The organism is Chryseobacterium lathyri (assembly GCF_030812195.1).
In the GTDB taxonomy this organism is placed as follows: Bacteria; Bacteroidota; Bacteroidia; order Flavobacteriales; family Weeksellaceae; genus Chryseobacterium; species Chryseobacterium lathyri_A.
Map to the genome: position 1 here is coordinate 634,387 of NZ_JAUSSF010000003.1, position 115,343 is coordinate 749,729.

The window sequence follows — 115,343 nt, forward strand, 5'->3', positions numbered from 1 at the left end:
CTCTCTGAAACATATAGATGATGCTTTGGCAAACTTATCAGCAAGAGTCCCACAATCAAAAAGGCAATCAAGTGACAAAACTGTTTCAATCGAAGCATTAGAAAAATTTTTAATGCTGAAAATCCCTAAGGTTTTTAAAGATGAAAATTTAGAATTTTTGAATCCAAAACAGTTTAAAAATGATATAGAGGTTAATGGAATTTCAATAATTATAGCACCTGAAATTATCTTCAAAACGATAATTAACGGAAATGAAGTATTTGGAGGGATTAAGCTTCATATCTCAAAATCAAACTACTTTGATACAGAACAACAACAAATTATTGCTTCTGGAATTTGTACTTTTCTAGAGAAAAATGTAACAGAGGGAAAGCAGATTGTTTTGCCTGAATTCTGTATTTCTTTGGATATTTTTGGTAGTGGATTTATATCAAATTCAACTGCAAAAAAAAATATTATTAGTTCCTATAAAAAGGAATGTCTAGAAATTATTAAAATCTGGGACGCTGCCTAAATTAATTTACAGCTAGCACTATTAACTGAATTTCATTTTTATGAGGTTCAGTTTTTTTATAAGTATACAAAGCTTTATTAAAATTTTCATTAATTTATTTCAAATTTTCTCACTTACATACTTAATCAACCCATCAAAATCCTCTTTTGAATATCCCAATGGCAAATAGTGAATATCATCCGCTTTTCTGTACCACGTCAACTGACGCTTGGCATATCTGCGGCTGTTCTTTTTAATTTCGGAAACGGCAAATTCCAGATCCCATTCTCCGTCGAAATATTTGAATAATTCTGCATATCCAACAGTTTTTAACGCTGTAAGATCTTTAAATTTCTCTAAACTTTCCACTTCCGCCAAAAGCCCTTTCTCCATCATGATATCTACCCTGCTATTGATTCTGTCATACAAATCTTCCCTTGGAGCTTCAATTCCGATACGGATCACATTAAAGTCTCTGGAATCCTGGGAAACAGCAATCTGCTCAGAGTATTTTTTATTCGTCTGCCAGATCACGTCAATAGCCCGTAAAAGTCTTCTGTGATTGTGAAAATCCACCACTTCGAAATATTCAGGATCAAGTTCTTTCAGGATTTGCTGAAGTTTTTCGATTCCCTCCGTATCAAGGATTTCCTGTAATTTCTTCTGATTGTTTTCATCAGCTTCAGGCAGATCATTCAATCCTTCAATAACTGCTTTTTCATACATCATACTTCCACCGACCAAAATAACAGTGTCATGATTGACAAAAAGTTCATTAAGTTTTTTTAACGCATCTTCCTCGTATTGTCCGATAGAATAGTATTCCTGAACAGAAAGATTTCCGATAAAATGATGAGGGGCTTCCGCCAGTTCTTCTTCCGACGGCGATGCTGTCCCTATTTTCATTTCTTTAAAAAACTGGCGGGAATCACAAGAAACAATTTCCGTATTGAAATGCTTTGCCAGATCAATTGCAAGTCTCGTTTTGCCTATTCCGGTGGGCCCTACAACAGAAATCAAATTTTTCATATGTAGTTTATCTGTTTGTTTTTTAAAGGTCATATGGAATCTAAAATCTTCATCATTAATTGTGATTTCCAAATCACTGCGATTTCACAGTGCTAATTTAAATGTTTATCTTTGTACAACAATAAAAAACTATGATTTTATCAATGACGGGATTCGGCAGAGCCGAAGGTGTTTTTGAAGGAAAAAAGATTTCAATAGATATTAAATCTCTGAACAGCAAAAGCTTCGATTTGAATATCAAAGTACCTTTACGTTATAAAGAGAAAGAATTTGAGATCAGAAAAATCCTTAACGACAGAATTATCCGTGGAAAGGTAGATTGCTACATTAATTTGGAGAACCTTGAAGAGACAAATGACGTGAAGATCAACAGGAGCCTAATTGACTCCTATATGAATGAACTTCGAAACATCGCTTCGGACGGCCCAGACTTTGAATACCTGAAAATGGCAGTAAGGCTTCCTGATGCCATTACTTCAAGACCTGACGAACTTACGGAAGGAGAATGGGAAGCTTTGGCAAAGATCGTTCATGCAGCTGTAGATCGTTTCATGGAATTCAGAAAGACAGAAGGAACTATTTTACATGAAGAACTCGAAAGAAATATCCAGAATATTGATAGATATCTTTCTGAAGTGGTTCCTTTTGAAGAAGAAAGAATCATTTCTGTAAAAGAACGTTATCAGAAATCTTTAAAAGAATTCGAGAATGTGGATGAAACGCGTTTCTATCAGGAAATGGCTTATTTCACGGAGAAACTTGATATTGCAGAGGAAAAAGTAAGGCTGACCCAGCATTTGAAATACTACAAAGAAGTAATGGATACTGAAGATTTCAACGGAAAAAAACTTGGTTTTATCTCTCAAGAGATCGGAAGGGAGATCAATACTTTAGGTTCAAAGGCCAATCATGCAGAAATCCAGAAGCTGGTGGTCATGATGAAGGATGATTTGGAAAAAATTAAAGAACAGACATTAAACGTATTATAAGTTACGGGGTCCGGATACGTAGCTTGGAATAAAACCTGGAATCCGAGACTCGAAACCCGAAATAAAATGAATAAAGTTATCATATTTTCAGCACCATCGGGGAGCGGAAAAACTACATTAGTAAAGCATTCTCTGGAAACGTTTCCTGAACTGGCATTTTCTATCTCATGTACTACAAGACAGCCAAGAGGAAGTGAAACCCATGCAGTGGATTATCATTTTCTGAGTCCGGATGAATTCAGACAGAAAATAGCAGAAGATGCTTTTGTAGAATATGAAGAGGTATATACTGACAAATATTACGGTACTTTAAAATCTGAAGTGGAGAAAATCTGGAATCAGGGAAAAGTAGTTATTTTTGATGTAGATGTAAAAGGAGGCATTTCCTTAAAAAAGTATTTTGGAGAGAAAGCCCTGTCTATTTTCATTGAACCGCCTTCCATAGAAGAATTGGAACGAAGATTGATCTCCAGAAACACGGACGATGCAGAAACCATCAAAACCCGTGTAGCAAAGGCAGGAGAAGAAATGACCTTTGCGAAAGAGTTTGACAGGATCGTCATTAATACCGATCTTGACGTAGCAAAAAGAGAAATAGAAAGTTTAATAAAAAAATTTATAGAAAGAAGCTAGAAATTAGAAGTTAGTTGTACTGTTATACTTATTTAAGTTGCATTTAAACTCTAATTTCTAATTTCTAATCTCTAACTTCTATAATTAAAAAACATTAAGGTGGATATGAGTACCGAAACATTAGAAAAAGCTAAATCTGCGATTCCTGTAAGAGGATTTCTGGATATAAAAGACATAGCGATTCCTCAAGGAGAAGAATTGGTGAAAGCTATTCTGAAACTTAAAGAAGAAAAAAATGCAGTGATCCTTGCCCATTATTATCAGCCGGGAGAGATCCAGGATATTGCTGATTTCCTGGGAGATTCCCTGCAGCTGGCAAGACAGGCCAAAGATACCAATGCAGACATGATCGTGTTCTGCGGAGTACACTTCATGGCAGAAGCTGCTAAAATTCTGAACCCGACTAAAAAAGTAGTTCTTCCCGATACCATGGCCGGATGCTCTTTGGCAGACGGATGTTCAGGAGAAGGACTGAGAAAGATGCGCGAGCAGCATCCTAATGCTCTGATCGCCACTTATATCAACTGCAACGCTGAAACTAAAGCTGAAAGTGATATCATTGTAACCAGCTCAAATGCTGAAACCGTGATTGAAGCCCTGCCAAAAGACAGACCTATCATTTTTGCCCCGGATAAAAACTTAGGAAGATATTTATCTAAGAAAACCGGTCGTGATATGATTCTTTGGGATGGAAGCTGCATAGTACACGAAGCATTTTCTATGGAAAGAATTGCCCAACAGATGGCAGACAACCCTGATGCGAAGCTTATTGCCCATCCTGAAAGTGAGGAAGCCGTTTTAAAGCTGGCTCATTTCATTGGTTCTACTTCAGCCCTGTTGAATTTTGTAGAAAAAGATGACTGTCAGAAATTCATTATCGCAACCGAGGAAGGAATTCTTCACGAAATGAAAAAACGTGCTCCACACAAGGAATTGATTCCGGCGCTGGTTTTTGACGAAAGCTGCAACTGCTCAGAATGTTTCTATATGAAACGTAATACCATGGAGAAATTATATCTGTGTATGAAATATGAACTTCCGGAAATCCTTATCGACGAAGAGCTTCGTTTAAAAGCTTTGAAACCTATTGAGGCAATGCTGGATCTTTCGAAAAGTATAAAATAATTTTTTATATATTTAAGGTTCAAACCAAAATCTTTTAATATGAAAAATTTTAAAAAATTAGACAAAGTATGTCTTAAAAGTATCAATGGCGGAACATCAACAGAATGTGCCACTTATTGTAAACCCGATGAAGTATGCATTCCGGGAGTATGCGGTAGCCCGCCAAAATGTTTAGCCACTTCTTAAAAGTTGATGAGTTAATCAATTTTAGTAAATTAAAAAAGCACTGTTATGAAACAGTGCTTTATTTTTTATATGGGTCCGAAGCAGAAATAATCTACTTTCACCCTTAATTTGCAGCATTCAGGCAAAGCATTAAAATCTTCACATGATTTTGGATACTCCGGGCCTACTCCATAAGGTCCTGGAGGGCAATACTCAAAACAGGTATTTCCTCCGTTAATTGATTTCAGATTCTCCCTGCCTAATTTTTTAAGATTTTTCATATTGATTTGTTTTGGTTTCTAAATATAGCATTTTAAACCTCATCCATGAAAACATATTAATAAAATAAAGACTGGCTTAAAATAATTACACCATTGGAGCATAGCATGTACCTCCCGGAGTCCTCCAGCAGCCCCAGGCACCGCCACCACGGAAGCATACATAAGCAGCACCGCCACATGTCTCAATCTGAAAATCGGTAAACCCACCGCTGATTTTACCCTTTTCTTCTCTTGAAAGTTTCTTTAAATTTTTCATAGTCATTTTATTTAATAAAATAATACTTTAAACATCATTAGTGAAGAAATATCACACCATGAAGAATAAAATTTCAATTAACTACCGGGCCTATGCAACTCATCATCACAAGATACTGCCCTTTACAGCAATCCGTCAAAGCCGCATATTGCTGGCAGCTGCGCGTTGCTCCAGATCCCGGAGGGCCAAAAGTAGTTCCTGCAGGATAGGGACAACCTCCGGGACATGCTGCACCATTTATTGTTTTCAACTGTTGTTTCGATAATTTTCTCATAATATTTTTTTATTGTTAGTAACGATTTATGTAAACATAGGAACATAACAGGTTCCCGGAGTTCTCCAGCAGCCCCAAGCGCCACCGCTACGGTAACATACATAAGCAGCACCGCCACATGTGTCGATCTGAAACTGGGTAAACCCACCACTTATTTTACTCTTTTCTTCTCTTGAAAGTTTTTTAATTTTTTTCATAATATCTTGAATTTGCATTTCGATTATAACTGAATTTTTATATACTGTTGTATGCTTAACAAATATGAATCATACAGGCTTTAAAACAAAACAAGAATTAATAGGTGTAGCCAAATATTGATTAACTGATACAGTTTGAATGATTTCTGTAGTAACAATAAAAAAGGACTGTCTTTACAGACAGCCCCACAATTCTTTTTTACTACCGGTTATTGGAAACATTCCGAGCTAACAAAAACACAGCTTTTGCATCGGCTCGGAAGAACGTTATAATCTTCACATGAATAATCATATCCTCCGGAAGGCCCACCAGGACCAAATCCACCAGTCGGGCATCCACTACAGTCGGAAACTGCACCGTTAATCTTTCCTAATTTTTCCCGAGACATTTTCTTTAAATTTTTCATAGTAATTTTATTTTGTTTTAGAATTTAAATATAGCTCTTTTAAAAGAAAAAATCAAATTTCACCCCATATATATCCCTTAAAAATGAATTACAAATAGAATTGTACACTAAAATAATTTTGATATCTCCGAATAATTTGTACATTTGTTTGGTAAAGAATGAACTTTCTAAGAAACATATCAGATATTTCTGTACCGGAATCACTTATTTCGGGACTATCTTTTGTTTCTACATTCACAACTACAACAACTACCCCTTAGCGGGGTACATATTCACATATTATTTCCTGCACCCGTACTCTTTTTTTAAAGAGTAAACCTTTCGTTTTACCCAACCTTAAATATTAATTGGATGAAAGTCTTAAAATTCGGCGGTACATCCGTCGCCAATGCCGGAAATATCCTTCTGGCAGAAAATATTATTAAAAAAGAATCTTTACAGAGCAAAGTAATTGTTGTAGTTTCAGCCCTTCACAATGTTACCGACACCCTGATAAAAGCAGCTGAATATGCCTCTCTTAAAGATGAAAAGTATATTTCCCTCATTAAAAACCTGGAAGAAAAACATCTGGAACTTGTCAAAGAACTGATTCCTGTTTTATTACAGAGCTCGTGGCTAAGCTTCGTTAAAAAACATTTTAATGACATGGAAGATATCTACAGCGGAATATTTGTATTAGGTGAATTTACAGATAAGATCCGGGACAGGATTACTTCATATGGAGAGTTTCTGTCTTCAAGCCTTATTGCAGCCAGGCTTCAGTATGAGGGATTGGACTGTATATGGATGAATTCAGCTGACCACATAAGAACCGACAGCAGCTTTACCAATGCAAAAGTAAATTTTGAAATCACTGAAAAAAATGTGAAAAATTTTGCAGCCGATCATAAAAATCAGATTATTGTTGCGCCCGGTTTTATTGCCAAAGACCAAAATGGGAATGCCACCACACTAGGTAGAGGCGGCTCGGATTATACAGCAGCAATTATTGCAGGAGCAGTTTCAGCTGAAGAACTCCAAATCTGGACCGATGTAGACGGGATGATGACTGCAGATCCGAGATTGGTTTCCAATGCAAAGCCCATATCAGAAATTTCTTATCATGAAGCCATGGAACTGTCCCATTTTGGGGCCAAAGTTCTGTATCCGCCATCCATACAACCTGTCATGATTAAAAATATCAACCTTAAGATTAAAAATACTTTTGCCCCGGAAGCGCATGGAACATTAGTTTCCCATAAATTAAACAAATCAGCAGTTGAAAAGCAAAAAATAGCCGCAGGAGTTTCCAATATGAGCCATATTGCCCTTCTTACCCTGGAAGGCAGCGGAATGGTAGGAATTCCCGGAACTTCAGCAAAACTCTTTCAGTGTCTCAGTCTTGAAAAAATTAATGTTATTCTTATTACCCAGGGTTCTTCAGAACATTCTATTACCATTGCCGTCAATGAAAAAGAGGTGTTTCATGCAGAAAGTGCTGTGAATTCCTCTTTTGAAGATGACATAAAACTTCAGAGAGTGACTCCTGTAAAAATAGAAACCGGGCTTTCAATTGTGGCGCTGGTAGGAGAAAACATGAAAAACAGAAGCGGAATCAGTGCCAAAATGTTCGGATGCCTGGGAAACAACGGGATTAATATCAGAGCTATTGCGCAGGGATCCTCAGAAAGGAACATCAGCATTGTTATTTCAGAAAAGGATACTAGAAAAGCGGTTAATGTTCTTCATGAAGAATTTTTTGAATCTGAAATCAAGCAGGTACATCTTTATCTCTGTGGAGTAGGAAATGTAGGCTCAAAACTGGTAGAACAGATCTTTGAACAAAATGAGTATCTCCGGGAAAACAATTTGATTAATCTAAGAATTGCGGGGATTTCCAACAGCCGGAAAATGTTTTTTTCTGATCAGGGAATTTCTGAAACCGAGTACAGTAACTGGATTGAAAAAGGTGTCGAAGCGTCTATCTATGGCTTTGCAGAAGAAATTATTTCCCGAAACCTTCGGAATTCAGTATTTATTGATGTAACTGCCAGCTCATCAGTGCCGGAAATTTATGATAATTTATTAAAAAGAAGCATCAATATTGTGGCCTGCAATAAAATTGCAGCTTCCTCAGATTTTGAAGTGTATAAAAACTTAAAAAGTACTGCCCGGAATCACAACTGCAAATTCTACTTTGAAACCAATGTAGGAGCCGGGCTTCCGGTTATCGGGACCATTAATGATCTCATGAAAAGCGGTGATAAAATCACGTCCATTCAGGCAGTACTAAGCGGAACCTTAAATTTTGTCTTTAACAATTATGACGGAAGCAGAACGTTTTCAGAAGTTGTTGCCCAGGCTCAGAAAGAAGGTTTTACTGAACCTGATCCACGGCTGGATCTGACCGGAACTGATGTAGCCCGAAAAATTTTAATTCTGGCCAGAGAAGCCGGATACCCACTCCAGTTTGAAAATATAGAAAATGAAAGTTTTCTGCCTGAGGAATGCCTCCAGGGAAGTGTAGAAAACTTCTATGAGAAGCTTACTGAATACGAAAATCACTTTAAAAATTTAGTTAGTGAAGCACAGAAAAATGGCAAGATCCTGAAATATACTGCTGAATTTAAAGATGGTAAAGCTAAAGTCGGTCTTCAGCATGTTGCTCCGGACAGTGATCTCTACCATCTGTATGGCAAAGACAATATTGTCATCTTCAAAACTTTAAGATACTCCGAGCAGCCTCTTGTTGTAAAGGGAGCCGGTGCAGGGGCTGAAGTAACTGCCAGCGGTGTTTTTGCAGATATTATACGGTCAGTTTAAAATAAATAATATGAAAAAGATAAAAATAAAAGTCCCGGCTACGGTAGCCAATCTCGTTTGCGGATTTGATATCCTGGGAATGGCTATCCATGAGCCCTATGACGAAATGGAACTGAAATTACTGGACAGTCCTGAGATCATTATCAGACATGAAGATCATTTTGGACTTCCGGAAGATCCGTCAAAAAATGTAGCAGGTGTTGTCCTTCAGAATATCATAGAACATCTAAAACTGACGAAAGGTTTTGAAGTAACGATCCGTAAACATATAAAGCCGGGCAGCGGGCTCGGCTCCAGTGCGGCAAGTGCCGCCGGAGCCGCTTTTGGGGCCAATGCTTTATTAGGAAATATTTTATCCCAGGAAGAAATGATTCACTTTGCCATGTTCGGTGAAGAGCTCGCTTCCGGAGTACGCCATGCAGACAATATTGCTCCGTGCATTTATGGAGGTATCACATTGGTAAAATCCTCCTCTCCGATTGATATTATTCCTTTAAGTACACCCAATCTGTTTGTGGCTGCAGTACATCCGCAGGTAGAGGTTAAAACTTCTGACGCACGACAGATTTTAAAGAAAAATATCCTTCTTAAAGACGCTGTTGAACAGTGGGGAAACATTGCAGGACTGGTGACTGGAATCCTTAAAAACGACATCCCCCTCATCGGACGAAGTCTGAATGATGTGATTATAGAACCCGTAAGGAGCATTCTAATTCCGAAATTTGATGAGATTAAAGCAAGAAGTTTGGAAGCTGGTGCGCTTGGAGGCGGGATTTCAGGTTCAGGACCTTCAATTTTTATGCTGGCAGAAAAAAAAGAAACAGCAGAAAAGATTGCCCAGCTGATGAAATCTGTGTACGATGAAATTGAAATCGAGAGCTTTGTGTATGTATCAAAAATAAATTCTTCAGGAATTGAGATTGTTGAAGAAGGTAACGAGAATAACCAATAAATTAAAACAAATGAATTATTATAATTTAAAAGACAGGCAGGAAATCGTTAATTTCAAAACAGCTGCTATAAAAAGCCAGGGTAGCCAAAAAGGATTGTTTTTCCCGGAAAAAATTCCTCAGTTTGATAAAGAGTTTATTCAAAATCTACATCTGTATTCCAATGAAGAAATTGCTTTCAGATGTATGAAAGATCTTGTCGGGGACGAGATTCCTTCAGAGGCATTAAAGAAAATTGCTACTGAAACGGTGAACTTTGAGATTCCTTTAAAAAAGATCAGTGAGCGAATATCCATTCTGGAGCTTTTTCATGGACCAACCTTAGCATTCAAAGATATGGGTGCACGGTTTATGAGCCGCTGCCTGTCCTATTTTCTAAAAGATCAGGATAAAAAAGTAATGGTTCTTGTTGCCACTTCCGGTGATACGGGCGGAGCTGTTGCCCATGGATTTTATAATGTCCCGGGAATCAATGTGGTTATTCTTTACCCCAAAAACAAGGTGAGTACTGTTCAGGAAAAGCAGCTTACAGCACTGGGAGGAAATATTTCAGCACTGGAAGTCAACGGAAATTTTGATGACTGTCAGAATCTTGTCAAGCAGGCTTTTTCAGATGAAAGTATCAACTCAGCGTTGTTTTTAACCTCCGCTAATTCTATTAATGTTGCGAGATGGCTTCCTCAGCAGATTTATTATTTATTAGCTTTAAAACAATGGAAACAGCACGAAAACCAGGATCCGGCAATTGGTGTCCCAAGTGGAAATTTCGGAAATATCTGTGCGGGGCTTCTTACTTATTTCCGCGGGCTTCCCGCAGAGCATTTTATCGCTGCATGCAATGAAAATGATGTAGTTCCTGATTATCTGAAAAACCATCAGTATCATCCTAAAAAAGCTGTAGCCACCCTATCCAATGCCATGGACGTGGGAGATCCAAGTAATTTTACCAGAATTCTGGAACTTTTTGGACATCAGTTTGATCATCTGAAAAATATGATTTCGGGATATTCAATAGATGATGAATCCACACTGCAAACCCTAAAAAAGGTATATAAAAAATACGAGTATATCCTCGACCCTCACAGTGCTGTTGCATTTGCCGCTATGGAACAGTATCTGAATGAGAATCCCGGCAAAAAGGGATTTATATTGGGAACAGCACACCCTGTGAAATTCCCTGAAGCAGTAGAAAAAGCAGTCCATATTAAAATTCATATCCCTGAAGCATTGAATGATCTCATGAAAAAGGAGAAAAAAACTGTAGAAATAAATGCAGATTTTGAAGAATTAAAACGATTTTTGCTGAATAAAAATCAGGAACAATGAGCAAGATCTTTCTTGAAGATATAAAAATATATGCATATCATGGTGTACTTCCCGAAGAAAATATCATCGGAACCTATTATATTTTAAATGCAGAACTGCACACGGATCTTTGGAAAGCCTCGGAAACAGATGATCTGAATGATACGATAAGTTATGCAGACATCAACGGGATTATTCATCAGGAAATGACTATTAAATCCAAATTATTGGAGCACGTGGCAGGAAGAATTATCATGAAGATTCATGAAAGTTTCCCTCAGATTTCCTACATTAAACTGAAGATTACAAAAACTTCCCCGCCGATGCAGGGTGAAATGAAAGGGGCAAGCATTGAGCTGGAAAGAAGTTTCAAACCTGATGATTTTTAAATTTTATCTACATAAAAACATACTGAATTGAAATCCATTAAATTATTATTTCTATTAAGTTTCGCCATGGTTTTCGGCCAGACTGCTGTTGATAATCAATCTGCTGTTTATAATTTCCCGAAAATAAAATCCAGCATTACGATGCCGGTAACCATTCCGCTTTCTGAAATCAGCAATATGATCAATGCTTCGGTAAAGGAACTGGTATTTCAGGATGATTCTTATACGGATAACAACAATGACCAGTTTAAGGTAAAGGTGTGGAAGACCCGCCCTATCCGTCTAGTAGGTGGAACAAGCCAAAATCTTCTGATAGAAGTTCCTTTAAAAATATGGGCTGAAAAAGGGATTGGTACACTTGGAATATATTCATACCAGAACACGACTTTTGAAACGGTCATGTCCTTCAATACCACGGTTAATTTTAACAATAACTGGACAATTTCTACCAATACGCAGCCCAATGGCTTCAGATGGGTAACGAAACCTGTTCTGGATTATGGCAGAATACAGATCCCCATCACCTCTCTGGTAGAGAAAAGCCTGAAGGAACAGCAGGGGAAATTTGCCAAGACTATTGATCAGCAGATGGCTACCCAATTGAATTTTCAACAGTATGCAGTAATGGCATGGAATGTTTTCTCACAGCCTTTTAATATTTCCGAAGAATATAATACGTGGCTGAAAATAAGCCCGGTCGGCGTGAATATCACTCCACTGAAATTCTATGGAAACGAGATCACCACAAATATAGGAATGGATATTTATTCGGAAACGTTTACTGGAAGCAAACCTGCTGCTGCATCAACGGTAAAATCAGCAGGAAACTTCAATGTAGTTCCTGTTCTGGCAGATAAGTTCCTTTTGCAGACCACTGCTAATGTTCCTTTTTCTGAAGCAACAAATATTGCCAGAAATATGTTCATGAACAAGGAATACGATGTCAGAGGTTCCAAGGTAAAAATCAAAGATATCCGGGTTTACGGTTCCGGAGAAAGAGTGATCATTGAAGCTGAAACGGAAGGCTATGTAAATGGAAAAGCTATTATTTCAGGAATTCCTGTATATGACGAAACGAAAAAGAAAATTGTGCTGTCTAATACAAAATTCAATCTAAGGACGGCCAATGTTCTGCAAAAAACCGCTACCCTGCTTTTTAAAGGAAAAATTGTAAAAATGATCGAAGAGGAATACGGAATTCCTACACTGGAACTGGAACTGGCATCAAAAAAAAGTATAGAGGAAGCATTCAATAAAGAATATTATAAGGGTTTAAAAATGAATGGAAGGGTTTTTAACCTGAAGCCCGGCAGTGTCCTGTTAAACCAATCCGGCATCACTGCAGTTATTGAAACGAATGCCACTTTAAAATTAATACTTAACGGAATTTAAATTAACATAAAAAACTAAATACAAACAAATGAGAAAATACCTGGCAGTTGTCGACAGACATAAGGCCACATTCGGCAAACGCTTTCTTAATTTCTTTTTAGACAGACTTTTTATACAGGCAATATATTATGCATTCTTTTTTTTATTTGGAATAGCATATGCGATAGTGTATGGAGAAGGGTTTTCTGCTGAAAATGAGGATCAAAGTTTTACTTTTAACCTGATTACGTTCTTTATTTATCTGGCCTTGTCTTTTGCCTATTTCTTTTTCATGGAATATTATCTGGGCAAGACTATTGCTAAATATATTACAGGAACGGAGGTTATCAGCATAGATGGAAATAAACCAACATCCCAACAGATTATTGCCCGTACATTTTCCCGTGCCGTACCTTTTGACTCCCTTTCTTTTTTAGGGAATAACGGCTGGCATGACAGCTGGAGTGATACTAGAGTGATCAACGGTAAAGACTATGTTGCTGAAAGACAATTAAAAGAAGAAATAAGCAGCATTGGAGCGAAAGAAATGATTTAAAAATTTTTGTTCATTAAATTTTTTTGCTATATTTGCACACCTCGAAAATGGTAAAAATGGTACTTTGGCCGAGCGGCTAGGCAGTGGTCTGCAACACCATCTACAGCGGTTCGAATCCGCTAGGTACCTCTTTAAAAAACCTCTAATTATCTTATTAACAGATTTTTAGAGGTTTTTTGTTTTAGCTTGTTCCAACCTGACAAAAAAGCTTTTTAATATTACATCTTTATTTCACTAGTTTCTTTATTCGTTGGCATAAATTTAAAAAATATCTGCGTCATTTCTTAGACATACAAAAATATACTCCCAATTTTTTATACAAACAAATGATGAGCAGAAGCCTTAGCTTCTGTTTTTATTTTATAGGGTTATAATTTCAACCCTCTTATTCTTCTGTATTTTTGACTTATCTGTTCTTACAGTACAAATCTCCGAACTGGCTACAGGTGAACGTTCTATGATTAATCGCTTATTGAAAACAGTCACCATTACTTACTCTTTTTCTGCTCATTAATTATGATAAATATGATCAAAAAAAATCCCCGAATTGCTTCGGGGATAAAAACTAATAACCATGAAAACTCAAATTAAACATGAGTTGCTTCATATATTGAAAAATCGTGCCAAAGTTGTTTTTAGAACAAATATTTTTTTCATCCCAACTAATCATTCCTCGTAGCTATTTTAAAATGATTGAGACATAAAAAAACCTTTATAGATTAGCGATTACAGCACAATCATAAATAATAGAAGCATTCATAAATGGAAACTTGATTATTATTTAATGATTAATATCATGTTTTATTATCTTTCCAAAAAAGCCCCCTGACGGAGGCCTCAAAAACACAAATGATGAAAAAAATTTTTTAATTTAAAGAGAAAATTATTATTCTAATTCTACGCTTTAAAGATAGTGCCTACTACGCTTTCCATTTCATGAGTTTAGTCATAATCATCTTCACATCATTGTTTTCAGAATAATTCTTTCCAACAATTATTTTAATCCCTTGGTAAACTACATCAAAATTGCTGTAAAAGTCAATCAAACACAAGCTATCAATAAAAAAGCTCCAATTCAGGAAGCTTAAAGTTAATTTAATCACAATTACTCAGCCCAGGTCACCGGAATGTACACGGTAATATATCCGTCAGCGTCTACCTGAGCGTCTGATACAGTTCCTGTCACCGACCCATAACCTGTCCAGCCTCCCTGCCCCTGCATCGCAGAGAAAATATAAGTTCCCGCGGGAATCCCTTCATAATAGGCAGGCAATGTCTGGAAACCTCCACTATAATAAGTATCATAAACCTCTCCTGTAACTGTATTCTCAGCAAGGAAACTGCCTACATCATGACTTCCTGAAAGCGTTTTCGTTCCATTCAAAGATATAAGACCGAATCTTACCTTATAGGTTTTCGTTTTTGAAGCTTCTTTAGAGGTTTCCGAATGAGCCTGAGGCTTTGCATCTGTTACCATATCATCATTCGAAGAACACGAAATGACAACAGTTGACAATAACGTAAAAGTTATTGTCTTAAAAATTGATATTTTCATATTAAAGTAATTTTGGTATCTCAAAAGTAACCAATTCATGTGAATTGAATAAAAAGTTTTAATTAACTTAAAATTACATTCGTAACCATTCTAAGCAATCTGAAAAAATTTCAGATTATCATAAAATTCATCACTTTAACACTTCTTAACTAATTTTGGCTTCATAATTGAAAATAAATAGGAAGTTACTGCCGTTTCGGCTAAGACTACTTAAAATTTGAATTATGAGAAAGATAGTATTAGCAGGTTTTTTATCAGTCTTTTTACTGACAGCCTGCAAAAAGGATGAAAGAACAGCTGAGAAATCTCTGGAAGAGCAAAAACTTGAATTTCAGGCAAGACAGCTTGAAATAGAAAAGCAAAAGCTCGCTATCGAGAAAGAAAAAATAGTGTACGAAGCACAGAAAAAAGCAGACAGCATTGCTGAAAGTAAAAAATCTCAGGCAGCTGCTGCCAATAATTCAAAGCCTCAGGTCATCAGAGAAACAAGAACAGTATATAGAGACAGAGGATCAAACTCTAATTCAGAAGGCGGAACTTATGCAGACAATGGAAACAGTTCCTCTCAGGGAACCACTGCCACCCAAAAGAAGGGATGGAGTAAAGCAGCAAAAGGAACTGCTATCGGCGCTGTAGGTGGTGCCGCATTAGGAGCTATTGTTGCCAAGAAAAACAGAGGTCTTGGAGCTGTGATTGGTGGTGTAGTTGGTGGCGCAACCGGTTATACGATCGGTAGGGCTGGAGATAGAAAAGACGGAAGAGTTCAGCCGCGCTAATTAATATTTTCACGATAACATTTAAAGATTGCTTATTTTTAAGCAATCTTTTTTTATGATACTACTTTTACTTTCTTCGGTTCTCATTCTTTCAGTACTCGCAGGCTGGGGGGAAGTCATTGAAAACTTTTTCGGCTCTCTAACCGGAAGTGTTTCAGGTAGTATTTTAAGCGGAATATTAGGACTCAGCCTTATATGGACTGTTCTGGCTTTTTTTATTCCAATTAATATATATATAGAAATTCCCGTTTTAATAGGCGGTATTTTCTTCTTTTTCAGAAAGAAATTATATCAGAAAATACATCAGTTTTCAAAGAAAGATACAATTTTAATCGGTGGTATTTCGCTGATCATTTTATACAGCAGTTCTTTTTATCCTTATATACTGGATCATTTCGGATACTATATTCCCACCATCAAATGGCTTACAGAATACGGCCTGATAAAAGGTATTTCCAATCTGGACCTGACATTGGGACAGATGTCGGTATGGCATATTTTTCAGGCGGGATTTTCCGGTTTTTCTGACCCTTTTTTAAGAATCAATGCCATTCTCCTGATTGTTTATACAATTTATATTTTTGAAAGAAAAAGTTGGGTTCAGCTTTGCTTCATTCCCGTACTCTTACTTTTTTCACAGTCACCAAGTCCTGATCTTCCCGTCATCACTTTATCATTGATTATTTTAAATGAAATCATGGCAGGAAACAAAAATATCAGCCTTCTTTTTGCTTATGCCGTTTTTGTTTTTTCCATAAAGCCAACCATGATGTGGCTTCCATTACTGGTATTTTTCTGTTCTGTATTTATTTTTAAACCCAATTATAAAAGCTTGGTTTTAGGAACCGGAATCCTTATTGTGTTCTTTATCAAAAACATATGGACATTCGGGTATCCGGTATTTCCTGTTGCAATAGGTGATTTTGGATTCACTTGGAAACCCAATCCGGAAGTATTGAAAATTTCATCGCAATATGCTATTCAGAAAACATATGACATGCAGTACAGCTACGAAGAAATTCAAAAATTCTCTTTTTATGATGCGGTCAGAAACTGGTTTACCCTGGAAGGAATTAAATCAAAAATCAACCTGATTTTCATTTTAAGCCTGGTTATTTTTTCCGTTTTTGCCTTCATTAAAAAGAAAAAAATCATTAGCCTTATCTGCATTTCCTTATTAATAAAAAGCATACTGGTGTTAGCTTTCTCGGCACAATACCGTTTTTTTCTTGATGTATTTTTCGTGATCGCTTTTATCCTGTTTATTCATTTCAGCAAAAAAAAATCACTTGCTTTTTTCTCCGTCTCAAGTGTATTGGTGATCGGGGTTTTAAGTTTCCCCAATTTCATCCGTCAGTATATTCCTAGTTTCAGACCGGGGAACTTTATGGCCGGATTGAAAAAAGAACAGCTGTATCAGCCCTCAACTTATCATTACAACCAATTTGAAACTTTCAAAACGGGAAACTTAAAATTTAATGTATCAAAAGATTACCCTTTTAATTTTGACACTCCCATTCCTGCAATCTCTGCAAGTTATATTTTTGATGATGCCAAAGCAGGAATTTTCCCTCAGTACATTGACGAAAAAAACATCAAAAAAGGGTTGATCTGGAAAAAACTCACGCCACAGGAAAAAACAGAAGCAGAGAACGTTATCAATAATATAAAAAGCACTGATAAATAGAACAAATCCAGAAACTTTATTATCTGAAGAAAAATAGGTAATTTTGTAACATGTTCAATACATTAGGTAATCTTCTCAGTCTTACAACATTTGGAGAAAGTCACGGCGTGGCTTACGGCGGCATCATTAATAATTTTCCGGCAGGTTTAACGGTAGATTTCGATAAAATTCAATATGAATTGGATCGCAGGAAGCCGGGCCAGTCTGCAATTGTCACTCAAAGAAAAGAAAGTGATACGGTAAAGTTTCTTTCAGGAATCTTTGAAGGAAAAACGACAGGTACTCCAATCGGTTTTATTATAGAAAATGAAAATCAGAAGTCTAAAGACTATGATCATATTGCGGATTCATACCGCCCAAGCCATGCAGATTTCACATATGACCAGAAATTTGGGATCCGAGACTATCGCGGCGGAGGAAAATCTTCGGCAAGGGAAACCATCAACTGGGTTGTTGCAGGAGCTTTGGCCAAGCAGCTTTTATCCAGCATTGAGATCAATGCTTACGTGTCTTCGGTAGGCGATATTTTCTGTGAAAAACCTTATCAGGCTTTAGACTTTTCAAAAACAGAAAGTAATGATGTACGTTGCCCGGATGCTGAAACAGCTGAGAAAATGATCGAAAGAATCAAAGAGATCAAGAAAGAAGGCAATACTATCGGCGGTACGGTTACCTGTGTGATCAAAAACGTTCCTGTAGGAATCGGAGAGCCTATATTTTCCAAACTTCAGGCTGAATTGGGCAAAGCCATGCTGAATATCAATGCCTGCAAAGGGTTTGAATACGGAAGCGGTTTCTGTGGAGCTAAAATGACAGGAAAAGAGCATAACGATGCTTTCAATACAGATTTCACTACAAAATCCAATCTTTCAGGAGGAATCCAGGGAGGAATTTCTAACGGAATGGATATCTATTTCCGTGCTGCATTCAAACCTGTAGCGACTATTCTGAGACCTCAGGATAGTGTAGATAAATACGGAAACCCTGTAATTGTAGAAGGAAAAGGGCGTCATGATCCGTGTGTAGTGCCAAGAGCTGTTCCTGTTGTGGAAAGCTTAGCTGCATTTGTATTGGCCGACCTGTTTTTAATCAACAAAACAAGAAACATCAATAATTTTTAACATAAATATTTTATAATGAAAAATTACTGGGATCAGGGAATTTCTTTTGAAGAATATGTTCGTATCGGAAAAGAAAGATTAGAAAATCCTTCCAGCCAACAGGAAACCGAATACAGGCAATACTATGAATTAGGGCTTCAGAGAATGGACAGAACATTGAAAAAGTATACTCCGGATCAAGAACAGTTAAAAGAATTGGCTTCTAAAAATTTTGATGGAAAAATTTTGATTATTTCAGAAGCATGGTGTGGTGATGCCAGCGCTACGGTTCCCGCTCTTGTCACTTTTTTCAAGGGACACAATGATGTAAGAATTTTTCTGAGGGACAGTGATAAAAGCCTGATCAATCAATATCTGACCAACGGTACAGAATCCATCCCAAAAGTGCTCATTCTGGATAAAGATTTCAATGTAAAAAATTCATGGGGACCACGTCCGAAATACGGATATGAATTATTAATGAAGCACAAAGCAGATCCGGAAGCTTATCCAAAAGATAATTTCTATAACGACCTGCAGCTCTATTATGCTAAAAACAGAGGCAAGGATGCAGTCCAGGAGATTTTGGAACTATTATAATATAAATTGAATTCCATCGGTAAAAAATAACAGTAAAGATCAACGCATGAAAAAGAATATCATTTATCTTGTCCTTATCATCATTATCGGTGTAATAGCTTTTGTTCCGGGAGTAAAAGAATACCTGAAAGACCAATTCTTCCCGATTGCAACAATTGAAAATGCCGTACATGTAAGTGAAGAAGATTATGACATTGAGCTGAAAGGAATCAATGTACCAAGTACCAATCTTAAAACCTTTAAGAATAAACCTGTTTTTCTTAATTTCTGGGGAACCTGGTGCCCGCCGTGCAGAAAAGAATGGCCCAGCATTCAAAAATTATATGATTCCAGAAAAGGAAATGTAGACTTTGTTCTTATTGCCATGAACGACAAGGAAGAGGATGTAAAAAAGTTTCTAAAAGAAAATAATTATTCAGTTCCTGTCTATATCGCGCAAAGTCCTATTTCCGAAAAAATTCTTCCTAAAGTATTCCCTACCACTTTTCTTATTGATCAACACGGAAGAATCATTATTAAAGAAGATGCTTCCAGAGATTGGAACACTGAAACTGTGCATCAGTTTATTGATAATATTATTAAGTAATTATTTTAACTAAATTTTATAATTTATTGGTATAGAATTTGCGAAATTTACTATGTTGAAAAATTTATTAAAACTAAACACAAAATGAAATATTCAAAATTGAATCTTGCAAAAGAAGCGATAAGCCATAAAGGCTTTGTCAAAAAAATTCCTGACATTTTCAGAATGGTTAAATTATGGAGAAAAGGAGAATATCCGATGAAATCCATTGATATTATCTTACCACTTTTGGGGCTTTTATATGTAATTTCTCCTATTGACATACTTCCTGAATTTGCCGTACCTATTTTAGGTGTTATGGATGACCTGGCAGTATTGTCATTGACAATTCCAAAACTTATCAAAGAAGTGGATAAATTTTTGCTGTGGGAAGCTGAACAAAGACTGAACGGCACTAAAGTTATCGATGCAGAAATTATAAAATAATAATTTACAAGAAATATTCTTTAAGCCATCCTGAAACATTTCAGGGTGGTTTTTTTTGACAAATAGCTGATAAATTTTTAAGCCTTGTTTCAAATCATTAAATTTGCAGTATCTAATAAAAAATAATGGAAAGTAAAAAAGAATTTTTCTTAGAGTGTTACAAGCTGGGCATCATCAAATTCGGAAGGTTCACCTTAAAAAGCGGCATTGAAAGTCCGTTCTACGTAGACCTGAGACCATTGGCCTCAGACCCGAAAATCTTAAAAAATCTGGCTAATTATTTATTGGAAATGCTTCCACTGGATAATTTTGATTTAATCTGCGGAGTGCCTTATGCAGCGCTTCCGATGGCTACTGCGATGTCTTTGGAAAGTTATATTCCATTAATTATTAAAAGAAAAGAAGCCAAAAGCTATGGAACTAAAAAGCTGATCGAAGGAATTTACCAGAAAGGCCAGAACTGTCTTTTGGTAGAAGATGTGATCACTTCCGGAAAATCTCTTGTAGAAACCATTGCAGAGGTAGAGCAGGAAGATCTTAAAGTAGCCGATATCGTTGTGGTCCTTGACAGAGAGCAAGGTGGAAAACAGCTTTTGGAAAGTAAAGGCTACAGAGTTCATACCCTTTTCAATATTTCAGAGGTTTGTACTATTCTTCAGGAAAATGGAGAACTGTCTGATGAAGAGGTAAAAAGAATCCAGGATTTCCTTCAGGGGAACCATATTCAGTTTGAAGAAAAGACTAGAAGTTCTTACGAGCAGAAATTAGAGCATGCTCAGCATTCGGTTTCTAAGAAACTGCTGGAAACCGCTTTGGCGAAAAAATCAAACCTGATTGCATCTGCTGACGTTACCACAACACAGGAACTGCTTGATCTTGCTGAAAAAGTAGGGCCTCATATTATTGCATTAAAAACGCATATCGATATCATTTCAGATTTTGAATATGAAAAAACGATTGTTCCGTTAAAACTTTTGGCTGAAAAGCATCAGTTTTTATTGATGGAGGACAGAAAGTTTGCAGATATTGGCAATACACAGGAACTGCAGTTCACCAGCGGTGTATTTAAAATTACAGACTGGGCAGATTTCATTACTTCACAGGTAATCGGTGGATTTGAATCTCTGGACTGCTTCAAAAATGTGGGCGTTGTCGCTATTGTAGGAATGTCTTCCAAGGGAGCTCTGACTACAACGAGCTACCGTGAAGAGGCTCTGAAAGTAGCCCTATCACATCCAAATGTGATTGGAGGGGTATCACAGAACCAGATTCCTGAAGAGCTATTGCTTTTCACTCCAGGCGTTAATCTTGCAGATTCAGGGGACGGAAAAGGACAGCAGTACAATACTCCCGAACATGTTTTTAAAATGCTTCACTCCGACTTCATCATCGTAGGTAGAGGAATTTATAAATCTGAAGATCCTGAAACCGCTGCTATTACTTATAAAAATGAGGGCTGGAATGCGTATGTTAATTCTTTGCAAAAAAACGTAGTTCAGGACTAAAATCCTGCTGGATATTTTCAAAATAAGTTTATATTTGGGCTTTATCACAGGATTTTGAAAAAGATTACGACTTGTCTTGTTTTGTTTTGGGGAATTGTACAGGTTTCTGGGCAAAAAGACAGTATATACATTGAAGCTAAATTATCTACCGACAGAAAGACACTAGAGGTTAATCAGGAAATTGTGTATTACAATCATTCCGATAAAGACCTACAGTCTGTAAAACTCCTCAACTGGGTTTCTGCTTATAACAAAAAAGGGACATCCCTTGTCTACAGAAAACTGGAAGACCGGAGTAGCGATCTGCATTTTGCAAAACCCGATCAGCTGGGTAAACTGCTGGATTTGCAGATTAAAAATTCAGAACAGCAACCTGTTTCGGTGAATTCCACAGCGGATGAGAATCTTTTTCTTCCTTTAACAGAGGCCTTAAAGCCTGGTGAAAGCATCAAATTACAGCTTCAGTATAAAATGCATCTCCCCGACAAGAAATTTACGGGTTATGGCACATCTGATAAAATCACTGCATTAAAATATTTCTTTATTGTTCCGGATCATTTTGATCCGGACAATATTTCCAAAAGAAACTATCACGATATTGAGGAATCGGTAAGTTTCAATACTTTCTGGACTGTCAATTTTGATCTTCCCCCTGACAGTTTCATCGAAAGTAATCTACCACAGATTCAGATGAATGCATTTAAGGGTTACCTTGATTCTGATCCTGAATTTGTGATCTCACAGAACGGACTTCCTTCTATAAAAGTAAGTGTGGATGGGGCTGATACTGAGGTTAAATTCGGGTATAATCTGAAACCGGAAGAAAAACAGAATCTTGAATTTTACCTGCCTTTGCATTTGAAGTTCATTAAAGAAAAAATAGGTTTTCTTCCAAAAAATCTCTTTATTTCAGAAAAATTCAAATCTTCAGAAGATTTTTTCGGGAGTAATGATATCTCTTTCTGGAAATTCAGATTTCAGCTGTTCACTGACTCCGAAAAAACAGATCTCGATTATTTCGGAATCATCGCAAAAAAAATACTTGATGAAAGCATTATTGCGGATAAACAGAAAAACCATTGGTTTAAAAACGGTCTAAAATCATATCTGGAAATCCAGTATCTTCAAAAGTTTTACAAAGAAACCAAATTATTGGGTACTTTACCAGAGACACGTATTTTTGGAGTAAAACCATTAAAACTCTTCCACGCCTCTAAAGTAAAATTGATCGACCGCTATGGACTGGCCTACCAATATATCATGTCTCAGAATCTAGACCAGAAAATCAGCGAGAATTTTACGGTTTTGAGTAACTTTAATGATATGGCGGTCAGCAGTTTTGAAACAGGAAGTCTTTTTAATTATACTGCTGAAAAAATGGGTTATGAGCAGTTCAATAGTATTCTGAAAGAATATATTTCCAAAAATACAGATAAGAAAATTGAGCCGGAGGAATTTCTTAAAGAGCTGGCTGAAAAAGACAAAACATCAGGTTATCTCAGTAATTTTTTAAAACAAAAGAACAGGGCTAACTTCAGACTGAAAAATATCAAGAAGGAGGACAATTATCTGAATATTAAAATTGGTAAAAATATGGATCCTCCTATTCCTGTACGGCTTGAAACCCAAACTAGCGAAGGTGAGGTAAAATCGTATTGGATAGACACGAAAGAAAACGAAAGAATCACCAATTTCGCACTTCCTGCTTCAGAAGATATTCACAAAGTAACTCTAAACTCGGATTATATTTTTCCGGAATCCAAATACCGAGACAATTTTCTATATGCAAAAGGTATATTTTCGAATACAAAAAAAATAAAGTTTAAACTTATCAAGGATATTCCCAATCCTGAATACAACGAAATATACATAAGCCCAAGAGTACGTTTTAATAATACGTATGATAAATTCCTTTTGGGTGTTAACTTAAAAAACCAGTCTTTCTTCGATCAGAAGTTCCTGTATTCATTTACGCCTACTTACAGTACCGGAACCGGAAAGCTGACCGGATCAGGCGCTATCTCCTACTCTTTCCTTCCGGCTGAAAGTATTTTCAGAAGTATTACTTTTGGGGTATCAGGTTCTTACTTCCATTATGATTATGGACTGGCTTACAGGAAAGGCTCAATATTTTCCAATTTCAATTTCAGGAAAAATCCACGAAGTACAGTAAGCAGAAGCTTAGGATTTTCCTACAATTATTTAGAGAGAGATCTTAGTCCCAAAATGATCGCCAGCAAAGATTATGATAAGTATAATCTTTGGAGCGCAGGCTATGGATATAGTGACAGCCAGATGATCCATGAAAAAAGTTTAAGCTTAAGTACCCAAGGCATGGAAGACTTCAATAAAATAACAGCTGAAGGATTTTACAGGTGGGAATTTGCTCCAAAGCAAAAGTTAAGCGTCAGGTTATTTGCCGGTTATTTTATAAGAAATGAGACCCGGAATAATACGTTTAACTACGGAATTTCAAGGGTATCCAACTACTCTTTCTCTTATAATCTGTTAGGAGAAAGTGCTAACAGCGGTCTTCTGTCCCAGCAGTTTATCCTGGCTGACGGAGGTTTTAAATCTTTTATACCGGGATCTGTTAATCAATGGATTACTTCTTTTAATGTAGATTCAAGCGTATGGAAAATCTTTCATGTATATGCAGATGCAGGGATCTACAAAAATAAAAACCGCCCTGCAGAGTTTATCTGGGACAGTGGTATTAAAGTAAGACTTATCCCTGATTTCCTTGAAATTTACTTTCCTATCCAGTCATCACTAGGTTTTGAACCTTCTTTCAAGGATTATGCAAAACGTATAAGATATACCTTGGTTCTTAATCTTGGCGCCGTTATCAATGCTGCGAGAAGAGGCTGGTACTAAACTAAAAAAGCAACTGTAAAACAGCTGCTTCTTTTAACATGTTATATTGAAAACTAACTTTTGCTTTTTGACTTAAACCTTGTTCAGTACAAAGTATTTCTTAAATGAATATTCTCTTTCTTTCTATTCAATATACATCAAATACAATACCACAAAAATTAAAATATTCAAAAAAATATACAACATCCCATCTTTAAACATTAAATAAAATTCCAGACCAACTATAATTATAAAAAAGCTCCGGCCATTTCTACGAAATGGCCGGAGCTCATATTAATAAAGAAACTAAAATTAGTCTTTTAAAATCTTCTGAGATACAGGTTCATTATTTACAGTTCCTGTAACAATATAGCTTCCTTTTGCTAGCCCATCAACATTCACAGTTTCATTTTCTTTTACAGAAAGAGATTTTACAACTTGTCCGAACATATTAAAGATTTTTACATCTTTACAATTTTTCGCAAAATTAATCTCTGATTTAACAAAGGTATTTTTAACTAAGCTATATTTTGATGCTGAGAAATCAATTGTAGATAAAGATCCGTTTTGGATTAAAGAAAACTCATCAAAACTAGCAGTAGAATTATTATAAGCACGTACTTGCAATTGGAACTGTGCTGCAGATACCGGAGAAGTAAAAGTTACAGTTTTTTGAGTCCAAACACTTACTTTAGCCAAATAACTATTATTATTTCTCAATGGATCTGTTGATGCATCACTTGTCAAATAGACAGGTGCAGCAGAAGAATCTAAAAAGCAAGACCAAATTCTAGCTCCATTCCCACTACCAGACGACTTATACCAAAAGCTAACTACATATTGAGTATTGGCACTGATAGGGATGTTTTGATAAAAGCCATTTGTTGCAGTTGCTACATATTTAGCATAATTTACTCCTTGGTATGGAGTATCCGTTTCAACAGTAGGTAATGTATAAGATGTTCCTGTACCAGCTGTCCAGCTGCTAAGCCCACTTTCAAAGCTTGGGTTTTGAACTAAGTTCTGAGAAAATCCGAAAACACATGAAGTGATTCCCAAAATAGTAAAGATTTTTTTCATTATAAAAAGTTTTTAATTTATTGGATAAAAATACAAAAAACCGACACTATATTAAAGTGGTGGCACATAATTAACAATTAATTAAAGTTACTTTTTAACAACCTTCCTGGAAACCGCACCACCATTAATATTTCCTATTGTAAAATAAATCTCTCCTTAAAGACTTATTATATTTGAAATTCCGTAATTATATAAGTTTAACTAACGAATGAAATTTTATTTAACTAATAATATACATGATAAAATCATGTGTAATTTTCAGGGATTTACAATAATTGGATTAAATTTCTGTTAATAATGCTAAACTCCTTTCCATTAACATTTTTTAGCTATTTTTACGAATTATTTTTAAACACTTGCGTAATCTTTTTCTTTTGATCGGTTTGTTTTTCATGGGCATATTTTCGGCCCATGCGCAAATATTTTCGTGGAAAAATCCAAACATTCCGGAAGACAGTATTAAGAAAGACAGCATCCTTGCAGCCCGTTTTGAACAGGATATTTTTGCAAAAGACACCTTGGATTTTGTAAAAACCAACAACAAAATAATCGTAGATGAAGCGGTACTTGTCAAAAACGACAAAAAAAGATTTTTAGGAGAACTGAACTCTAAAGGTTCTATCATTCGTGGAATCACATTCGGTAATAATCAGGGGCAGTCTGTACAGAGTTCCATGGATCTTCAGATTTCCGGAAGACTTTCGAAGGACGTGACTATTTTAGCAAGTATTTCGGATCACAATCTTCCTATTCAGGCTGATGGCTACACACAAACCCTGGAGGAGTTTGACAAAATCTATATGCAGCTGAATATTAAGGATAAATCGATCCTCAGAGCTGGGCATCTTGATCTCGTAGAATCCAAAAATTATTTTGCGAAATTCCAAAGACGAAGCATGGGGCTTGAGTTTCAGACTGAATTCGGAAAGGATAACAAAACTTTTGTTGATGTTTCTATGGGCGTTGCCCGAAGTGAATTTCACAGGGTCCGTTTTCAGGGAGTGGAAGGTAACCAGGGTCCTTACCGTTTAACCGGGAAAAATGGCGAACAGTTCATTACCCTTATTTCAGGCTCTGAGCAGGTATTTATTGATGGTATTTTAATGAAACGCGGTGAAAACCAGGATTACGTCATTAATTATAATACCGGAGAGGTAACATTTACCAGTTTCCGTCCGATTTTCCAGCAGAATTTTATTACAATTTCATATAACTATACGAACAGGAATTACTCCCGATATTTATTTACCGGAAAATTAGAGCATCAGAGAGAAAAGTTTAAAGTAGGACTGAACTGGTTCATGGAAAACGACAACAAAAACGCTCCACTTTCTTTAAACCTCTCAAAAGAAGATGAACAGATCCTTGCCGATGCTGGTAATGATCCCAATCTGATGTATGCGCCTTCAGGAGTGGTTACTCCATATGATGTCAATAAAATCCTGTACCGCTTAAACCCAGCCGGAAATTTCTACGAATTTTCGACGGATCAGAATGAAACACTTTATCAGGTTTCTTTTACTTATTTTGGCATTAATCAAGGGGATTACAAAATTACGCAGACAACTAATAACGGACGTGTTTTTGAATATGTCGGGAATAATGTGGGAGATTACAGAGCGGTAAGAAAGCTTCCTTCCCCTCAGAAATCGCAGGTTTATTCGGTAAATTCCGAATATCTTTTAAAAGAGGGAAAAATAGGGGCAGATTTCTCACTGAGCAATTACGACCTGAATTTATTTTCTTCAAAAGATGCCGCTCAAAACATTGGATATGCATGGCGTATTTTCGGAAATAAAAGTTTTACAAAAAACAACTGGAAAGGAACTCCAAGTTTTGAATATCAATATATAGACAAGCAGTTCCATATTTTAGACCGTATCAATGATGTAGAATTCTCGAGAGATTTTAACCTGGTACAGGAGTTCAGCCAGAGAACTCAAAACAGATTCATATTCAGCTTTTTAAATAAATGGAATAATAAATCCACTCTGAATTACCGCATGAACTACCTGGATGAACAGGATACCTACAAAGGGATAAAAAATGATCTTGATCTTAGCTGGATCACCGGAAAGTTCTTTACAAAAGGAAATCTGTCATACCTCAATACCAATGCTACACTTCAGGATACCAAATTTATCCGGGGTGGAGTTTCTACTGAATTTACCGGCAAAAAAGGAAGCTGGACTGTCGGAGGAAGCATGGAACATAATGAGAAGAAGTATAATGATACGCAGCTTATGGATGTGACCAGTTTCAGCTGGAAAGAAATCTTTGTTCAGAAAAAAATCGGCGACAGCACGCGTACAAAGCTTCTTGCAAAAGTGTACATGAGAGATAATGACTCTGTACGAAACAACAGGCTGGAAAGTATGAATAATATTCTGGGAATTATGGCAGAAAGCCAGCTGATCAAAACTGAAAGAACGACTTTAAATGCTTTGATACACTATAGAAAATTCTTCTACCAGAGTGATGAGGCCGACATGACCCGAAATAACGATTTCGTAGTTGGAAATATTCTATATAACCAGCAGTTGTTCAGAAACGGGATGCGCCTGCAGGCGTTTTATGAGCTTGGAAACGGGCAGGAAGCACAGAGAGAATTCCAGTATCTTAAGGTAACAGACGGGCAGGGTGTTTATAAATGGACCGATTATAATGGAGACGGCATCCAGCAGCTCGATGAATTCGAAATTGCAGAATATTCTGACTTAGCACAGTACATCAGGATTTATACAAATTCTGTTCGCTATATTCCTTCCAATAAAAATAAAATTCAGTTGGCATTATTCGTTAATCCGTCAATTGTTTTCAATTCTGAAAACGCATTTTTAAAACGCTGGAATTTTAATGTTTCCTTAAACTCACAAAACTCTTTCTACAAAAAGGACAAGGTTCTGGTACTGAATCCTTTTGAAAAGAACAGTGATCAGATCTTGAAAAACCAAAATATTTTAGCCTCTGTCCAGTTTAATCCAACTGAGAAATCCGGCTGGAATGGGAACTACCGTTTTATCACCAATGATAACCTCATCAATGCCAATTTCAGTAATGAAGAACGTGAGCAGGTTTCTCATTTCATCAATATCGGATATTGGTTTAACAAGGAATTCAGGGTGGATTGGGAAAATTCGATTCACGATCTTAAAAATTCATCCCAGCTATTTGCCACAAGGGATTACCGTTTAAATAATATTGAAACAAAACCGAAGGCAACTTATAAATTTACAGATGCGATCCAGGCGGAACTTTCTTCTGCTTACCGTCAGAAAAAAAGAATAGATGGTGAGGAACTCCTGAAAGCTTTTGATGTAACGGGAACCATTCAGTGGGAACGCAAAAAAACTTCAATCAGGGGAAATTTCTCTTTCATTAATAATGATTTTACAGGAAACAATTTCAGTATTGTAGGAAACCAGATGCTGGACGGCCTTAAACCAGGAAAAAACCAGGTATGGAGTGTTTTTATCCAACAGGCGATCAATTCTTTCCTTCAGCTCAATTTAAATTATGAAGGAAGAAATTCCGGAGACAGGACCATTCATATCGGAAGTATGCAGGTGAAGGCAAGTTTCTAATTGAGTTGAAGAGGTTGAGGGTATGAGAGATTGAGAGTGGAATCAATTACTGATTGCCAGTTGCTTGTTTTTTGTGTCATTTATCAAATTTAAATCCTTCGTCTGGTTTCTGAAATCTAACATCTGTCATCTACATGATATCATTTACCTCTCGCTGGCGAAGCAAAATTTACAATTCACACCTTAATAACATTTAAATCCAAAAACTCAATAGTTTGATGTATCAAAATCTGAGATCTGATGTCTCATATCTTGTGTCTAAAATCTTGATTCTTGACTCTTTTCCTCACCTATATTCACAATAGAAATTATCATATTTCCAAATGTTTATAATTTCGTAAATTTACCGAATGGTAAAAATAGGCAATATAGAACTGCCGGAATTTCCGCTTTTGCTGGCTCCGATGGAAGATGTAAGTGATCCTCCATTCAGACGCCTGTGCAAGTTGCACGGGGCAGATCTGATGTATTCAGAATTCATTTCTTCTGAGGGCTTGATTCGTGATGCAATGAAGAGCCGCAAGAAGCTGGATATTTTCGATTATGAAAGACCGGTTGGTATTCAGATCTTCGGTGGAGATGAAGAGGCAATGGCGATGTCTGCAAGGATTGTAGAGACGGTAAACCCGGATCTGGTAGATATTAATTTCGGATGTCCTGTAAAAAAAGTAGTCTGTAAAGGAGCGGGAGCAGGAGTTCTTAAGGATATTGACCTTATGGTGCGTCTTACCAAAGCTGTTGTAAGCTCTACTCATCTGCCGGTAACGGTCAAAACCCGTCTGGGATGGGACAGCACCAGCATCAATATAGATGAAGTGGCAGAGCGCCTACAGGAAACAGGCATCAAAGCTTTAACGATCCATGCCAGAACCCGTGCACAGATGTATAAGGGCGAAGCGGACTGGGAACATATTTCGAGAATAAAACAAAATCCTAATATTGAGATTCCTATTTTCGGGAACGGCGATATTGATTCTCCGGAAAAAGCTCTTGAATACAAACAAAAATATGCATGCGACGGAATTATGATCGGTCGTGCAGCGATTGGATATCCATGGATTTTTAATGAGATCAAACATTTTTTCAAAACTGGAGAGCACCTTCCGGAACCGGTTATTGCAGACCGTCTACTAGCCGTCCGTCAACATGCGGAATGGAGTGCGGAATGGAAAGGTGAAAAATTGGGTCTTATCGAAATGAGACAGCATTACAGCAATTATTTCCGTGGGGTTCCTCATTTTAAAGAATTCAGAAAAAAATTCCTTGAGGTCTTTACTTTAGAAGAAATGGATGCTTTGATTAAAGAAACGCAACAGTTCTACGAAGAATATCAGGCACAGGTATAAAAATTAAAAAACCATCAGATTGATGGTTTTTTTGTCTTAATAGCCTCCGGGTGAAGATTCATTTTTTATTAAATTCAAAGCTGAGGATGTTCCGATTCTTTTTACTCCCATACTGATCATTCTTTCAGCATCTTCAGGGGTTCTTACACCTCCGGCTGCTTTTACGGGAAGTTTTCCTGCATTATCCAGCATGATTTTTATACCTTCAAATGTAGCACCGTTCGGCTTACCGTCTTCTGTCTGATAAAAGCCTGTAGAAGATTTCACAAAAATGTTCGGCAGATCATTTTCGGAAAAATTTTCCACCGCCCAGTTTGAGATATTCTTAGTAATATCTGCAATCTGTACATCTGTCAGCGCTGCAATTTCAATGATCCATTTTGCAATCTTCTGATTCTGCAGAGCAAGTTTTGTACATTTTACAAACTCGTCTTTTACCAGGACAAGATCTCCATTGAGATAGGCATTATAATTAATAACAAAATCGAGTTCATCAGCTCCGTCTTCAATTGCTTGTGAAGCTTCAGCAAGCTTGTCATCAATAGAACGGTTTCCTTCATGAAAACCTATTACAGTTCCCACTACAACATTTGAATTTCTTTCCTGAATATACTTTTTGATCTCGGCTACATAATCCGGACGGATCATTACGGCAAAAATACCATGGTCTATGGCTTCCTGCGCAAGCTTTTTATCTATCTGTAATGTTTCTTCGTTTGAAATACCTGACTGTTCGGGTGTTTTCAAATAGGTTGAATCCAAATATTGGGCAATCTTCATAATCTTTATACTTTCAGTTGTCTGTAAATACCTTGTTCCAAAGATATGAAAGTTTCCGTTCTTGTCACCCCTTTCAGCTTCTGAAGTTTGTTTAGGATTTGCATAAGATGGTCATTGTCTTTACAAAGAACCTTTAAGAATATGGTGTAATTTCCTGTTGTGTAATGGGCTTCTACGACCTCATTCACTTCTTTCAGAGATTTTACAACCTCCGGATAATGGCTGGGCTGGTCCAGAAACATTCCGATATACGAAATTACTTTATATCCAATTTTTTTAGGATTAAGGAATGAAATAGAGTTTTCAATAACTCCGGCATGCTCGAGTTTTTTAATTCTCTGATGTACTGCTGTTGTAGAAATTCCAACATTTTTTGAAATGTGGGCTAAGGACGTTTTAGCATTATCCATCAGCATGTAAATGATCTCTTTGTCAATCGAGTCTAAATGATAACTTGTGTTACTTGAATTTTTCATTTTCTACTTTATTATTTATGTTTTTGTTTCTTCAAATTTTACAAAAACCGGAAAGTGGTCGCTGTATCCGCCTAAATACCGTGTACCGGCATAGGTTCGGAAGGGACGTCCTTCAAAATTTTTCACCTGGCTGCTTATTTTTTCAGAATTAAAAATATGGGCACTCTGAAAATTCAAAGCATCATTTTCAAAAAGGGATTTTGAAATGATAATCTGATCATACAGCAGTCCGGACTTATAATGAAAAGTAGAATAATTTCTTGTATTAAACAATTCTTGAAAAGGGTTTACCAGGACCTTCTCATGTTTGTTGTCGTAGAGAATTTTTACTAAATTTCCATCATCAGGGTTTTCGTTAAAATCACCACACAATATTACATGTTCCTTTTCGCTACCTACAATTTTCAGAATCCTGTTACGGATTTCATTAAGAATAAAGTCTCTTTTGGGCTTATTAATATCTTTTTCTCGCTTAGAGGGAAGATGGGCGATAAAAACATTAATAATAGTTTCTTTATACTTAATTTTAGAAAACAGTACGTCTCTGGTTGTGTCGTAATTTTCTGTGTTTTTTCTATTTATAATTTCAAAGAAGAAGGTAATAGTTTCTGAGTCTATAATCTCTACTTTGTCTTTATGATATAACATAGCTACATCTACCTTTCTCTCGTCCATAGAATTGTAATGTACAATTCCATATTCTGAATTAAAAGGTTCCATTTCCACCAAATCCTCTAAAACTTTCCTTCCGGAAACTTCAGAAAGCCCGATTAAAAATGGAAGTGTTCCATTTTCCTCCTTCATTAATTGAAAAACATGTGAAATTTTAAAAAGCTTGTTCCTATATCTTCTTTCATCCCAACCTTTCAATCCTGATTTTGTAGGATCTAATCTGTGAAGAGGTTTAGGATCAGGTAAAAATAAATTTTCAACATTATAAAAAGAGAACATCTCCATCCGCAAAATTTGCTATCTTAAAATTATCAATTTCTTTTTCGTTGTAAATTTATTGTTTTTTTTCAAATTTTATTAATTTATTTATAATATTTTCATATTAATATTATGTAAGCAATATAAAACATTTAACAAAAATTATCAATAAAAAACACCTTTACAGTGTCAAATTATTAAGCATTTAAAATTACCAACACATAAAACAAAAACAAAACAATATACAGTTGCTTAATTAACAAGAAAAAAATTATAGTCATTATGAAATATGGTGGATAATTTTCATTCACACTTCACCTTATGTCAATTCTTATTCCATTTAATCAACAGATTCCCACAAACATGAAAAAAAAACATTTTTCTTATAGTTTTGCGTTATTATTTTTAGAGCAAGTCAGGACGTTTTTCCTGGGTGATCCTTACAGCTTCTTCATGGCGCCATTCTTCGATCCTGGCAAAATTTCCACTTAATAACACCTTCGGCACCTCCAATCCTTTATAAACCTCAGGCCTTGTATAAATGGGCGGTGAAAGAAGATCATCCTGGAAGCTGTCTGTAAGCGCGCTTTGTTCATCGTTTAAAACTCCCGGAAGCAGTCTGATAATGGAATCTGCAAGAACACATGCAGCCAGCTCACCTCCTGTAAGTACATAATCACCAATTGAAATTTCTTTGGTAATATGAAGATCACGAACTCTCTGATCAATACCTTTGTAGTGGCCACAAAGGAAAATCAGATTGTTTTTTATTGAAAGAGTATTTGCAATTTTTTGGGTTAATGTGATACCGTCCGGCGTAAGATAAATTACTTCATCATACTGTCTCTGGGATTTAAGTTCAGAAATACATTTATCCAACGGCTCTATCATCATCACCATTCCTGCTCCGCCTCCATACGGTTCATCATCAATCTGTCTGTGTTTGTTGATCGCCCAGTCTCTCAGGTGATGGAAATGAACTTCTACTAAACCTTTATCCATGGCTCTTCTTAAAATAGAAGTCTGAAACGGACTTTCCATTAATTCGGGAAGTACGCTTATTATATCAATTCTCATTGTAATGTTCCGTTTTTCTTATTAGGTGAAATAATTAATCTTAAAGAAGAATCTTTGTTGAAATAGCTCCACATCCAGTTGAAGAAGACCGCAAGCTTATTCCTTACGCTCAGGATGAGCATCAGGTGAAGGAACATCCAGAAATACCATGCCAGGAATCCCTGAAATTTCATAAACGGAAGATCTACTACAGCTCTGTGCTTTCCAATAGTTGCCAATGAGCCCTGATCTTTGTACTCATACTCCACCCAATCTCCTGCATTTTTCTTCAGCAGATTTTTACCTAAATTTTTAGCTTGATTAATGGCTACGTTTGCTACCTGCGGATGCCCCTGCGGATACTTTGGTGTTTCCATATAGGCAATATCTCCTACTGCATAAATATTGTCGTACCCTTTTATTTTATTAAATCTATCTACTATATATCTGTTTTTTACTAATTTTTCATCAGGAAATCCACCCACCACATTTCCGGTAACTCCTGCTGCCCAGATCACATTATTGGATGGAATATCTTTTCCGCTTTTCGTGTATACTTTATTACCGTCATAGTCCGTAACGACTTCACCGCTTAGAAAGGTTACCCCAAGATCTTTAAGATACTTTTCAGATTGTTCCTGTGCCTCACTGCTCATTACTGCAAGCGGCTTTTCTGTAGAACTTACCAGAATGATCTTAAGCTGGTTGAAATTCATGTACGGATAATCTCTTGGAAGAATTTCTTTTTTCATTTCTGCAAAAGCACCTGCCAGCTCTACACCGGTAGGCCCGCTTCCGACAATAACGATATTCCAGTTGCCATCATCACTCCTGCTTTTTTCAAGGATGAGTTTTTCAAAGGTCATCAGTACATGATTCCTGATGCTTATCGCTTCCTGGGTATTTTTCATTCCGAAAGCCCTTGCTTCCATATCTTTGTTTCCAAAGAAATTGGTTTTACACCCTGTAGCGATTATCAGTTTGTCATAGGTAAACTCAGCTTCATCCGTAATCACCTTATTGTTGGCAGGATCAATCTCCTTAACTTCGGTAAGACGAAACTGTGTATTTCTGGATTGCTGAAAAATCTTCCTGAAAGGGAAGGAAATATTGGATGGTTCTATCCTTCCGCATGCAACCTGATAAAAAAGCGGCTGAAACATATGATGATTCACCCGGTCCAGAACAATTACTTTTTTATTTCTGTTATTCAATGTTTTAGCAAGCTGCAGCCCCGCAAAGCCTCCTCCTATAATGATGATCTTTTCGCGTGTTTCCATAATACACAAATTTACTGATTTTATTTAGCATTTAGTAGTGAAAAAAGTTAGTTTTGCAAAACTTTATGACACCAAAAAAGTACACCAAAAAGACGGCCAAAAAAGTACATAAAAACCGTCGGAAGAATTATTTTTTCCGGAGAAAAGTAATATTGGCTGTTTTAATTCTTGCTTTAATAGGAACAGGATTTTACCTGAAACAGTCTGTCAGCTATTATTATGCACTGTACTTCAATAAATTCAGACATAAAAAACTACACAACAATGAAGTAGAAGCAGCAAGGATTCAGAAGATTCTTACGGCAAATCTTGACAAAACATATGGTTTTGATGTTTCTCATTATCAGAACAGGGAAGATATCAAATGGGACAGCCTGAGTATTGGAAACAAAACAATTCCATTGGAATTCGTAGTCATGCGTGCCACGATGGGAAACCGTAATGCCGACAAGCATTTCGATGAGTTCTGGATGAAGGCCCAAAAGCATAATCTGATTCGCGGAGCCTACCATTTTTACAGGGCTGATGAGGATCCTGTGATCCAGGCCAATAATTTTTTAGCCAACGTAAAACTGGAAAGTGGAGATCTTCCTCCTATTTTAGATATTGAAAAGATCCCGAAAAGAAAAACTAATAAAAAACTGATAGAAGATTTAAAGGTATGGTGCAAGATCGTAGAGGAAACTTATGGGGAAAAGCCAATCATCTATACTTATTATCATTACTATAAAGATTTTCTAAAGGGAGAATTTGATGATTATCCGCTCTGGCTGGCAAATTACAATGATGTGCCCTCTCCCACTCCTAATGATCATTGGGATTTCTGGCAATTTACAGAAAGTGGTATCGTTCACGGGATTAACACGAAGGTAGATCTCGACATCTACAATGGAAGCACCTGGTCACTGAAAAGACTCACGCTGGATTAGCTAGAATGATGACAGGAATTCTTGGAGGAATTACCTTTCCGGCTTATTCAATTAATTAAAGTCAATCTGATAAATCATTAGGAATTGCAGAAATCAAACATCTGCAACACCTTTCTACCTCCCCCTTTCCGGTTTCACTCCAATCAAAATCATTTCTCCAGAAACTTTAAAATATCTGCATTCAGCTCATCTGCATTCTCAAAAGGAATCATGTGGGTTGCATTTTTATAGATCTTAAGCTCGGCATGAGGTATTTGTTTGGCCATCATTTCGGTATGATCCTGTTTGATCACATCTTTATCACCTGCAATCACCAAAACCAGATTTTCTATTTTTGAAAGTTCTTTTTTGCTGATATGCGGCTCTTTAAGCATGATTGTTACTAATCTGCGTTCATTAAATTTTTCGGGTTTATTCTCCACATTCAGTACCAGAAGCTGGGTTTTCATATGAGAAATCAATCGTTCGTCAACACCTGCGGGAGAGGCATTTGCCCCGATGACAATTAATTTATTAAGATTTTTCGGATATTTTAAAGCAAATTCAAGGCCTGTGATCCCGCCGTCACTCCATCCGGCAATATTGATTTTATTTAGCCCTAACTTATTAGCAAGCGCTTTTATATCTTCTGCAAATTGGATATAGGTAAACTCTTTATGAGAAGTATCGGCACTTTTGCCTTGTCCCCTGGTATCCGGAACAATCACTTTGAAGTGTTTCGACAGAACTGGGATCTGCTGGTAAAAATCTTTTATGCTTCCTGAATTTCCATGAAGAAGAAAAAGAGGCTCCCCTTCCCCATAGATTTCATAGTAAAGTTTGGTGTCTTTCAATTCAATATAATTACCCAAAGATTTGTTTTTTCCGTAGCCGGACTCTTCAGATTCTTTATTATACTGGGAAATATCAGAGATGAGCCCTTCAAGGTCATCTCCTGAAGCCGCTACTTCGTCTTTGATATTCTTCGCGCTTTTATCCACTTTTACATCGATATTGATAGCCGGTGCTGCAAGAGTTATTTTCTGCCAATCTCCATAAAACTTTCTGATAAAGCCTGTTCGGAACAGGGCCGCGCTGATATTTACCTTTCCTTCAAATTCTTTTAAAAACTGAATTCCGATAAAGAATTTTCCCTGAACCCAGATATTATGCTCATTAACATCTAGCGCATACGTTCCGTCTTTGATCATATCCTCTGTAAGTTCTACCGTTATTTCTTCCTCCAGGATATTTTTATCCGGAAAACCGTTTTTTTCCGTGTAAATACTGTACCTCATCAATACAGGCTTGTCTGATGTATAGCTGGCAATATTCAGGTTGATGTTTTTGATCTTGGACCTTTTGCTGGCATTAAATTCCAAAGCTGTTTCTCCAAGGAAATCTTCTTTTCTGAACTTGGGATTAACGGAATACAGAACACTTTTTGTTTTCGTATTGACTCCCCAGTTTTTATCAACCAGTTTTTTGATTTTAATATTGACTTCCTTTATATCTTTAACTTTTTCTTTTAAAAATATTTGCTGCCGGCTCTGTTTTCTGAAATTCTGTACAGTTTCAGCATAAGGCTCATAACCTGGAACTTCTATTCTGAGCTTTCGGGAAGCATCCAGTCCGGAAAGATCAATAGAAAAGTTGCCCGCTCCATCAGAAACAGTTCCTATATTTTCTTTTTCTATCCCAATTTTCACATAAGGAACCGGCTGGTTTTCATTGTTGGACATAACAGTTCCGGAAATCACTTGCGCATTAAAAGAACAGGCAGCTAAAAGAAAGAAGAAGGCATTGAATTTTTTCATGGTTTAAGTTTGTGCAAAATTCTTCATTTCCCCCATTGAATATTCATAATGCCCTATTAAATTTTAAAACCGTTTAGTTAAACTTATGGTAAAACATCACTGATCTGTGATCAAATTTCTAAAAAATATATAAACTTTCTTTAAAGAGCATTCATGATCTCTTCCCAGGAATACACTCTTTTGTAGTTTTCATTTTCTATGAGTTCATTATGAGGCTGTGTAAAAATGAATTTCTCTCCGGGAAAATGATCCAGGTTTTTCGGATAATCATCGATCATTATATCTCCATGAACTACCTTTTTGCTCCCGCATAAAACAATTTGTTCCCAGCTGATAAAAGGAAAATGTTCTGCCAGCCAGTCAAATTTTTCTCTTAAACTGTTTGGAAATTCCATCCCTGCTGAAACGATATACAGTTCATATTTGCTGTTAATATATTCTAAAGCGTCCCGGCTTCCTTCCATTACGGGAAGTGTTCTGAAAAATCCTACTTCATTAACGTGTTTTTTTCCGTTCGGGAAAGCTTCAAGTTCCGTCATTCCTGTAAGATCACGGATCTCAATTTCTTTTCCGGAATCTCTTTTTTCAAACTGCATAAGCTGATGGTAGACATCTGCCATTACCCCATCCATATCTACAATTACTTTTTTCATTATTTAAATGTGATTTAATATTTTTTTAAAATTAAGATTAAGTTTGGTTCAAATTTACTAAATATCTTCTCAGAGATTGGGTGCCAGAATATTAAATAAATCTTAAAACCCTTCTCTAAGCTGAATTCAAATTGAGTAATGAATAGCATTCTGTAAAACTTTTCTAGTTACATTTTCGTACTTTTGCCGCTCAATCCAAAATCAATATCAAACCATTACATTCCAATGAATTACGTTTCTGTCGAAAATCTTACTAAATCTTATGGCATCAAAGTTTTGTTCGAAAATATCTCCTTTCATGTAAATGAAGGAGACAAAATAGCCATTGTTGCCAAAAACGGAAGTGGAAAGTCTACCCTTCTTAAAATATTAATGGGGAAAGAAATTGCAGACAGCGGAACTGTAAATATTAATAAAGACATCCAGGTAGTCTTATTTGACCAGGAGATCGATTTTGATTCTGACTTAACCATTGATGAGTTTATGATGACGCTTGATTCTGCGCCCATTCAGGCTTTGAAAAATTATCATAAATCATTGCTTTCTACAGATTATGATTTTATTGAAAAAGCTTTGGCTGAAATGGAAATTCATAAGGCGTGGGATCTGGAAAATGATATGAAACAAATTCTCTCCCAGCTGAAAATCACTGATCTGGATGCTAAAATGGGAACTCTTTCAGGAGGACAGATCAAACGTGTTGCTCTGGCAAAACTATTAACTGAAACAAGAGCCGAACACCGCCATACGCTTCTCATCATGGATGAGCCCACCAACCACCTTGATGTGGAAATGGTAGAATGGCTTGAAAGCTATTTGAGTAAAGCAAAAATAACGTTGATTCTGGTTACTCACGACAGATATTTCCTCGATGCAGTTTGCGGAATCATCTGGGAGATGGAAGATAAGAACCTGTATTTCCACAATGGTTCTTATGCAACTTATCTTGAAAACAAAATGATCCGTGAGGACAATATGAACTCTACTATCGACAAAGCCAATAATCTTTACAGAAAAGAACTGGAGTGGATGAGAAGACAGCCCAAAGCGAGAACTACAAAATCGAAATCCAGACAAGATGACTTTTACGAAACTGAAAAAATAGCCAAAACCGATACGAGAAAAGAATCTCTGGAACTTGATTTCGAAATGAAAAGGCTCGGAAACAAAATTCTGGAACTCAGGGATATTTCTAAAAGCTATGGCGATAAATTATTATTAAAAGATTTCAGCTATCAGTTTCAAAGAGGAGAAAAGGTAGGAATTGTAGGAAAAAACGGAGCCGGAAAATCTACATTACTGAATATCATCCAGGGACTTGAACCCAAAGATTCGGGAGAAATTGAAACGGGAGAAACGATCAAATTCGGATATTTTTCACAAAAAGGACTGAAGTATAAAGAAGACGAAAGAGTCATTGATTTCATCAAAGAAATTTCTGAAAACTTTCCTTTAGCTAATGGAAAAACCATTTCTGCATCACAATTTTTGAGATTATTTTTATTTGATGACCAAACACAGTATTCCCCTATTTCAAAACTTTCGGGAGGTGAAAAAAGAAGACTGCATCTGATGTATATTTTGTATCAGAATCCTAACTTTCTGATATTTGATGAACCTACTAACGATCTTGATCTTCCGACATTGACTGTACTGGAAAACTTTCTGTTGAACTTCCAGGGAAGTTTGATTATTGTTTCTCACGACAGATATTTTATGGACAGAATTGTTGATCATATTCTTGCGTTTGAAGGAAATGGAAAGATCAAAGATTTTATCGGCAATTTCTCAGAGTACAGGGAAGCCAAAAGCCGTGAGGATGCACAGGAAAAAAATGCAGTATCCAAACCGGAACCTGTAAAAGAAATTGTTGCTGTACCAGAAGCTCCACAGCCTACTTCTCAAAAAAGAAAAATGTCTTTTAAAGAACAAAGGGAACTGGAAACAATAGAAAAAGAAATGCCTGAGCTTGAACAGCAGCGTGCTAAGATCATTGATCAATTAAATAACGAAACGGATTATGAAAAGGTAGCCAAACTTTCTGCTGAATTAGAGGCCATTTCTGAAAAGCTTGAAGAGTATGAGATGAGATGGCTGGAGCTTCAGGAGCTTTAAATAAGCTTGAGAGTTTTAGAATAGGAGTGTCTGAAGGTTCATACCAAACGCTATTATTCTAAAACTCTCTTACCATCAAACTCTACTACAAGTAAACCATCTTCTCCCCTTTTGAGCTCTCCAGGGATGCGTCTATGATCTTCATATTCTGGACAATTTCTCTTCCCTGAGATGGCAATGCATATCCGAAAACAATATATTCATAGATCTGCTGGTAGTAATCCATATAATTTCCGGGCTCGCTGGCAGTCAGGATTCTTTCGGTTTCTGAGTTTTCATTTAAGAAATTTAAAATCCCGTCTGCTTCTTTTAAAGGCTCAGTCCATTCCTTGCCATAAACCGGTATAGCCCCTGCAACCAGTTCGTTTTCCTGATTATCGGTTCTTTCCTGTAAAAAGCTTCCTTTTTCTCCATAAATGGTGTATGCGTAATGGGCTTCTTTTGTAAAGACAGATGATTTCAGCCTTACTCTCAGATTATTTTTATAATACAACAGGATTTCAAAATAATCATTGGCATATTCTTCTCCTTTCATGGAAAATACATCGGCAAAAAGCTTTTCAGGATACCCGAAATACTGCACCGCCTGATCTACAAGATGGGCTCCCAAATCATGAAGTGACCCCGAACCTGTTTGCAGTGGATCTTCTTTATGCTGTTTTCCGCTGGGCGTGGTACGGAATCTGTCGAAACGGATTTCCGCTTCTTTAATATTTCCCAGCTTCCCTTCATTGAGTATTTTATAAACCTGTAAAAAATCACGGTCAAATCTTCTGTTTTGGTAAACGCTTAAAAATAATCCTTTTTCTTCTGCCAGATTCACAAGCTGCTCTGCTTCTGATACACTTACTGTAAAAGGTTTTTCAACAATTATATTTTTTCCTGCCTCAAGCGCCATTTTAGCATATTCAAAATGAGTCTGTACTGGTGTATTGATGATCACGAGTTCAATATCTGCATTCTGAAGCATATCCTCTACCGAACGGTAAATGGTAGCTTCCGGATATTTTTCTTTTGACTCTTCTTTACTTCTCTCTACTACGGCAGCCATAAAAAATCCGGGATGTTCTTTTAAAAACGGAGCATGAAATATTTTTCCGCTCATTCCAAAGGCACAAAGCCCTGCTTTTATCAATTGCATAATATATAATTTTCAACAAATATATTCAATAATCCTCAGTTTAAGAAGGCTCAGAAGCAATTGCTTATTTTGCAGCATTCATAAAATATGATTTAAATCATTTTATTATTTTTATCAATTCTAAATTAACATTTGAAAAATCCTTACTTTTGCCGCTATTTAAAACTAGTCTACATAAAAATAAAATGAACAAACAACTTGCATCAATAGGATTTTTATTGGCAGCCCTGTCTTTAGGCGCACAAATGAAAAATACTGAAACAGATACCATCAGAACCCAGACCATTGAAGATATTAACCTTCATAAAACAGGTAATCCGAACCAGGCTAGACCACTATCTACAAAATCTACCCTTACGGTAATGGAAACCCCTCAGCCAATATCCATTGTAACCCACGAAATTATTGAACAACAACAGGCAAAGCAGCTGAGCGATGTTCTTCAAAATGTAAATGGTATGTATATTACTTCATCCAGAGGTAATTCTCAGGACAGTTTTGGTGGACGTGGATTTATTTTGGGAAATGATAATATTTTTAAAAACGGTGCAAGAGTTAACAGTGGTGTTTTTCCTGAAGTAAGCGGCCTGGAAAGAGTTGAAGTACTCAAAGGAGCCAATGCGATGCTGTACGGAAATACAGCTGCAGGAGGTATCATTAATATGATCACTAAGAAGCCTAAATTTAATTTTGGAGGAAGTGTAGGACTGAACGGCGGAAGCTGGAACTCTTATAAGCCAACAGTTGATATTTACGGGCCTTTATCTAAAAACATTGCATTCAGAGTTAATGGTGCTTATGAGTATGCGGAAAGTTTCAGAGATGTTGTAGAATCTGAGAAATACTATTTCAATCCTTCATTTTTATTCAATTTAAGTCCGAAATCTCAGCTAATTGTAGAAGCGGATTATCTTCAGAATAATTTCACCCCGGATTTTGGAATTGGTTCTATTACCAATGCTGACAAAAGCTACACTATGAATAATCTGCTGTCCAAAAATGCTTTCCTGGGAACAGACTGGCAGTACCAAAATGTAGAGCAATTATCAACGAACATCACATTTAATCATCAGTTCAGTGAAAGATGGTCATTGAGTGCTACCGCTTCTTATCAAAATTACACTAAAGATTACTTTTCCACAGAAAGAATACAATGGGAATATACAACCGGTAATCGATTAGCATGGAAAAGACCTTTAAACAGAACTTACAACGAACAAAATTATACATCGTTCCAAGCTAATATCAATGGTGAATTCAACACAGGAAAAGTTAATCATAAAGTTTTAATAGGAGCAGATGCTGATTATGGCATTGCTGATTCCTATACTTATTATGATCCTACTATTGCTGATCCTAAGAAGGCAGTATATGGAACTTCTTATCTGTTTGGTACGAACGGAAATTCTAATGGCCTTGTTTATTTGGATGATCCGTCTACATGGGCTGGTGGCAGTATGCCTACTTCGGAACGCGTAGCAAAATTTGAGCGCTCAAGAATTCCTACACAAAGGATAGGGGTATATGCTCAGGATTTCATCAGCATTTCAAAGCAGTTTAAAGTACTTGCAGGCTTAAGATGGTCTTATGTGGAAAACAAAAGCACAAGAAAGGAAAACTTTAAAGACAATACTACTCCGTATGTTCCGTTCTCAAGTTCATCCGATATGGCCATATCACCAAAAGCAGGTATCATCTATATGCCGAATGATAATTTATCAGTATTCGCAACCTATACCAATTCATTCTCCAATAATGTTGGTTTGAACAGACTTGATCAAAATCAAGCTCTTAAACCTACTTATATTGATCAATATGAAGTGGGAGCAAAGAAAAACCTGTGGAATAATGCCCTGGCTATTAATCTTACTGTTTACCAGATTCTATACAAAAATTATTATCAGGTTGCTTTAAATGATGCGGGATTACAAATAGATCCTAACGGACTTTTAAAAGATTTTGCAGGAAAAATGAGAAGCCGCGGTGTGGAGCTGGATATCACAGGAAATCCTACAGAAAATCTATCAATTATTGGAGGGTTCTCTTACAACAATTCAGTATATCTTGATACTCCTGAACAATTTGGATATGTAGAAGAGCAGAGACTTGTGAGAACTCCGGCTACCACAGCCAATGCATCAATTTTCTATAAATTCACCAGATTTGCCAAAGGGCTAAAAGTAGGGGCAGGCGCTTACTTTATAGGTGACCGATTGGCAGGATGGAATGATACAAAAACCGGAAGCAATAGTTTGGCTGCCAGAAATGGAGTAAGCAGAGTATTTGAATTAAAAGATTATACAACAGTAAACGTATCTATAGGCTACGAATGGAATAAATTCTCCATCCAGGGGAAAGTGGGCAACCTGTTCGATGTAGTGAATTACAACGTACATGAAAACTATTCTGTAAATCCTATTACACCAAGAAACTATTATTTTACACTGACCTATAAACTATAGAATTAAATATATAATAATTTCATCATTCAAAGTGGAAATTGCATTTTTGCAGTTTCCATTTTTAAATATAAACAAACAATACGATATGGATAAGATTAAGGACACAAGAAGTTTTATGAGGATTACCCACCGCTATCTGGGGTATTTTCTTGCAGGCATAATGGCTGTATATGCGGTGAGCGGTATTTTACTTGTTTACAGGGACACCGATTTCCTTAAAAAAGAAAAAAAATATGATAAAACTGTCGCTGTCAATCTTACAGAGAAAGAACTTGGAAAAGAACTGAAGATCAAAGGTCTTGAAGTAGAAAAAAATGAAGGTACTGTTCTCTATTTTAAGCAGGGGACTTATGATACCACTACCGGAAAGGCAAAATACTCTAAAAAGGAGCTTCCATTTGTACTGGACAAGATGGTTAAACTTCATAAATCCCAGTCAAAAGATACCCTATCACCCCTGAATACGTTTTTCGGGATCTCTTTATTTTTCTTTGTGATCTCCAGCTTCTGGATGTTCAACCCTAAAACAAAAGCTTTCAAACGCGGAATAAAATTCACCATTGCAGGCCTTATCATTTCGGTAATTCTTCTGTGCATTTAAATTATAAAATCATCAAAAAAATGACCAAATAATTCACATTTCGATTACCTTCAAATTAACATTTATTCTGAGTTTTTATCTAAAATTAAGAAGCTTGGCACATTTCTTGTTTTTTATTTATTCTACAAATGGTAACATTTAATTATTAAAATAATAAATTATGAAAAAACTAATCTTCGCAGGAATATTGGCAGCAACAGGTTTGACTGCAACAGCTAATGCTCAAATTCAAAAAGGTAACTGGCTGGTAGGAAGTAGCCTTTTATCAAGTAATTTTGGTTTAAATACTGGTGGTGGATACAGCATTGCTATTCAGCCTAAAGGTGCTTATTTTATAGATGATAATGTTGCAGTGGGTGGATATGTTAATTTAGGAATTAGCAAAGTTACCAATGGTAGCCCAACAAGATTTGATTATGCAGTAGGTGGATTGGGTCGTTATTATCTTTCTCCGGGTGAAAAAGGAGTGGATAATTTACTAAATCACGGACGTTGGTTCTTTGAAGGTAATGTAGGGATCGGAGGATCATCTGTTGAAAACGGTAATTCTACAACAGGTCTTGACTTTGGTGTAGGCCCAGGTTACTCTTACTTCATTACTCCAAACATTGGTTTAGAAGGCTTGGTTAAATATCAGGGGCAAACTGGATTTGGTAGCGAAGGCTTAAATTCTAATATTACGTTCAACGTAGGATTCAGTATTTATTTACCTACTTCAAAGGCTAAAGAAGTAGCTAATGATTTGAAATAATCACTTTATATTCACTTGAATAAAAAATGAAATCGCCCCGAAATTATTTCGGGGCGATTTTCGTACAAATTAAAACTAAACTATAAAAAATCAAATAAATCATGTATTAGGTTGAGGCGTATATCTCAGATACGGCTTTATTTCTGTCACTCCTTTTGGGAATATCTTTCTGGCATCATCTGTTGAAATAGCAGGCGGTACAATAACATCGTCGCCATTTTCCCAGTTAACAGGAGTAGCTACTTTGTGTGAATCAACCAGCTGAAGAGAATCCAGCACTCTTAGGATCTCATTAAAATTCCTTCCTGTAGAAGCCGGATAAGTAATGATCAGCCTCACTTTTTTATCGGGATCAATGATCAATAAAGACCGTACGGTAGCCGTAGCTGAAGCATTCGGATGAATAAAATCATAGAGTTCCGAAATTTTCCGGTCCTTATCAGCAATAATGGGAAACTGTACATCTGTATTCTGAGTTTCATTAATATCTTTAATCCAGCTTTGATGGTCTTCTACCCCATCTACACTTAAGGCGATAACTTTTGTTCCTCTTTTATCAAATTCCGATTTCAGTTTTGATGTATAGCCCAGCTCTGTAGTGCATACCGGCGTATAATCTGCAGGATGTGAGAATAAAATTCCCCAGGAATCCCCTAAAAATTCATGAAATTTAATATCACCTAAAGACGTCTCTGCCTGAAAGTCCGGTGCTGTATCTCCGAGTTTGATTGACATAATATTCCGCTTTGTTAGTCTACAAATTTAGTAGACTTTTTGATACTGGCAAAATTTTTGTTGAAATTTATTTATATTTAATAAATTTTTTTCATGCAGAACAATGGATACAGCTACTTAGATGTTATTTACAGGGTTTTGGAAAGCTGGTATATGAGGTTTGCCGAGCTTACACCGAAACTTATCGTCGGAATTTTAGTATTTTCGTTTTTTCTTGTTACCAGTAAATACTTAAGCTTAGGGGCTGTAAAATTATTTCACAAATTTTTCCCAAAGAGCCAAAAAGAGAGTTCTTTGGTTACTTTAATAAGCATATTCAGATTCCTGATCATGCTGATGGGGACTTTCATTGCCCTTGAAATCATGGGTTTCAGCGGTTTCCTGTGGAAGTTTATCGGAAGTTTAGGGGTGGCCGGAGTAATTGCCGGGGTCGCTTTAAAGGATCTGGTGTCCAGTATTTTTTCGGGAATGCTGATCGGGATTGACAAAGCATTTAAAATAGGAGATTATATTACGATCGGAGCCCATTCCGGAACAGTTCAGGAAATCGGTTTTTTAACGACAAAAATCATTACTGACGACGGTAGAAAAGCTTACATCCCAAACCAGGTGATCTTCAATGCTCCTTTTTACAATATCACAGCTTCGCCACAGCGCAGAATTATTTTAAATTTTGAGATTCCTGCGGATGAAGACATCAGCAAAGCCCAGAAAGGCATGCTGGATGTCATTAAAAACCTGGATGGTGTAGACAGACTGGATACTTCAGAAGTGATCTTTACCGATTTGAAACAGGGTAATTTCAACCTCCAGGCTAAATTCTGGATGAAAGTAGGCGCCAATATGGTTCAGGTAAAAAGTGAAGCCTATCTCAGCATCAAGGAACGTCTGGATGCAGATCAAATTCAACTGGTAACTCCTACAAGCATCAGTATTACCAGCGGTGAGAATAATTTAAATGAAAATCAGGATAAATAAATGTTTTCATATTGATTCACCGGTTTAATTAGGCTAAGGTTTTAGATCCAAATTGTTATCATATAATTTCATACTTTTATGTAAAGATCTTAATCAACAAAATAATGCCATCACAATCCAATTCATTCCACCCTATTGAATCAAAAACTTCAAAAAGGCTTACTTTATTGATCAAGATGATTGGCAGATCGTTTTTAATTATGACCCCATTATACGTCATAATAATGGCTATATTGGTATTTAATGCAAAAGAAATCTCTATAGAAATAAAGAGTGTTTTAATTGCCCTTTTTATTGCAATCCTATGTTTTTGTATCTGGGTGCTCTTTCAGAAAAACAAAAAAAGTATGACCACTCATATTATTGTTGATGAAAAAGGACTTCATCATTATTGCAATCAGGACATTTTATCTTCCATCCCCTATGCTGAACTTCATCCAAACCCGGAAACTGGCAAATATGATGTATTATTGACGGAGTATGATGAATCTGCTCCTAGTTTATGTATCTATTTCTTTGAACCTGCATTAAAAAAAGCGATGCGGAAGGCTGTGAATTTAGATATTGATACAGTGATTACAAATGGTAATTTGTTGCTCAAAAATTTTGTAAAAGGAATATTGATTTTCAGGCCGGATTTAAAAGTTGCACCCAATGTTCTGGATCTTTACCATCTAGAGGAATTCAATAAATAAAATCATATTATTTCAACAGGCCACCTTCAAAATAATAACAAAAAAACCGCTCCAAAAATGGAACGGTTTTCTATTTATCTGAGAATTTTAGATTATGCTAAAACTTCTTTTACTTTGTTTGCAGCTTCTTCTAAAGTAATTGCAGAATGTACAGGAAGACCTGAATCATCAATTAATTTTTTAGCTTCTACAGCATTAGTTCCCTGTAATCTTACGATCAATGGAACAGGAAGGCTTCCCATAGCTCTGTAAGCATCTACAACACCCTGAGCCACTCTGTCACATCTTACAATACCTCCGAAGATATTGATCAGGATTGCTTTTACGTTTGGATCTCTCAAGATGATTCCGAAAGCAGTCTGAACTCTCTGAGCATCAGCAGTACCTCCTACGTCAAGGAAGTTAGCAGGATTACCACCAGATAATTTGATGATGTCCATAGTTGCCATTGCAAGACCGGCTCCGTTTACCATACAAGCAACGTTACCATCAAGTTTCACGAAGTTAAGACCAGCTTCACCCGCTTCAACGTCCATTGGATCTTCTTCTCTTGTATCTCTAAGTTCAGCTAAGTCTTTGTGACGGAACAATGAGTTGTCATCCAAAGTTACTTTAGCATCTACAGCGATAATTTTGTTATCAGAAGTTTTCAATACAGGGTTGATCTCGAAAAGAGAAGCATCAATTCCAGTGTAAGCATTGTAAAGAGATGCAATGAATTTTGTGAATTCTTTGAAAGCATTTCCTTCAAGACCTAGGTTGAAAGCAATTTTTCTAGCCTGGAATCCTTGAAGACCTAAAGCAGGATCAATGATTTCTTTGTGGATCAAATGAGGGGTTACTTCTGCAACATGCTCAATATCCATCCCTCCTTCAGTAGAATATACGATAGTATTTTTCCCTTCAGCTCTGTCTAAAAGAATAGAAACATAAAATTCTTTAGTTTCAGATTCTCCAGGATAATAAACATCTTCTGCAACCAAAACAGAGTGTACTTTTTTACCTTCAGCAGAAGTTTGTGGAGTTACCAACTGCATTCCGATGATGTTCTGTGCATTTTCTTTAAGCTTATCCATGTTTGGAGAGAACTTAACACCACCACCTTTACCACGTCCACCTGCGTGAATCTGTGCTTTTACTACCCAAGCCTGAGCTCCGGTTTCAGCAGTAAGCTTTTCTGCAGCTGCTACAGCTTCGTCTACATTATTCGCTACGAAACCGCGTTGGATAGCTACTCCATACTTTGATAAAATCTCTTTTGATTGATACTCGTGAAGATTCATATTATTTTATTATTTTATTTTAAAATTTAAAGGTTGACAAATTTACTAAAAAGACATGGAAGTTCAAGTTTATTGACTTAAAAATTAAAGCGCAGTGAACTTGATTTTTAACATGTTTACGAAATTTGCTCTATTCTTCGGACAATTTCTCAGACTGTGAACCGATGAACGGTATCTTTGGAGCCAGGAAATAACCTGTCAGGCTGGCAAAAAGTATCGGAACGAAATAGGTAAAGCCGGTTAAGGTTCCCAGAATAATCGTGGTACTCATTGGTGTTCTTGTTACACAGGCATTAATAGCTGCCATACAGCTCACAATGGCTAAAGTAGTATCAACTGAAGGAAACAGCTGGTGAATAATCAGTCCTAAAGTGGTCCCTACAAAAAACAGCGGGATAATGAAACCACCTCTCCATCCTGAAGTCACGGTAACCGCAATGGCTATGATTTTAAAAATGAGGGTGATAATTAAAAAGTTCAGGGCGAAATTTCCGTTGATCAGCTCGTTGATCTCATGATGGCCAAAGTATCTCGTAATCGGAAAATTGTAAGCAATAACTCCTAAAATAATTCCGCCAACCAGGGTTTTTATATAAATCGGAAATGATCGGTACTCAAAAACCTTTTTGAAGAATTTCACCACAAAAATAAAAATCCATCCGAAAATGGTAGCCACTACTCCAAACAAAAAGGCATAGATAAAATCATATACACCTGAATAATGATACGCCTTTAGATCCCATGTCGCGCCTATTCCCAAATGAATGATCAGAGCAAACATAACATAGCTGAAACAGCTAGCAACCAAAGCAGGAATAATAGCCCTATAATATTCTACCGCATGTTTGTGGTGCAGAATTTCAAGAGAAAAAAGACTTCCTCCAAGCGGTGCTCCAAACAAAGCAGTAAAACCCGAAGCCATCCCTGCAATGCTCAAAGAACGCAGCTCTTCGCCTTTCAGCCTGAAAATTGTTCCAAGCCAGGTTCCGGTTGATCCTGTTACCTGAACCAAAGGTGCTTCAGGGCCCAAGCTTCCGCCTGATGCTACACAAAACAGGGACGAAAGGATCATGGAAGGATTGTTCTTTGGCTCTAATTTTCCTTTGTTAAACCTGATATTATTAACGATCAGATGGATTTCCCCGGGATCTCCGATGAAATGGATCACAAGTCCCGCCAGCAGACCACAAACAGCCATGATAGGAATAACCATCCAGCCCTGGAATTCAGCTAAAAATTCTGTAAAATGTTCCAGCACGATCCAGTACCCTCCTGCAATGGTTCCTCCCACAACACCTGTAAAAGCCCACATGAAAAAAGTCCGGCTGAATACAAATGGGTTGAATCTTATAGGCTGATCAAGAAGATTGAATGTTTTTATTAACCGTCTTCTCCGATTGATTTTCATTCTTAGATTCTGTTTTTAGCAAAGTAAAGAATAAGCATTCCCCAGCTCAGAATCATAAAAAGCCCTCCCAGCGGAGTAATAGGTCCTAAAAATTTAAGGTTTACCCCAAGGTAATCCTGTAAACTAAGAAAATAAATACTGAAAGAAAATAATACTGTTCCCACAATCATCAGAATGGAAGTCCATTTTTCAGATGATGTTTCAAATTTTAAAATATATCCGATGATCAGCAAAAAGAAGGCAGCATACATCTGATATCTCACTCCTGTCTCAAAGCTTTCAAGTCTTTCCACAGACAGTATTTTTTTTAAGGCGTGTGCTCCGAAGGCGCCCAGAATAACAGACAGCATTCCATATGCAGCACCGAAAATTAAAGTAATTGTTTTCATTTTATAATTCTTCTAATTCTAGATTTAAATATTTTTTTGTTTTGTAATCCTGCCAGGTTCCCACAATTTTATTGCCTTGCAGATCTGCTTCTACAAACCCTCTCAGCATCCATTGTCTGGCTTCCTCACTATAATATTCACTTTCCGTGATGGAAACATGGTTCCCTTTCATCTTACCGTTCCACTCGATCAGTTTTTTATTTTTATCATACCAATACACCGCAGAAAAGCTACCGTCACCATATACCGTTTTGATAAAAACCGTAATGGGATATTTTCCATCAATTTTTCCTTTGTACAGCTTATTCATGAAACTGGTCTTATCTGCTTGCTTAGAGCCGGATATTAAGTTTTTCGCATAAGGGCTCCAATATTCTTCCAGGTCTTTGTACGTAAACTCTACCATATGACTACCCAGCTCATCCAAAGCTCTCGTTGCATGATTGGAACATCTTGGTGCAATAAATCTCAGCTTATCTTTTCCAAAATAATACCCGATATCATCTAAGCCATATTCCATAAAACATTCTTCATATATAGCAATCTGATCCGGCATCTCTTCAGAAGTATTTTTCTCTGATTTTAACTTAATAAGAAAATCATCAACCTTTTTCTTGACATTTTTCTGAATTAATTTTTCAATTGTTTTAACAGCATATGGCTGAAAAAGATCCTTTGCATTAATAAAATTCCCTGTCCTCAGGTCAAAATTCTTCCAGATTAAAAAGCTTTCAGGATAAGCCCCCGAAGCTTCTCCACTCATCTCAATACTCAAAATATTCTCAGGGGTTTCTAATTTTTCCCAGCTGTAATAATCCACATAATTTGCATAAGAATTAGTAGCTGTGGAAGCCAGTTTAAAAGGGTTACCGCCGGAATTCGGGACATATTCCAATTCACTTACCTGCAAAAAAGTATTAATTTTATTCTCTACAGAAGGTTTTTCACTGTAAGAAACTAACGGAAAAACATGGCTTTCAGAGATAGGCTGCAGATTATTGATCTTCACATTTTTCTGTTGTGAAAAACTTAAACCTGAAATCAAAAGGAAGAATAGAAGATTCCGTTTCACTATTTCGATTTTATATAGATTAAAATAAATTTCGCTACCAACGTTGAGATTCCCAATATGATAAAGACATTGGAAAACTTTTTAGAATTCCTAAAGCCCGGCGATGTCGTCTTCTTTAAAAAGATTCCGAAGATGATAAATATAATAGGTAAGATGATCTGCAGCATTATTGAGCTCTTAATCTGTTAAACTCATGAATAACTTCATGATGGCTTACCGTTTTATCTTTAAAATAGTTCACAAAATGCTGCTTTTCCTCTTCCGTGGCTCCCATTTGGTTTAAAATATTCAGTAGGTGCATTTTCATGTGTCCTTTCTGGATACCTGTGGTTACAAGGGAACGAAGCGCTCCGAAGTTTTGGGCAAGACCGGAAACAGCCAGAATGCTCATCAATTCCTGTGCGGAAGGTTTTCCAAGCAATGCCAATGAGAATTTGACCAATGGATGAAGATTGGTAAGCCCTCCTACTACACCTACGGAAATCGGAAGATCGATCCAGAATCTGAAAATTCCGTTGTCCGTTGTACAGTGTGTCAGTGATCTGTATTGTCCGTCTCTTGCTGCATAGGCATGAGCACAGGCTTCTGTAGCTCTGAAATCATTTCCTGTAGCAATTACTACAGCATCTACTCCATTCATCACGCCTTTGTTGTGGGTCGTCGCACGGAACGGTTCAATTTCAGCGATGGTAACGGCCTGTTTGAATTTTCTTGCGAATTCTTCATTGGAAATCCCGCTATCATCCTTTAAGTCTTCAATTTTACATGAAACCTCAGCTCTTACCAGACAGTCTGGTGTAAAGTTGGAAAGAATATTCATCACGATTTGAAGCGAATTTTTCTCTTCCTGCGTGAAATCTTCACTCGTTGCGATCTCTTGCTTCATGGTTTTCCCAAACTGCTCAAGGCATGAATTGATAAAATTCGCGCCCATGGAGTCTACCGTATCAAAGCTTGCTTTAAGCTGGTAATAATCCGGCATTTCGGAGGTTTTGTCTATTAATTTGATATCCAGAATTCCACCGCCGCGTTTTCTCATATTGGCAGTAATATCTTCTGTAGCTTCAAACAGTCTTTTCTTTAGCTTAAAATTAAAGAAATGTAAAAGTTTATGAGGCTCTACATTGAATATGAAATGGGTGTGTCCTAATTTTTCGTTGTTGATGATGGTGGTTTTAAAACCTCCTTTATCAATCCAGAATTTAGCGGCTTTTGAAGCGGCTGCTACTACTGAACTTTCCTCAACGGCCATTGGAAGGGCGAATAATTTCCCGTCAATTAAGAAATTCGGGGCAATTCCGTACGGCATATAGAAATTGGAGATCGTATTTTCTGAAAATTCTTCATGGAGTTTCTGAAGATCAGCATTTTCGTTCCAGTATTGTTTTAGTATATTTTGATATTCTTCGTTTCCTTCAAGGTATTCGCTGACAAGCCAATCGATTTTCCCTTGCTTTGTAAGTTTAGAGAAACCTTCTACCGGTTTATGATTCATAGCATAAATTTAATAGGTGTAAAGATAGTAATTTTGAAAGTCTTTGGTGTTGATAACTTCTATTGAAAAAGATTGGTATTTATCAATTTTGGAACTACTTTTGAACAGAATTTAGATACAAATTATAACATTCTCCTGAAAATGAATTTTGAACGCCTGAAAGAAAAGCTTGAAATCCTTGCTGATGCAGCGAAATATGACGTTTCCTGCTCATCCAGCGGAGGAACGCGAAAGAATAAAAAAGGCGCCTTAGGAGACAGTTCCGTAAGCGGTATCTGTCATACCTACACAGAAGACGGACGATGTGTTTCCCTACTCAAAATTCTATTGACCAATCATTGTATTTATGATTGTGCTTACTGTGTATCCAGAAGTTCCAATGATATTAAAAGAGCAGGATTTACAGTAGAAGAAGTTGTGGATCTGACGATTAATTTTTACCGCAGAAATTATATTGAAGGGTTATTTCTCAGTTCCGGTATTTTCAAAAATGCAGATGTGACAATGGAACGTCTGGTAAGGGTAGCAAAAAAACTACGTGTAGAGGAGAATTTCAACGGCTATATTCATTTAAAATCCATTCCGGGAGCAAGTGATGAGCTGATGCAGGAAGCAGCTCTTTATGCAGACAGATTATCTATCAATCTTGAAATTCCTACAGAAAGCGGACTGAAATTATTAGCCCCTGAAAAAAACCGCCAGGACATGCTTAATCCTATGAAATATATCCAAAATGGGATTGAGCAATATAAGGATGAAAAGAAAATTTTCAGAAAAGTTCCGAAATTTGCTCCAGCAGGACAATCTACTCAAATGATTGTGGGAGCAACCAATGAGAATGATTTGCAAATCATCAAAGTTGCCGATCATTTTTATAAGAATTTTAACCTTAAAAGAGTGTATTATTCTGGTTATGTCCCTGTTTTGGAGGACAAAAGGCTTCCTTCCCTCACAACGGAAGTCCCGATGCTCCGTGAAAACAGGCTATACCAGTCTGACTGGCTGATGAGGTTTTATGGTTTTAAAGCTGATGAAATTCTGGATCCAGGCATGCCGTTTTTAGATCTTGAAGTGGATCCTAAATTGAGCTGGGCTTTGAGACATCTGCATCAATTTCCTGTTAATCTGCAGACTGCGGATTATCAGATGATTTTAAGGATTCCGGGAATTGGCGTGAAAACTGCGCAGAAAATTGTAAGTGCAAGGCGTTTTCAGATTTTAAGTATGGATCATCTGAAAAAACTCGGCGCTGCTGTCAACCGGGCAAAATATTTTATTGATTTTAATGCTGGAAATGTTTATCTAAAATATTTAACAGATAAAAATTTGAGGAAACTGCTTGTGGGTGGAAGCTCTTCCAAGTTTCACAGTCAATTTTCGCAACAGCTGAGTTTATTTTAAATTGATTAAAAGATTTGTGTATAAGACAAAAATACAACATCTGAACATCATTCATTTTCAATTAATCCATTTTCAAATTTTGAAATTAGTATGACAACTCTACTTTATGATGCCAGTTTCGACGGACTTTTCACAGCAATATTTGAAGTTTTTGAATATCGTTATAAAGAGGTGGAAATTGTGAATAAAGAGAGATTTCATCAGGAAAATATTTTTGCTGAAATTCATGAGGTGATCACTCAAAATGATAAAGCTGAACGGGTTTTAAATAAGCTGGAACAAAATATTGGACAATCAGGAATCCATGAGTTACTAAAAGTTTATTTATCAGAGGATCCGGAATCGGAACATCTTATTTTATCCGCTGTAAAACAATCTATAAAACATCCTGATGAAAATATCCTGCAGAATTTTGCAGACAATGATATTTTGAAAATTTCAAAAATCTGTAAATCTGTAAGCCGGGAACGACACAGGATGACTGCTTTTGTCCGGTTTGAAAAAATGAAGGATGGTGTTTTCTTTGCAAAAATAGATCCTGATTTTGATGTTCTTCCTCTTATTCGCAAACATTTTAAAGATCGCTATCAGGACCAAAAGTGGATGATTTATGATTTGAGAAGGAATTATGGAATTTTATATGATCTGGAAAACTGCGATTTCTTTTATCCGGATAAGAAACTGGATCTGAAGCAATACCAGCAGAAGTTTCATGATGATGAAAACAATTATCAGATGTTGTGGCAAAGGTATTTTACAAAGACCAACATTGTGGAAAGAAAGAATTTGAAACTGCACGTTCAGCATGTTCCGAAAAGATATTGGAAGTATCTTACGGAAAAGCGGTGATGTAATTATGTAATACAACCATGTTCCACAGATTGAACTGATGGCATATCTGATCGAATGCAAACGCTTGTACAAATGGTGTAAAAGTTATTTTTATTAAGCGAAGTATTTCCTCCGATACATCTATTCATATTCTTCCCAATCTTTTCGATAAAAATATTTCGCCTTTGTACAGTCTGGATATAAATGTTTCAGAAACAAAAACAGCAAAGTATTTTTTTAGCTCTACAAATTTTAGGAGCTTTTAATTATATATATTCAAAACTCTTATGAACTTACTGCCATTATCTGAACTTGTTTTTGTAAATTTGTGTTCGAAATTTTTTACTAGATGAAAGAGAGTGCTGTAAAAAAAATTGCAGTTCTTACTTCAGGAGGCGATTCTCCGGGTATGAATGCAGCATTAAGAGCAGTTGTTAGAACTGCAAACTATTATAATATCGAATGCTACGGAGTAAGGGAAGGCTATAACGGTCTCATCCACGATGATTTCCTGAAAATGGGCCCCCGTTCTGTAAAAAATATAATCAACCAGGGCGGAACAATTCTAAAATCTGCCAGATCTGCAGAATTCAGAACTCCGGAAGGACGTCAGAAAGCTTACGACAACTGTGTGAAACATGGTGTGGATGCCTTGGTATGCATCGGAGGTGACGGTACTTTTACAGGAGCAAAGATCTTCAATGAGGAGTTCGGGATCAGAGTAATCGGTGTACCGGGAACCATCGATAATGATATTTTCGGAACGGATAACACAATAGGCTATGATACGGCTTTAAATACAGCTATGGAAGCTATTGACAAGGTTCGTGATACCGCCACTTCACACAACAGGGTTTTCTTTGTAGAGGTAATGGGTCGTGACGCCGGTTTCATTGCGTTAAACAGCGGGCTGGCAACTGGTGCTCTGGACATCCTGATTCCTGAGAAAAAAGACAGCATGGAAGATCTTTTCGCCAATTTCAGAAAAGCTGAAAAAACAGGAAAAGCATCAAGCATCGTTGTAGTGGCTGAAGGTGAAAAGCTGGGAAGCATCTATGATCTTGCCAATCAAACCAAAGAAGAATTCCCTGATTATGATATCCGTGTAACGATCCTGGGACATATCCAGAGAGGTGGTTCTCCAAGCTGTGCAGACCGGGTTCTGGCAAGCAGGCTGGGCTATGGTGCCGTAGTGGGACTCATGGAAGGAAAAACTAATGTAATGGCCGGTATGCGTTCCAACGATATGGTTTACACACCGATCGAAGAAGCCATTAAAAAACATAACGAAATCAATAAAGATCTTTTACTGATTTCTGAAATTTTAGCAATCTAATTATTTTTTATAATCTAAAACAAACTATTATGTCAACAATCAAAGTAGGTATCAACGGTTTTGGTAGAATTGGACGTCTTGTTTTCAGAGCAATGACTGAAAGAGATAACATTGAAGTAGTAGGAATCAATGACCTAATCAACGCAGAATACATGGCTTACATGTTAAAATACGATTCTGTACACGGTATTTTCCCTGGAGAAGTTTCTGTAGAAGGAAATGATCTTGTGGTAAACGGAAAAAGAATCAGAGTAACTGCTGAGAAAGACCCTAACAACCTAAAATGGAATGAAATAGGCGCTGACTATATCGTAGAATCTACAGGTCTTTTCTTATCCAAAGATTCTGCTCAGGCTCACATCAATGCCGGTGCTAAAAAAGTAATCCTTTCTGCTCCATCTAAAGATGACACTCCGATGTTCGTAATGGGTGTGAACCACAAAGAACTTACTGACGATATCAAAATTTTATCTAATGCTTCTTGTACAACTAACTGTTTAGCTCCTTTAGCTAAAGTAATCCACGATAACTTCGGAATCGTTGAAGGTCTTATGACTACTGTACACGCTACAACAGCAACTCAGAAAACGGTTGACGGTCCTTCAATGAAAGACTGGAGAGGTGGTAGAGCTGCTCTAAACAACATTATTCCTTCTTCTACAGGTGCTGCTAAAGCGGTAGGAAAAGTAATCCCTTCATTAAACGGAAAATTAACAGGTATGTCTTTCAGAGTACCAACTGTTGACGTTTCTGTAGTAGATTTAACAGTGAGAATTGAAAAGGCTGCTTCTTATGAAGAAATCTGCTCAGTAATCAAAGCTGCTTCCGAAGGTGAGTTGAAAGGAATCTTAGGATACACTGAAGATGCAGTAGTTTCTCAGGACTTCGTAGGAGATAAGAGAACTTCTATCTTCGACAAAGATGCCGGTATCATGCTTTCTCCAAACTTTGTAAAGCTTGTTTCTTGGTATGACAACGAAATGGGTTATTCTAACAAATTGGTAGATATGCTTGTACACGCTGCTTCTTTATCATAAGTAATGAGCAATCAGCAATAAATAATAAAAACCTTCCTCTCGGAAGGTTTTTATTTTATAATTAATCAATTTATTGACTATAGGCACAATAGACAACGACTGAGTCGCCACTCATTTCCTGATGCTTTTGTTTGAATCCGTTCACAAAGCCCACAAGGTATTCAGAGTTTTCATCACATGCCATACGGGTCTCAACTATTTTTCCGGCTTTAGATTCTGCAATACAAGATACACAATCTTCTTTTGCACAAGAGTAAAAAGACATGATGGAAATAAGCAATCCTGTTCTGATCATCGTTTTCATTTTTACAGTTTTTATCAAATTATTACTTTACTACAAATGGATTTTTATCAAATCTAAAAGAGATTCCTACAAAAGGATTCACTCTGTATTGCATTTTATTCAGATTATCCGATGTTACTGAGCTGTCAATTGCCTGCCCCACTGTATAATCTGTATTAGGACGGTTCTGCTTATGCACAGCAACACCGGCCGTCAAAATAATATTTTGCCCAATCCCCAAAGCACCACCGGCAAAAACAGACAGTTCTTCAAAATTAAATCCTAAACCACCAGTAAATCCTGGAGAAAAGTTTTGCTGATTATTCATAAATGTAAACATAATACTAGGCATCAGATCCATCATTTTTCCATCTCTGTTTTGTGCTACTATATTATCTACGGATGTAAATCTTGAACGGCTGGTGAGAAAAACAGCATTCGCCCCGAAGGAAGTTGTCCATTTCCAGTCAGATTCACTTTTCAGAACATATTTTCTTATCTTATTTTCGCCTGTTACGCCAATGTACAGAATATACTGAGTATTGTTTCTAAAAACCAATTCCGCAACCTCACTTTCAGTAAAACCGTTTTTTGTGCTGTCTTTTTTTTCCTGCTCCATTTTAAATGGTTCATATTTAATCGCTTTTTTTCTTATCACTAAGCTTTTCAGCTGCGAAGATGGTATATATAGTTTATAATTTCCTTTCTCTACAGGTATTTCTATGCTGTCAATTTTAACAGACAGATCAATAGTAATCTTTCCATTGATTCTTTTCTTCCCGTTCTCTGCAGTTTCCTTTTCTACTTCAACTTTTATTTGTGAAAAAAAGATTGAGGGTATAAAAATTACAAAAGCAAGAATCTTTAATAATAAATGTGTTTTCATGGCTATTAGTTTTCTACAAAGTTTGGAAATCCATGAACACAAGTAAATTACCCATTCGGGTGATTTTGGCATATCAAAAGCAATGTTTGAGAGAATATATTCCAAAAGAAAAAGCCTCTCCAGCAACGAGAGGCTCATAGTTTATCATTTTCAAACAACTAAAAAGAAAAGAGTAAACTGTTTATATAACATTCATTAATTAACTTCGAATAAACCGTGCGTAAAAATTCAGTGGTCTGAGACTTAAACCATAAAACAAAACGGAACAAAAGAAATTGAGTCGCCATGGTTATTAGCTAGTACAAAGTTTAGCATTTTATCAGTGTAAAAAAATCCCCCTTTTGTGGTATTTTGTAAGTATTTTAGTTATTTTAGCTAAAACTAATTTATTCATGGAGAACTCAGAAAAAAAACATCCTCTCATTGAAGTCTGGAACACATACCCCGGCGTCAGGAGAGACAGGAAAATCCTGGATAAGCCACCCATAGAACGCATCATTGGTGAAATGTTTGCTATAGGAGAGTTTTATTATTACGCTCTGAATCTTACCAACAGTACACTTTCACACCATCATGAAAACATTCTGAAACTTCATGGTCTTTCATCATATCCGGAAAATTTAAAAGAAGTTATTGATCTTACCCATCCTGATGATATAGAATTTGTGATGAAAGCTGAGCAGATCCTTATTAACAAAATAACAGAAATTGGTCTGGAACATCAGCTTTACATTAAGGGCAGCTATTGCTTCAGAATGAAAACAGCAGAAGGAAATTATGAACTGTTCCATCACCAGTCCATTATCACCATGGAGGATGAAACGGGAATTCCCGTGCAGGCAATAAACATCCACACCAACATTCATCATATCACAAAAGAAAATCCTTATACCGTTCTGGTTTCCGGGATAGGTCCCCGAAATGACTTTCACCAGGTAAAACTGGACTCGTTTTCGAAACCGGAAAATTTCTCTGAACATTTAACGAAAAGAGAAATGGAAATTCTGGGTCTTATCACCAAAGGATATTCCGCACCGGAAATAGCCCAGGCACTGATCTTGTCTGAACATACAGTTCGTACCCACAGAAAAAATATTTTACGGAAAACAGATTCCAGAAACAGCAAAGAACTTATAAAAAAGGCTTTTGAAAGAGGGCTTATCTAATACTTTCAATGTTTAATAAAGACTGACAAATCTCACCATTGAATTTCGGTGCAAAACTTGTATTTTTATCCAAAATGGACACACCGATTATACAACCTCGCTTTAAAGAATCTCCTCATTTCAAAAATTTTTGGGAAAAAGGCAATGGGAAACAGCTTATTGATTTTTCAGGAGCTGAAGTGAACTTTAAGGATTTTGACAAATTTTCACACTATTTTTATCATGTGGATACAGTCGGTGATGAAGTTGTCCGGGATGTTTATTTTACTAAAAAATTTCATGAAGCATCAAGAGAAATTGAAGGATATATACGAAATGGCATCTTTGAAACAGATGTTCCTGAAAGCGTAAAAAAGCTCTTCACCCAAACCCAACAGGTTCCTGAGTGGCTTGATTACAGTCTATTGAAAAGCGGCGCAGAACTCTGCATGCGAAGCAACCTGGATTCCCTGATCTCATTAAGGGATTACTGCCTGATGGGTGGTTATGACTATGCTTACCTCAACAAGCCTCTTACCGCTACAGAAGCGCTTAAAAAGGGTGCTGTAAAGCGTCTTTCAGAAACATTGGATTTTTGGGTAAACGTTACACGCTACGATGCATTGGAACTTCATGCAAAAGGCTACGAATTTGCTATAAAAACCCGTCTTATCCATTCTTACGCCAGACTTTCCATCAAAAAACATTACAGGCAATGGGATACTGAAAACTGGGGCGAACCGATTAATTCATGGGATATGATGGCTACTTATATTGGGTTTAGCCTCGTTTTTCTTCATAGTCTCCAAAAATTAGGAAATACTTTTTCCGAGGAAGAAGAGAAAGGAATTTTCCATCTCTGGAAATATGTCGGATATCTGTTGGGAGTCCCCGAGAACCTCCTTCCCGACAGTAAAAAGCAGGCAACGGAATATTTCTACCTGTGGACGTCCGTACAGCCTCCATCAGATAAAGATTCTATTCTGCTGGCTCATTCTTTACTGAATGAATCGATCGAAAATCCTATTTTAAAATTCAAATTTCAACGGGAAAACCTGAGGTATCTTCACATCTGCTGTACCTGGTTTCTTCTGGATGAGGAAGTATGTAAAAGGCTGCAGATTCCCGAGGTTTCCAACCGGAAGCTGTTTCCAAAAACAAAGATCATCATCAACAAAATTTATGATAAGCTGTTAAGCCGGCATGCAAGAATAAAAAAAGGAAACAAAGGCCAGATGAAAGTACTGGAAGACTATCTTAAAATCACTAAGAATTCAAATTTTCACTAGAAAAGCCCTAAGGAGTTCTTCTATAAAAAGTACAAAATATATTTTTGTGTGTTTTGAATCTCAAATACTGCATCCCGTTCGTAATGAATGATATCAGTCTCAATATTTTATTATTTTTTAACTCTAAAAACAGATTTTCATCCCAAATAATATTAGTATTTGATGTTTAAATTATGTACTTTTGAGAAATTATTTTAATAGAGATGAGCAACATAGAAGATAAGAAAAAAGCACTGGCCCTGGTGCTTGATAAGCTAGATAAAACATACGGAAAAGGAACTGTAATGACATTGGGAGATGACTCCGTAGACAATACAATAGAAGTAATTCCTTCCGGATCTTTGGGACTGGACATTGCTTTAGGCGTAGGTGGTTATCCTAGAGGAAGAATTATTGAAATATACGGACCTGAATCTTCAGGTAAAACCACATTAACTCTTCATGCCATTGCTGAAGCTCAAAAAGCAGGAGGTATTGCAGCATTTATTGATGCAGAACACGCTTTCGACAGAGGTTATGCAGGGAAACTGGGAATTGATCTGGAAAACCTTATTATTTCTCAGCCGGACAACGGAGAGCAGGCATTAGAAATTGCAGACAACCTGATCCGTTCAGGAGCAATTGATATTGTAGTTATTGACTCGGTAGCAGCTCTTACTCCAAAAGCGGAAATTGAAGGTGAAATGGGAGATTCCAAAATGGGTCTTCACGCAAGATTAATGTCTCAAGCATTAAGAAAGCTTACTGCAACTATTTCAAGAACAAAATGCACAGTAATTTTCATCAACCAGTTGAGAGAAAAAATCGGTGTAATGTTTGGAAACCCTGAAACTACAACCGGTGGTAATGCGTTGAAATTCTACGCTTCTGTAAGAGTGGATATCAGAAAAGCCAGTGCCCCTATTAAAAATGGAGATGAGGCAGTAGGAAGCCGTGTAAAAGTGAAAATTGTGAAAAACAAAGTAGCTCCACCTTTCAAACAGGCTGAATTTGACATTATGTATGGTGAAGGAGTCTCTAAAACAGGGGAAATCCTTGATCAGGCTGTAGAACAGGGAATTGTAAAGAAGAGCGGCTCCTGGTTCAGTTATGAGGAAACTAAGCTAGGACAAGGTCGTGATGCTGTGAAAGATGTATTAAAAGACAATCCCGAACTTGCTGAGGAATTAGAAAATAAAATTAAAGAAGAATTGAAAAATAAGGTGAAATAATCTTTTTTTCAATCTATAAATTAAGACAGCTTTTGGGCTGTCTTTTTTTTGCTATAATTTAAAATCCTTTAATCACATTTATCATCTGACATTCTGTCACATTCTTCTTCATGGTATTTTTTTTGAGACCTGTATAGTATAGAAAATTAAAAAACAAAAATTATTATGACTAAAGGAAATATTAATGTATCTGTGGAAAATATTTTCCCGCTTATTAAAAAATTTCTTTACAGTGACCACGAAATATTCCTGAGAGAACTGATCTCCAATGCAACGGATGCTACTTTGAAATTAAAGCACCTGACGAGCATCGGAGAAGCAAAGATTGAGTACGGAAATCCGAAGATTGAAGTTAAAATCGACAAAGAACAGAAAACTTTACGTATTATCGATCAGGGAATTGGTATGACTACTGAAGAGGTTGAAAAATACATCAACCAAGTTGCCTTTTCCGGTGCCGAAGAATTTCTTGAGAAATATAAAGATACTGCAAAAGATGCAGGAATCATCGGACATTTCGGCCTTGGTTTCTATTCTGCATTTATGGTAGCCGAAAAAGTAGAAATTCTTACAAAATCTTATAAAGAAGGTTCTGCTGTAAGATGGATCTGTGACGGAAGCCCGGAATTCACTCTTGAGGAAACCGCTGACAAAACTGACAGGGGAACGGAAATTATTCTCCACATTGCAGAAGATTCTACAGAATTTTTAGAGGAAACTAAAATCCGTGAATTGTTGTCAAAATACAATAAATTCATGCCTGTTCCAATTAAATTCGGGACAAGAACGCATACCCTTCCTTTACCTGAGGATGCTCCGGAAGATGCTGTTGCAGAAACTGAAGAAGTGGACAATATCATCAATAATCCTACTCCTGCATGGACAATTGCGCCAAATGAGCTGACGAATGAGGACTACATGAAGTTCTACCATGAACTGTATCCTATGCAATTCGAGGAACCGTTATTCAATATTCACCTGAATGTTGATTATCCTTTTAACCTTACTGGTGTCTTATTCTTCCCGAAACTGAGCAACAATTTAAATATTGACAAGGATAAAATCCAATTGTATCAGAACCAGGTATTTGTAACGGATGAAGTAAAAGGCATCGTTCCGGATTTCCTTATGCTTTTAAGAGGGGTAATTGATTCTCCGGATATTCCATTGAATGTTTCCCGTTCTTACCTTCAAGCAGATGGTGCAGTGAAGAAGATTTCTTCTTACATTACTAAGAAGGTTGCCGATAAAATGTCTTCTCTGATCAACGAAAACCGTGAAGATTATGAGCAAAAATGGAACGACATCAAGATAGTGATCGAGTACGGAATTATCACGGAAGATAAATTTGCAGAAAAGGCAGATAAATTCACACTGTACCCTACCACAGACGGAAAATATTTCCTGTGGAATGAATTAATTGAAAAGATCCAGCCTGCACATACGGATAAAAACGGTAATACAGTAATCCTTTATGCAACCAATGCAGATGAACAGCACAGCTATATTCAGGCAGCTAACAATAAAGGCTATGACGTCCTGCTATTAGACTCACCTGTGATTTCCCACGTAATCCAAAAACTGGAAACTTCAAAAGAGAAAATCTCATTTGCAAGAGTGGATGCAGACCACATCAACAACCTTATCAAAAAAGACGAACCAGCTATTTCTAAATTAAATGAAACTGAAAAGGAGTCTTTAAAGAAAGACGTGGAAGAAGCTGTAAAAGATGCCAAATTCACGGTACAGCTTGAAGATCTTGACAGCAATGATGCTCCGTTTACGATCACACAGCCAGAATTCATGAGAAGAATGAAGGAAATGCAGGCAACCGGCGGTGGCGGTATGTTCGGAATGGGAGGTTTCCCAGAGATGTATAATCTGGTAGTAAACTCGAACAGCGAACTTTCAAACCAAATCTTAAAGACAGAAAATTCTGAAGAAAAGGAAACGCTGATTAAATATGCTCTTGACCTGGCAAAGCTTTCACAGAATCTACTGAAAGGAAAAGACCTGACAGATTTTATCCAAAGAAGTTATAAACAGCTGGAAAAATAACAAAATAGTACAGAATTGAATAAGGCTGTTCTCTTATAGGGAACAGCTTTATGCTTTTTAAGTCTAGAGATTGGGTTAACAGCAAAAATGTACCTGCAATAAAATTTTTAATAATAGCCTTAATGATTCAAGCAAAAACTATAGACTAGCTTGATATTCTAAACTTTTCCAGCGTTTTTGATTAAATTCTGCCGTTCACTGCATATTTTTTCTCTTTTTTATTGTACACATTGTGCTTTTTTTCCATTTTTGTATAAAATGTAGGATATGCAAAAAGAAAAATTACGCGTTATCAGAAAACAAAAAGGCTATACTCAGCAGCAGATAGCTGATATTATCGCGACTGATGTATCCAACTACAGCAGAAAGGAAAGTGGTGATGTAAAGATCGTAAGGGATGAATGGGAGAAGATTGCCCGTTTTTTAGATGTTTCGGTAGAAGATATTTATGAGGATGAAGAAGCTAAAGTTGTGATCAATAATAACCATCCTGTGTACAATGATCAATCCTCTTCATCATCAGGAGTGATCACTCAGTTTCATAATATTTCAGCATCTATTATTCAGAACCTACAGGATTATATTGCCCTGCTGAAAGAGGAAAATGAGAAATTAAAAGAAGAATTAAGAACACCAAAAGGAAGAAAATAAGGTTGTAGTTTTAGAGATCAGCCCGTTTTTTCTGTATAAATTTTAAAATCCTTTAATACTCAATAGTATCAAAGGATTTTTTATTGTGAATACCTTTTAATTCTCCCATCTTTTTGCAAGCAAAACCCCGCGATGTGAATTCTTAACTGAACAGTAAAGTTAATCCTAAATCTCCTCAAGTGGATTCCAGAACAGTTTTTTGAAATCTTTTATTCTCAAATTTTCAACGGTAATGCCTTCTGCTTCCAGTCTTTTTTGAAATTCAGGAACTGATAATACTCCTGAACTGGATATGACACGATGTGCGGGTACATCTTCCGGGCATCCTCCCATCGCCTTCCCTACATGACGGGAGTGATTTGGATAACCTACCGCCTTAGCTATGGCACCATAAGAGGAAACTCTTCCTTTCGGGATAAGTCTTGTAATCTCATAAATCTGTTGTTTAAAAATTTCATCCATAACTTAGCGATCTGTTTTATCGTGTTGAAAAATAGGCTTTAAAAACATCTTTCTGCATCATTTTTGGACTCTAAACCATTCAATGATGTCTGATTTTAAATATTAAAGATATGAAAAAAACATTTTTTAAGCTGCTGAATGCAGTCAATAAAAAGCTGCTTCCAAAGTTGAGTAATAAAGACCCGAACAAACTTACTAAAATTGAGAAAGGAATTCTGGCCTACCGGTATTTTGTGCTGATAAATTCGCTTGACTGACCTTTATGCAGAGGGAGGAATAGAGGGCAGCATATCGGAACGAAATGGAGCCCGTAGCAGCCTGCTGTGAATCATGAAATAACGAGAGCGTACTTATAAAAAGTATTTATGGTGCTATTTCTTAATAGTTTTTATTTTGAAATAGGTTATCATTGATTTTAAGAACATTAAGTTGGGCTTCGCTAATGACAGTACAGAAAACAAAAACGCTCCAAATAAATTGAAGCGTTGATATTTTATAAGTTTATTCTTAAGAATTTTCTAAGATGTAAGAGAACATCAATGGCGCACAGATCGTAGCATCACTTTCAACGATGAATTTCGGTGTCGTGATATCCAGTTTACCCCAAGTAATCTTCTCATTCGGAACTGCTCCTGAATATGAACCGTAAGATGTTGTAGAATCCGAAATCTGGCAGAAATAAGACCAGAAAGGAATATCATGCATTTCCATATCCTGATACAACATCGGCACTACACAGATCGGGAAATCTCCTGCAATACCTCCTCCGATCTGGAAGAATCCAACTCCTTTTCCTGCCGAATTTTTGGTATACCAGTCAGCAAGGTATGTCATATACTCGATTCCCGATTTCATAGTTGTTGCAGTAAGTTCACCTTTGATACAGTAAGAAGCGAAGATGTTCCCCATGGTAGAATCTTCCCATCCCGGAACTACAATCGGCAGGTTTTTCTCAGCTGCAGCAATCATCCATGAGTTTTCTCTTGGAATTTCATAATACTGCTCAAGAACCCCTGAAAGGATCATCTTGTACATGAATTCGTGCGGGAAATAACGCTCACCTTTAGCTTCTGCATCTTTCCAGATCTCAACGATATGCTTCTGAAGTCTTCTGAAAGCTTCTTCTTCCGGAATACATGTATCTGTAACTCTGTTTAATCCTCTTTCCAAAAGGTCCCACTCATCCTGTGCCGTAAGATCTCTGTAATGCGGAACTCTTTCGTAGTGAGAGTGTGCCACAAGATTCATTAAATCTTCTTCAAGGTTGGCTCCTGTACAAGAAATAAAATCAACTTTTCCCTGACGGATCATTTCTGCAAGGATCTTTCCCAATTCAGCAGTAGACATCGCTCCTGCTAAAGTGATCATCATTTTTCCGCCATCTTTAAGATGTGCAACATACCCTTTAGATGCATCTACCAATGCAGCTGCATTGAAGTGCAGGTAATATTTCTCTATAAATTCAGAAATCGGTTTGCTCATTTTTTTAATTTTTGCAAAGATAAAACTTAAAAACGGAATGAAACATGCGTACTTAAAGAAACTCTTGCCTGAACATTCTTTTTTAACAAATGATAAGAATAGCCTTAGCCATCAAGATTATAAAAAAAGTACAGCCTAAGCTGTACTTCATATAGATACACAGGATTACCCGTGCCAAGATTCTACTTTTAAGATTTCTATTTTCCTTTCTCCATCCCTGAAAGGCCAGTCGATGATATCTCCTACTTTATACCCAACCGTTGCCAGCGCAATATCAGATAAAATGGAATGCTTATTTTTTGCCGGTTTCGCTTTCGCGGAGGCTACAAAAATATATTCGTGTTCAAAATTCTGAGTATGATCTTTGATTGTTACTTTTCTGTCAACAGTCACTACATCAGCTGGAAGCTCTCTTCTTAAAACCTGTTTGGCTTTTCTCAGTTCTTCTGTAAGCTTTTTTTCTTCGGGTATGCTTACTTTTTTTCTTCTGAGTGTATCTTTTATAGCATCATAAATTCCGGTAGTTACAATAATATGATTGGACATTTTTTAATTTTTAAAGTAATGGGATGCAGTCACTCCATGATCCAATGCAGGATGTGAGACCTCGTCAGTCTTTCCCCTGTAGAAAACCGCAAAAAAATAATATGTGAAATTCGTTGGAATGTATTCCCTGCCCAGGATCCTGACAGGGCCTAATTAATAAAGTCCTTGGAACTTTTAAGAAAAGAATCTTTATGAAGGTACAGCAACGACAGCAAAAGGCCATTAGAGTGGCAGTCTGCAGATAAAGAAATAGTTGCTGTCATATTTAAATATTAATAATACTCTAAGATAGTCAAAAATCCTGACATGCGGAAAAAGCTTCTTACAAATTCCACATTCTGAACCCCACAACTTTCATTCCGAATCTCAAATCCCTAAAACTTGAATTTCCTGTTCTCCTTTTTTTCAGAAATTTTCTTTTTGGTGTCCAGGCGTTTTTGTTTTTGTCCCTTTGACGGTTTTGTTGCCAGTCTTTTCTTTGGAACAATTAAAGCTTTATCGACTATTTCAATAATTTTCTCAATTGCCTTATTCTTGTTCATCAGTTGAGTTCTGCTCTCGGATACGGTAAGGAACAGATATCCTTCAGCATTGATCCTGTTTTTTAATTTAGTTTGGATCAGCTCCTTCTGATAGTCATTAAAAAATTCAGATTCAGCAACAAGCCAAAGAACCGTAACGGAAGTTTCCACCTTATTTACGTTTTGTCCTCCTGCTCCACTGCTCCGGGAAGTTTTAAAGCTTAGTTCTTTTGAGAAGTCTTTCATGTTTTTATATTTTTAGATTCACGAACCAGGAACCAAGGTATACAAGATGCCGGATAAAAATTATAAACCTTCAGCTATTATTTTTTGCAATTCTATTCTATTGACTTTACCGTTTGGGGTTCTTGGAATCTTTTCTGTGAAAATGATTTCTTTAGGTTGATGGAAGTTTTTTTCAAAAGGTATTGCTGATATTTTTGATTTAAATTCAGCAGATACTTCTCCTTCTATAACCAGTATCAATTTCTGTCCCAAACTTTCATCTTTTATTCCGATAAAAACCGCCTCATTAGGAATCTCTTTTTTTACTAAAGCTTCCAATACTTCAGGGAAAATCTTGGCCCCTCCGGAATTAATGACATTGTCTATTCTCCCGAGAAATTTAAACTCTCTTTCATTTCTAATTTCAACTAAATCATTAGTTTGCAGAACCTCAGCATTCACATCGGGAGCAAAGATCTTCAGACAGCCTCTTTCGTCCACGCTAACGGAAACATTTTCGAAAGCTGTGAAATAATCTTCCGGTTCCGGCATTATCTGTTTAAGGGCAATATGTGAAAGAGTCTCGGACATTCCATAGGTTTCAAAGATACGGATATCCCTTAATCTTTCATTTTGGGCTATTTTTTTCTTTAGTGACTCTGAAACAGTTGCTCCCCCAATGATCAGGTTCTTTATCAAATGAAGATGTTCCAGTGAATTTTCCACCTGAAGCGGAGTCATTGCACAGAAATCTATTTCTTCGTTCAAATATTCAACAGGTTTTAATGACGGATTCGAAACGATAAGCTTTAATTTTCTTTCAATGGAACGAACAACCATCATTTTACCTGAAATATATTCTACAGGCAAACATATTACTGCTTTATCCCCTTCTTTCAGCCCTAAAAAATTACAGGTCATCACCGCAGAATTCACCATTTTCTTTTTTTCGATTTCAAAAACTTTCGGTGCCCCTGTAGAACCCGAAGTTTGAACTTTTACGGTATATCCATCAGAAAACCATTCGTCCAAAAAATTTTTAATTTTCTGTTCGAAATCTGTTTGAAAGGATAAATTATTAATATTGAGATTATTGAAGTCTATCAGCATGATTGGGGTTAAATAAAAAGCAATGTAAATTTAAAAAAAACTTTAAAAAATTCTTGTATCTAAACAAAAAAGCTGTAAATTTGCCTCACCAAAATAAAACAGACCTATAGTGTAACGGTAGCACTCCGGTTTTTGGTACCGTCAGTCGGGGTTCGAATCCCTGTGGGTCTACAAACCATCCTTTTTAAGGGTGGTTTTTGTTTTTTGGGGATTCAGACTTTTATTATTTTTAAGCTCATCTCACAATCAACCGGAATCCAGCTTTAAAAGTACAGCACAAAAAAACAAGATCAGGTCAAAAATAAGGCTTAATTCATTGGATTTTCTCCAAACAGCTCTTTGTGTGTAAAGAAAAAAATTGTAGATTTGCACCACCAAAAAATAAAAATAGACCTATAGTGTAACGGTAGCACTCCGGTTTTTGGTACCGTCAGTCGGGGTTCGAATCCCTGTGGGTCTACAACTAAAAGAAAAACCACTTGAAAATCAAGTGGTTTTTCTTTTCCCGTCAATATACTTATTTACAAAAAGTAATTTCAAAATATTACCTATATCTTTCTTACAGGGTTTCCAAAAATATATTAAAAAACATTGCTAAAAATATTAAGTTACCCTATATTTTTTCTTCCATTTGGCAATACTATTGCGGCTTAATTTAAATTTTATAGCAATCTGAGTATTGTTGAGCTTATATTCTTTTTGATATTCAATAATTTCCTTTACCGTTTGTTCACAGTAAGAACGAAGCTTTTGATTGAAAATAACCGCTTCTTTATCCTGCTCTCCAAATATTATTTTATTCAGTGCAATAATATCCAAAGTGGAAAGCATTTTCTTGTTTAATATTCCCTGGCATACAGATATCTTATGTGGATATTTTCTATCTAAAATATCAGTATAAATTTTTTTATAATCAGGAGCATCATTCATATCTTCATTGTTTTTTAGAATTACTATATTTACTAAGCCATTTGTAAAGAGTGGTTTTTGGAATTTTATATTCTCTTATGACCTGTGCTTTGGATTTTTCTCCACTCTCTACAAGACCGAGAATAAATTCGATGATTTCTTTTGTATAAATATTTTTTCTGAAAGATGGGAGTTGTGTAACCCCATTATTGTATTCCATAGACGCCTGTGGCGAATAGAAAATAAGATGCTGAGAGTATAGTCTGAAAAAGTCATACTCTAATAGCTTACTCCATTTTAATAATATATCTGCCTCTAAAGATTGCTTTTCATACATTTTTTCAATATCCTCTTCAGGACATTTAAGAAAATTACATATCCTTTTTATATTGATGTTGCATTCTAAAACTCTCTGCCTGATTAATTGTCCGATATATATTTCTTTAAGATCTGGTCCCATATTTTTAAGTTATATGAAAGCCTCCATTTTGTAAATAAGAATTGATGAGTGGAGGCAAAAAATTAATATTATACTCTTGACTTGATGGATTCACTTATACTTTAAAGTATTGTATCACTTTTTGGTGAGATGAACCTGGATCTTGTTGTACAGTCAGGCCCGATAGATTTGCAATTTTACATGATTATAATAAGTGAAACAAAAAACCAGACTTTACTTATATATTACAGCTTCTACATTTCAATCAGGAGCAATACAAAATATTACTTTTAAAATCAATACAATGCAAACAGTCAGCGCTCCGGAATTATCTTATCTCATGGCTTAAAGTATGTAAAAATCACGGAAAACAATAATAATATGTGACATGTAACACCTATGTAATATGTCATTTTAATCATTCATCTTCTTAAATCTATAACATTGTCGGAAAAACACAGATTCCTATAATTAATAAGAAATTCTGTTCATAGAGACTGTACTTGAAAAGCTGAAGCCAATGGATGAATTAAACACTTAAGAACGAATAAAAAAAATTAAGAATAAATCAAACAATTAATCATTTTATGATTAATTTTGTATATATAAATTTATTTTAACTGAAATAAAGACACAAAACATTTAATATGATGAAATTTTTTATTTTCTTTTTCCCATTATTAATATTTGCACAACAAAAAATTACCCCTCAGTATATTGATGCGGAATATGATAAAGCAGAAACCTTTCGTAAAGAAGGAAAATATAATGAATATGTTAAAAAAAACCTGATTCTCCTAAAGGAATCCAGAAAGACAAACTACTCTAAAGGAATTGCGCTAGGTTATTTACATCTTGCTGGCAGTTATTCATATGCAAAGGATTATAAAAAGGGATTAGAGTATCTAAAACTGGCAAGGAATGAAGAATATGCAGATAATAATCCGGAATTTCAAATTTTAATTAAAAGATATCTAGGCTTTAATTATTATAATATGGGGCTTTATCAGGAAGCCATTACTGCGTTTAAAGATGTTGTGTCCTTATCAGATGAACTTCCGGCAGATACTTCAAAATATTTTAAGTCGGCTGCTTATATTGAAATGGGGATCGTTTATAAAGATCAGAATAAACTGGATTCTTCCGGAATATCTTTGAGGAAAGGGCTTACTATTTTACGGAATAGAAAAATAACGTCCGAATCAAAAGTAACTTTAATGATCTATTCTTTAGTACTGATTGAAATCGATGTTTATGAAAATAAAATTGATTCGGCTGAAATAAAACTTAAATCACTTGAAGCCAATGCAACAAAAATTCTCGGAAATTATAACTTCCAGCTATATAAAGTAAAAGGCCTGATCCATGAGCATAAAAAAGAGTATGATTCAGCTATTTCATATTATCAACAGGCAATCCCATTAGCTAAAAACGTCAGGAATGTTACTCAGATCCAATGGCTGTATAATGCCATCTCCAACGTGTATCAGAAAACAGGTGATAAGGATTCGGCTGAAAAATATTTCCAAAAGTATACAACTATTAAGGATAGTCTGGCCAATGCTAAACAACCTGCTATTGAAAATACAGTAAAAGAATTAGTTAATCAAAAAGAAAATGAAATAAAAACCAAGAGTAAATTTCTGGTTTATATAATATGGATTGGAGCTTTTGGTATCATTCTTTTTATTCTATTGGCTATAAAAAGAATACGCAGAAAAAATAAAATTTTGGATGTAAAAGAACAGGAAACCCAGGCATTAAACAAAAAACTTAATCTTGCTTTTGAAGAGGTTGTACGACTTGCAAAAAATAACGACCCTGAATTCCTTACAAGATTTCAGGAAGTGTATCCTAATTTTTTTCCAAAATTATTACAAATAGAACCCCAATTACAAAATAGTGAATTAAAATTTTGTGCTTTACTGTTTCTAAATTTTTCTTCTAAAGACATAGCAACTTATACATTTGTTCAGCCACAATCTATACAAACCAGAAAGAACAGATTGAGAAAAAAGCTGAATATTCCCTCCGAAGAAGACATTTACATCTGGATGAAAAATATTAGCAGTCAATAATGTACTTACTCTTAGCAACTCAATACTACTAATAGTTCCTTTATTTAGTTAAGTTTCGTCGAGAAAAATTTTAATTTTTTAGAGAAATCTAATGATAAGATCAACTTTCCATACATTATTTTTCCGGCCAATAAGCCGGATGTGGAAAATACTCCCTTTATTAGTCGGATCAATTTAAAGTCACTTAATAATGATATTCAACCGATTACAATAATGTAACACCTATGTAATAGGTGTTTTTTATTGAATAAACAAGTCTATCACTCAAATTTGCACCCCCATACCCAAATATGTTAAGAATGGATAAAACATAAATGATTCTAAAAACACAATAATAACAAAAAACAATTTCTTACAGATGAAAAACAAAATTTCGATTTTAGCAGTAGCCCTTGTACTGCCAGTATGTATGTATTCTCAAGTGGGTATTTTAACGGACAAACCACATAGTACCCTTGATCTGGGCACTAAAATTGGCAACAGTGTCACTGATGGTGCAGGTAAAAAATTGGCTATTTATAATAATACAAACGGTACAGACTTTTATGGATTGGGGGTCAGCCCGAACTTCCTGCAATTTTATGTAAATTCTGCACCTGCCAACACTCTACCGGCTATGATACTTAAAAAATACCAGACTGATTTTCATCAATTGGGTATTAATACAACCAATCCCCATAATGTAATTGATTTGGGGCCTACAATGGGGAATATTGCAGATCCTTTGAGTAAGAAACTCGCTGTTTACAACAGTGCGGACGGAAATGATTTTTACGGTTTAGGGGTCAGCCCGTCTGTCCTTCAGTTTCATGCAGGAACAGTATCTGATCAGGCTCCGGCTATGATCGTTAAAAAGTATAAGACTAATTTTTATCAGTTAGGCATTAACACAACCAATCCTCATAATGTAATTGATATGGGACCTACAATGGGGAATATTGCAGATCCGGACAGTAAAAAGTTAGCTGTTTACAATAGTGCGGACGGAAATGATTTTTACGGGTTAGGAGTCAGTTCGTCTGTCCTTCAGTTTCATGCAGGAACAGTTTCAAATCAGGCTCCCAATATGGTCCTTAAAAAGTACCAGGATAATATCCATCAACTAGGCATTAATACAACTAATCCCCATAATATAATTGACCTGGGTTCTACGATGGGTGGTATTGCAGATCCGCTGAGTAAGAAACTGGCCATTTTCAACAGTGCAGACGGAAATGATTTCTACGGTTTAGGAGTTAGTCCTGGTACTCTTCAGTTTCATGCCGGAACCGTGAACAATCAGGCTCCCCATATGGTGCTTCAAGACAATGGACGTCTTGGTATTGGCACGTCTGCTCCTACTTCTACACTTTCAGTAAACGGGACAGCAGATAAACCTGGCGGAGGAAGCTGGGAAACTTTTTCAGACAGAAGGGTAAAAAAAGATATTAAAGATTTCAAAGACGGATTAAACATCATTAATCAGCTTAAGCCTGTGAGCTATAAATACAATGAAAAATCCGGATATAAGGATTTGAATAAAGAGTATGTAGGGTTCATAGCACAGGATGTAGAAAAAGTGGCACCCTATATGATCAATGTAATAGATGATACCGCAAAAAGTGGTTTGCCAGATAAAAGAGAATTAAATGAAAGTGCTCTTACCAAAATACTGGTTAATGCAATACAACAACAGCAACTAGAAATAGATGAGCTTAAAAAAGAAATCTCAGAGATAAAAAAACATAATTAATGGATGCTAAAGCACTTACTACTTCATTAAAGTAAACTTTAGGTACCTGATCCGGCTGGGATTTCTTGTCCCAGCCTTCTTTTCTAAACTTTGAATTGGAATATACAGCCACAAATTGAAAATGTATTCGTAAACCACAGTTCATGGTTTTAAAGATCATTTTCCGTTATTCTAAACATTTACAAAATTCAATTTCCCTAATACTACAGCATAAGACAACAAAAACTTTATTATAGATTGGGCTCCATGGCTTACAAAACTAATCACGGAAACCTACATATACTAGTAATCAATTGATTAAATTAATGTAGCATCCATGTAATAGGTGTTTTTTTTGAATAGGCAGATTAATAATTCAAATTTGAAACTTGATAGTAATTATTTAAAATACTATGATTTAACAAATAAGAATGAAAAAAAAACAATTTTTTTTAGCAAGCATTTTACTTTTGTCAGTAAATGCTTACTCACAAGTAGGAATTAATACAGCAACACCCAATCCTTCTGCTATTTTAGATGTAGTTTCAGCCAGCAAAGGACTATTAATTCCCAGAATATCCTTAACCAGCAATACTGATATTATTACTGTGCCTAATCCTACGAATGGTCTGCTGGTTTTTAATTTAGCAGATGCAGGTAGCGGAGCCAATAGAGTCGTTAGAAATAATCTGTATAAATTTAATAGTACCACCAATAAATGGGAACTAATGCTGGATGAAAATGCCATGAATGCTCTTTCTATTCCTGCTCCTGCGGTATTTCGACTTTCTGGTGATATAAATAGCTTTTTGAACGGTTATGCCGAAGGTTCCTCTCAATTAGTCCCTATGGATACCGTTAAAAATCAAATACTTGGGCTTAGCTATGATAACTCAACCTCCACCCTTACTTTTCCCGCAGGAACTTATAAAATGGAATTTGTATATGAAGCAAATCATAACATCTCGGGTTGTACGATTAGTTCATATTTCATTGATTTTCCTGATGGTGCAAGCGCCACCAGGATCCATAGTACCGCATCTCATATGGAGGGGACAAAGAGTAATCATGGCGGAACAATCTCTTATACAACTACATTACCGGCAAATAAAACATGGCAGATAAAATTAGGAAGAGGTCAGTCTGGAAATTGCATGGGGACGGGCAGCATATTGGTAGGTAGACGAACTGAAGTCTTAATATTTAAAATCGGAGATTAGAATACCTATTAAAATTATAAGCTTAAGACTAAATGAATCTTTTCATATATTTTTTGCGGATATTTTTACAAGGTAATTCGATAAGATACTTACTTCAATTATAGGAATAAAAATTTGAATAATTATAATATTATTTTATGGAGAATCCATCGTAATTATCTCCACATTTATTCTCAAATCTGGCTGGGATTTCTTATCCCGGCCTTCTTTTTAAAATTGAAACAAAAAGATTTTCATAACTATCTATAGGTTTCAGAAACTGTCTGTCATTTTCTAAATTAAACTATTTACAGAATCCAACTTTTCTAATATTTGGAAATAAGATAAGACAATATATCTTATAAGCTTGATCTACCATTCCATATAATCCTATTGAAAAACAAGACATTACATTTATGTAACACCTATGTAATAGGTGCTTTTTTTGAATAAGCATACTAATAATTCACCTTTGCAACTCAATAACAATTATTTAGTTTAACAATTAAGAATGAAAAAAAATGAAAAAAAAAATGTTATTTTTAGCAGGCACTGTATTTTTATCAGTAAATGCTTATTCCCAAGTAGGTATTAACACGTCAACACCTTCCAGCACTTTAGATATAAAAGGGGCTATTGAAGGTAATTTCCGTGAAATTACAGGCACAAGTACCCTGGACAATCAGGATTATCACGTTTCCTTTTCAGGAACTTCAGACGCAATTCTGAACCTTCCTACAAAATCTACTACAGATGGGGGCGTTTCAGATTTCAGGGGAAGAAAATATTATATAAAAAACAACAGCCTTTCCAGCAAACTGTCTTTAACAGCTGCCGCTGGCCAGACCATACGTCTCGGAGGAAGTGGAACTGCTGCCAATACCCTTGATTTAAAACCCGGTACATTTGGGTTTCTTACAGCCAATGGAGTGAACGGATGGGATTTAGATTTTGTTGCAACCGCATATAACAACAATTGGATGCTGGCTAATTCTGAAGTCAACGGCCCTCCTACAACTGCAACTTCACAAGTTATACCTTCAGGAACGAGTACGTTTACAGTAGTAAATGGCTGCGCTGTTACTGTAACTGTACCTTCCGGCGTAGCAAGTTCAAAAGTGGTATTAAATTTTACAGGTTGGGGAGATGCTGTTGGTAGTACTAATTCTATTGGTTCTTTTCGTTTCCAGATTGTCAGGACAGGAACATCAACAGCAACGTATGCTTCGGCAATGATGACCTCTTGGGCAGTAGGCTCTGCAGCTTTGGTTCGTTATAATTATCCGGTAGTATATTCTATTTCGAATCTTGCCCCGGGTACTTATACTTTTACTTTACAGGTAAGGAGAGAAGACGAATCAGGAACTGGTATAACAACCACTTTTTGGGGTACAATGGGTAGAGCAGATGTTTATGTCAAAGAATAAAACAGATGTCTTGGTTCCAATCCAAATATTTTTATAGCTTAAAGTTTAGTTATTAGTAGGAGATGAGCCACTCCGCCCCTTTTCGGGGCGGGGAGGATCATCACAAGAGCGTATCCATTCTCTATTATTCTGTATTTATTAGTATACCAATATTTAACGTGAATAAACTCAGGAAAGACACCATGTCAAAGACAGTAATTATCAGTCTTGGATGCCATTAAAATTACTCTAATCAAAAGCTTATCTGAACAGTAAAAACGATGAAAGTAAAACTATTTTTTAATCAGTAAATGTTTTACTCCCAAATAAGGATTAACACAACAATCATTTTTTGAGACATGATGGACAGAGCAAATATTTACGTTAAAGATTACTATAGTATTTATAGTCCAGACCTAGTCTAAATATTTTGCGATGCACATCAATTAATCGACGAAAAAGCTCGGAAATGCTTAAACTAATCTGGGTATAAAAACTTTGTTTAGAAAAAATTTCCATGTATTCTCTAAACAATTGTATTCATGATGAAATAATATTCCCTATTTCAGAATGTTTACAGCGATTCTAAACACACAATGACGAAAAACTACCGCAGAATTTATTTTATTCGGTAGTTTTTTAAATATGCTATTTAATCAGAATCAAATTATAAATACTGATAATCAACCAATTAAACTCATGTAATATTTATGTAATAGGTGTTTTTTTTGAATAAAAAAACTTATAATTCAACTTTACAGCTCAATAACAATTATTTAAACACTGAAGTTTAACCCTTAAAAATGAAAAAAATGAATACAAAACTATTACTTTTAGTGAGCATTTTATTTTTATCAGTAAACGTTCACTCCCAAGTAGGGATCAATACACCAACACCTTCCAGCACTTTAGATATAAAAGGTTCTGTTGAAGGAAATTTCCGTGAAATTACAGGTACGGGTACTCTTGATAACCAGGACTATCATGTTTCTTTTTCCGGAATATCAGATGCAGTTTTGAACCTTCCTGCAAAATCCGCTACAGACAGTACTCCGGCAGACTTTAGAGGCAGAAAATACTATATCAAGAATAATAGTATGGCAAACAATTTAACATTAACCGCTGCAGCCGGACAGGTAATACGTTCGGGAGGAACGGCCGCTGCAAATAACACTTTTATAATGCAGCCGGGAAAGTATGCGGTACTTACAGCCAGTGGAACCAACGGATGGGATCTGGATGTCGTGGTAGCCAGTGTTGCTGCTAATAATTGGGAGCTCGTTAGTACTGATGCAAATGGAGCTACAGGAGCTGTAACTATACCAACTGGTACAGCCTTTACAACTTTATCTAGCGGTAGAGTTACAGTTACCATACCAAGCGGATATACTTCATCAAGAGTAGTGCTGAATTTTACAGGCTGGGGAGCTGCAGGAAATAGCGATGGCCTAGCTGGAAAAGGTTCATTACGTTTTCAAGTACTTCAGACCGGTACAAAAGCAGACGGCACAGCGGCAAATGCAACATATGCTTCTGCAATGATGACATCTTGGGTAATGCCCACCCCAGCAAGTTCTACCCGATTTAATTATCCAGTAACTTTGACTCTCTCAACTCTTTCTGCCGGAACTTATATTTTTGATATACAGATGAGAAGAGAAGATGAAAATAATGCCACAACCTCCATTGCAAATTGGGGTATAACAGGTAAGGCAGATGTTTATGTTAAATAAGTATTGCATTCATTCTAAAATAATGTTCTCTATTTCAGGATGCTTACAGCGATTCTAAATACACAATGATGGAACTGCCGCAGAATTGATTTTCTTCCGGCAGTTTTTTTCTCTTCAATTATTAACAATAATATATATTTTGCTTAGACGTTAATCTGAGAAAGCAAATCAAAATAAAGATTTTCATTTTGAAGAGTTTTAATTTCTTGTGAGTTTACAAACCATTCTTTTAACGATGGTTTGTTATTTTACCACATGTTGCAGAAAAACTGCTTAAAGCTGATAACTATTTTTTCAAAGTTGAATACTTCACAATAAGACATAAAAGAGGGACAGATAAAAAATCCATCCCTCATATCTTTCATTTACCGATTATTTGTTTTTATACAGTTTAAACATCAAAAACAGGAAAATCAGCCATACCGGAATTAAGATCACCTGAATTTCCATTCCTGTAATACTCATCAATACCAAAATAGCAACCAGAAACAGGATACATATGTAATTCGAAACAGGGTAAAATATGGAAGGGAATGAGGTCTTCACACCTGTTCTGTTTTTTTCTTTTCTAAATTTTAAATGGGTATAGCAGATCATCAGCCAATTGATAATTAACGTAGAAACCACTAAAGCCATTAAATATTCAAATGCCTTTTCAGGAACCAGCTTATTGATGACAATACAGATTCCCGCAAAACAGGAAGAGATCAAGATCGCATTGGTAGGAACACTGTTCTTATTCAGTTTCTTTAAAAATTTCGGAGCATTTCCCTGCTGGGCCAGTCCGAAAAGCATTCTGCTGTTGCTGTAAACACTGCTGTTATACACCGACAAAGCAGCTGTCAAAACAATCAGGTTAAGAATATTGGCAATTAACACATTGAACTGGATCACTTTTCCGAAGATATTGAATTGAAATCCATTTAAATTCTGAAAAACCATCACAAACGGACTTGTCCCTTCTGTGATTTCTCTCCACGGGCTCAACGCAAACAAGATAACCAATGCCCCTACATAGAAAATTAAAATCCTGTAAATAACCTGATTCGTTGCTTTTGGAATGGTCTTTTCAGGATTCTTAGCTTCCGCAGCTGTAATCCCGATTAATTCCAGTCCTCCGAAAGAGAACATGATCATCGCCATGGCTGCAAACAATCCGGAAAACCCGTTCTCACTTTTATTAAAAAAACCTTTTGGGAAAAATCCGCCGTCGTTCCATAAATTTGAAATGCTTGCCTTATCTCCTCCGGTACCGCTTAACAATAAATAAATACCAAAAACAATCATCCCGATAATCGCTACCACCTTGATGATGGAAAACCAGAATTCCGTTTCTCCGTATACTTTTACGGAAGCAAGGTTTAAAGCATTAATGACAATAAAAAAGAATAAACTGGAAACCCAGAGCGGGATTTCGGGCCACCAAAAATGAATATAATGTCCGATAGCCGTTAGCTCGGCCATACTCACAAGAATATATAGGATCCAGTAATTCCAGCCGGAAGCAAAACCCGGAAAATTTCCCCAATATTTATAGGCAAAATGACTGAAACTTCCAGAAACAGGCTCATGAACCACCATTTCACCAAGCTGGCGCATAATAAAAAATGCTATGATTCCTGCTAAAGCATATCCCAGAATAACGGATGGACCTGCTAAAACTGCTGCCGGGCCGATTCCAAGAAACAATCCCGTTCCTATGGCTCCTCCGAGGGCAATTAATTGAATATGTCTGTTGGTTAATCCTCTGACTAGAGCCCTATCATTGGACTCCGTTTTCTGTTCGCTGCTCATAAAATCAATTATGCCCTAAATATATAAAACTTTAGAGAAATTCACCTTCTGTGAAGCCTGCAAAACGTTCAACAAGTTCATTTTTAATGAATTAAAAAGTAAAAAACTGTATTTCTTTACAAATATTCCTCCGGAATTGAAATATTATTCTTTTTCATGTACTCTAAAAGTGACTGGTACCTGCCATCATTCCCATCTGTTCCGCATTTATGCGAGATACTGCAGATATCGGAAGGCTTAATTTCCAGAATATCGGAAATCTTCGTCAGTATTTCCAGATTGATTTTCACTTTAGAATTTTCAATGTCAGAATAGGCCTTCTGGGAAATACCCATTTCAAAAGCCATATACTCCTGCGTAAAGTCTTTACTTCTACGGATTTTCCTGATATTTTGACCACATACTTTCATCGTTTTTGTTTTTAGTAGTTTTCAGTATAGTTTAGAAGGATACCTACTAGACTTACACAAAGTTAATAAATACCTTTGGCAAAACATTATACACGTTACATGATATTTATTTTTTCATATAAATCAGGGTCAATATCCTCTGATTTCAGAGGATAAATATTTTCGGTACAATACAATTGGAATTATGGAGACGCAAAAATTCAATTATGACAATAATATTGTCAGAGCATTCTTGTATGCTACTATCGTATTTGGGCTGGTCGGCTTTCTGCTGGGACTTACAGCCGCGCTGATGCTTTTCTACCCTGAATTACCAGAGTTTTTATTTGGAACGGATGATACCACAATCCAGAGTTTGAGAAGCGGAAATATCCAGGGACTCATCAACACACAGGGAGCTATGGGATTCGGAAGAATCAGAATGCTTCATACCAGTGCCGTCATTTTTGCTTTCGTGTGTAATTCCTTCTTCTGCGGTGCCTATTACAGCATGCAGAGACTTTTAAAAACAAGAATGTACAGCGATACGCTTTCATGGATCCATTTCTGGAGCTGGCAGCTGATGATCGTTGCCGTAGTGATCACGTTCTTAATGGGAATCAATACTTCAAAAGAATATGCGGAACACGAATGGCCTATCGATATCCTGATTACCTTCTCATGGGTTATTTTCGGAATCAATATGTTCGGAACCATTGCCAAGAGAAGAGTAAGACACCTTTATGTAGCCATCTGGTTCTACATCGCCACCTGGATTGCCGTAGCCATGCTGCATATCTTTAATAATCTTGAAGTTCCCTTATCATTCACAAGCTGGAAATCCTATTCCGTATATGCCGGTGTAAAAGATGCTCTTGTACAATGGTGGTACGGTCACAATGCCGTAGCATTCGTACTGACAACTCCGGTATTGGGTCTGATGTATTATTTCATGCCGAAAGCGGCACAGCGACCTGTATTCTCCTATAAATTATCCATTATTCACTTTTGGTCGCTGATATTCGTATACCTTTGGGCAGGCCCTCACCACCTTCAGTATACGGCGCTTCCGGCATGGGCTCAGGCCGTAGGAACGGGATTCTCTATCATGCTTATCGCACCGTCATGGGGAGGAATGCTGAACGGTCTTCTTACCTTAAGAGGAGCCTGGGATAAAGTGAGAGAAAACCCGATCCTTAAATTCTTCGTCGTAGCAATTACCTGTTATGGTATGGCCACTTTCGAGGGACCTTTGTTAGCCACAAAATCTTTAAATAAAATCGGGCACTATACCGACTGGGTAATCGGGCATGTACATTTGGGTGCACTTGGATGGAATGGCTTCATGGCTTTCGGAGTCGTATATTATCTGATCCCGATCATGTGGAGAACACCGCTATGGTCTAAAAAACTGGCCAACTGGCACTTCTGGCTGGGAACATTAGGAATTATCTTTTATGCAGTTCCGATGTATATCTCAGGATTCACGCAGGGATTAATGTGGAAACAGTTTAATCCGGACGGTACTTTAATGTATAAAAACTGGCTGGATACAGTAACAGCAATCATTCCTTACTTTAAAATGAGATTCTTAGGAGGTATCCTTTATCTTTCAGGAGCTATTTTAATGGTGATTAATGTGATCAAAACCGTAAGATCAGGCTCATTCCAGAAAGAAGTTCCTGCAGAAGCCCCTGCATTGGCAGACATCGGTACCGCAAGAAAAGAAGGCGAAGGCGTACACCTTTGGCTGGAAAGAACTCCAAAACTATTATCTATCCTGGCTTTCATCACTGTTGCCATCGGCGGATTAATAGAAATTGTTCCAACATTATCATTAAAACAAAGTGTTCCAACGATTACCGCCGTAAAGCCATACACACCGCTTGAACTGGAAGGAAGAGATTTATATGTTCGTGAAGGATGTAACTCCTGCCACTCACAGATGATCCGTCCTTTCCGTGATGAGATCGTAAGATTTGAAGGTAAAAACGGACAGTATTCCAAAGCCGGAGAATTTATTTACGACAGACCGTTTTTATGGGGATCTAAAAGAACCGGACCGGACCTTCACAGAGAAGGTGGCAGAAACCCGGATTCATGGCACTTTAAACATATGTACAACCCGAGAATTACGTCTGCAGGCTCCATCATGCCGCGTTTCCCATGGCTAATCACTAATAAGCTGGACCGTACTCAAATGGTTGACAAGATGAGATTAATGAAAAATGCTTTCGATGTGCCTTATTCAAAAGCTGAAATAGATTCTGCAAATAAATGGGCAGATAACCAGTCCAAAGCTATCGTACAGAGAATTTATTCTGAAGCCACAGATGTGAAAGATCAGATGGAAAAAGAAAAAACAGTAAAAGGAGCATCTTATGTACCTCTTGAGCAGAGAGAAATCATAGCAATGATTGCCTACCTGCAAAGATTGGGAACCGATATTAAAACGACACAGATCCAGACGGCAAGTGCTGAATAACCTTTAAAATTAACCGCAATGAAAAAAAGAACCCCAATTTCAATATATATCGCAACAATGATAGGCTTAACGATCATGGCGTTTGAAATGTTCGCCGGAGATTCAGGTTATTTTTCCTCCCCGTTTTTCTGGGCGTTGATGTTGATCGCTGTCATCCTCCTTCTGATCATGAACTCTATCGGAGATCTGGTGGAAAACGAAAGTTTCAGCAGACTGTCGGAAGAAGAAAAGAAAGAATATTTAGCAGAAAAAAACATTCCTTATTATCAGAAACTTTGGAATTCAGCTTTTAAAAAACAATCTGCTACCGAAGAAAAAGATATTCTTATTGACCATGGTTTTGATGGGATCACAGAACTTGACAACTCACTGCCAAAATGGTGGATAGGCCTGTTCTGGTTCGGATGCATATTCTGTGTGGTGTATATGACAGCCTTTGCGTTTACAGAATACGCCCATCCTGAAGCAGAATTAAATCAAGAAACCACTACAATGCTGGCTTCCATAGCAGAATATGAGAAAACCGCACCCCAGATTGATCTGGAAACCGCAAAATACAGTGCAGACCATATCGCAGAAGGTCAGGAGCTTTTCAAAACCAACTGTGTAACCTGTCATGGAGACGGCGGAAAAGGTGGTATCGGCCCTAACCTTACGGATACACACTGGATCAATATCAAAGAAAAAAGTCTGTTCAAAAATGTTTTCTGGATGCTTGAAAACGGTTCGCCTAATAATCCTACGATGCGGCCTTTTATAAAAGAGGGTACCATCACAGGAAGGGATGCTGAAAAAATTGCAGCCTATATCTACCATATCAATCAGGAAACTTCTCCTATCACTCCGGCCCAGGGCGGTGCAACACCACAGGGTGAAGATGTGAAATGGGAAAACGCAAGTAATTAATTAAAATTTATTATCTCCATATATTATATTTCTTTGCCCCCTTTAAAACCTATCTAACATTTGAATTTCATTTTTGCTAACCTTTTCAACGTTTAAAAATGATATAAAGGGGGCTTTTTTAAAGAAAAAAATCCAAACCTTGGTTGTCTTTATCAACTGATTCACTTGACAACTACTAAACTAAATTCCATAATAAGGCAGCCAAGGCAGGATTTTTGTATTGCTAGTAGGATACCACAACAAAGAACTTATAAAATAGTATTATTATCTTTGTTAGAAAACCTAATCGCATTTGAAACTGAAAATTAACAAAAGAAAGCTCTTAAAGCGTATTGCAATAACCTTTATTTCAATATTGGTTTTTCTTACCCTTCTGATATTTAGCTTAAGGCTTCCTGTCGTTCAAAACTTCATCAAAGACAAACTGGTTGTATATCTTGAGAAAAAAATCAAGACCAAAGTAAGCCTGGAAAAAGTTCATATAGGGTTTCCGAACAGCCTTATCATGGAAAACCTTTACCTTAAAGGACAGGATGTGGATACGCTTCTTGCCGTAAAAAAACTGGATGTAGGTTTAAACATGCTGAAGCTTATCAGTTCCACTGCTGATATTACTTCAGTAGATCTTGAAGGAGCCCGCGCCAATGTAGTACGAAAACCCAACGGGACATTCAATTTCGATTATATTATCAATGCTTTTGCAACAAGCGACAAAGAGGAAAGTCCTTCCAAGCCGTTTATTATTTCCCTGGATAAGATCAATTTAAAAGATATTGGGGTAACGTTCAACGACCAGCAGTCGAAGAATGACATTCAGCTCTATTTCAAATCATTTGATACAAGGGTTAAAACTTTTGACCTCAATAAAAATACCTATGCTGTTAATGATATTAATCTGGATGGATTGAAATTAAAATTAAAGCAGGATCTTGTTGAGGAAGTGTCTAAAAAAGTAGAAAAAAAGGTAGATTCACTGAATGATAAAAAGCCAATGAGTATTGGCCTCAGAGGAATCAAGCTTACCAATTTCAATATTGATTACGGGGATGACAATACCAAAACTTTTGCTAAAGTTCTGTTCAAAGAATTAAGTACGAAGGTCAATAAGCTTGATCTTGAGAATAATTCCTACAATATTTCCAATGTTTTCCTTTCCGGGGCAGATATTAACGCCAATCTGTATCTTCCAGCGCAAGATGCCAATCCGAAAGATCAAAAAGAACCTGAAGTTTCAAAAGTTTCGGACAAGGAAAAAGCCATGAAGCTGCTTCTTGGAAAACTTGTTATGAATGATGTAAAAGCCATTTATAACAATACTGCGATTGCCCCAACCAAACAGGGAATGGATTTCAACCACATGAATTTCTCTAAAATGAATGTGGAGATAAGAAGCTTTAAAATGGAGAATAATACTTTTGCGGGAACAGTAAATTCAGCAGAGGTTCAGGAAGGAAGGGGACTGAATATCCAGAAGTTCAATACGGATTTTTTATATGCAGAAAAACAGGCATATTTAAAAGATCTATATCTGCAGACTCCGAAAACGCTGATCCGTGATGAGGTGATTTTAAATTATAATTCTCTTGACCAGCTGACTACAAATCCCGGTGCTGTAAAAATTTCAGCCAACATTAAAGATTCCAAAATAGGTTTCGCTGATATTTTAAATATTGTCCCTACTTTACGAAATACGGTTCCGTTCAACAAATATCCGAACGCTATCCTGAGTGTCAATGCCAATGTACAGGGAGTTGTGAATGATCTTCTTATCAAAGATCTTAAAGTCTCCGGACTGGATCAGTTAAGAGTCGCTGCATCAGGAAGAATCAAAAATGCAATGAAACCTGAAAATCTGTACTATGATCTTAGGATCGGAGAATTTTCTGCAGAAGCTAAAACAGTGTACAATCTGGTTCCGAAAAACACAATCCCTTCCAATATTTCACTGCCTTCCCACTTCAGCATCAAAGGAAATGCAAAAGGAACAACCAAAGTGGTCAAGGCAGACCTCAACCTCTACTCTACCCTTGGAAACGCTGGTATTATTGCTGATGTGGATATGAGCAGAAAAAACCGGGAGCTTTATGATGTAAAAGCAAATCTTCAGGCTGTCCAGGTTGGAAGGATCATTCAAAATAAAGATATTGGCCCTGTTACGGCACAAATTGCAGCAAAAGGAGAAAGCTTTGATTTCCAGAATGCCAAAGCTGACCTTAAAGGGCATGTCGCATCCGCCGTCTACAAAGGATACCGTTATCAGAATATGGATTTAACGGGCAAAATAAACCGCGGTGTCTACAATATCGTTTTAAACTCAAAAGATCCAAATGCGAATCTGAATTTAATAGCTTCCGGAGTTTATAATGAAAAAAATCCTACGGTAAAGATCAATGGTGAGGTGATCAAGCTCGATATGAATAAGCTTGGATTCTATGAAAAACCGATGATCATTGCCGGAAAGATCGATGGTGATTTTTCAAGCCTCAATCCGGATGCTCTGAATGGATATTTAAATCTGAAAGATTTTGCATTTTCAGATACAAAAGAGGTTTATCCTGTACAGGAAGTGAATCTGAAAGCTTCTTCTACACAGGATTCTACGCAGATCACTTTTAATTCTCAGATTGCTGATGTTTCTTTAAAAGGAAAATATAAGCTGACCCAGATTTTTGGTGCTTTAACCCAAACAGTCAATCAATATTACCAGTTCCAAAAGCCTGCAAAAGGTCAGAAAATTGATCCGGGACAGTTCTTTACATTCAATGCAAAGATCAAAAATGACGATCTGATCAGGAAATTTGTTCCCGATTTAAAAAGCTTTGAAACCATCAATTTAGCAGGAAATTATGATGCAGATTCTCAAAAAATTGAAATAGACGGACAGATCCCGCAATTATTATATGGTGAAAATTCGTTGGAAAATGTTGCTTTAAAGGTAACCAATGGAAACCAGGCGATACAGTACAGCCTCAATGCAGGTTCTTTAAAAAGCTCTAGCTTTTCGCTGAAAAAAATCGCGATAAACGGAGATGTTGCCAATAATACCGTCAATTATAATATTACCACGAAAGATGATAAAGATGCCACCCAGTTCCTCATTGCAGGAAATGCAAAGTCTCTAAATGATATTACAGAAATTTCCCTGAACCCGAATGGTTTAAAATTAAATTATTCAGACTGGAATGTTGCTGAAAACAATAAAATCCAGATCAGCAGCCAGGGAATTTTAGCTGATAATTTCATCCTGTCCAATGGCGGAAGTGAAATATCGCTTCAGTCTGAGACCGCTAGCCCAACCAGCCCTTTAAATGTTTCGCTGAAAGATTTTAAAATTGAAACGATTACTGAGCTTATCAAAAAAGATACGGTTCTCGCAAAAGGAATCATTAACGGAACAGCTCAGCTTAGAGATGTTACGAAAAATATGACCTTTACTTCCGATCTGAATATTTCAGACCTGATCGTGTATGGAAGTCCGGTTGGAAATCTGGCAGTAAAAGTGAACAACATTTCACCAAATATTTTAAATGCTGATGTTGCTCTTTCCGGCAATAATAATGATGTGAAAATCCTTGGAGATTACAATACTTCTTCCAGTACATTTGATCTGAATATGGCCATCAACCAACTGCAGATGAAGAGTGTCCAGGGCTTTTCCATGAATGCAATAACAAATACGGAAGGTTATCTTTCAGGAAATTTAAAGATCACCGGAAATACTGACAAACCGAATATTTTAGGTAAAATAAAGTTCAATGATGCCGGGCTGGAAATAGCCAAAACAGGCAGTGATTTCAGAAAAATTAATGATGAAATTGATTTTACAAACCGCGGAATAGAGCTCAATAGGTTTAGGATAAATGATAAGGATGGAAATTCGCTTGTAATCAACGGGCAGGTTCTTACGCAGACCTACAGGGATTTTGCATTCAATCTGGATGTGAACGCCAAAGACTTTAAAGTGGTTAATTCAGAAAAATCCAATGATGCAATGATGTATGGGATTCTTGCGATTGATGCGGGACTTCATATCAGAGGGAATTTAGATCTTCCAAAAGTTGACGGCCGGCTGTCGGTTTCTGATGATACAGATTTCACTTTTGTCCTTCCCCAATCCAGTCCTTCCCTGCAGGAGAGAGACGGAATTGTAGAATTTATTGACCAGGACCAGATAGTTTTAAATAAAACCATCAATGCCGATTCGCTGAAAGCGCAAAGCCGTTTTAAAGGAATGGATGTGAGTGTAAATATTGAAGTAAGCAAGGAAGCTAAAATGTCAATTGTTATTGATAAGGCCAACGGAGATTTTATAAAACTTCAGGGAGAAGCGGAACTTACCGGAGGAATAGACCCTTCAGGAAAAACAACTCTTGTGGGGGTGTATGAAGTGGAAAAAGGATCTTATGAGCTTTCTGTAAGCCTTCTGAAACGTAAGTTTGATATTCAGAAAGGAAGTACGATCACGTGGACCGGAGAGCCTACTGCAGCCATCATGGATATTACTGCAGTCTATAAAACGGAAGCTCCGCCTATAGATCTCGTTGAACAGCAGGTAAGCGGTGAAGATGCATCTGTCATGAACCAGTTTAAGCAGAGAATACCTTTCAATACTTTGTTAAAAATGAAAGGCGAGCTTTTGAAACCACAAATCACGTTCGATATTACTACGGATGAAAAAAACAATTCTGTATCCTCAACGGTAACTGATATTGTAGACCAAAAGCTTACCCAGCTCAGAACACAGGAATCAGAAATGAACAAGCAGGTTTTTGCTCTTCTGCTGCTGAACCGTTTCATTGGAGAAAATCCTTTTGAATCCGGCGCGGGAATGTCGGCTGAGATGATGGCCAGACAGAGTGTGAGTAAAATTCTATCCCAGCAGCTGAATAATCTGGCTTCAGGCCTGATCAAAGGGGTTGATATCGACCTGGGCCTTGATTCTTCCGAAGATTATTCAAGCGGAACAAAGAATACAAGGACGGATCTGAACGTGGGAGTAAGCAAAAGATTGCTGAATGACCGCCTGAAAGTTTCTGTGGGAAGTAATTTTGCACTGGAAGGTGAAGCGCGCCAGAATGAAAACACAACGAATATTGCAGGAAACGTCACCGTAGACTACAGTCTATCAAAAGACGGAAGATATATGCTTCGGGCTTATCGTAAGGATGAATATCAGGTAGCTCTGCAAGGGCAGATTATAGAAACGGGATTAGGATTCATCATCACTTTAGACTATGATAAATTCCGTGAGATTTTTCAAAAATCCAAGAAGGACAGACGTAAAAAAGAAAACAAAAATAACCAGGTGGTAGAATTTAAATAATGAAAGTCAGATTTAATATATATTGGAAATATCTATTTGCTTCAGGATTTGCCGCTGTTGCTTTCTCATGCAGTAATACAAAATTCCTGAAGGAAGGCCAGATGCTTTATGTAGGAGGAGAAGTGAAAATAGAGAATGATACCATTTCCAAGAAGGAGAAAAATGAGCTTCAGTCTGCATTGGAAGAAAATCTGGTTCCAAAGCCCAATTCCACCATATTAGGGCTTCGTCCGAGATTGTATTTTTATAATATTGCCAAAGAGCCTAAAAAAGATAAAGGGTTCAATTACTGGCTGAAATATAAGGCAGGTGAAAAACCTGTTCTGTTAGGAGATGTCGATCGTGAATTCAATAGAGAAATCATTGAAAACTATTCTGAAAACAAAGGGTATTTCAATGCCAGAGCTACCTATGATACGGTTTCCAAGAACAAAAAAGCAAAGGTAACCTATACTTTAAGACCGGGCTCAAGATACTTTATCAGTAATGTTAAGTTCCAACAGGACTCTACCCTTGTCAATAGAGAAATTCAAAGTTTAACGGATAAAACTTTACTTAAGCCAGGAAAACCTTTTGATCTTGATGTGATTAAAGATGAAAGGGAGCGTATTGATAATGGCTTAAAAGAGAGGGGATTTTATTATTTCAATCCTGATAATATTATTGTTCAGGCAGACAGTACGGTAAGTAAGAATCATAAGGTTGAACTTAACGTAAAATTAAAAGACAATACTCCAGACCTGGCAACGGAGCAGTTCAGTATCGATAAGGTCATTGTATTTCCGAATTATAATATACAGGATGTAAAGAGAGGCCAGTACAGTGTTCCGATGAACACGGATTCGCTTTCTAAGTATGCATACAATGACATTTATGTAATTGACCCTCAGCACAAATTCAAACCGAAAATCTTCGACAGAGCTCTGTATTTTAAGAAAGGAGATCTTTATAACCGTTCCAATCACAATCTTACGCTTAACCGCCTGATCAGTCTGGGAGTCTTTAAATTTGTGAAAAATGAATTCATTGTTTCAGATTCATTAAAACATCAGTTTGATGCGTATTATTTACTGACACCGAGACAAATTCAGTCGCTGAGGCTGGAAGCTTTGGGGCGAACCAATTCCGCCAATTATGCGGGAAGTGAATTAAACCTGAACTGGACACATAGAAACTTTTTCAGAGGAGCCGAACAGTTTAAAGCAGCTGTTTATGGCGCTTTTGATTTCCAGATGGGAGGCCAGGAAAATGCAAAGAATCTGTTCCGCGCAGGAACGAATGTCCAGCTTTCCATTCCAAGGATCGTTGCGCCTTTCCGTTTCAATTCTTCAAGTGCTTTTGTTCCGAGAACGAATATTACTTTGGGCTATGAATTTCAAAACCGTACCCAATTTTATACGCTTAATAATTTTACGGCTTCATTTGGTTATGTCTGGAAAGAGAACGCCAGAAAAGAACATGATCTGAAGGTTATTGACATTACCCTGGTTTCTCCTGCCAAGGTAACCGATGAATTCCTTAAGCAGGCAACTACTCCTGCTGCACGAAGAGTGGTTGAAAAGCAGCTTATTTTTGGTCCAACTTATTCGTATACGTATACCAATACAATGCTTCCTATAACCAATACGATCTATTATAAAGGAACATTGGATCTTGCAGGAAATATTACCGGTTTGGTAACGGGAGCCAACGTAAAAAAAGATAAAGAAAAGAAAATTTTCGGAGTTCCATTCAGCCAATACGCAAAGATGGAACATGATTTCAGATTCTATCATAAGTTCACCGAAAAAAGTTCATTCGCCAGTAGATTTATTGGCGGAATAGCCTATCCATATGGAAATTCGGAATTCATTCCTTTCTCTAAACAGTTTTTCGCAGGAGGAAGTAACAGTATCCGTGCTTTCCGTGCAAGAACTTTGGGCCCCGGGAGTTTTGATCCCCGAACAATTGAAAAAGGTACTCTATTGGACCAGGCCGGAGATATTAAATTAGAATTAAACGCTGAATACCGGGCTAATATTTATAAATTTCTGAATGTTGCTGCTTTTGTTGATGCAGGAAATGTCTGGCTGATCAATGATGATAAGGACAGACCCGGAGGTAAATTCTCGAAAGAATTTTTAAGTGAAATTGCAGTGGGGGCCGGAGTTGGCCTGAGACTTGATTTTTCTATCCTGATTTTGAGACTTGATCTGGCAATGCCTTTGAGGGTTCCGTATTATGAAAAAGGAGACCGATGGGCATTTAACCGGATCAATTTCGGAGATTCAAGCTGGAGAAAAGATAATTTAATTTTAAATATAGCCATCGGATATCCTTTCTAATATGGTCAATACAATCAAGTTTTTCTGGGAGGTACTTAAAGAAACCTTTACTGAATGGAATGATTCTTCCGCATCAAAAGATTCGGCAAGTCTTGCCTATTATGCGATCTTTTCTATCCCAGGACTATTGATTATTATTATTTGGATTGCAGGAAATTTTTTCGGTGAAGAAGCTATCCGTGGAGAGATCAGTAACCAGATCAGCGGATTGATGGGAAAAGACGTTGCTAAAAGCATTGAAGGAATGATTGCAGGAGCACTCATTGACAAGCAGAATATTTTCATGAAAATTGTAGGGATAGGATCTTTAGTTTTTGGTTCCACTACTTTATTTTTTCAGCTGCAGCATACTTTAAATACGCTTTGGGACGTAGAAGCAGCTCCTAAAAAGGCTTTGGTTAAGTTTCTGCTAGACAGAGCCAATTCGTTAGGAATGATTCTTATTTTAGGTTTTTTACTGATGATCACCATGATTTTATCATCAATGATCAGTCTGTTTAACAACTGGATCACCAGTTATTTTGGCCTTGAAACCTATATGCTTGTAGAGTTTGTGAATTTTGCCATTGGTTTTGGATTGGTGATGCTCTTGTTTGCATTAATGTTTAAAGTACTTCCTGATATTAAAATCAGTTGGAAACCGGTATGGAAAGGGGCATTACTCACCACTATTTTGTTTACATTAGGTAAATTTTTACTGAGTCTGTATTTTGGTAATTTTAAACCTACTTCTACATTTGGTGCAGCAGGAACCGTTATTTTAATTATGATGTGGATTAATTATTCGTGTATGCTTATCTTTTTCGGAGCCGTATTTACAAAAGTGTACAACTACAAAAAGGGCTATAAAGTTGTTCTTTCCAAGCATGCAAAATGGAGCGCTGCGAAGCTGTATAAAGAAGTAAAAAGAGAAAATGAATTGAGAGAGAGCAAAGAGATTCGGGATGTGTGAGTTCGAGTTAATACAATCCCTGGGTACAAGATCAATTGTACTAATAGTTGTTTATTATATTTTACATCATAAAAAAATGGCCTCCCAAAAAAATTTCAGGAGGCTTTGTTTTTTTACATTCTGTCTACGGTTCCGATACCGAGCAATGCTAATGACTTTTTGATCGTTTTAGCTGTAAGGTCAGATAGATTTAAACGGAATTGTTTTAATTTTTCATCTTCCAGTTTCAGAATGATATTACTCTGATAGAATGAATTATAAGATTTAACCAGATCATAAACATAATTAGCTACTAAAGCAGGGCTTAATGCTTCTGCTGATTTTGCAACTACAGTTTTATAGTTTGTCAATAACATGATCAATTCTTTCTCGTATTGATTTAAGATTACATCGGAAATTTCCTTGTAATCTACATCAGCCTTTGACAGCAACGATTGAATACGTGCATAAGTATAAAGAATAAATGGACCTGTATTGCCTGAAAATTCTACACTTTCAGCAGGATTAAACATCATCTTTTTCTTTGGATCTACTTTTAGCATAAAGTACTTCAAAGCAGCTAATCCTATTATTTCATAAGAAATTTCTTTTTCTTCTTCAGAAAGCCCTTCCAGTTTTCCCAGCTCTGTAGTGATAGATTTTGCTGTCCCATACATTTCCTGCATCAGATCATCTGCATCTACTACGGTTCCTTCACGGGATTTCATTTTTCCTTCAGGAAGTTCTACCATTCCGTAAGAAAGATGGAACAGTTGATCTGCCCAGGAATATCCAAGCTTTTTCATGATCTTGAATAAAACCTGGAAGTGATAATCCTGCTCGTTTCCTACCGTGTAGATCAGCTTTTGGATATTATTTTCTTTGAAACGCTGAACAGCTGTTCCCAAATCCTGAGTCATATAAACCGAAGTGCCGTCTGAACGAAGCAGAAGTTTCTGATCAAGACCTTCATCAGTAAGATCGCACCATACAGATCCATCTTCTTTCTGATAAAGAATGCCTTTGTCTAAACCTTCCTGAATCAGATCCTTTCCTAGAATATAGGTATTGCTTTCATATTGAACCTGGTCAAAATCTACTCCTAGTCTTTGATACGTCTCATTGAATCCTTTATAAACCCAGGAATTCATTTCGTTCCAAAGGTCTCTTACTTGCTGATCCCCATTTTCCCAGTCTACCAGCATTTTCTGAGCTTCTTTGATCAGCGGAGCATCTTTTTTAGCCTGTTCTTCTTCTATTCCCTGTCCTACAAGCTCAGCAATTTCTTTTTTGTAATTCTTATCGAATTCCACGTAGTAGTTTCCTACAAATTTGTCTCCTTTTGTATTTGTCGTTTCAGGAGTTTCTCCATGCCCGAATTTTTCCCAGGCCAGCATAGATTTGCAAATATGAATTCCTCTGTCATTAATGATTTGTGATTTGATCACATCATAACCCGCCTCTTTTAAGATCTGAGCCACAGAAAAACCTAACAGGTTGTTTCTTACGTGTCCCAGGTGAAGTGGCTTATTGGTATTCGGAGAAGAATATTCCACCATTACTGCAGAATTTTTCGTTTCTATGGTATCAAAATCACTGCCTACAGATCTAAAACTATCTACAAACAACTGGTTCTGTACTTTAACGTTAAGGAAGCCCTTCACCACATTAAAACTTTCGAACAGATCAGACTGCTCGGTCAAAGCTTCTCCCAGCTCAACGCCAATTCTTTCCGGATTTTTCTTAAGCTGTTTCACCAATGGAAAGGTAACAATGGTAAAGTCGCCTTCAAATTCCGTTTTATTTTCCTGAATCTCCAGATTGATGTCTTTTAACTGATATACATTTAAAATAATCTCTGCAAGTTTCTTTTCTATACTATCTTTAATATTCATGTGTATGTATTACTTTTTTAAGGCCACATGGAATGGTCTTATTTCATCTCAAAATTTGAGATACAAATATACGGAAATAAAAAAACCGCCCGAAGGCGGTTTTTGATATGAATGTTAAATATATTAATTTGATTTGTTAGTTTACATCCCAGAATACTTTGTTACCCTGTACATCTCCAGTTACAGCACCCCATTGTGCTACAGCCGCATTCGTTCTGTTTGTATTGTTTACACTGGTTTCATTTACCGGATAAGGCATTCTTAAAGGTACAGCTCTAGAACCTGGTTTAACAAAAGTTCTAAAGTCTAATCTTCTTGAGAACTCCCAAGCCTCAAAGCCTCTGTTATATGCTGCTATCCAAGCTTGATTTCCAATTTTCTGCTTCCATGTTCCAGGTAGTGTTACATAATTATTTGCAGCTAAATAAGCAGCTTGCTCAGCAGGTGCTACGCCCCAAAAATCTAAAGATGCTTGAATTCCTGCTGTAAAATGAGTAGCAGCTGTTCCTCCAACACTGTATCCTCTTTCTGCAGCTTCTGCAAGCATAAATCTAGTTTCTGCAGCATCAAATAAATAAGCCATGCTATCCGCTACCAAGAAGCTGTCGTTTACATGAGAGAAGTTTGCATAGACATTTTGCTTACCATATAAGCCACCTACATAAGCCCCGTCTTTAAGGGTAAAATATTTAGCTCTTCTTGGATCATTTGATGCATTCAGTACATCAACAAATGTGTTTGCCGGAATAAAGTCATTTCTTCCACTTGTAACCATCTCCTGATATACAGGACTTGTAAACTGTCCTGAAGAACTAAACTTAAGGCCAATATTTTGTGTATTAGTTAAAACTACTCCTTTTGAATAGGCACTTTCAACTGTAGCTTTTGCTAAAGCATTATTTACATCTGCTAAATTAAGCCCCATTCTAAGTTTAAGTGTATTTAAGAATAATTTTACCTTCTCATTGTTCCCTCCAAAAATAGGATCGAAAGTACCAAATCCTGAAGAAGAATTTGATTCCAAAGCTGTAATGGCAGCATCTGCTCTTTTAATCAGGTCAGCATAAATTGTCTTAGCATCATCATAAACCGGGGTAGGATATTTATCTACCTGAATTGCCTGTGAATATGGTACATTTCCGTAAGTATCTACCAATGTAGCAAAAATATATATTTCCAAGGCTTCAATTACTGCTATCCTGCTTGCTTTAAGCGAAGCATCCGAAAGAGAATTTGCTGTATTTCTTGCCAGTTCCAGTTTTGTCATCTGAGAATACATTCTATTCCAGTTATTATCAGGTACACTTCTTTTCACCAGATTATAAACAGCTTCATCTATATATTGGGTTTCTGTCCATTGTTGGGTGAAGAATCTATAGTTATTAAAGTTTACACTAGGAGTTGTCATCTGTGAAACTAATCCCACACTTGCAGAGGTAAACATAACCTCAGTATTTACTACAGATGGTTGTGTTGGATTATCATTCAGGCTCGTTATATCGCTTCCGCACGATGTTAGCACTAACCCAGCAGCAAAAAGACTTATTATTATTTTTTTCATTGTAATGCAGTTTAGAAGTTAATAGTAAAGTTAGCACCAAAAGTTCTGGTTGTTGGCATTGCCCCAATAGAGTAACCTCTTGAAAGGTTTCCTCCATTCACCCCTATAGAAGATCCTCCAGTGTATCCAGCTTCAGGGTCAGCATAAGGAAGGTTTTTGTGAATTATCCATAAATTTCTGCCGAAAATACCAAATTTCATGGATTTAATAAATGTATTGGCATACAAACTTTTTGGAATATCAAAATAGATAGCAGCCTCTCTTAATTTAACAAATGTTGCATCATATACGAATTGGCTGGATGGATAGTTTGCTGAAGCGTTTATTGACCCTGTCTCAGAAGGTGCATTATCTGCTGACAAAGGCACATTATTCTGAACATACTGCCCATTTTGCATCACAACACCAGGCAGAATAACACCAGGCTCTCTGATAGCTAATGTTTCAGGATATAATCCCGTATCTGTTCCGTACAGCATATCTCCCGAAAACACATCTCCTCCCTGCTGTCCATCGATAAGGAAAGTAAATGTAAATGCTTTATAGTTGATACTGTTTCTTACACTCCAAGTCCAGTCCGGCATAATATTACCAATACTGTTGTTTCTTGATGTTGTAATCATATAAGCTCCTGTTTCAGGATCAATTACTTTTTGGCCGTCAGGTGAATAGACAAAATCTGTTCCATGGATTTCTCCATAAGGTTTTCCTACTTCTGCATTAAATGTTACTGAATTCACCCCACTTCCCAACTGTAAATTATTAATTCCCTCGTTAAGGCTTAAGACTTTACTTCTGTTGATAGCCCAGTTTATATTCATATCCCATTTAAAGTCAGTACTTTTTATTGGAGTTACATTTAACTGTACTTCTACTCCTTTATTTTCTAATTCTCCGGCATTGTACCATTTTCTGGTATATCCTGAAGCACCAGAAATAGGAACCATCAAAATCTGATCTTTGGAATTAGTCTTATAAGCACTTACGTCAAATCCAATTCTGTTGTTAAGAAATCTGGCCTCCATTCCCACTTCTACTTCTGTAGATGTTTCAGGTTTTAGATTAGGATTATTTTTATAACTGAACGGATCCACAATAGGAATACCATTGTATAAACTTCTAATATTATACGTATCAATCAGTCTATAATTATCTGTTGTCTTACCTACCTGAGCCCAGTTACCTCTTATCTTCCAGAAAGATAACCAGTTTTGATTTATAAGATTGGACAATACTACAGAGGCAGATACAGATGGATAAAAGTAAAGATTTTCACCGTCAGGTAGATTTGATGATAAATCTAAACTTCCTGTACCTTCTAAAAAGTAAGTATCTTTATATCCCAATGAAAGCTGAGCGTACCCTCTCGGTAATGTAGAGGTAGCTCTAACTTCCTGTGTAGGTAAAACCTGACCTGCAGAATTTCTTATTGCGTAAAGACCCGGTACAATCAACCCTTCACCAGATTGATCTGGTTCTGTAGAAGCATCTATAGTTTCTATTACGTTTCGTCTAATAGATGTTCCCAATACCCCTCCTAAACTTATTTCATTATCAAATTTCTTGTTGTAATTTGCAAACAAATCGAAGTTCATTTCGTTAGTATACAGATTACTTAAGTAAAATCCTGAAGCAGCATTTAGCTGGGAAAGACCAAAAGCTTCCGCCTTACTACCTACAGCTTTTCTTACTTGATTTGTCTGATACGCAAAATCTGTTGATACCCTTCCTGTCACACTAACAGCATCCGAAAATTTATAATTTAACATCCCATAACCGAAAAATCTATTTCTACTGTCGCTTTGGTAATTTTCGTATCTGTCAAAATATGGGTTATTCCAATATGCTGGTGTAAAAAAGTTGTCCGGATCACTATATCCATTTAAATTCCAGGTGATATTTTGACCGGTATTATTATATGCATCTCTCAGTTCATATATGTCCGTATTCGTTTGCCACCATTGTCTGAAACCTGTAAGAATATTATCATTATATCCTGTAGCATTTCTACCTTTAGTATTCTGCATTGTTAGAGACGAGTATACTGTAGCACTAAGTTTATCAGTAACTTTATAATCGAACTTGGCAGAAATCGTATTTTTCTTCTGCTCAGAATTAGGCATTACCCCAGTCGTTAAAAAATTATTATAATTAATTAAAATACTAGAGGTTTCATTTCCTTTTTCAATCGTAACAGAATTGGAAGTTGTTTGAGCTGCCTGGAAAAAATCAACCGGTGTATTTTTTGCGGCTACCCAAGGTGTAGCTTTGTGATATCCCGGAAGCTGTGGATACAATGAATTCCATTGATACACCATTAAATTAGGATCAAATACAGTTCCAACAGATGCATCATTGTTGGTTCCAACTACCAAGTCATCAATTCCATCCCCATTAACATCAGCATCTAAAAAACTTGATCCTCCATATCCTGAGCCATACTTATTCTGATATTTGGCAAATGTTGATTTATCAATTTCACCATATTGATATTCAGTTGAAAGAGTTACTCCCCATTCATTATTTTTTCTGGACTTTCCTTTTTTTGTTGTAATAACGACTACCCCTGCTGAAGCTCTTTCACCATATAAAGCAGAAGCGGCAGCTCCTTTCAGTACGTTAATACTTTCAATATCATTAGGGTTAATATCTGATATTGAGTTCCCACCATCAAAAATCGTATAATCCGATGAAATAGAACTGTTATTATTACTTACAGGAACCCCATCAATTACGAAGAGCGCCTGGTTATTCCCCCCGATTGATTTCATTCCTCTTATCACAACACTGGAAGCTCCTCCGAAGTTTGCACTTGTAACTACTTGTACCCCAGCTGCCTTTCCAGCCATTTGACTAGATAAATTTCCTGTGTTTGCACCTTCTCTAAGCACATCTCCTTTAATTTCCTGGGATGCATATCCTAGGGCTTTCTTTTCTCTTTTGATTCCGAGTGCAGTTACCACTACCCCTTCAATTTCTTTTGTTTTTATAGTATCATTCTTCTGCTGTGCATGGACTACAGCAATGGAAGACGACAATACTAAAACAAGCAGACTTGCTGTTAGTTTCTTCATATCAAATTTTAATTTTGTATCCTGTACAAATTTGTAAAACTTTCTTAAAAACACAAAACAAAATCTTAAAAAAATATCAAATATTCACTTATTTCTAAAATAACTATTATAAAAATTATTAAATTAAGTTAAAAACAAAATAATTAACAAAGACAAACTATATAAGCAATATTTTTTTTCAGAAAAATACAAATCATTTTAATTGATAATTTCTATATAAAATATTAATAAAAAAACGCAATAACAAACTGATTATCAAAGACATTAATCATATAAAAATAATTAATAAAGGTTCAACAAAAATAAAATACAATGCAAAGCATATTATATTTTTTTTCTTTTAAACGATAGTTGTAAGCATATTACAGTAAAAATTTGTTCAAATATTTTAACTAAAAAGGTGCATATTCGCTTATAATATTATACAACAAAATGCTGGATTTTGGACATTCTCTTCGTTTGATGTTTATGCTATTCTTCTAATAATAGATCAATATTTATAGCAAATAAACACTACATATATAAAAACAGACATTCATTTAATTAAAATGTAATTTACTAATTTTGCCCCATCGTATGATAGTATTAAACTTATGGATTTATTACAAAAATGGACAGAACTTTACATCGAGGCTGGATGTGATGAAGTGGGAAGAGGGTGCCTCAGCGGGCCGGTAGTGGCTGCAGCTGTTATTTTGGATGATAGTTTTAAGCCAAATTTGGTTAATGATTCCAAGAAATTAACATTCAAAACGAGGATGGAACTGGATAGTTATATAAAAGATAATGTAAAAAGTTATGCTATTGCAGAACTTCCCCCTTCATTTATTGATGAGCATAATATTCTTAATGCAAGTATCCATGCCATGCATCGTGCATTAGACCAATTAACAATAATTCCGGAGTTGATTTTAGTAGATGGAAATAAATTCCATCCCTATAATTATATTCCTCATCAGTGCATCATACAAGGAGATGCAAAAGTTTTGTCTATTGCAGCCGCTTCTATTCTGGCCAAAAATTATAGAGATAAACTGATGATTGAGCTCCACGAAGAATATCCGGAATATAACTGGAACACGAATTTTGGATATGCCACAAAGGCCCATCAGCAAGCTTTAATAAGATACGGCCCAACAAAACACCATAGACAATCATTCAGGCTGAAGTATGATTAAGTAGGAAATGTTTCAAAGAATTTAATAAAAATAAAAAGCGAAGCAGATTACTGCTTCGCTTTTGTTATATGTTATAATAAACTATACTATTATCTTACTTCTTTTTTTTCTGCTGCTCCTGAACCTTTTGCTGTTCCTGAGCTTTTTCCATCATCTCTCTCATTCTCTTCTGGAATTTACCTTCAGCTTTCGGCTTTTCTTTATTTGCCTGAATCTGGGCATGGATTTTCTTTTCATCCAGTATCAGGTATTTAATAACAAGGATAATCAGAATGTTGATCGCATTGGATACAAAATAATACCATGAAAGACCTGATGCTGATGTATTCAGGAAGAACAGGAATGTGATCGGGAAAATATACATTAACACTTTCATGTTCGGCATTCCTTCCTGTTGAGGCTGCTGCATATTTCCTGAAGTCATTACCGTATAAATCAAAATCACAATGGTACATGCCAAAGCAAAAACACTTAAATGATCCCCCAGGAAAGGAATTTTAAATGGAAGTTTGATCAGATCATCATAAGCCGTTAAATCTTTTGCAAACCAGAATCCCTGACCTCTCAAATCGATAAAGTTCGGGAAGAAACGGAATAAGGCATAGAAAATAGGAATCTGCACCAATGCCGGAAGACATCCCGCCATCTGATTCACCCCCGCCTTTCGGTAGATTTCCATAGTAGCCTGTTGCTTCTTCATTGGGTCCGCATCTTTCAGCTTTGCATTTACTTCATCAATTTCAGGACGGATCACCTTCATCATTGCACTTAACTTATGCTGCTTGTACATAATTGGCGATAAGATCAGCTTTACAATAATCGTCATTAAGAAAATCACCCAACCCGCTGTAAGTCCCCAATCTGCGATGATATTATACATCGGCATAAAGAACCCACGGTTCATCCATCCAATGAAAGACCATCCTAGTGGTAATATTTCGTCAAAGTTTTTATCATATGATTTTAACAGAGGTAAATCAAGCGGCATAAAATACCAGGTAAAGTCCTGATTAAGCTCGCTTCCTGTCATCTGTACGAATCCTTCAAAATTAAGTTTCTTCAGATATTCGCCTTCTTCAATAGCTTCCTGGTTTCCTTTGCTTTGTGTGAAACCGCTTTTAGCTTCGATTACAGAAGAGAAAAACTGTTGTTTTACACCAATCCAGTTAAGAGTTTCTTTTTCCTCTTCCATTGTTGTTCTCCCGTCATAATCATAATCTTTATAATTATTGAAAGCATATGAGAATTCTGAGTGGGACTGTTCCTGCGCTCTACCCTTTTCCAAGTTTCTTACACTGTAATCCCAGATAAAATCCGCTTTATTATCTGCAGTGATAGCAGCAAGACCCTTTGTTCTTACTTTAAAATCCAGTGTATATTTTGGAAGCAACGTATAAACAAACTGAATAACAGCACTGTTATAGTTAGCTGTCATCGTTACAGCATTTCCATTAACAGCAGGGGTAAAAACCAAATCTTTAGTATTGATTACTTTTCCCGTTTTATCTTTAAACTGAAAACCGTAGTTTGAGTTCTTTTTGTCGATCAGGTAAAGAGGAAGATCTGCCTTATCTGTTTTATGATCATACGCTTTATATTGTGAAAGCTGTACTTTAGAAACCTGCCCTCCTAAGCTCGAGAATTCCACGTTCAGTTCTTTGTTGCTCAAACTGGCAGTTTGAATTGAACCAGGAGTTACATTTGGATTGATATTGCTTGCCTGAGTCTGTTTTACAGCATTTTTCACCTGCTCGACTTTCTGTTCCTGAGCTTTTAACTGCTCTTCTTTCGCCTGCTTGTTCTGGAAATAGAACATGAATCCGAAAAGAACCAAACATAAAACCGCAAAACTGATCATTTGACTTTTATCGATTCCCTTGTTTTGTTGCATTTTATTTTTATATTAAAATTTTTAATTTAATCAAGCATCACAGTATGTTGCTTTTTGAGCTGACAAAAATACTGTTTTTTTATCAAAACTCTATGCATTACCATGTTACTATATAATAAACTCAAGCTGAGAATAATCAGCCTGAGTTTATTATAAGACGTTTATGGTAAACAATTACCTTATTTCTTTTCACAAGCCTTGATAAAAGCTCTGAACAGAGGATGCGGTGTTGCTACTGTACTTTTGTATTCAGGGTGGTACTGCACTCCCACATAGAACGGATGATCAGGAAGCTCAAGAGCCTCTACCAGACCTGTTTCCGGATTGGTTCCTGTTGCCAGAAACCCGTTCTTTTCAAATTCCTGAAGATAATCACTGTTAAATTCATAACGGTGACGGTGTCTTTCTGTAATATTTTTAGTTCCGTAAATATCATATAGTTTGGAACCATTTTTCAAGGAACATTTCCAAGCTCCAAGACGCATTGTGCCTCCCTTGTCAACGATATTTTTCTGCTCTTCCATGATAGAAATTACAGGATCCGGCGTCGACGTATCAAATTCCATTGAATTCGCTTTGGTAAGGCCAAGAACATTTCTTGCAAATTCAATAGTCATAATCTGCATTCCCAGGCAAATTCCCAACATAGGAATTTTATTTTCTCTTGCATATTGTGCAGTAAGAACTTTTCCTTCAATTCCCCTGTCTCCGAATCCGGGAGCAACAAGGATTCCATTCACTCCTTTTAGGGTATCTTTAATATTTTCTGCTGTAATATCTCCACTGTACACCCATCTTACTTTCACTTCCGTTTCAAGATCTGCACCGGCATGTTTGAAGGCTTCAGCGATAGAAATATACGAATCCTGAAGAGAAATATATTTTCCTACTAAAGCAATTTCTACTGTTTTTTTAGGATTCTGGAATTTTTTAAGGAAATTCTTCCAGTCTTTAAGATCAGCCTCTTTATCACTTTTAAGGTCTAAGCCTTTTAACACAACATCATCAAAATTCTGCTTTTGAAGATAGATAGGAACTTCATAAATCGTTTCCAGATCTTTACATTCAATCACATTGTCTAAAGAAACATTACAAAACTGAGCCAGTTTTGCTCTCTGATCTTTCGGAATCTTATGTTCTGTTCTGCAAACCAAAACATCCGCCATTATTCCGCTTTCCATCAATTGACGAACGGAATGCTGCGAAGGTTTTGTTTTCAATTCACCGCTTGAAGCAAGATAAGGCAGCAGGGTAAGATGGATCACCATAGAATTTTTCTCACCAAGTTCCCATTTCAGCTGACGTACAGTTTCAATGTATGGAAGAGATTCAATATCCCCTACAGTTCCCCCGATCTCAGTAATGATGATATCGTAGTTCTGCTTGGAAAGCATTTTGATTCTGCGCTTGATCTCGTTGGTGATATGAGGAATTACCTGAACCGTTTTTCCCAAGAAGTCCCCTTTTCTTTCTTTTTCAATAACTGTTTGGTAGATTTTCCCTGTAGTAACATTGTTGTTTTGGGAAGTAGGAGCATCAAGATAACGCTCGTAGTGGCCTAAATCCAGATCCGTTTCTGCACCATCTTCGGTTACATAGCATTCTCCGTGTTCATATGGATTCAGTGTTCCCGGGTCGATGTTGATATAAGGATCCAGTTTTTGGATCGTTACGCTAAAACCGCGTGATTTTAACAAAAGCCCTAGAGAAGCAGACACGATTCCTTTTCCCAAAGATGAAGTTACACCTCCTGTCACAAAGATGTACTTTGTATTCTTTTTACTCATTAGATTAGGTTTGTGCAAAGTTATGGGAAAAAGAGATACAAAGCAATTTTTTAAATTTTGAAAACCGAAAAATCCTCTTGAATCATTTATAAATTCTGCTTAGAAATTTTTTCTATATTTTATAAACACAATGCCAAAAAGCGATAACCATCATGATTTCGGTATATAAATGAAAAACAAAAATCCAGCAGCGATTTATCTCGGTTTATTATTCCTGCATAAGAATGGCTTTAAATGTACTGATAGGGTGATGACAATAAAAAAGGCTTCCAATTATAGAAAACCCTTTGAATTTAAATTATTTTATAAAATTATTGTTTTATCAGCTCAAAATATAAACTTACTTCCACATCTTTAGCTACTCCTGCACCGGTTGGATCGTATTTAATTCCATAATCTAAACGGTTTACTGTGAATTTTGTCTGAAAGCCCATCACTTCTTTTCCCTGCTGGTTTTTAGTGACTCCTCCGAATGTTACCGGAACACTTATTTCTTTTACAGTTTCCTTGATTTTCAGGGTTCCTTTCAGAATGTATGAATTATTTTTGTCCTTGGTAATAGAAGTGCTGTGAAAGCTTATTGCCGGATATTTATCTGCATCAAAAAAATCAGCACTTTTAAGGTGCTTATCTCTCATTTCTACTCCTGTATTAATAGAGTTTACTTCTACCCCAAAATCAAAAACGCCGTTATCTAAATTGGCACCATCAGTTGTTACTCTTCCTTTAAATGTATCAAACCGGCCCTGTACAAAACTAATACCCATATGTTTGATATTAAAGTTCACCGAAGAATGCATAGGATCTACTGCCCATTCTGTTTGTGCGAAGCCCAGGACGCTTAACAGTGTGAAAACGAAAGATAAAAATACTTTTTTCATAATAACTTAATTTTAGTTGAGTAAAGATAATACATATTGATTATCCTGTTCTTGATCTAGGTTAGTTTTTAATTTTTGATGAAATTATTTTAGAATATAACAAGCGGAAGACAAATATCATCAGAAATACAACGAATGAATTCACATACAGGAATAAAGCAAGAAGCCCCACATCTGTTTTATTTGAAAAATAAGCAAAGGGATTCGTTCCTGAAATAATTAATGTGATTAAGTAAATGGTTTCAAATAAAACCGCAATTTTTAAAACTGAACTATAATTATTTCTGAAGATTAATACCGTAATAAAACTGACTATTGTTACAATAAGACATTCCACTAAAACCCCAATTGGTACCAGAGCTAGTCCGTCCGGTTTCTCTCTTAAAAAATGCAATGTCCATTCGCTGAATTGGGCATTAAGCAGACTCATCACAATAAATATGACCAAGCTTCTCACTAAAATATTTTTCATGTTTGAAAATTAATTAAAATTCTGAAAGACATTCATTTTTTTTAACTTCGCAGTATGGCAAAACTAAAAACAGCATATTTCTGTCAAAACTGCGGAACCCAATACTCTCAATGGATGGGACAGTGTAAAAACTGCGGCGAATGGAATACTCTTGTGGAGGAAGTCGTAGAAAAAACCTCATCCAAAACTCCACCATTTTCAAAATCCAAACAGCACGTCATCAACATTATTGAAGTGGAGACCAGCGAAGAACCGAGAATAAAAACACCTTCCGAGGAACTGAACCGTGTTCTGGGGGGTGGTATTGTGCTCGGTTCTGTCACACTGATCGGAGGTGAGCCCGGAATCGGAAAATCTACTCTTTTGCTTCAGCTGGCCTTAAAGATGAAAAAAAAGATTTTCTATGTTTCCGGAGAGGAAAGCGCTTCACAGATCAAAATGAGGGCGGACAGGCTAACAGATGTTCAGAATCCGAACTGTTTCCTTTTTACAGAAACCTCACTGGAAAAGATCCTCCATGAAGCCAAAAAACTGGAGCCGGATTTCATGATTATCGATTCTATACAGACTTTGCAGTCTCAATTAATAGAAAGTTCCCCCGGAACCGTTTCCCAGATCAGAGAATGTTCGAATGAAATTATAAAATTTGCAAAAGAGAACAATACCCCTGTATTCCTTGTAGGCCATATTACAAAAGACGGCCAGATTGCCGGACCAAAAGTACTGGAGCATATGGTAGATGTGGTTTTAAATTTCGATGGCGACAGAAATCATCTTTTCCGGTTACTCAGAGCCAATAAAAACCGTTTCGGGTCTACTTCCGAGATCGGTATATATGAAATGGTTTCCCAGGGCTTAAAAGAAATCAGAAATCCTTCTGAGATCCTTATCACTAAGAAATTTGAAGAACTTTCCGGCAATTCCGTAGCAGTAACCCTGGAAGGAAACCGGCCTATGCTTCTGGAGATCCAGGCGTTAGTAAGTACAGCTGTTTACGGTACTCCACAGAGAAGCTCTACAGGATTTGATGCAAAAAGACTGAATATGCTTCTGGCTGTTCTGGAAAAGCGTGCAGGATTTCAACTTGGTGCTAAGGATGTTTTTTTAAATATTACCGGAGGTATAAAAACGGATGATCCGGCATTAGATCTTGCCGTGGTAGCTTCTATCCTGTCGTCCAACGAAGATATTGCTATTTCCGAGCATTTCTGCTTTGCTGGCGAAATCGGACTCAGTGGTGAGATCCGGCCAATAGCACAGGTTGAACAGAGAATTACAGAAGCTGAAAAATTAGGCTACGAAAAAATATTTGTTTCGAATCTTAACAAAATTCCTAAAAGAAAATTTGGAATTAAGATTGAGGAGGTAAGCAAAATTGAGGATTTCCACGAAAGGATCTTTTAAAACAGCATTCAAAGGATTAAAGAAAAAACTGATAGGTGAAGCGGATTGATTATTCCTCATTCACATTTAATCTCTATCTTTAATCTATGAATTATCTCGCGCATTCCTTCCTTACTTTTTCGGACGGGCAAATTGTAGGACAGTTTCTTGAAGATTTTATCCGGAACAAAGACCGCTATTCTTTTCCGAAAGATATTCAGGATGGCATTACGCTGCACAGAGCCGTGGATACATTCACAGATTCCCATCCGGCCATTCATGAAGCTAAAAAGGCCTTCTCTCCTTTAGTCAGGCTGTATGCCGGTGCTTTTGTGGATGTTGCCATGGATTATTTCGTGGCCACTGATCTTTCCCTGTATTCTTTAGCTGAATGGAAGGCGCATTCCCTACGTGTATACAGAGTTCTGAACGAGCATAATGAATGGCTTCCCGAAAACTTCAAAATAATGCTGGCTAAAATGGAAAAAGATGACTGGCTGTATAATTACCGGGAAGACTGGGGCATTAAATTCAGCATGCGCAATGTTCTTAATAAAGCAAAATATCTGAGCCCTGACATTCCCGTTTTCGAGGCATTCCTGAAAAACAAACCTTTCCTTCAAGAGTGTTACAACGATTTTTTTCCTGATCTTCTTGATCACGCCAAAGGTATCAATGCAATGATTCAAATGGACCATAAATAAAAAACACTTACAGGGAACGTAAGTGCTTTTTTAACAATTTGTGTTATTAGAATCCGCTGCCTCAAAGGTGATAAATGGTGGTTTATATTAAACCGATATTTAGACCGTCTTTATTTATCCTCAATTTTATTAATCCCTACTTAATCAATAAGCATTTTTAAGATGACCAATTTTATTAGAAAGCAGATACGTTTCAATTATATGATATTTCTACTCTTTCTAATGAGCTTCTGTTTTTCTATTTCTCTTACAAATTTTATAATTTCAAAAAAAATGCTCCTTTAATAAATCATTAATTAAAAATTAATAATAACAAAACAGCTCTACACAAATATAATTTTTTTTAAATCAATAAACAAATATAATATGCATTAATTAAAAAATAACACTTACACATGAATTATTAACAATAAATTATTGAATTATTTAAAAAATAACCATTGTGGAAATGAAAAATAAATACAATTTAATGCTATTAATCAAAAATTAGTGATTAAAATTTTTCAAACTTATAGAGCCAAGAAGGAAAAGTTACAAATTAAAAGTGCTGATATAAATACCGATTGGGATAGGTAAGCTTTTCACTTTTTCTCTCACCATTAACAATTATATGAACAATATTAATTTGGTCATCGAAGAGATTATACAGAAAGCTGACCGCCGCTTCTACTTTTTTAGGCATAGCAGCCGTTTCTGATTCAAGAAAAACATTCACCGATTCGCTGTCTTCTTCATACCCTACGTAATTTACTTTTAAAAACCGCCCGTCAGCTTTCAATTTAAAATATTCCGCACAGTATTTTTCCACAGCCTGATTGAGTCTGGTTTTGTATTTTTCGTCATTAAAATGGAAAGAACCGCCATACTTTTTACTTAAACCGTTTTCCAGGTCATCAAGAAAAAATCTGCCTGTGATCTCAAAAGATTTAGATTGGGAATTATAATTAATTTCTACAGAACCTACATGATAAGGATGCTTCACCTTTGAAAAAGAGAATAAAAAAAATACCGGTAATAAAAACAGCCATAAATGCTTCATATGTCCTGACCTTTAAAATTTGTTCGAAATTAATCATTATTTTCGTACGCATTATATTTTTACGTTATGATGCAGGATTTTCTCTTCTATTTAAACCTTGGCTGGGAACATATTATTTCTCTGGATGCGCTGGACCATCAATTGTTTGTTCTCGCTCTGATCGCCGTATATTCTTACACTGACTGGAAAAAAATACTGATCCTTGTGACCGCTTTTACCATTGGGCATTCTATTACATTGGCATTGAGTATTCTCGATATTTTCAGAGTTCCTTCTGCCTGGGTAGAGTTTTTAATTCCGTTAACAATCGTCCTCACTTCTCTGGACAATATTTTCATGAAAAATAAAAAACAGACCCTGATGCGGGCCAATTATTATCTGGCAGCTATCTTTGGACTTATCCATGGAATGGGTTTCGCGAATACAGCAAGAGTGATGATCGCCAAAAGCCAGAGTATCGCCATCCCGTTATTAGGCTTTAACATTGGGCTGGAATTGGGACAGATCGTTATTGTATGTGCCATTCTTATCCTTTTATTTATTTTGCTGAGCATTTTTAAGGTTAACAAAAAAGACTGGGTCCTGTTCGTATCTTCCGGAGTGTTCGCATTGGCCTTAAAAATGACTTTGGAGAGAATTCCTTTTTAACTTTGAAACATTTCTAATTTTTCAACGACTTATTATTATCTTTGATAACTATTAAATCAATCCGGTAATGAAATTAAAAGCAGCCCTACTTTCATTTTCTGTATTTGCATATACAGGCCTCACCGCACAAAACATTCAGAATAACCCTGGAAGTAACCACGGAAACAGATTCGAACAGCTTGGGACTATTCTCCCGACTCCCAATATTTACAGAACAGCTTCAGGAGCTCCCGGCCAGGGATATTGGCAGAACAGGGCTGACTATGACATTACAGCTTATCTTGATGAAGATAAAAGAAATCTGAAAGGTTCAGAAACCATCACCTATTACAACAATTCTCCAGATAACCTGGACTATATCTGGCTTCAGCTGGATGAAAATGAACAATCCACTGTAAAAAATGCAGGTTTTGCGTTTCCTTCTACTCTTCCGGCCTCTGCTAACGATCAGCAGCTGAAACTTACTGAACTGCCTGAAAAAGATAATGGCTATGGTGTGAATCTGGAGAAAGTGACCGATGCTTCAGGAAATCCCCTGAAATATACGGTGAACAAAACGATGATGCGTATTGATCTGCCCAAAGCATTAAAGAAAGGAGAAAAGCTGGTCTTCAAAATAGACTGGAACTATAATATACCGAACAGAATCCAAATGGGCGGCCGCGGAGGCTATGAAAATTTTGCCGAAGACGGAAACGATCTGTACACCATGACGCAATGGTATCCGAGAATGTGTGTATACAGTGATTTTCAAGGATGGCAGAACCACCAGTTCACAGGGCGTGGTGAATTTGCATTGGTGTTCGGAAATTTCAAAGTTTCAATGAATGTCCCTGCTGATCATATTGTAGGCGGAACCGGCGAATGTAAAAATTATGAGCAGGTTTTAACTCCAGACCAGATGGCAAGATACCGTAAGGCAGAAAATGCTACTGAACCCATAGAGATTGTAACGCTGGACGAGGCAAAAAAAGCTGAAAAAAATCATTCTAAGCAAAGAAAGACATGGAATTTTGAAGCAACTGATGTAAGAGATTTCGCATGGACTTCATCCAGAAAATTTGTCTGGGACGGAATGCGTGTCACAATTCCTGAAAACAACAATAAAGTGATGGCTATGAGTTTCTATCCAAAAGAAGCTTATGGTTTGTACAGAAAATATTCAACAAAAGCGGTTGCCCATACCATCAAAACCTATTCTGAATTCACAATTCCCTACCCGTATCCCGTAGCACAGTCTGTAGAGGCAGCCAATGGAATGGAATATCCCATGATCTGTTTCAATTTCGGAAGAACTGAAAAGGACGGAACCTATTCTGAGGGAACCAAGAACGGAATGATCGGGGTAATAATCCACGAGGTTGGGCACAATTTCTTCCCGATGATCATCAATTCTGATGAGAGGCAGTGGAGCTGGATGGATGAGGGATTAAATACATTTACTGAATATCTCACAGAGGAAAAATGGGATAATAAATTCCCTTCAAAAAGAGGTCCAGCCTGGACAATTACAGATTATATGAAGCTTCCTAAAGACCAGCTGGAGCCCATTATGAGTAATTCTGAAAATATAATTCAATTCGGCCCGAATGCGTACTCAAAACCGGCTACCGGATTAAATATTCTTCGCGAAACGATTATGGGAAGAGAATTATTCGATAAAGCTTTTAAAACATATGCAAAAAGATGGGCATTCAAACATCCCGAACCTGCAGACTTCTTCCGTACCATGGAAGATGCCAGCGGTGAAGATCTCGACTGGTTCTGGAGAGGATGGTTCTACGGAACGGATCCTGTAGATATTGCAATTGATAAAGTAACTGTGGCTGTTCCGGATCTCAACACTCCCCCAAAGGCAGCCAAAGAGATAAAATATAATGTGGAAGAACCTATTCAGAACTCATTTGAAGATATTTCAAAGATCAGAAACAAAGAGGATAAAAATATTACATTCTATGTAGATAAGGATAAAGATCTACAGGATTTTTATTACAGATATGACAGAGGCCAGGAGAAAGTAGATGCTGGTAAAGAATATACTGTAAAAACGGAAGCCGGTGTTCCTCTGGATGCCAAGGATAAAGAGAAATTCAAAAATCTTACAGGCTACCAGATCGATTTTGTCAACAAGGGAGGACTTGTAATGCCTATCATTCTTGAATTTACGTTTGAAGACGGAACAAAACTGTATGACAAGTCATCTGCACAAATCTGGAGACAGAATGAAAAGAAGGTCTCCAAGACGTATTATTTTGATAAAAAAATCAAGTCGATACAGCTTGACCCAATGAGGGAAACCGCAGACATTGACACTTCCAATAATTTATGGAGCAGTAACGGTTCGGACAGCCAGGTTTCAAAATTTCAGTTGTTCAAACAAAAACAAGGAGCCGGTCCGGTAAGAGGAGGGGCCAACGGAAAAGTAAATCCGATGCAGGCTGCCGGAAAGAAATCATAAAAACTAAAGAGGTTGTTTCAAATTTGAGACAACCTTTTTTTCTTATAATGCAACATTTTACTGATTTGGCTAAAGTCAGTTTTCGATGTTCATTAAAAACATTAGGCGGGCTAAAGCCCACCCCTATTGAATTTTAAAAAAATATCTGTGTAATCCATGCGGTCTGCGGGAGTTTTTCAAACAAGAAAATTAATTCAGATAAGCTTTTAAAGAATTTTTATACGTTCTCCCAAGCGGAAGTTTCTCTCCGTTTTTAAGATAAACATGAGCTGCATCATACGAACTGATATGGGAAGAAAGAACAATATATGATTTATGGATTCTGATAAATCCTAAGTTTTTAAATTTCTCTTCAAAATTAGACATCCGCTCAAGGATCATATATTTTTTCAGGCGGGTCACCAGAATAATATATTCCCCGAATCCCTGTACCCATTGTATATCATCCAGAAGAACTTTGTTCATCACATAATTGGATTTGAACATAATAAAGTCTTCCTTTTTCTGCTGTTCTGTAGAATTTCTGAACTGCAGGAAATCTTTCGCCTTATTGATCGCTTTTCTAAAGGTCTCAAAATCCACAGGCTTCACAAGATAATGTACGACGTCAAGCTCAAAAGCTTTGACGGCATACTGAGTTTCCAGCGTGAGAAATATACACAATGGCTTGTAAGGCAACTGATGTAAAAGCTCAATTCCATTGATATAAGGCATATTAATATCCAGAATTACCAGATCTACCCTGTTCTGCCTAAGATATCCCAATGCTTCTTCAGGATCCTGAAAAATCTTCAGCAGATTTACATCATCCATCTGCCCGCAATATTTTTGGATAAGCTGGAGCGCCGGATATTCATCATCTACACTTACGATCGTCAGGTTAGCCATTACAGTTTAATTTTTAAAATAGTCTGATAGTCGTTCTCCGCAGGTTCGGATATAAAAGTATATTTTCCTGCATAGTTTTTTTCCAAAATATTGATCACCGCTTCATTTCCCAGACCACTGTCATTCATATTCCCGACAAGATTTTTTTTCTTTGATACAGAATTTCGGATCTCAAACAAAAATTCCTGACCCTTTATTTTATAGGTGACATTGATATAACTTTCCGGTTCTATTCCCACCGCGGAATGCTTCAGGGCGTTTTCAAATAATGTGAGACATACGGAAGGCGGAATATCAATTAGTTCCAGCGTTTCTTGATCCTGGATATCGAAACTAATGTTCAGTACATTATTATATTTTAGCTGATACAGTCCTGCAAGAGATTTAATAGATGAAAACTCCTGGGCCATAGAAATTTTCTCTTTGCTGGTGTCATAAATCACATACTGAAGCAGTTTGCTGAGCTGCAAAATAGACTCTGAAGTATTTTCTGAAGGTTGGAAGCTTTTGGAATAAATATTATTAAGGGTATTCAGCAGAAAGTGAGGATTCATTTTAGATTTCAAAAGATCCAGATACAGCTGATCTTTTTCTTCGCCCAGATCTTTAAAATCCTCCTCAATAAGAAACTTATCTTTTGTAATTCCTAGAAACGAGGCAACAAGGATCACAATTCCCTGCGCCGTATATACATTGTACAGGAATTTTGTATTGGAAAGGTTCTCAGTAAAATTCATATGAAAAACCGTCGGCTGCAGCAGAATTCTGAAAAGACTCGAGACCAGAAAACTGATTAAGGCATAGAGAATAAACTCAGGATATTTGTTGGAAAGATAAAATTCCGGGACCAGATAAAAGTAGACGAGACTGTAAATTCCGACATTAAAAATAATGACCGATAAAACACTCCAGATGAGTTCCGGGACATCCAGAAAGTAGTTTTCAGTAAAAAAAGTGATGATCAGGAAGATCAAAAGGAAAAAAACATGCTGAAACTTCAGCAAAAATCCCCAGTGATAATCCATCAGTCTTCTCAAAACTTTCGCATTAAACAAAACCCTGAAAACCAACAATATAAATACAATATTTATAATTAAAAACATCTAAAAATTCCAATTTTCAATCTTTCAAATATACCATCTTTTTTCACCCATCATGCAGTTCACTGATAAAAACTGTCATTGATTGAAAAATAAATCTGCGGCTGGTTCTTATAAATATATTTGAGACATCAGGATATTAACTCAATATTACATGAAAATTAAATTCAGATTAATCATCATTTTGATGCTGGGAATGATCCGGCTGGCCAACGCACAAAGCCGCGACAACTACAATATGTGGTTCCAGTATCTGATGTCTGCAAAACTGACAGATAAAAGCACACTGACTGCCTTATCCCAATACCGTTCTTTTGATCTTGCATATGATACAAGGCTTTTTCTGATTTCTGCCTATGTAGATTATGAAATAGCCAATGAAGTGAAACCTGCTGCCGGATTCATGTTCCTGGTTCTGGATTCTTATAAATCTGACAATTCAAAAAAAGAACGGTATGAAAAAAGACCTTTCCAGCAAGTGACCTTGGGAGGCAATATCGGACGAACTTCTGTCTCGCACCGTTTCCGTGTGGAAGAGCGGTTTATAAGCAATCCTGATGAATTCATCGTCCGGCTCCGTTATCTTATTTCCCTGAAAATTCCTTTTAACAGGGTAGGAGAAAAAGAAAAGCTGTATGGCATTCTGAAAAATGAACTAAGGATGAATGTCGTAAAAGAAGATCCCTTTGACAGTAACCGTTTAACAGCCGGGCTTGGAATGAAAGTCGGAAAAAATTCAGCTATTGAAGTTGCTTTTATCAATCAGCTGGAGACTGGATCTACAAGTAATTACGGTTATATCGGCTACAGAAACAGTTTCGACTGGAGAAAGAAAAACAAAAATAAATAACTATAAAAATCATCTATGCTTACTTTCCTTGGATTCCTCATGATTCTGATCTTCATGGTTCTGATCATGAACAAAAAAATGACTC

Annotated in this window: 98 protein-coding genes and 3 tRNA genes (2 of these 101 only partly in view); 58 read left to right on the top strand and 43 right to left on the bottom strand. The window is 36.6% G+C overall.

Going from position 1 to position 115,343, the window contains the following annotated elements:
• Positions 1-514, top strand: partial view of a hypothetical protein gene (locus J2T03_RS18135; RefSeq protein ID WP_307220725.1) — the 3' portion only. Its footprint begins 164 nt before the window's first position; 514 of the gene's 678 nt are visible here — the last part of the coding sequence; the start codon falls outside the window, past its left edge; it ends in the stop codon at positions 512-514.
• A gap of 99 nt (positions 515-613) precedes the next feature.
• Here the strand turns inward: J2T03_RS18135 and miaA are convergent, their stop codons facing one another.
• Entirely contained in the window at positions 614-1,522 is a 909-nt protein-coding gene (gene miaA, locus J2T03_RS18140) for a tRNA (adenosine(37)-N6)-dimethylallyltransferase MiaA (RefSeq protein ID WP_307220727.1), read from the bottom strand.
• Between the two features lie 131 nt (positions 1,523-1,653).
• Between miaA and J2T03_RS18145 the strand changes: the two genes are divergently transcribed.
• From J2T03_RS18145 to J2T03_RS18160, 4 genes are all read left to right on the top strand, one after another.
• Positions 1,654-2,511 (top strand): YicC family protein, encoded by an 858-nt coding sequence (locus J2T03_RS18145; protein WP_306844919.1) that lies wholly within the window; start codon positions 1,654-1,656, stop codon positions 2,509-2,511.
• Between the two features lie 66 nt (positions 2,512-2,577).
• Positions 2,578-3,144 carry a guanylate kinase gene (gene gmk, locus J2T03_RS18150; RefSeq protein ID WP_306844920.1) on the top strand — a complete coding sequence of 189 codons (567 nt, stop codon included), beginning with the start codon at positions 2,578-2,580 and terminating at the stop codon, positions 3,142-3,144.
• A 105-nt stretch (positions 3,145-3,249) separates the two neighbouring features.
• Positions 3,250-4,269: a quinolinate synthase NadA gene (gene nadA / locus J2T03_RS18155; RefSeq protein WP_306844922.1), complete on the top strand. Its 1,020-nt coding sequence runs from the start codon at positions 3,250-3,252 to the stop codon at positions 4,267-4,269.
• A 39-nt stretch (positions 4,270-4,308) separates the two neighbouring features.
• Positions 4,309-4,455: a bacteriocin-like protein gene (locus J2T03_RS18160; protein WP_307220728.1), complete on the top strand. Its 147-nt coding sequence runs from the start codon at positions 4,309-4,311 to the stop codon at positions 4,453-4,455.
• 65 nt (positions 4,456-4,520) lie between these two features.
• Here the strand turns inward: J2T03_RS18160 and J2T03_RS18165 are convergent, their stop codons facing one another.
• The 5 genes from J2T03_RS18165 to J2T03_RS18185 form a co-directional block, all read right to left on the bottom strand.
• Positions 4,521-4,715, bottom strand: coding sequence for a bacteriocin-like protein (locus tag J2T03_RS18165; RefSeq protein ID WP_306844924.1), 195 nt, complete (start codon positions 4,713-4,715; stop codon positions 4,521-4,523).
• Positions 4,716-4,800: 85 nt separating this feature from the next.
• Positions 4,801-4,971, bottom strand: coding sequence for a bacteriocin-like protein (locus J2T03_RS18170; RefSeq protein ID WP_306844925.1), 171 nt, complete (start codon positions 4,969-4,971; stop codon positions 4,801-4,803).
• Between the two features lie 73 nt (positions 4,972-5,044).
• Complete coding sequence (locus J2T03_RS18175) at positions 5,045-5,245, bottom strand: hypothetical protein (protein ID WP_307220730.1); 201 nt, start codon at positions 5,243-5,245, stop codon at positions 5,045-5,047.
• Between the two features lie 26 nt (positions 5,246-5,271).
• Complete coding sequence (locus tag J2T03_RS18180) at positions 5,272-5,442, bottom strand: hypothetical protein (protein ID WP_306844927.1); 171 nt, start codon at positions 5,440-5,442, stop codon at positions 5,272-5,274.
• 209 nt (positions 5,443-5,651) lie between these two features.
• Positions 5,652-5,849: a bacteriocin-like protein gene (locus tag J2T03_RS18185; protein WP_306844928.1), complete on the bottom strand. Its 198-nt coding sequence runs from the start codon at positions 5,847-5,849 to the stop codon at positions 5,652-5,654.
• 351 nt (positions 5,850-6,200) lie between these two features.
• Here J2T03_RS18185 and thrA point away from each other — a divergent pair, with 351 nt between their 5' ends.
• From thrA to J2T03_RS18220, 7 genes are all read left to right on the top strand, one after another.
• Positions 6,201-8,651 (top strand): bifunctional aspartate kinase/homoserine dehydrogenase I, encoded by a 2,451-nt coding sequence (thrA, locus tag J2T03_RS18190; RefSeq protein WP_307220732.1) that lies wholly within the window; start codon positions 6,201-6,203, stop codon positions 8,649-8,651.
• A 10-nt stretch (positions 8,652-8,661) separates the two neighbouring features.
• A complete protein-coding gene (locus J2T03_RS18195) occupies positions 8,662-9,603 on the top strand; it encodes a homoserine kinase (RefSeq protein WP_307220734.1) in 942 nt (313 codons plus the stop codon).
• A 10-nt stretch (positions 9,604-9,613) separates the two neighbouring features.
• A complete protein-coding gene (gene thrC / locus J2T03_RS18200; protein WP_307220736.1) occupies positions 9,614-10,927 on the top strand; it encodes a threonine synthase in 1,314 nt (437 codons plus the stop codon).
• Positions 10,924-11,295, top strand: a complete 372-nt coding sequence (gene folB, locus J2T03_RS18205; protein WP_307220738.1) for a dihydroneopterin aldolase — start codon at positions 10,924-10,926, stop codon at positions 11,293-11,295. Before thrC ends, folB begins: the two co-directional genes overlap by 4 nt.
• Positions 11,296-11,322: 27 nt before the next feature.
• On the top strand, positions 11,323-12,687 hold the full coding sequence (locus J2T03_RS18210; protein ID WP_307220740.1) for a DUF4403 family protein: 1,365 nt from the start codon (positions 11,323-11,325) through the stop codon (positions 12,685-12,687).
• A 28-nt stretch (positions 12,688-12,715) separates the two neighbouring features.
• Positions 12,716-13,222, top strand: a complete 507-nt coding sequence (locus J2T03_RS18215; protein ID WP_307220742.1) for an RDD family protein — start codon at positions 12,716-12,718, stop codon at positions 13,220-13,222.
• Positions 13,223-13,280: 58 nt separating this feature from the next.
• Positions 13,281-13,351: transfer RNA gene (locus tag J2T03_RS18220), tRNA-Cys, on the top strand.
• 976 nt (positions 13,352-14,327) lie between these two features.
• Here J2T03_RS18220 and J2T03_RS18225 read toward each other — a convergent pair.
• Complete coding sequence (locus J2T03_RS18225) at positions 14,328-14,777, bottom strand: hypothetical protein (protein ID WP_307220744.1); 450 nt, start codon at positions 14,775-14,777, stop codon at positions 14,328-14,330.
• Between the two features lie 224 nt (positions 14,778-15,001).
• On the opposite strand from J2T03_RS18225, the gene J2T03_RS18230 reads away from it, so the two are divergent.
• The 8 genes from J2T03_RS18230 (at position 15,002) to J2T03_RS18265 (ending at position 24,334) form a co-directional block, all read left to right on the top strand.
• Entirely contained in the window at positions 15,002-15,553 is a 552-nt protein-coding gene (locus J2T03_RS18230) for a glycine zipper domain-containing protein (RefSeq protein ID WP_307220746.1), read from the top strand.
• Positions 15,554-15,608: 55 nt separating this feature from the next.
• Positions 15,609-17,240: an LIC_10190 family membrane protein gene (locus J2T03_RS18235; protein WP_307220748.1), complete on the top strand. Its 1,632-nt coding sequence runs from the start codon at positions 15,609-15,611 to the stop codon at positions 17,238-17,240.
• Positions 17,241-17,290: 50 nt separating this feature from the next.
• Positions 17,291-18,361 (top strand): chorismate synthase, encoded by a 1,071-nt coding sequence (gene aroC / locus J2T03_RS18240; protein ID WP_307220750.1) that lies wholly within the window; start codon positions 17,291-17,293, stop codon positions 18,359-18,361.
• A gap of 15 nt (positions 18,362-18,376) precedes the next feature.
• Complete coding sequence (locus tag J2T03_RS18245) at positions 18,377-18,940, top strand: thioredoxin family protein (RefSeq protein WP_307220752.1); 564 nt, start codon at positions 18,377-18,379, stop codon at positions 18,938-18,940.
• 46 nt (positions 18,941-18,986) lie between these two features.
• A complete protein-coding gene (locus tag J2T03_RS18250; RefSeq protein ID WP_307220754.1) occupies positions 18,987-19,526 on the top strand; it encodes a TlpA family protein disulfide reductase in 540 nt (179 codons plus the stop codon).
• Between the two features lie 84 nt (positions 19,527-19,610).
• Complete coding sequence (locus tag J2T03_RS18255; RefSeq protein ID WP_306844969.1) at positions 19,611-19,952, top strand: YkvA family protein; 342 nt, start codon at positions 19,611-19,613, stop codon at positions 19,950-19,952.
• 125 nt (positions 19,953-20,077) lie between these two features.
• The gene (pyrF, locus tag J2T03_RS18260; protein WP_307220755.1) at positions 20,078-21,457 is read left to right on the top strand and encodes an orotidine-5'-phosphate decarboxylase; all 1,380 of its coding nucleotides are present in this window, start codon (positions 20,078-20,080) and stop codon (positions 21,455-21,457) included.
• A gap of 54 nt (positions 21,458-21,511) precedes the next feature.
• Positions 21,512-24,334 (top strand): aminopeptidase, encoded by a 2,823-nt coding sequence (locus tag J2T03_RS18265; protein ID WP_307220757.1) that lies wholly within the window; start codon positions 21,512-21,514, stop codon positions 24,332-24,334.
• A gap of 291 nt (positions 24,335-24,625) precedes the next feature.
• On the opposite strand, the gene J2T03_RS18270 is transcribed toward J2T03_RS18265, so the two are convergent.
• Positions 24,626-25,393: a T9SS type A sorting domain-containing protein gene (locus J2T03_RS18270; RefSeq protein ID WP_307220759.1), complete on the bottom strand. Its 768-nt coding sequence runs from the start codon at positions 25,391-25,393 to the stop codon at positions 24,626-24,628.
• 392 nt (positions 25,394-25,785) lie between these two features.
• Between J2T03_RS18270 and J2T03_RS18275 the strand changes: the two genes are divergently transcribed.
• Together J2T03_RS18275 and dusB are read left to right on the top strand one after the other, a co-directional pair.
• Positions 25,786-28,977 carry a hypothetical protein gene (locus J2T03_RS18275; RefSeq protein ID WP_307220761.1) on the top strand — a complete coding sequence of 1,064 codons (3,192 nt, stop codon included), beginning with the start codon at positions 25,786-25,788 and terminating at the stop codon, positions 28,975-28,977.
• A 350-nt stretch (positions 28,978-29,327) separates the two neighbouring features.
• A complete protein-coding gene (gene dusB, locus J2T03_RS18280; RefSeq protein WP_307220763.1) occupies positions 29,328-30,323 on the top strand; it encodes a tRNA dihydrouridine synthase DusB in 996 nt (331 codons plus the stop codon).
• A 36-nt stretch (positions 30,324-30,359) separates the two neighbouring features.
• Here dusB and deoC read toward each other — a convergent pair whose 3' ends face one another.
• The 5 genes from deoC to J2T03_RS18305 all read right to left on the bottom strand — a co-directional run bounded on the left by deoC (position 30,360) and on the right by J2T03_RS18305 (position 34,845).
• Positions 30,360-31,106 carry a deoxyribose-phosphate aldolase gene (gene deoC, locus J2T03_RS18285; protein ID WP_373426931.1) on the bottom strand — a complete coding sequence of 249 codons (747 nt, stop codon included), beginning with the start codon at positions 31,104-31,106 and terminating at the stop codon, positions 30,360-30,362.
• Between the two features lie 2 nt (positions 31,107-31,108).
• Positions 31,109-31,579, bottom strand: a complete 471-nt coding sequence (locus J2T03_RS18290) for an Lrp/AsnC ligand binding domain-containing protein (protein WP_116012708.1) — start codon at positions 31,577-31,579, stop codon at positions 31,109-31,111.
• Positions 31,580-31,594: 15 nt separating this feature from the next.
• On the bottom strand, positions 31,595-32,536 hold the full coding sequence (locus J2T03_RS18295; protein ID WP_307220767.1) for an endonuclease/exonuclease/phosphatase family protein: 942 nt from the start codon (positions 32,534-32,536) through the stop codon (positions 31,595-31,597).
• 378 nt (positions 32,537-32,914) lie between these two features.
• Positions 32,915-33,586: a tRNA (guanosine(37)-N1)-methyltransferase TrmD gene (gene trmD, locus J2T03_RS18300; protein WP_306844985.1), complete on the bottom strand. Its 672-nt coding sequence runs from the start codon at positions 33,584-33,586 to the stop codon at positions 32,915-32,917.
• Complete coding sequence (locus tag J2T03_RS18305) at positions 33,583-34,845, bottom strand: NAD(P)/FAD-dependent oxidoreductase (protein WP_306844987.1); 1,263 nt, start codon at positions 34,843-34,845, stop codon at positions 33,583-33,585. The genes trmD and J2T03_RS18305 overlap by 4 nt, the downstream gene beginning before the upstream one ends.
• A 65-nt stretch (positions 34,846-34,910) precedes the next feature.
• Here J2T03_RS18305 and J2T03_RS18310 point away from each other — a divergent pair, with 65 nt between their 5' ends.
• Positions 34,911-35,774, top strand: a complete 864-nt coding sequence (locus J2T03_RS18310) for a glycoside hydrolase family 25 protein (protein WP_306844988.1) — start codon at positions 34,911-34,913, stop codon at positions 35,772-35,774.
• Positions 35,775-35,923: 149 nt separating this feature from the next.
• Here the strand turns inward: J2T03_RS18310 and J2T03_RS18315 are convergent, their stop codons facing one another.
• The gene (locus tag J2T03_RS18315) at positions 35,924-37,570 is read right to left on the bottom strand and encodes an alpha/beta fold hydrolase (protein ID WP_307220769.1); all 1,647 of its coding nucleotides are present in this window, start codon (positions 37,568-37,570) and stop codon (positions 35,924-35,926) included.
• 140 nt (positions 37,571-37,710) lie between these two features.
• Complete coding sequence (locus J2T03_RS18320; RefSeq protein WP_306844991.1) at positions 37,711-38,223, bottom strand: 5' nucleotidase, NT5C type; 513 nt, start codon at positions 38,221-38,223, stop codon at positions 37,711-37,713.
• Positions 38,224-38,448: 225 nt separating this feature from the next.
• Between J2T03_RS18320 and J2T03_RS18325 the strand changes: the two genes are divergently transcribed.
• Entirely contained in the window at positions 38,449-40,338 is a 1,890-nt protein-coding gene (locus tag J2T03_RS18325) for an ABC-F family ATP-binding cassette domain-containing protein (RefSeq protein WP_307220771.1), read from the top strand.
• Positions 40,339-40,423: 85 nt separating this feature from the next.
• On the opposite strand, the gene J2T03_RS18330 is transcribed toward J2T03_RS18325, so the two are convergent.
• Positions 40,424-41,479 (bottom strand): Gfo/Idh/MocA family oxidoreductase, encoded by a 1,056-nt coding sequence (locus tag J2T03_RS18330; RefSeq protein WP_307220772.1) that lies wholly within the window; start codon positions 41,477-41,479, stop codon positions 40,424-40,426.
• 185 nt (positions 41,480-41,664) lie between these two features.
• On the opposite strand from J2T03_RS18330, the gene J2T03_RS18335 reads away from it, so the two are divergent.
• The 3 genes from J2T03_RS18335 (at position 41,665) to J2T03_RS18345 (ending at position 45,293) form a co-directional block, all read left to right on the top strand.
• Positions 41,665-43,941, top strand: coding sequence for a TonB-dependent siderophore receptor (locus tag J2T03_RS18335; RefSeq protein ID WP_307220774.1), 2,277 nt, complete (start codon positions 41,665-41,667; stop codon positions 43,939-43,941).
• A gap of 85 nt (positions 43,942-44,026) precedes the next feature.
• A complete protein-coding gene (locus J2T03_RS18340; protein WP_307220776.1) occupies positions 44,027-44,542 on the top strand; it encodes a hypothetical protein in 516 nt (171 codons plus the stop codon).
• 160 nt (positions 44,543-44,702) lie between these two features.
• Complete coding sequence (locus J2T03_RS18345) at positions 44,703-45,293, top strand: hypothetical protein (protein ID WP_306844998.1); 591 nt, start codon at positions 44,703-44,705, stop codon at positions 45,291-45,293.
• A 99-nt stretch (positions 45,294-45,392) separates the two neighbouring features.
• On the opposite strand, the gene J2T03_RS18350 is transcribed toward J2T03_RS18345, so the two are convergent.
• A complete protein-coding gene (locus tag J2T03_RS18350) occupies positions 45,393-46,028 on the bottom strand; it encodes a peroxiredoxin (protein WP_307220778.1) in 636 nt (211 codons plus the stop codon).
• Between the two features lie 93 nt (positions 46,029-46,121).
• Between J2T03_RS18350 and J2T03_RS18355 the strand changes: the two genes are divergently transcribed.
• On the top strand, positions 46,122-47,006 hold the full coding sequence (locus J2T03_RS18355) for a mechanosensitive ion channel family protein (RefSeq protein WP_307220780.1): 885 nt from the start codon (positions 46,122-46,124) through the stop codon (positions 47,004-47,006).
• 347 nt (positions 47,007-47,353) lie between these two features.
• A complete protein-coding gene (locus J2T03_RS18360; protein ID WP_307220782.1) occupies positions 47,354-47,701 on the top strand; it encodes a hypothetical protein in 348 nt (115 codons plus the stop codon).
• A 92-nt stretch (positions 47,702-47,793) separates the two neighbouring features.
• Here the strand turns inward: J2T03_RS18360 and sucC are convergent, their stop codons facing one another.
• The 5 genes from sucC to J2T03_RS18385 form a co-directional block, all read right to left on the bottom strand.
• Positions 47,794-48,984, bottom strand: a complete 1,191-nt coding sequence (gene sucC, locus J2T03_RS18365) for an ADP-forming succinate--CoA ligase subunit beta (RefSeq protein ID WP_111955165.1) — start codon at positions 48,982-48,984, stop codon at positions 47,794-47,796.
• Positions 48,985-49,114: 130 nt separating this feature from the next.
• The gene (locus tag J2T03_RS18370) at positions 49,115-50,392 is read right to left on the bottom strand and encodes a chloride channel protein (RefSeq protein WP_307220784.1); all 1,278 of its coding nucleotides are present in this window, start codon (positions 50,390-50,392) and stop codon (positions 49,115-49,117) included.
• Between the two features lie 2 nt (positions 50,393-50,394).
• Positions 50,395-50,781 carry a DUF423 domain-containing protein gene (locus tag J2T03_RS18375; RefSeq protein ID WP_306845007.1) on the bottom strand — a complete coding sequence of 129 codons (387 nt, stop codon included), beginning with the start codon at positions 50,779-50,781 and terminating at the stop codon, positions 50,395-50,397.
• 1 nt (position 50,782) lies between these two features.
• Positions 50,783-51,853, bottom strand: coding sequence for a hypothetical protein (locus J2T03_RS18380; protein ID WP_307220786.1), 1,071 nt, complete (start codon positions 51,851-51,853; stop codon positions 50,783-50,785).
• A gap of 166 nt (positions 51,854-52,019) precedes the next feature.
• The gene (locus J2T03_RS18385) at positions 52,020-53,348 is read right to left on the bottom strand and encodes a hydroxymethylglutaryl-CoA reductase, degradative (RefSeq protein ID WP_306845009.1); all 1,329 of its coding nucleotides are present in this window, start codon (positions 53,346-53,348) and stop codon (positions 52,020-52,022) included.
• A gap of 141 nt (positions 53,349-53,489) precedes the next feature.
• Between J2T03_RS18385 and J2T03_RS18390 the strand changes: the two genes are divergently transcribed.
• The 4 genes from J2T03_RS18390 (at position 53,490) to gap (ending at position 57,953) form a co-directional block, all read left to right on the top strand.
• Positions 53,490-54,749 (top strand): putative DNA modification/repair radical SAM protein, encoded by a 1,260-nt coding sequence (locus tag J2T03_RS18390; protein ID WP_307220787.1) that lies wholly within the window; start codon positions 53,490-53,492, stop codon positions 54,747-54,749.
• A 90-nt stretch (positions 54,750-54,839) separates the two neighbouring features.
• Positions 54,840-55,598: a TIGR03915 family putative DNA repair protein gene (locus J2T03_RS18395; RefSeq protein WP_307220789.1), complete on the top strand. Its 759-nt coding sequence runs from the start codon at positions 54,840-54,842 to the stop codon at positions 55,596-55,598.
• A 331-nt stretch (positions 55,599-55,929) separates the two neighbouring features.
• Positions 55,930-56,916 carry a 6-phosphofructokinase gene (pfkA, locus tag J2T03_RS18400; protein WP_306845012.1) on the top strand — a complete coding sequence of 329 codons (987 nt, stop codon included), beginning with the start codon at positions 55,930-55,932 and terminating at the stop codon, positions 56,914-56,916.
• Positions 56,917-56,945: 29 nt separating this feature from the next.
• Positions 56,946-57,953 (top strand): type I glyceraldehyde-3-phosphate dehydrogenase, encoded by a 1,008-nt coding sequence (gene gap, locus J2T03_RS18405; RefSeq protein ID WP_111955181.1) that lies wholly within the window; start codon positions 56,946-56,948, stop codon positions 57,951-57,953.
• Positions 57,954-58,023: 70 nt separating this feature from the next.
• Here the strand turns inward: gap and J2T03_RS18410 are convergent, their stop codons facing one another.
• Together J2T03_RS18410 and J2T03_RS18415 are read right to left on the bottom strand one after the other, a co-directional pair.
• Positions 58,024-58,257 (bottom strand): hypothetical protein, encoded by a 234-nt coding sequence (locus J2T03_RS18410; protein WP_307220791.1) that lies wholly within the window; start codon positions 58,255-58,257, stop codon positions 58,024-58,026.
• Positions 58,258-58,279: 22 nt separating this feature from the next.
• The gene (locus tag J2T03_RS18415) at positions 58,280-59,122 is read right to left on the bottom strand and encodes a hypothetical protein (protein WP_307220793.1); all 843 of its coding nucleotides are present in this window, start codon (positions 59,120-59,122) and stop codon (positions 58,280-58,282) included.
• A 392-nt stretch (positions 59,123-59,514) separates the two neighbouring features.
• Between J2T03_RS18415 and J2T03_RS18420 the strand changes: the two genes are divergently transcribed.
• From J2T03_RS18420 to J2T03_RS18440, 5 genes are all read left to right on the top strand, one after another.
• Positions 59,515-60,288 (top strand): response regulator transcription factor, encoded by a 774-nt coding sequence (locus J2T03_RS18420; RefSeq protein WP_306845019.1) that lies wholly within the window; start codon positions 59,515-59,517, stop codon positions 60,286-60,288.
• A gap of 74 nt (positions 60,289-60,362) precedes the next feature.
• Entirely contained in the window at positions 60,363-61,556 is a 1,194-nt protein-coding gene (locus tag J2T03_RS18425) for an oxygenase MpaB family protein (RefSeq protein WP_306845021.1), read from the top strand.
• Between the two features lie 203 nt (positions 61,557-61,759).
• Complete coding sequence (gene recA, locus J2T03_RS18430; RefSeq protein ID WP_306845023.1) at positions 61,760-62,767, top strand: recombinase RecA; 1,008 nt, start codon at positions 61,760-61,762, stop codon at positions 62,765-62,767.
• 165 nt (positions 62,768-62,932) lie between these two features.
• Entirely contained in the window at positions 62,933-64,825 is a 1,893-nt protein-coding gene (htpG, locus tag J2T03_RS18435; RefSeq protein ID WP_307220795.1) for a molecular chaperone HtpG, read from the top strand.
• Positions 64,826-65,092: 267 nt separating this feature from the next.
• The gene (locus J2T03_RS18440) at positions 65,093-65,476 is read left to right on the top strand and encodes a helix-turn-helix transcriptional regulator (protein WP_306845026.1); all 384 of its coding nucleotides are present in this window, start codon (positions 65,093-65,095) and stop codon (positions 65,474-65,476) included.
• 165 nt (positions 65,477-65,641) lie between these two features.
• Here the strand turns inward: J2T03_RS18440 and J2T03_RS18445 are convergent, their stop codons facing one another.
• On the bottom strand, positions 65,642-65,938 hold the full coding sequence (locus J2T03_RS18445; protein ID WP_072922467.1) for an MGMT family protein: 297 nt from the start codon (positions 65,936-65,938) through the stop codon (positions 65,642-65,644).
• 110 nt (positions 65,939-66,048) lie between these two features.
• Between J2T03_RS18445 and J2T03_RS18450 the strand changes: the two genes are divergently transcribed.
• Positions 66,049-66,195, top strand: coding sequence for a hypothetical protein (locus tag J2T03_RS18450; RefSeq protein ID WP_307220796.1), 147 nt, complete (start codon positions 66,049-66,051; stop codon positions 66,193-66,195).
• Between the two features lie 250 nt (positions 66,196-66,445).
• Here the strand turns inward: J2T03_RS18450 and J2T03_RS18455 are convergent, their stop codons facing one another.
• From J2T03_RS18455 to J2T03_RS18470, 4 genes are all read right to left on the bottom strand, one after another.
• Positions 66,446-67,420, bottom strand: a complete 975-nt coding sequence (locus J2T03_RS18455; RefSeq protein ID WP_306845031.1) for a deoxyhypusine synthase family protein — start codon at positions 67,418-67,420, stop codon at positions 66,446-66,448.
• Between the two features lie 165 nt (positions 67,421-67,585).
• Positions 67,586-67,966, bottom strand: a complete 381-nt coding sequence (locus J2T03_RS18460; RefSeq protein ID WP_306845033.1) for a GreA/GreB family elongation factor — start codon at positions 67,964-67,966, stop codon at positions 67,586-67,588.
• Positions 67,967-68,340: 374 nt separating this feature from the next.
• Positions 68,341-68,733: an alternative ribosome rescue aminoacyl-tRNA hydrolase ArfB gene (gene arfB, locus J2T03_RS18465; RefSeq protein ID WP_307220798.1), complete on the bottom strand. Its 393-nt coding sequence runs from the start codon at positions 68,731-68,733 to the stop codon at positions 68,341-68,343.
• A 60-nt stretch (positions 68,734-68,793) separates the two neighbouring features.
• Positions 68,794-69,822, bottom strand: coding sequence for an AMP-binding protein (locus J2T03_RS18470; protein WP_307220800.1), 1,029 nt, complete (start codon positions 69,820-69,822; stop codon positions 68,794-68,796).
• Between the two features lie 100 nt (positions 69,823-69,922).
• On the opposite strand from J2T03_RS18470, the gene J2T03_RS18475 reads away from it, so the two are divergent.
• Together J2T03_RS18475 and J2T03_RS18480 are read left to right on the top strand one after the other, a co-directional pair.
• Positions 69,923-69,993, top strand: a tRNA-Gln gene (locus J2T03_RS18475).
• 218 nt (positions 69,994-70,211) lie between these two features.
• Positions 70,212-70,282, top strand: a tRNA-Gln gene (locus J2T03_RS18480).
• Between the two features lie 143 nt (positions 70,283-70,425).
• Here the strand turns inward: J2T03_RS18480 and J2T03_RS18485 are convergent.
• Both J2T03_RS18485 and J2T03_RS18490 read right to left on the bottom strand, forming a co-directional pair.
• Positions 70,426-70,752 carry a helix-turn-helix domain-containing protein gene (locus J2T03_RS18485; RefSeq protein WP_307220802.1) on the bottom strand — a complete coding sequence of 109 codons (327 nt, stop codon included), beginning with the start codon at positions 70,750-70,752 and terminating at the stop codon, positions 70,426-70,428.
• Between the two features lie 4 nt (positions 70,753-70,756).
• The gene (locus J2T03_RS18490; RefSeq protein WP_306845038.1) at positions 70,757-71,191 is read right to left on the bottom strand and encodes a helix-turn-helix domain-containing protein; all 435 of its coding nucleotides are present in this window, start codon (positions 71,189-71,191) and stop codon (positions 70,757-70,759) included.
• A gap of 626 nt (positions 71,192-71,817) precedes the next feature.
• Between J2T03_RS18490 and J2T03_RS18495 the strand changes: the two genes are divergently transcribed.
• The 5 genes from J2T03_RS18495 (at position 71,818) to J2T03_RS18515 (ending at position 79,297) form a co-directional block, all read left to right on the top strand.
• Positions 71,818-73,248, top strand: coding sequence for a tetratricopeptide repeat protein (locus J2T03_RS18495; protein WP_307220803.1), 1,431 nt, complete (start codon positions 71,818-71,820; stop codon positions 73,246-73,248).
• A 358-nt stretch (positions 73,249-73,606) separates the two neighbouring features.
• Positions 73,607-74,980 carry a tail fiber domain-containing protein gene (locus J2T03_RS18500; RefSeq protein ID WP_307220805.1) on the top strand — a complete coding sequence of 458 codons (1,374 nt, stop codon included), beginning with the start codon at positions 73,607-73,609 and terminating at the stop codon, positions 74,978-74,980.
• A 410-nt stretch (positions 74,981-75,390) separates the two neighbouring features.
• Positions 75,391-76,179: a hypothetical protein gene (locus J2T03_RS18505; RefSeq protein ID WP_307220807.1), complete on the top strand. Its 789-nt coding sequence runs from the start codon at positions 75,391-75,393 to the stop codon at positions 76,177-76,179.
• Between the two features lie 500 nt (positions 76,180-76,679).
• Positions 76,680-77,585 carry a hypothetical protein gene (locus tag J2T03_RS18510; protein ID WP_306845045.1) on the top strand — a complete coding sequence of 302 codons (906 nt, stop codon included), beginning with the start codon at positions 76,680-76,682 and terminating at the stop codon, positions 77,583-77,585.
• Between the two features lie 791 nt (positions 77,586-78,376).
• Positions 78,377-79,297 (top strand): hypothetical protein, encoded by a 921-nt coding sequence (locus tag J2T03_RS18515; protein ID WP_307220808.1) that lies wholly within the window; start codon positions 78,377-78,379, stop codon positions 79,295-79,297.
• 372 nt (positions 79,298-79,669) lie between these two features.
• Here the strand turns inward: J2T03_RS18515 and J2T03_RS18520 are convergent, their stop codons facing one another.
• Positions 79,670-81,091 carry an amino acid permease gene (locus tag J2T03_RS18520; protein WP_307220810.1) on the bottom strand — a complete coding sequence of 474 codons (1,422 nt, stop codon included), beginning with the start codon at positions 81,089-81,091 and terminating at the stop codon, positions 79,670-79,672.
• A 116-nt stretch (positions 81,092-81,207) separates the two neighbouring features.
• Positions 81,208-81,501, bottom strand: coding sequence for a helix-turn-helix domain-containing protein (locus J2T03_RS18525; RefSeq protein ID WP_306845051.1), 294 nt, complete (start codon positions 81,499-81,501; stop codon positions 81,208-81,210).
• 184 nt (positions 81,502-81,685) lie between these two features.
• Between J2T03_RS18525 and ccoN the strand changes: the two genes are divergently transcribed.
• The 5 genes from ccoN (at position 81,686) to J2T03_RS18550 (ending at position 93,470) form a co-directional block, all read left to right on the top strand.
• Positions 81,686-83,965 carry a cytochrome-c oxidase, cbb3-type subunit I gene (gene ccoN, locus J2T03_RS18530; RefSeq protein ID WP_307220811.1) on the top strand — a complete coding sequence of 760 codons (2,280 nt, stop codon included), beginning with the start codon at positions 81,686-81,688 and terminating at the stop codon, positions 83,963-83,965.
• Positions 83,966-83,983: 18 nt separating this feature from the next.
• Positions 83,984-84,871 (top strand): cbb3-type cytochrome c oxidase N-terminal domain-containing protein, encoded by an 888-nt coding sequence (locus tag J2T03_RS18535; RefSeq protein WP_307220813.1) that lies wholly within the window; start codon positions 83,984-83,986, stop codon positions 84,869-84,871.
• A gap of 292 nt (positions 84,872-85,163) precedes the next feature.
• On the top strand, positions 85,164-90,194 hold the full coding sequence (locus J2T03_RS18540; protein WP_307220815.1) for a translocation/assembly module TamB domain-containing protein: 5,031 nt from the start codon (positions 85,164-85,166) through the stop codon (positions 90,192-90,194).
• On the top strand, positions 90,194-92,518 hold the full coding sequence (gene tamL, locus J2T03_RS18545; protein ID WP_307220817.1) for a translocation and assembly module lipoprotein TamL: 2,325 nt from the start codon (positions 90,194-90,196) through the stop codon (positions 92,516-92,518). The genes J2T03_RS18540 and tamL overlap by 1 nt, the downstream gene beginning before the upstream one ends.
• A gap of 1 nt (position 92,519) precedes the next feature.
• Positions 92,520-93,470, top strand: a complete 951-nt coding sequence (locus J2T03_RS18550; RefSeq protein ID WP_306845060.1) for a YihY/virulence factor BrkB family protein — start codon at positions 92,520-92,522, stop codon at positions 93,468-93,470.
• 113 nt (positions 93,471-93,583) lie between these two features.
• Here J2T03_RS18550 and argS read toward each other — a convergent pair whose 3' ends face one another.
• The 3 genes from argS to J2T03_RS18565 all read right to left on the bottom strand — a co-directional run bounded on the left by argS (position 93,584) and on the right by J2T03_RS18565 (position 99,979).
• Positions 93,584-95,344, bottom strand: coding sequence for an arginine--tRNA ligase (argS, locus tag J2T03_RS18555; RefSeq protein WP_307220819.1), 1,761 nt, complete (start codon positions 95,342-95,344; stop codon positions 93,584-93,586).
• Between the two features lie 136 nt (positions 95,345-95,480).
• A complete protein-coding gene (locus J2T03_RS18560; protein WP_307220821.1) occupies positions 95,481-96,905 on the bottom strand; it encodes a SusD/RagB family nutrient-binding outer membrane lipoprotein in 1,425 nt (474 codons plus the stop codon).
• A gap of 11 nt (positions 96,906-96,916) precedes the next feature.
• A complete protein-coding gene (locus J2T03_RS18565) occupies positions 96,917-99,979 on the bottom strand; it encodes a SusC/RagA family TonB-linked outer membrane protein (protein WP_307220823.1) in 3,063 nt (1,020 codons plus the stop codon).
• Positions 99,980-100,572: 593 nt separating this feature from the next.
• Here J2T03_RS18565 and J2T03_RS18570 point away from each other — a divergent pair.
• The gene (locus J2T03_RS18570; RefSeq protein WP_307220824.1) at positions 100,573-101,157 is read left to right on the top strand and encodes a ribonuclease HII; all 585 of its coding nucleotides are present in this window, start codon (positions 100,573-100,575) and stop codon (positions 101,155-101,157) included.
• 94 nt (positions 101,158-101,251) lie between these two features.
• Here J2T03_RS18570 and yidC read toward each other — a convergent pair whose 3' ends face one another.
• From yidC to J2T03_RS18590, 4 genes are all read right to left on the bottom strand, one after another.
• Positions 101,252-103,048 (bottom strand): membrane protein insertase YidC, encoded by a 1,797-nt coding sequence (gene yidC, locus J2T03_RS18575; protein WP_306845068.1) that lies wholly within the window; start codon positions 103,046-103,048, stop codon positions 101,252-101,254.
• 179 nt (positions 103,049-103,227) lie between these two features.
• The gene (locus J2T03_RS18580) at positions 103,228-104,835 is read right to left on the bottom strand and encodes a CTP synthase (protein WP_306845069.1); all 1,608 of its coding nucleotides are present in this window, start codon (positions 104,833-104,835) and stop codon (positions 103,228-103,230) included.
• A gap of 311 nt (positions 104,836-105,146) precedes the next feature.
• Positions 105,147-105,716: a YceI family protein gene (locus J2T03_RS18585; protein ID WP_307220826.1), complete on the bottom strand. Its 570-nt coding sequence runs from the start codon at positions 105,714-105,716 to the stop codon at positions 105,147-105,149.
• A gap of 61 nt (positions 105,717-105,777) precedes the next feature.
• Positions 105,778-106,188 carry a hypothetical protein gene (locus J2T03_RS18590; protein WP_307220828.1) on the bottom strand — a complete coding sequence of 137 codons (411 nt, stop codon included), beginning with the start codon at positions 106,186-106,188 and terminating at the stop codon, positions 105,778-105,780.
• Positions 106,189-106,242: 54 nt separating this feature from the next.
• Here J2T03_RS18590 and radA point away from each other — a divergent pair, with 54 nt between their 5' ends.
• Both radA and J2T03_RS18600 read left to right on the top strand, forming a co-directional pair.
• Entirely contained in the window at positions 106,243-107,592 is a 1,350-nt protein-coding gene (gene radA / locus J2T03_RS18595) for a DNA repair protein RadA (RefSeq protein ID WP_306845072.1), read from the top strand.
• 86 nt (positions 107,593-107,678) lie between these two features.
• Positions 107,679-108,275, top strand: a complete 597-nt coding sequence (locus J2T03_RS18600; protein ID WP_306845073.1) for an acyl carrier protein phosphodiesterase — start codon at positions 107,679-107,681, stop codon at positions 108,273-108,275.
• A 538-nt stretch (positions 108,276-108,813) separates the two neighbouring features.
• Here J2T03_RS18600 and J2T03_RS18605 read toward each other — a convergent pair.
• Positions 108,814-109,314: a DUF6702 family protein gene (locus J2T03_RS18605; RefSeq protein WP_307220830.1), complete on the bottom strand. Its 501-nt coding sequence runs from the start codon at positions 109,312-109,314 to the stop codon at positions 108,814-108,816.
• A 69-nt stretch (positions 109,315-109,383) separates the two neighbouring features.
• Here J2T03_RS18605 and J2T03_RS18610 point away from each other — a divergent pair, with 69 nt between their 5' ends.
• Positions 109,384-109,962, top strand: a complete 579-nt coding sequence (locus J2T03_RS18610) for a HupE/UreJ family protein (protein WP_306845556.1) — start codon at positions 109,384-109,386, stop codon at positions 109,960-109,962.
• A gap of 67 nt (positions 109,963-110,029) precedes the next feature.
• A complete protein-coding gene (locus J2T03_RS18615) occupies positions 110,030-112,420 on the top strand; it encodes a M1 family aminopeptidase (protein ID WP_307220832.1) in 2,391 nt (796 codons plus the stop codon).
• A 189-nt stretch (positions 112,421-112,609) separates the two neighbouring features.
• On the opposite strand, the gene J2T03_RS18620 is transcribed toward J2T03_RS18615, so the two are convergent.
• A complete protein-coding gene (locus J2T03_RS18620; protein ID WP_307220834.1) occupies positions 112,610-113,308 on the bottom strand; it encodes a LytR/AlgR family response regulator transcription factor in 699 nt (232 codons plus the stop codon).
• Entirely contained in the window at positions 113,308-114,411 is a 1,104-nt protein-coding gene (locus tag J2T03_RS18625; RefSeq protein WP_307220836.1) for a sensor histidine kinase, read from the bottom strand. The genes J2T03_RS18620 and J2T03_RS18625 overlap by 1 nt, the downstream gene beginning before the upstream one ends.
• Positions 114,412-114,562: 151 nt before the next feature.
• Between J2T03_RS18625 and J2T03_RS18630 the strand changes: the two genes are divergently transcribed.
• Both J2T03_RS18630 and J2T03_RS18635 read left to right on the top strand, forming a co-directional pair.
• Positions 114,563-115,258, top strand: coding sequence for a DUF2490 domain-containing protein (locus J2T03_RS18630; RefSeq protein WP_307220838.1), 696 nt, complete (start codon positions 114,563-114,565; stop codon positions 115,256-115,258).
• Positions 115,259-115,273: 15 nt separating this feature from the next.
• Positions 115,274-115,343, top strand: partial view of a CitMHS family transporter gene (locus J2T03_RS18635; protein WP_307220840.1) — the beginning only. The gene runs 1,217 nt beyond the window's last position; 70 of the gene's 1,287 nt are visible here — the first part of the coding sequence; it begins with the start codon at positions 115,274-115,276; its stop codon lies beyond the right edge, outside the window.

Coding starts and splice junctions, on each gene's coding strand:
- miaA (WP_307220727.1), bottom strand. CDS start 1,522: ATGAAAAATTTGATTTCTGTTGTAGGGCCCACCGGAATAGGCAAAACG.
- J2T03_RS18145 (WP_306844919.1), top strand. CDS start 1,654: ATGATTTTATCAATGACGGGATTCGGCAGAGCCGAAGGTGTTTTTGAA.
- gmk (WP_306844920.1), top strand. CDS start 2,578: ATGAATAAAGTTATCATATTTTCAGCACCATCGGGGAGCGGAAAAACT.
- nadA (WP_306844922.1), top strand. CDS start 3,250: ATGAGTACCGAAACATTAGAAAAAGCTAAATCTGCGATTCCTGTAAGA.
- J2T03_RS18160 (WP_307220728.1), top strand. CDS start 4,309: ATGAAAAATTTTAAAAAATTAGACAAAGTATGTCTTAAAAGTATCAAT.
- J2T03_RS18165 (WP_306844924.1), bottom strand. CDS start 4,715: ATGAAAAATCTTAAAAAATTAGGCAGGGAGAATCTGAAATCAATTAAC.
- J2T03_RS18170 (WP_306844925.1), bottom strand. CDS start 4,971: ATGAAAAATTTAAAGAAACTTTCAAGAGAAGAAAAGGGTAAAATCAGC.
- J2T03_RS18175 (WP_307220730.1), bottom strand. CDS start 5,245: ATGAGAAAATTATCGAAACAACAGTTGAAAACAATAAATGGTGCAGCA.
- J2T03_RS18180 (WP_306844927.1), bottom strand. CDS start 5,442: ATGAAAAAAATTAAAAAACTTTCAAGAGAAGAAAAGAGTAAAATAAGT.
- J2T03_RS18185 (WP_306844928.1), bottom strand. CDS start 5,849: ATGAAAAATTTAAAGAAAATGTCTCGGGAAAAATTAGGAAAGATTAAC.
- thrA (WP_307220732.1), top strand. CDS start 6,201: ATGAAAGTCTTAAAATTCGGCGGTACATCCGTCGCCAATGCCGGAAAT.
- J2T03_RS18195 (WP_307220734.1), top strand. CDS start 8,662: ATGAAAAAGATAAAAATAAAAGTCCCGGCTACGGTAGCCAATCTCGTT.
- thrC (WP_307220736.1), top strand. CDS start 9,614: ATGAATTATTATAATTTAAAAGACAGGCAGGAAATCGTTAATTTCAAA.
- folB (WP_307220738.1), top strand. CDS start 10,924: ATGAGCAAGATCTTTCTTGAAGATATAAAAATATATGCATATCATGGT.
- J2T03_RS18215 (WP_307220742.1), top strand. CDS start 12,716: ATGAGAAAATACCTGGCAGTTGTCGACAGACATAAGGCCACATTCGGC.
- J2T03_RS18225 (WP_307220744.1), bottom strand. CDS start 14,777: ATGAAAATATCAATTTTTAAGACAATAACTTTTACGTTATTGTCAACT.
- J2T03_RS18230 (WP_307220746.1), top strand. CDS start 15,002: ATGAGAAAGATAGTATTAGCAGGTTTTTTATCAGTCTTTTTACTGACA.
- J2T03_RS18235 (WP_307220748.1), top strand. CDS start 15,609: ATGATACTACTTTTACTTTCTTCGGTTCTCATTCTTTCAGTACTCGCA.
- aroC (WP_307220750.1), top strand. CDS start 17,291: ATGTTCAATACATTAGGTAATCTTCTCAGTCTTACAACATTTGGAGAA.
- J2T03_RS18245 (WP_307220752.1), top strand. CDS start 18,377: ATGAAAAATTACTGGGATCAGGGAATTTCTTTTGAAGAATATGTTCGT.
- J2T03_RS18250 (WP_307220754.1), top strand. CDS start 18,987: ATGAAAAAGAATATCATTTATCTTGTCCTTATCATCATTATCGGTGTA.
- J2T03_RS18255 (WP_306844969.1), top strand. CDS start 19,611: ATGAAATATTCAAAATTGAATCTTGCAAAAGAAGCGATAAGCCATAAA.
- pyrF (WP_307220755.1), top strand. CDS start 20,078: ATGGAAAGTAAAAAAGAATTTTTCTTAGAGTGTTACAAGCTGGGCATC.
- J2T03_RS18270 (WP_307220759.1), bottom strand. CDS start 25,393: ATGAAAAAAATCTTTACTATTTTGGGAATCACTTCATGTGTTTTCGGA.
- J2T03_RS18275 (WP_307220761.1), top strand. CDS start 25,786: ATGGGCATATTTTCGGCCCATGCGCAAATATTTTCGTGGAAAAATCCA.
- dusB (WP_307220763.1), top strand. CDS start 29,328: ATGGTAAAAATAGGCAATATAGAACTGCCGGAATTTCCGCTTTTGCTG.
- J2T03_RS18290 (WP_116012708.1), bottom strand. CDS start 31,579: ATGAAAAATTCAAGTAACACAAGTTATCATTTAGACTCGATTGACAAA.
- J2T03_RS18295 (WP_307220767.1), bottom strand. CDS start 32,536: ATGGAGATGTTCTCTTTTTATAATGTTGAAAATTTATTTTTACCTGAT.
- trmD (WP_306844985.1), bottom strand. CDS start 33,586: ATGAGAATTGATATAATAAGCGTACTTCCCGAATTAATGGAAAGTCCG.
- J2T03_RS18305 (WP_306844987.1), bottom strand. CDS start 34,845: ATGGAAACACGCGAAAAGATCATCATTATAGGAGGAGGCTTTGCGGGG.
- J2T03_RS18310 (WP_306844988.1), top strand. CDS start 34,911: ATGACACCAAAAAAGTACACCAAAAAGACGGCCAAAAAAGTACATAAA.
- J2T03_RS18315 (WP_307220769.1), bottom strand. CDS start 37,570: ATGAAAAAATTCAATGCCTTCTTCTTTCTTTTAGCTGCCTGTTCTTTT.
- J2T03_RS18320 (WP_306844991.1), bottom strand. CDS start 38,223: ATGAAAAAAGTAATTGTAGATATGGATGGGGTAATGGCAGATGTCTAC.
- J2T03_RS18325 (WP_307220771.1), top strand. CDS start 38,449: ATGAATTACGTTTCTGTCGAAAATCTTACTAAATCTTATGGCATCAAA.
- J2T03_RS18330 (WP_307220772.1), bottom strand. CDS start 41,479: ATGCAATTGATAAAAGCAGGGCTTTGTGCCTTTGGAATGAGCGGAAAA.
- J2T03_RS18335 (WP_307220774.1), top strand. CDS start 41,665: ATGAACAAACAACTTGCATCAATAGGATTTTTATTGGCAGCCCTGTCT.
- J2T03_RS18340 (WP_307220776.1), top strand. CDS start 44,027: ATGGATAAGATTAAGGACACAAGAAGTTTTATGAGGATTACCCACCGC.
- J2T03_RS18345 (WP_306844998.1), top strand. CDS start 44,703: ATGAAAAAACTAATCTTCGCAGGAATATTGGCAGCAACAGGTTTGACT.
- J2T03_RS18350 (WP_307220778.1), bottom strand. CDS start 46,028: ATGTCAATCAAACTCGGAGATACAGCACCGGACTTTCAGGCAGAGACG.
- J2T03_RS18355 (WP_307220780.1), top strand. CDS start 46,122: ATGCAGAACAATGGATACAGCTACTTAGATGTTATTTACAGGGTTTTG.
- J2T03_RS18360 (WP_307220782.1), top strand. CDS start 47,354: ATGACCACTCATATTATTGTTGATGAAAAAGGACTTCATCATTATTGC.
- sucC (WP_111955165.1), bottom strand. CDS start 48,984: ATGAATCTTCACGAGTATCAATCAAAAGAGATTTTATCAAAGTATGGA.
- J2T03_RS18370 (WP_307220784.1), bottom strand. CDS start 50,392: ATGAAAATCAATCGGAGAAGACGGTTAATAAAAACATTCAATCTTCTT.
- J2T03_RS18375 (WP_306845007.1), bottom strand. CDS start 50,781: ATGAAAACAATTACTTTAATTTTCGGTGCTGCATATGGAATGCTGTCT.
- J2T03_RS18385 (WP_306845009.1), bottom strand. CDS start 53,348: ATGAATCATAAACCGGTAGAAGGTTTCTCTAAACTTACAAAGCAAGGG.
- J2T03_RS18390 (WP_307220787.1), top strand. CDS start 53,490: ATGAATTTTGAACGCCTGAAAGAAAAGCTTGAAATCCTTGCTGATGCA.
- J2T03_RS18395 (WP_307220789.1), top strand. CDS start 54,840: ATGACAACTCTACTTTATGATGCCAGTTTCGACGGACTTTTCACAGCA.
- pfkA (WP_306845012.1), top strand. CDS start 55,930: ATGAAAGAGAGTGCTGTAAAAAAAATTGCAGTTCTTACTTCAGGAGGC.
- gap (WP_111955181.1), top strand. CDS start 56,946: ATGTCAACAATCAAAGTAGGTATCAACGGTTTTGGTAGAATTGGACGT.
- J2T03_RS18410 (WP_307220791.1), bottom strand. CDS start 58,257: ATGAAAACGATGATCAGAACAGGATTGCTTATTTCCATCATGTCTTTT.
- J2T03_RS18415 (WP_307220793.1), bottom strand. CDS start 59,122: ATGAAAACACATTTATTATTAAAGATTCTTGCTTTTGTAATTTTTATA.
- J2T03_RS18420 (WP_306845019.1), top strand. CDS start 59,515: ATGGAGAACTCAGAAAAAAAACATCCTCTCATTGAAGTCTGGAACACA.
- J2T03_RS18425 (WP_306845021.1), top strand. CDS start 60,363: ATGGACACACCGATTATACAACCTCGCTTTAAAGAATCTCCTCATTTC.
- recA (WP_306845023.1), top strand. CDS start 61,760: ATGAGCAACATAGAAGATAAGAAAAAAGCACTGGCCCTGGTGCTTGAT.
- htpG (WP_307220795.1), top strand. CDS start 62,933: ATGACTAAAGGAAATATTAATGTATCTGTGGAAAATATTTTCCCGCTT.
- J2T03_RS18440 (WP_306845026.1), top strand. CDS start 65,093: ATGCAAAAAGAAAAATTACGCGTTATCAGAAAACAAAAAGGCTATACT.
- J2T03_RS18445 (WP_072922467.1), bottom strand. CDS start 65,938: ATGGATGAAATTTTTAAACAACAGATTTATGAGATTACAAGACTTATC.
- J2T03_RS18450 (WP_307220796.1), top strand. CDS start 66,049: ATGAAAAAAACATTTTTTAAGCTGCTGAATGCAGTCAATAAAAAGCTG.
- J2T03_RS18455 (WP_306845031.1), bottom strand. CDS start 67,420: ATGAGCAAACCGATTTCTGAATTTATAGAGAAATATTACCTGCACTTC.
- J2T03_RS18460 (WP_306845033.1), bottom strand. CDS start 67,966: ATGTCCAATCATATTATTGTAACTACCGGAATTTATGATGCTATAAAA.
- arfB (WP_307220798.1), bottom strand. CDS start 68,733: ATGAAAGACTTCTCAAAAGAACTAAGCTTTAAAACTTCCCGGAGCAGT.
- J2T03_RS18470 (WP_307220800.1), bottom strand. CDS start 69,822: ATGCTGATAGACTTCAATAATCTCAATATTAATAATTTATCCTTTCAA.
- J2T03_RS18485 (WP_307220802.1), bottom strand. CDS start 70,752: ATGAATGATGCTCCTGATTATAAAAAAATTTATACTGATATTTTAGAT.
- J2T03_RS18490 (WP_306845038.1), bottom strand. CDS start 71,191: ATGGGACCAGATCTTAAAGAAATATATATCGGACAATTAATCAGGCAG.
- J2T03_RS18495 (WP_307220803.1), top strand. CDS start 71,818: ATGATGAAATTTTTTATTTTCTTTTTCCCATTATTAATATTTGCACAA.
- J2T03_RS18500 (WP_307220805.1), top strand. CDS start 73,607: ATGAAAAACAAAATTTCGATTTTAGCAGTAGCCCTTGTACTGCCAGTA.
- J2T03_RS18505 (WP_307220807.1), top strand. CDS start 75,391: ATGAAAAAAAAACAATTTTTTTTAGCAAGCATTTTACTTTTGTCAGTA.
- J2T03_RS18510 (WP_306845045.1), top strand. CDS start 76,680: ATGAAAAAAAAAATGTTATTTTTAGCAGGCACTGTATTTTTATCAGTA.
- J2T03_RS18515 (WP_307220808.1), top strand. CDS start 78,377: ATGAATACAAAACTATTACTTTTAGTGAGCATTTTATTTTTATCAGTA.
- J2T03_RS18520 (WP_307220810.1), bottom strand. CDS start 81,091: ATGAGCAGCGAACAGAAAACGGAGTCCAATGATAGGGCTCTAGTCAGA.
- J2T03_RS18525 (WP_306845051.1), bottom strand. CDS start 81,501: ATGAAAGTATGTGGTCAAAATATCAGGAAAATCCGTAGAAGTAAAGAC.
- ccoN (WP_307220811.1), top strand. CDS start 81,686: ATGGAGACGCAAAAATTCAATTATGACAATAATATTGTCAGAGCATTC.
- J2T03_RS18535 (WP_307220813.1), top strand. CDS start 83,984: ATGAAAAAAAGAACCCCAATTTCAATATATATCGCAACAATGATAGGC.
- tamL (WP_307220817.1), top strand. CDS start 90,194: ATGAAAGTCAGATTTAATATATATTGGAAATATCTATTTGCTTCAGGA.
- J2T03_RS18550 (WP_306845060.1), top strand. CDS start 92,520: ATGGTCAATACAATCAAGTTTTTCTGGGAGGTACTTAAAGAAACCTTT.
- argS (WP_307220819.1), bottom strand. CDS start 95,344: ATGAATATTAAAGATAGTATAGAAAAGAAACTTGCAGAGATTATTTTA.
- J2T03_RS18560 (WP_307220821.1), bottom strand. CDS start 96,905: ATGAAAAAAATAATAATAAGTCTTTTTGCTGCTGGGTTAGTGCTAACA.
- J2T03_RS18565 (WP_307220823.1), bottom strand. CDS start 99,979: ATGAAGAAACTAACAGCAAGTCTGCTTGTTTTAGTATTGTCGTCTTCC.
- J2T03_RS18570 (WP_307220824.1), top strand. CDS start 100,573: ATGGATTTATTACAAAAATGGACAGAACTTTACATCGAGGCTGGATGT.
- yidC (WP_306845068.1), bottom strand. CDS start 103,048: ATGCAACAAAACAAGGGAATCGATAAAAGTCAAATGATCAGTTTTGCG.
- J2T03_RS18580 (WP_306845069.1), bottom strand. CDS start 104,835: ATGAGTAAAAAGAATACAAAGTACATCTTTGTGACAGGAGGTGTAACT.
- J2T03_RS18585 (WP_307220826.1), bottom strand. CDS start 105,716: ATGAAAAAAGTATTTTTATCTTTCGTTTTCACACTGTTAAGCGTCCTG.
- J2T03_RS18590 (WP_307220828.1), bottom strand. CDS start 106,188: ATGAAAAATATTTTAGTGAGAAGCTTGGTCATATTTATTGTGATGAGT.
- radA (WP_306845072.1), top strand. CDS start 106,243: ATGGCAAAACTAAAAACAGCATATTTCTGTCAAAACTGCGGAACCCAA.
- J2T03_RS18600 (WP_306845073.1), top strand. CDS start 107,679: ATGAATTATCTCGCGCATTCCTTCCTTACTTTTTCGGACGGGCAAATT.
- J2T03_RS18605 (WP_307220830.1), bottom strand. CDS start 109,314: ATGAAGCATTTATGGCTGTTTTTATTACCGGTATTTTTTTTATTCTCT.
- J2T03_RS18610 (WP_306845556.1), top strand. CDS start 109,384: ATGCAGGATTTTCTCTTCTATTTAAACCTTGGCTGGGAACATATTATT.
- J2T03_RS18615 (WP_307220832.1), top strand. CDS start 110,030: ATGAAATTAAAAGCAGCCCTACTTTCATTTTCTGTATTTGCATATACA.
- J2T03_RS18620 (WP_307220834.1), bottom strand. CDS start 113,308: ATGGCTAACCTGACGATCGTAAGTGTAGATGATGAATATCCGGCGCTC.
- J2T03_RS18625 (WP_307220836.1), bottom strand. CDS start 114,411: ATGTTTTTAATTATAAATATTGTATTTATATTGTTGGTTTTCAGGGTT.
- J2T03_RS18630 (WP_307220838.1), top strand. CDS start 114,563: ATGAAAATTAAATTCAGATTAATCATCATTTTGATGCTGGGAATGATC.